The sequence below is a fragment of the Bartonella sp. AP72JLCBS genome (assembly GCF_042195705.1).
GTDB lineage: Bacteria > Pseudomonadota > Alphaproteobacteria > Rhizobiales > Rhizobiaceae > Bartonella.
In genome coordinates this window covers 1-115,343 of sequence record NZ_JBHIOU010000003.1, presented here as the reverse complement: position 1 = coordinate 115,343, position 115,343 = coordinate 1, and the positions used below count along the sequence as shown (strand labels likewise).

The window sequence follows — 115,343 nt, the reverse complement described above, 5'->3', positions numbered from 1 at the left end:
ATTTATGTTACAGGAGTAAAGATACCTTGTCATGTAAGGAGCAATTATTTTTCTTGTCTTTTATTGATAGGACATGTTCAATAAAGATTAGAGGTGTGAAAAGATAAAGGATATGCTCGTATGATGCGTCAGTGTGAGCTTGTTGGACGTGTTCAACGTTACAAGTCTGACGTAGATGAGGCTCTTTTAAACAGGGCCTATGATTATGCAATGAAAAAGCATGCACATCAAAAGCGTGCATCAGGTGATCTTTATTTTTCTCATCCTTTAGAAGTTGCTGCTATTTTGACAGATATGCGGTTGGACGAGGCAACGATTGCTGTTGCTCTTTTGCATGATACAATTGAAGATACAAGCGCTACACGAGCAGAAATTGATCAGCTTTTTGGTTCTGAAATTGGGAAGTTGGTTGAAGGGCTTACAAAGCTTAATAAGCTTGATCTTGTATCAAAGAAAGCCGTACAAGCAGAAAATCTTCGTAAACTTCTTATTGCTATTTCTGATGATGTTCGTGTTCTTTTAGTCAAACTTGCTGATCGTCTTCATAATATGCGTACCCTTGGTGTTATGCGTGATGATAAACGTCGGCGAATTGCTGAGGAGACGATGGATATCTATGCGCCACTTGCAGGTCGTATGGGTATGCAGGATATGCGTGAGGAATTAGAGGATCTCTCTTTCTTTTATTTAAATCCAGAAGGTTATCGTACAATTACCAATCGACTTTCTGAATTATTGAAACACAACCGTGATTTGCTTTCCACAATTGAAAATGAATTGACAAAACTTTTTTTGGAGCATGGTATTAAAGCAGATGTTAAAAGCCGTCAGAAAAAATCTTATTCAGTTTTTCGCAAAATGGAAAGTAAAGCATTATCTTTTGAACAATTATCGGATATTTTTGGATTTCGTGTGATTGTTGAGTCCGTGAATGATTGTTATCGTGCTCTTGGTGTCATTCATACGACATGGCCAATGGTTCCTGGTCGTTTTAAAGATTATATCTCTATACCAAAGCAAAATGATTATCGTTCTATTCATACAACAATTGTTGGTCCTTCAAGACAACGTGTTGAGTTGCAAATTAGAACGGCTTCTATGGATGAAGTTGCTGAATATGGGGTTGCTGCTCATTCCATATATAAAGAGCATGGTTCCAATTATTCGACTGTGAAGTTATCAAGTGAAACGAATGCCTATGCATGGTTGCGTCAAACGATACAATCTTTGTCTGATGGAGATAATCCAGAAGAGTTTTTAGAACATACAAAACTTGAGCTTTTTCAAGACCAAGTTTTTTGTTTTACGCCGAAAGGTCGATTAATTGCTTTTCCTAAAGGAGCTACGCCTATTGATTTTGCTTATGCCGTCCATACAGACATCGGTGATTCTTGTGTGGGTGTAAAAATCAATGGTCGTATTATGCCTTTAATGACCAAATTAAAAAATGGTGATGAGGTTGATATTATTCGCTCACACGCTCAAATTCCGCCAGCAGCATGGGAATTTCTTGTTGTCACGGGTAAAGCACGTTCAGCTATTCGACGAGCAAGTCGTGCAGCGGTACGTAAACAATATTCGGGTTTAGGATATCGTATTCTCGAGCGTTCATTTGAATATATGGGAAAGCAATTTTCAAAAGACCTTTTGAAGAAAGTTTTGCCACGTTTAGCACGTAAAGATGTAGAGGATGTATTGGCTGCTGTTGGGCGTGGAGAGCTGTTTTCCGCTGATGTGATTAAAGCGGTTTATCCTGATTATCAAGATCACCGTGTGGTACAAAAGTCATCTTTTAAGCCTGGGGAAGAAGGTTGGTTTAATATTGAAAATGCTCAAGGTATGATTTTTAAAGTTCCAGAAAATGAAAAGAATGCAAAGGTCGAGAATCATCAATCTAAAGCCTTGCCTATTAGAGGAACCCGTGGAGATATACCCGTACGTTTTTCACCGGAAGGAGCAGTACCTGGAGATCGGATTGTTGGTATTATGCAGCCAGGAGCTGGGATCGTTATTTATCCAATACAGTCTTCAGCTTTGATGGCGTATGATGATCAGCCAGAACGATGGATTGATGTTCGCTGGGATATTGATGCCCAAATGAATGAACGTTTTCCTGCACGGATGAATATTTTAGTTGTAAATAGTCCTGGTTCTCTGGCTGAAATTACACAAATAATTTCTGCTAACGATGCCAATATCCAAAATTTATCTTTTATCCGTACAGCACCAGATTTTACAGAAATTATGATTGATTTGGAAGTGTGGGATTTAAAACATTTGAATCGTATTTTTTCTCAGTTAAAAAAGGCAGGTTCAGTAAGTACAGTACGGCGGGTTCATGGATAAAAAGAAAGATTGTGCAATGAAGACACAAGATGTCATTGATATTTTTAAACAAGCAGATGCTATTCTAGAAGGGCATTTTATTTTAACATCGGGGCGCCATAGTGCGACTTATATGCAAAAAGCGAAAGTATTCATGCATGCTGACTTGACGGAAAAGTTATGTCGTGGATTGGCTGAAAAAATCAAAAAATCTATCGAGGGAAAAATTGACTATGTTGTTGGTCCCGCAATTGGCGGTCTTATTCCTTCCTATGAAACTTCACGTCACCTTGGTGTTCCTTCTCTTTGGGTAGAGCGTGTAAATGGCATCTTTGAATTGCGTCGTTTTGAAATCAAGAAGGGTGCACGGGTTGTTATTGTTGAAGATATTGTAACAACGGGGCTTTCTATTCGTGAGACTGTTGAAGCGCTTGTTTCAGCAGGAGCAGAGGTATTGGCCAGTGCATGTATCCTTGATCGTTCTGGTGGTAAGGTCAATGTTGGAGTTCCATTGATTGCGCTTGCTGAATACGAGATAACCTCTTATGCTAGTGATGCACTTCCTGCAGAGCTTTCTGTTCTTCCCGCGATTAAACCAGGCAGTCGAAATATTTAATTGTCGTTCTATTTTTTTTGTGCAAAAGCTTAAAAAGATTAATTTGGATGATATAGATTATTTCATCATTAAAAGATGTATATTGAGAGTCATATGCTTTTTCGTCGTCGAGAACCAATAGATTTTGTAACGCGTATTCGACTTTGGTTATGGCCACGTCGTTCATTTTCTCGCTCATTTTGCTACATACATAAACGTATTTTGCGTATATCAGCAACACCGCATGAAGTAGCATTAGGGGTTGCTGTTGGCGTTTTTTTAGCTTGTTCCCCTTTCTTTGGGCTGCATATTATTTTGGCAATATTTTTTTCTTGGCTTTTGCGTGCAAACTTTGCTGCCGCAATCATTGGGACAATTTTTTCTAATCCACTCACATTTTTATTGATTGTCATGGCTGATTATAAAGTAGGGTATTTTTGTTTATCACTTTTTAGCGATGTCAAAGAGATTTCTCTTTCGCAAATTCGTGCTCTATTTAATGGTTTGACATTGTCAAATCTCTCTCTCCTCTTTAAAGGCGCATGGGACACAATTATGAGTCCTATGATTTTAGGGGGAACTCTTTTAGGTATTGTTTTTGGTGGTTTATCTTATATAGGTGTTTACAGAGCAACGGTTCGTTTTAAACAAAAGCGATATCAAAAGATTATAAAAAAAAGGCGTTTAAAGAAGCGCTCATCGCCTGTATTAAAACAGAAATAAATTTAAGAAAGATCGGGTAATATCTTATGATTATTGGTCTTGGAAATGATCTGGTTGATATACGACGTATTGAGAAAATGTTGGTTCGTTATGGTGAGCGTTTTATCGAACGTATTTTTACGGATATTGAAAGAAATAGATCTGAAAATCTCAAAAAAAGCTCCTCTTCCTATGCAAAAAGATTTGCTGCTAAAGAAGCATGTGCTAAAGCCTTAGGAACGGGAATCGCTTGTGGTATCAATTGGAAAGACATGGGGGTAGTTAATTTGCCATCTGGTAAACCAATAATGCAATTAACAAATCGTGCGCAAATACAACTTCAAAAATTATTACCTCCTCATCATGATGCAGTTATTCATCTTAGTATAACAGATGATTTTCCTTGGGCACAGGCATTTATTATTATCGAAGCACTTCCACGTGGATAGATGGCATGAGAGATTGTGCTTTTGTTATTTGAATATTATGATGAAAAAAATTATATCTGTGATGAGAAGGCAGTTGGTGATGATCCAAAAAGATAAAGTGCATAAAAAAGAAAAAAAAGGTGGGCTTCGTGAATTTATTTCTGTTTTAATACAGGCTTTGCTTTTAGCAGCGTTTATTCGGACACTTTTTTTCCAGCCGTTTAGTATTCCTTCCGGTTCAATGCGTCCTACTTTGTTGGTGGGAGATTATCTGTTTGTTTCTAAGTATGCATATGGGTATTCTCGTTTTTCCATCCCCTTTTCTCCTCCTCTTTTTTCTGGACGGATTTGGGCATCTCAACCTCAACGTGGAGATGTGGTCGTTTTTCGCTTACCAAGTAATCCGAAGATTGATTATATAAAACGCGTTGTTGGGCTACCAGGTGATCGTATACAAGTCCGTCAAAGTGTCCTTTATATTAATGATGAGGCTGTTTCACGTCACTTTATGGGGGAGATTGATAATTCTGATATAACAGAGGTTAACTATCCTGTTGAGGTTTATCGCGAGACAATGCCTAACGGTGTCAGTTATGATACACTTGATTTAGCTTTCATCCCGAAAGTTGATGATACAGAAGTCTTTGAAGTTCCTCAAGGACATTACTTTATGATGGGAGATAACCGCGACAATTCAGATGATAGTCGTTTAGATGTAGGCTATGTTCCAGAAGAAAATCTTATTGGTCGCGCGAGCGTGATTTTCTTTTCTATCAGTAATGGTTCAAGTGCTTGGCAGATTTGGCGCTGGCCATTTGATGTGCGTTGGAAACGTTTGTTTTCTTTCATAAATACGGTTCATGATTTGCCGCTTATCAAGCAAGGAAACAACGATGAAACGTCTCATGATTGATCAGCTTTTCAAGCTGACGGGGCATCGTTTTAAAGATGAAGAGAGGTTAAAGAAGGCATTAACACACTCGAGTGTACAAGATTCGGAACAGGGGAATTATGAACGACTAGAGTTTCTAGGGGATCGGGTTTTAGGGCTTTTGATTGCAGAGATGCTGTATCAACTTTTTCCTCAGGCAAGTGAAGGTGAATTATCAGTCCGTTTAAATCATCTGGTCAATGCACAGACATGTGCTGATATTGCGCGTGAAATGAGACTTCCTGATATGATCCGTGTTGGTTTTGAGATGAAAAATTTTGAGGGGCGTCGACTTATCAACATGCATGCAGATGTCGTGGAAGCTTTGATTGCCGTAATATATCTCGATGGAGGATTGGAAAGCGTTCGCCCTTTTATTCAAAAATATTGGCAAAGTCGGGCAAAGAAAATGGATGCTGGTCGACGTGATGCCAAGACAGAATTACAGGAATGGGCGCATATCCAAGGCAATGCACAACCACATTATCAGGTTATAAAACGTTCAGGTCCAGATCACGATCCTGTTTTTATTGTAGAGGTCAGTATTTCTGGGTTTGCTTCAGAGATTGGGCAGGGAAGCTCCAAAAGATATGCTGAAAGAATGGCAGCTGAAAAAATTTTGCGACGAGAGGGTGTATGGAAAACAGTGGGAAAAAATGATCATGAGTGACGTTATGAAAACGCGTTCTGGGTTTGTTGTGCTTATTGGGATGCCTAATGCCGGTAAATCGACACTGGTTAATCAATTGGTTGGAACAAAGGTTTCAATTGTAACACATAAGGTACAAACAACACGAACTTTAATCCGCGGTATTGTCATTCATGATGATGTGCAAATTGTGTTGGTCGATACACCGGGTGTTTTTCGTCCCCATAAGCGCTTAGAACGAGCCATGGTCTCTGCTGCTTGGGGAGGGGCTAAGAGCGCTGATGTTCTACTCGTTTTAATTGACGCTCAAAGTGGTCTTTCGGATGAAGTTGATATGATGTTAGATATTGTAAACAATATGAAACAAGAAAAAGTTCTTGTTCTTAATAAGGTTGATACAGTTGTTAAATCATCTCTTCTAGCGTTAACCACTAAAATAAATGAACGTGTAAAGTTTGCGCAAACATTTATGATTTCTGCTCTAAACGGTTCTGGTTGCAAGGATTTACTTCATGCGTTGAGTAACATGATGCAGGAAGGGCCATGGTATTATCCGGAAGATCAAATTTCTGATATGCCTATGCGTCATCTTGCTGCTGAAATTACGCGTGAAAAACTTTTTCTTCGTCTTCATGATGAACTTCCTTATTCCTCAACGGTTGAAACAGAAAACTGGGAAGAGCGTTCAGATGGTTCCGTTAAAATTAATCAAGTTATTTATGTCGAGCGTGAGAGTCAGAAAAAAATTGTCTTAGGAGCAAAAGGCGATACAATTAAAGCGATTGGTCAAGCAGCACGTAAAGAACTCATGGAAATTATGGATCAAAAGGTGCATCTTTTTCTCTTTGTGAAAGTGCGCGATAATTGGGATACCGATCCAGAACGTTATCGTGAAATGGGATTGGATTTTTTTTAATAAGATTTTTAAAAATAATTAAAGTAAAATGAAGTGGAAAGAACAAGCCGTTATACTTGGTACACGCCAATATGGTGAAACAAGTGTTATTCTTGAGATTATGACACGTGAACATGGTCGTTATATGGGAGTGGTAAAAGGGGGGCGCTCGCGTCGCATGGCAGCTCTTCTTCAACCTGGAAATTTTGTGGAGGCTGAATGGTGGGCTCGTTTAGACGAACATTTGGGACTTTTTCGGCTTGAAGCTCTTGATTTACATGCGGCACGATTAATCTGTCTACCAGAAGCACTTTATACTTTGCAATTGATAGCTTTTCATTTGCGGCTTCTTCCCGAACGTGATCCGCACCCCATTTTATATGATATTTTACACCTTTTTATGCAGAATTTTGATGAACCATTTGTAAATGCAGAATTGCTTGTACGTTTTGAAATGCGGCTTCTTGAAGAACTTGGTTTTGGTCTTGATTTATCTTGTTGTGCTGCAACAGGTCGTCAGGAAAGGCTTCATTACGTATCACCAAAATCTGGACGGGCTGTCTGTGAAGAAGCAGGGGAACCTTGGAAAAAAAAGCTTCTCATTCTACCACAGTTTCTTGTACAAAGAACGACTCGTCCTGCTGATTTTAGTGACATAATAAATGGTTTTATACTGACGGGTTTTTTTCTTATGCGTCATGTCTGGGAGCCACGAGATATAAAGCAGCCGTCAGTGCGCATGAATTTGATACAATTGTTTGAGCGTCAATTTGGTGTACAGGCATTAATTGGTTGATCTGATGATAATTGAATGGGAAAATGAGAATTTTAAAGACAATTGCTGAAGTCCGCCAATATACTTCAGAGGAACGACGTTTAGGTTTTTCGATTGGTTTTGTTCCAACAATGGGGGCATTGCATGATGGACATCTTGCATTAGTACAGTATGCAAGAGCAATGTGTGATCGCGTAGTGGTTTCTATTTTTGTCAATCCAAAGCAATTTGGACCTCATGAAGATTTTTCTCAATATCCAAGAGATTTGAAGGGCGATTGTGCTTTGTTAAAAGAAGCAGGTGTTGAATGTGTTTTTGCTCCTTCTGTCGATGAAATGTGGCCACTGGGGAATGATACAATTGTACAAGTGAAAAAATTATCACGTATTTTGATGGGAAAATTACGTCCGGGGCATTTTTGTGGTGTAACAAGCGTTGTTGCTAAACTTTTTAACATTGTCCAACCAGATAAGGCTTTTTTTGGGGAAAAAGATTTTCAACAAATTTTAATTATTCGGCGTATGGTTGAAGATTTGGCTTTTCCTATTGAAATCGTTGGAGTTCCTATTCTACGGGAGTCAGATGGTGTAGCGTGTTCTTCACGCAATCAGCTTTTAACATTAGAAGATCGTAAAGCTGCCAAAATTATTCCTGAAAGTGGAAAAGCTGCTGAAAAGCTTTATCATGAAGGTGAACGGTCGGTTGATAAATTATGCAAAACTGTTCGTGATATTTTACAACAAGAAACGCGTGCAATCATTGAAGCGATAGATTTACGGGATATGGAAACTTTATGCGTGGTTAAAGGAACATTGAATAAACCAGCAGTTTTACTTCTTACTGTCCGCTTTGGTGAGATAAGGCTGATTGATCAATATATATTGCAAGAGAAGGGTGGAAAATGAGTGTACATAAAACCGTAAAGCGTATAACATCTTCCGAAATACGTGCACGAAAGGGACAACAGCCAATTGTTTCTTTAACAGCTTATCAAGCTTATACTGCGCGGATTGCTGATCCATATTGCGATATCCTTTTGGTTGGTGATAGCGTTGGGATGGTTGTGTATGGGTTTGAGACAACGCTTCCTGTTAATTTAGATATGATGATTTCACACGGGAAAGCCGTGGTGCGTGGATCTCAAAAAGCTCTTGTTGTTATTGATATGCCTTTTGGTTCTTATGAGGAAAGTCCAGAGCAAGCTTTTTTAAATGCATCGCGCATTCTTGCACAAACGGGGTGTGGTGCAGTTAAGCTTGAAGGGGGCGTTTATATAGCCGAAACAGTAGATTTTTTGTGTAAACGTGGCATTCCAGTGATGGGGCACATTGGTCTTACACCCCAAGCAATGAATCGTTTTGGTGGTTTTAAAACACAAGGACGCAAGGAGAATGATTGGCAAAGAATTGAAGCAGATGGAGCAGCGATTGAAGAGGCAGGTGCTTTTGCTGTTGTTTTAGAAGCAATGGTTGAACCTTTAGCGGTGAAACTGACAGATAAGCTTTCTATCCCTACGATCGGTATAGGGGCGTCCAATCAATGTGATGGGCAAGTATTGGTTATGGAAGATATGTTGGGCTATGGTTCTCATGTGCCAAAATTTGTACGCCGTTATGGAGACCTTGAACAAGCGATGGAAACTGCAATAAAGAATTATGCAGAGGATGTCACATCTCGTGCTTTCCCAGCGGATAATGAAGTTTATAAACTAAAATAAACTTCAGTTTAAGATGAAAGGTTTGACAAGAGAACATTTGTTATTTTGATAATGAATGTGCATTTTTAATATATTTTGTATGCAATTTGAACTGTGATTTTTTCCATTTCTTTAATGAAGTCACGCCTCTCATGCAAAACAGAACGCCATTGGGTCGCTAATTCACGTGCTTTTTTAAAGAAAGCTTTCTTAAGGTACTCAACCTATTTCGCGACGGCGTTCGTGAATAGTATAGTGGTAAGTCCCTTATGAAGTGTATAAAATTTATAGAGTACTCCCGTCTTTACGCTTCATAAGAGAGCAAGCCGGCATCATCACACACTTTGCCAATTTTCAATGCTGCGACAGCGCTTAGCACTTGAGATGGTTCATAAGAAGCATTTTAACTCTTTCTTTAAAAAATTTTACCCACACGCCAGACCCGCTTGTGGTGTGCAAGAGAATGATTTTGATTGATTCAATATAAACAGATTTGAAATGAGTGAAGCTTACGATATTAGGAGCTCTCATTCAAAATGAAAAAACAATGAATTATTATTATAAGTCAGTGTGATGATTCTGTAATGACAAGGAATCAACAATGCGAAGGGGCTATAATCTTTGGACATCCAAGTCATTAAAGCGCGTTAAAAATGCGTTTTCAATGTGTTGGGTAGAATAGGGGGATAAATTCAGATCATCGGGTAGAATATTATTGGGAGAGCCAAAATAGTGAAGGGCTTCTTCTGTATTAAATCCAGCAAGCGTAATCGCTTCATAATAGGCAGCGATACGGTCGGCTTGTTTAATTTTTTTTAAAAGTTTTTGAGAAAGATCAACGGGAAGAGAAAAGCGCATGTGGATAGCATCTTGGATGCGCTTTTCAACGCGTTCATATTGTTTTCCTATAACAGCTTTAAAAGGGGAAATCATATCGCCGATGACATATTCTGGAGCATCATGAAGAAGGGCATAAAGACATTCGTTGCTTCCCGATTGTGGAAAAAGTTTTTGAAATATTTGTTCAACCAAAAGTGAATGTTGTGCAACAGAATAGGCATGCTCTCCTCGTGTTTGACCGTTCCAACGTGCTACGCGAGCAAGTCCATGGGCAATATCTTCAATTTCAACATCAAAAGGAGAAGGGTTGAGAAGATCAAGTCGCCTTCCAGAGAGCATTCTTTGCCAAGCGCGGGCTTTTCCATTTTTTAATAATTCAGCTTTAGCCATGAGTGTTTTCTATAGTATTTTCAGGAAAGGTAAAATTCATATTTTCAGCAATGCTTATAGTGACAGGAATGTTTTTTACAGTAAAGGGGATGTTATGATCCATAGCATCTTTGACGTGGTCAATACGCATTAAAGCAAGAGCCTCATTTTCTACACATGTTCCCAAGTAGCCAAGCACTTTTGTTCCTGCTTCAATGCTAGATTGAGGGGTTAATTTACACTGGCCTTTTACAATAAAAATACGGCGACGTGCTGCACGGCGGTGGTGCATTCGTGAAACAATTTCTTGTCCAATATAACATCCTTTATTGAATGCAAGTCCATTGATTTGATCGTAATTAATATCATGAGGAAAGACTTTGCCAATTTCATAGTCTTGATCACTTTCCGCAATTGCATAACGGATACGCAATTGATTCCATGTGTCATGATATTCTGAAGTTAAAAAAGGTTTTTTGCCATAGATTCGTATTATTTTTTCTTTTTGTGGGAAGCGTTTATCAACAAAACTTGAATCAAAATTTAAAGCATCTGATTCATTATTCAAAGAAACTGTAACAAGCTCTTGGAATGGTTGTGTAATTTCTACTTTTTTGCGCAGCTTATAGAGCAACAGACGCTTATGGAGCGTATCAGCTAAAGGCATCCTGATATCAATCAGGTAACCATCTTCTTTTTTTCCGATAAGAAAATCAGCAAGAACCTTTCCTTGTGGGGATAAAAGGGCTCCAGGGAAAAGTTCCTGTGGACTGATTTTTTTTACATCTGTCGTGATCAGGGATTGTAGAAAATCTGTTGCTTCTTCGCCTGTAATTTGAATAAGTCCGCGGTTTTTTAAGCAAATGGCATTTTGTTTTTCAATCATGGTTCTTGCCTTTCTGCTCAAAGTTACATAATCGATAAGTGAGCAATATGTAAGGAGCGTGGTTATGTTTAAAACATTTGATACAATTTTTAAAGGTGCAACACTTGTGAATCATGATGGAAGAAGCAAGCGTGATATTGGTATTACAAATGGTCGTATTGCTGAAATAGGCGACCTTACATGTGCATCGGCTAGTGAGGTCATTGATTGTACGGGGCTTCATATTTTACCAGGAATTATTGATAGCCAAGTGCATTTTCGTGAGCCAGGAAATGAATATAAGGAGGATTTGGAAAGTGGCTCGTATTCTGCTGTGTTAGGGGGTGTTACGGCAGTTTTTGAAATGCCTAATACCAATCCATTGACAACATCAGAAGAAACATTAAGCGATAAGGTTCAACGCGCATTTCATCGAATGCATTGTGATTTTGCATTTTGGGTTGGAGGAACGCGTGAAAATGCTCATGAACTATCTGAATTAGAAAGACTTCCTGGTGCGGCTGGAATTAAAGTCTTTATGGGGTCCTCTACCGGTGATCTTTTGGTTGATGATGATGAAAGTGTACGCCTTATTTTGAAGAATACACGCCGTCGTGCGGCTTTTCATTCTGAAGATGAGGCGAGGCTCAAAGAGCGTAAAATATTGCGTATTGAAGGGGATGCATCGTCACATCCGATTTGGCGTGATGAAGTTGCGGCATTAAAATGTACGCAGCGTTTGGTAAAAATTGCTCATGAGACGAAGGCTCGGATTCATGTGTTACATCTTTCGACAGAAGAAGAAATTGATTTTCTAAAAAAACATAAGGATGTTGCAACAATTGAAGTGACACAACATCATTTGACGCTCACGGCTGATGATTATAAGAAGTTTGGTACATTAATTCAGATGAATCCGCCTATTCGTGAGCCGCGCCACCGTGACGCTCTTTGGTACGGTGTTCAACAAGGAATTATTGATGTCTTAGGTTCAGATCATGCGCCTCATACTCTTGAAGAAAAACTTCAACCTTATCCCTCTTCACCTTCAGGTATGACAGGCGTGCAAACAACAGCAGCAATTATGTTGACACATGTGAATGCAGGAAAAATATCTCTTGAACGTTTTGTTGATCTCACTTCACATGGCCCTAGTCGTATTTTTGGTATAAGTTGTAAAGGGCGCATTGCTGTTGGGTTTGATGCTGATTTAACCATTGTTGATCTTAAGCGAGAGGAAATTATTACGAATAGCTTAATTGGTTCTCGCGCCGGTTGGACACCTTATGATGGTCAAAAAGTTAAAGGTTGGCCTGTTGGGACTATTATCCGTGGTATGCGCGTTATGTGGGAAGGTGAAATTGTCACACCTTCACAAGGAGAGCCTGTTAAATTTATGGAAACTTTGGTGTAAACAGATTAAAATTATAAGTATGCCGTAAAATACCATCCTTTAGAGTGGTGATATAGGGTATGTCAGCCTCTTTGATACATAAGTGTTTTTTTTATGCGTGGTGAATATTCTTAGGCTTGTTTGTAGAAACTATGCAGCAAATTACATGTGTTAGAAGCCAAGAGAAACCTTGTTCAACAAGAACCTAGATTATTTACAGAGCAAATTTAGTTAAAAATCTTTGTCCGTTAAAGTGTGGGGAGGAAGCCAAAGAACAGTTTTGTATGGGGAAAAAGGCGCATATGAATAAAAGCGTATCAAGACATTATTCTTTAAACGTCTCTCTATTTTCAGAGCTGGTTTATTGCTCCCCGCATTTGTGAAAGGAGTATCATTGATATCGCTAAGATTGAGAGAGCTACTTTTTGTATAGATTAATTATTTATAATGCATGAGGAGGTTTTCAGATAAAATTCTTCCTTCCTCAATGTATCTTTGGTTGGCTTCAATGGCTGCTTGTGTACAATGATGATAATTTTCTGAGAAAGCACGATACGCTTCATTAAACGCTTCATAAAAATAAGCACGTCTTTGTGGAATGGGGCGTTCTGCTTCAATCAGTGCATTCATATAGTCATACCATTGGTTTGTTGGAGGCTCGCAAAGATTTTGGAGAGAATGCAATGATCCCAAAATTTCTGCTAGTCGGAGTAATTTTTTTTCATAAGGTGGAGATTGTTGTGCAAAGGTTGGCATTGAAATGACAAGAAATATTAAAATAATGATGTTCATCAATCTATACCGCATTATTTTTATTGCTTTCTTTGAATAAAAATCTGTAAAGATAAAATAATTTTGTCATGAGAACGGTGTAAAAAAATAAAGTTAATTGCTACATTATTCTCAATTATTGATTATAAAATATAGGGCGTAAGAGGCAGTAAGGAACCCATTGTGGAATATTGAAAATACTGACGAAGCTTTGTGTGGTTAAAAATTTAAGATTTTCTGCCTGCAAGCTATCTATTTTTCACATAGATTTATATTGTATTGCCTATAGATTTTTTTCTAAGCTCATTTTCTTTAAGGAGAGAACGCATCTCTAATGATAGAACGCTTTTGTCCAATCAAATAAAATAGATTGTTTTTATGATAAACGATGAATACAGCCGTAAATACAATGGGAAAATGGTAAGAAGAATTTACTATAAGATACAAGTTTTTAGCTTAAACCGCGTAATACAATGATTTGAGATAAGATACATCTAAAAGGATCGGTGCATAATATCGTCCATGGAGTCAATAAATGAAAGAGTTGCGATTTTATAATACGCTAACACGTAAAAAAGAAAAATTTACACCAATAGATGCGACAAGAGTACGCCTTTATGTTTGTGGACCGACAATTTATGATTATGCGCATATAGGAAATGCACGTCCTGTTATTGTTTTTGATATTTTATTTCGCTTATTGCGTCATGTTTATGGCAATGAGCATGTTCTATATGCACGTAATATTACAGATGTCGATGATAAAATTAATGCACGAGCAGCTAGCGAATATCCAAACGTATCATTGAATGAGGCTATTCGTCACTTAACAGAACGTACATATTCTCAGTTTCAACAAGATACCATAGCACTTGGTTGTCTGTTGCCAACCAGTCAGCCACGCGCCACTGAGCATTTAGAGGAGATGCGCTCTTTAATTGAAAGGTTGCTTGAAAAGGGGCACGCTTATGAAGCGGAAAATCATATATTATTTTCTGTAAGTAGCATAAAAAATCCTCCCCATTATGGGGCATTTGCAAATCGTTCTTTAGATGAAATGAGGGCGGGGGCGCGTATCGATGTTGCTGCTTATAAAAGGGAAGAGATGGATTTTGTTTTGTGGAAGCCTTCTGTGGAAGGAGAACCAGGTTGGAAATCACCGGGCGGAATTCCTGTTTTAGGTCGTCCAGGTTGGCATATTGAATGTTCTGCAATGTCAATGGCAAAGTTATTAGCGCCCTATGGCGGTGGTTTAACCTGTGATGATCCGACCGCCAATGTTTTTGATATCCATGGTGGTGGAATTGATTTAATTTTTCCTCATCATGAAAATGAGATTGCACAAAGTTGTTCAGCTTTTGGGACGGAGCGAATGGCTAATTTTTGGATGCATAATGGTTTTTTACAAGTTGAAGGCAAAAAGATGTCGAAAAGCTTTGGCAATTTCATAACTATTCGTTCTGTTTTAGAGAGTAATTTGGGGGAGTTTAATGGTATTTTAGCCGATGAAATGAAGCAAAATTGGGCTGGTTTGTCTGCGCGTTTTTCGATGTTGCAAACGCATTATCGTGAACCATTAAATTGGACAGCACAGCGTTTAATACAATCGAGCAGCGAACTGTATCGTTGGTATGAATGGCTTCGCAGCAAAAAGAGTGAGATGAAAAACAATGAAGCAATTGATGATACTTTGATAGATGCACTTAGTGATGATCTTAATACTCCAAAAGCACTGACTCTTTTGCGAAAATTTTATAAAGAAGGAAATGCTTTGGCTCTTCTGAATGGGATGAATTTATTAGGACTGTTAAGACAAGAATGGATTAAAGAAATAGATTGCCCATTATTTATGAGAAAAACTTTCCTTGATACAAAATTTATTGATCAGCGCATTGCCGAAAGACTAAGACTTATCCATAATAAAGAGTGGGAAGCTGCGGATACAATTCGTGATGAGCTTGCAGCCGAGGGGGTTCTTTTAAAAGACAGTAAGGATCCGCAGAGTGGTGAGCGCATAACTGTGTGGGAAATAAAGCGACACTAAAGCGACACTAATGTCTCTATTCCAGCAGCTCCATAAAAAAGGAGAATATGATGGAATTTTTATATCATTATGGGTATGTTGCACTAAAACTAGTTGTAGGACTTATCGCTTTCCTCTTGATTTTAAGAACCACAGGTCGTGGTAGTCTTAGTCAAATGACGCCAGTTGATTTGGTAAGTAATTTTGTCATGGGAAGTATTATTGGAGGCGTTATTTATAGTCCGGATGTTAGCAGTATTCAATTGTTGATCGTCTTATTTATTTGGCAGACTTTAGTCACATCTCTTAATTTTCTGATGCGCTATTCAGTTTTTTTTCGTCGTCTCATTGCAGGACGACATATTGCATTGGTTTTAGATGGAGTATTTCAAGTGGACAAGATTAAAAAATTAGGTATCAGTGTGAATGATCTGATTACAATGTTGCGCATTAAAGGCTGTAGTTTACATGAAGCTGCTTTCGTTCGTTTAGAAACCAATGGCGATTGTTCCGTTATTAAAAAGGAAGAAGGAAAGAAGTCTATCATTTTAATACAAAATGGTGAAATTCTTGATAAGGGGCTGAAAGAGATTGGTAAAACAAGAAAGTGGCTTCATGCAGAACTGAAAAAAAAGCGTGTAAAGTCTGAGAATTTATTTGCGGCAGAGTGGTATGAAAATACAGATCCAAATAATAAATTGTATAGTGGATTATTTCTTGTTCCTTTTTCAAAAACAGTCTAACTTCAAAAAACGGGTAGGTATAGCTTATTGGAAGCCGTAATGAAGAGATGAATCTATAAATAACCACAGAGGGTATTTTGCCTGTTTGTGCGGATGATAGAGAAGTAAGGACTTTATGAAACGCAATGAAATGACAAAAACTGTATCATCAGATACAGGGAAGACTCTGCACACACTTTACAATTTATGGCCCTATATGTGGCCGGTAGGTCGGCGTGATCTAAAAATGCGTGTGCTATGGGCAATATTTTATCTTGTTTTGGCTAAGCTCGTTCTCATATCTGTACCGTATTTATTTAAATATTCTACGAATGTGCTTGATTCAAGCTTTCAGCTACCTGAATGGTTCCCATCCAGTTGGATTATTCCCATCATGCTCGTTTTGGCATACAATGTCGCGCGTATTATGCAGGCTGGATTAAATCAATTACGCGATTCCCTGTTTGCCACTGTTGGTCAATATGCTGTTCGTCAATTAGCTTATAAAACCTTTGTACATATGCATGAGTTATCTTTGCGATTTCATTTGGAACGCCGAACAGGTGGGCTTTCTCGTGTGATTGAGCGTGGAACAAAAGGAATTGAAGCGATCGTAAGATTTTCAATTCTTAGTACAGTACCGACAGTTTTAGAATTTATATTAACGGCACTGGTATTTTACATAAGTTATGGGTGGCATTATCTTCTCATCGTTGTTGCAACGGTTGGATTATATATCTTGTTTACCATTAAGGCGAGTGATTGGCGTATTCGTATTCGGCAAAAAATGAATACAGCGGATACTGAGGCGAATACTCGCGCTGTTGATTCTCTTTTGAATTTTGAAACGGTCAAATATTTTGGTAATGAAACTCTAGAAGCCGATCGTTTTGATGCTTCTATGGTAGGTTATGAAAAAGCCGCAACAAAGATTTGGACATCTTTAAGCTGGCTTAATTTTGGTCAGACTCTTATCTTTGGTATTGGAATGACGATCATGATGCTGATGTCAGCTTATGAAGTTTTTTATAAGACACAAACTTTAGGAGATTTTGTTTTTATTAATGCGCTTTTAATGCAACTTTCCATTCCACTAAATTTTATTGGTTCAATGTATCGTGATATTCGACAAGGTTTAACGGATATTGAAGCAATGTTTGATCTTTTAGATGTTCAGAAAGAGATCGTTGATAAATCGGATGCTAAACCGTTAGAGATAAGCGATGGGACCATTTGTTTTCATCAGGTAAAGTTTTCCTATGATTCGAGACGTCAGATTCTCAGAGATATTGATTTTGAAGTTCCTGGAGGAAAAACAGTCGCTATTGTCGGTCCATCAGGTGCCGGTAAATCTACTATTTCTCGGTTGCTTTTTCGGTTTTATGATGTTGATGCAGGCTCTATCACAATTGATGGGCAGGATATTCGTGACGTAACACAAAAGAGTTTGCGTGAAGCGATTGGCATGGTCCCACAAGATACGGTGTTATTTAATGATACAATTGCCTATAATATTTGCTATGGGCGTCCAAGTGCTACAGATGAAGAGATGCGCAAAGCTGCTGAAATGGCACAAATATCAAAATTTATTGAAATTTTACCGGAAGGTTTTCAGTCTATGGTAGGAGAGCGAGGTCTCAAATTATCAGGTGGTGAAAAACAACGCGTGGCTATTGCACGGACACTTTTAAAAGCTCCTCCACTTCTTATTCTAGATGAAGCAACGGCGGCTCTTGATACGGCGACGGAACAGGAAATTCAACAAGCATTGGATATTGTAAGCCGTGGACGTACAACATTGATTATTGCGCACCGTCTTTCTACTGTTATCAATGCGGATGAAATTTTAGTTCTTAAAAGTGGTCGTATTATTGAAAATGGGACGCATACAGAGCTTTTACGCAAGAAAGGTCTCTATGCTTCAATGTGGAATAAGCAGCTTGAAGCATCGCAAGCGGAAGAAAAATTACGTAAAATGCGTGAAGAAGATGAGACGAGTGTTGTTAATCGTAAAAAATAAATAGAGCAAAATGTAATCTATATCTTTATATGGAGTGATTGATTAAATACATAAAAAGACACAAGAGGAACAAAAAGCTTTGTTGCTTGTTTAAGTTTACGATGAATAGGAAATTATATGAGTATTCTGCAATCTTTCCATAATAGCTTTGTAACGGTTCATAAAGAAGGTTATCCTTTTATTGTAGCGTTTTTTGTTATTTCGCTCATTCTTGGTTGGATATGGAGTCCGTTGTTTTGGTTTGGTCTCGTTCTCACGGTGTGGTGTGTATACTTTTTCCGTGATCCAGATCGTGTGATCCCTTTGAATTCAAATTGGGTTATGTCGCCTGCAGATGGGCGTATTTCATTTGTGGAATCATGTGTTCCACCTGAAGAATTAGGATTAGGGAAAGATGAAATGATCCGTATTTCCATTTTTATGGATGTTTTTTCATGCCATATTAATCGTATTCCTATCAGTGGTACAGTAGAGTCTATCGTTTATCATCCAGGTCGATTTACCAATGCTGACTTTGATAAAGCTAGTCAGTTTAATGAGCGTAATGGGGTGGTAATTGATAGCAAACATGGTAAAATTGGTGTCGTACAAATAGCGGGAATGGTTGCGCGCCGGATTGTTTGCTGGTCAAAAGAAAACGATGCCGTTATGACTGGTGAGCGATTTGGATTGATTCGTTTTGGTTCTCGCCTTGATGTTTATATACCAACTGAAATGAAATTGCGTGTTGCAGTTGGACAGACAGCAATTGCTGGAGAAACAGTTTTGGGTTCTTTTGATGATAAGAGTGCCACAACGGACTTCAGATACGATTAGGACTCACAATGAAAAATTTTTCGCCATTTTCTTCATTCAATCCTGAGGGGCAGCATGATGATGTTGCAAATCGGCGGCGTTCACCTACATCAATGCGGTATGTCATTCCTAATATCATTACTATTTTAGCAATTTGTGCAGGGATGAGCAGCATTCGTTTGGCTTTTGAACATCGCTATGAAGCTGCTATTTTAATGGTGCTTTTGGCCGCAGTTTTAGATGGTGCTGATGGTCGCATTGCCCGTTTAATAGATGGTAGTTCATCTTTTGGGGCACAGATGGATTCTCTTGCTGATGTTATAAATTTTGGTGTTACCCCTGCACTCATTGTTTATTCTTTTATCTTGAATCAAGCGAATCATATTGGGTGGGTTGCTGCCCTTGTTTATTGTGTTGCTTGTTGTTTGCGATTAGCACGTTTTAATGTGATGTTAGATAACCCCAATATACCTAAGTGGCAGAGAAGTTATTTTGTTGGTGTTCCAGCACCAGCAGGAGCATTATTACTTTTATTGCCTACCTATTTAGGCACTCTTGGTTTGGTCCCCAATTGGGGGTGGGCATTATTTTTTAGTCTTTATACTGTAATTATTGCTTTTCTTTTGATTAGTCGTTTACCGGTATGGAATGCAAAAACAATTGATCAAAATTTAAGGCGCGATATCGTTATACCTTGCATGTTGGTCATTGTTATTTATGTCGGTTTTCTTGCGACTTACACATGGGAAACTTTATTGATTACAGCTGTTAGCTATATGATTTTTCTCCCTTGTAGTTTTATCGCTTATAATAAACGTGCTACTTTAGAAGAGAAAAAGGCTGATGCTAAAGCTATCCAAGAATTATAAAGTGCTTCATTCTTCTGTCGAAAAGCACAGGAAAAAGAGAGAGTCAAACGATTTACTTCTCATATGATGATCAATCAGGTACATGATAATCTACAAACCGATTTTTATGGACATTAAAGAGTTTTCCAGTTTCCTTTAAATCAGGTGATAACAAATGGACTATCTTTTTTGCAACCTCTTGTGGTGAAGGAAGAGTTTGTGGATCTTCACCGGGCATAGCTTCAGCGCGCATGGCAGTGCGTGTGGCACCCGGGTTGACACAATTAATCTTAATAGGGGTTTGTTTGAGTTCTTCTGCCCAACAGCGGGCAATCACCTCTAAAGCCGCTTTAGAGGCTGCATAAGCTCCCCAGAAAGGGCGCGCAGCATGCGCAACGCTTGAGGATAACAGGATGGCTCGTCCAGCATCAGATTCACGTAATAAAGGCTCAACGGCTTTCATTAAGCGCCATTGGCTGAAAAGATTTATTTGAAAAACATCTTCAAATACCGTGTTTTCTATATGCGCTATTGGTGAGAGTGTTCCAAGAATTCCTGCGTTTGCAACGATAATATCAAGTTTTTTCCAGCGTTTGGCAATTGAGATAGCAAGGGTATCGATGTTTTCCATATGATGCAAGTCAAGGGGAACAAGGGTTGCATGAGCTCCTTTTTCTCGGATTTGATTATCTAATTCAGTAAGTCCACTGACTGTTCGTGCAAGAGCAATAATATGAGCGCCGCGTGCAGCAAGCTCGAGTGCCAAATAATAGCCAATCCCTCTTGATGCGCCAGTAACAAGTGCAACACGCCCATGGAGACTAAAGTCACGTTTTGTCATCATTAATCTCTTGTTTTAAGAACAGATGATTGATGAATTTTGGAGAGATTTTCTTGATCAACCAGATGCGTAGGATAATATCCAGTAAAATAATGGTCAGTAAATTGTGGATCGGCGTTATTCCGTTTTTCCCCTGCTACAGCAAGATATAATCCATCCGTTGAAAGAAATTCTAATGAATCCGCTCCAATAAAATCACACATAGATTTTAAATCTGGATATTGATTTGCTAAAAGGTTTTCAGCTTTAGGTGTATCAATACCATAAAAGTCAGGATAAAAAATCATAGGGCTAGAAATGCGCATATGAACTTCTTTTGCTCCTGCATCGCGAAGCATTCGTACAATTTTAAGGGATGTTGTTCCACGCACAATAGAGTCATCAACCAGAATAACACGTTTTCCTTCAATCACAGGACGGTTTGCCGAATGTTTTAACTTGACGCCAAAAGCGCGAATTTGTTGTGTTGGTTCGATAAAAGTGCGGCCAACATAGTGATTACGAATAATACCAAGCTCGAAGGGAATTCCAATTTCTTGTGCATAGCCAATTGCGGCAGGTGTTCCTCCGTCAGGAACAGGAACTACAACATCACCCTTACAGGGGGCTTCTTGTGCTAAACGAATTCCCATATTTTTACGTGTTGTATAAACACTACGCCCTCCAACGATTGAGTCCGGGCGGGCAAAATAAACATATTCAAATAAACAAAGCTTTTCTGGTGTCTCATTTTCTGGTTTTATAATTTTTTTCGTAATTTCCCCATTTTTTTGTATTTCACATATGATGATTTCTCCATTTTTAACATCACGGACATATTTTGCTCCAATAATATCAAGAGCACAAGTTTCAGAACAAAAGATAGGCTTACCATCAAGTTCCCCCATCACGAGAGGTCTAATTCCTGTTGGATCGCGTGCCGCAATAAGCTTTGTACGTGTGAGCGCTAACATAGCATACCCACCTTCTACTTGCCGAATCGCATCAACAAAACGATCAGAGGACGATTCATAACGTGAGCGGGCGATAAGATGGAGAAAAACTTCTGAATCTGACGTTGATTGACAGATAGCACCAGAAGCGATGAGTTCACGGCGTAATGTGAGACCATTGGTAAGATTACCATTATGCGCAATAGCAATACCTCCAACTTTCAATTCAGCAAAAAGGGGTTGAACATTGCGTAATGCCACTTCTCCAGTTGTTGAATAACGGGTATGTCCAATAGCACGATTTCCTGGTAAGCGGGCAAGTGTTGCAGGGTTTGTATAGTGATCGCCAACAAGACCTAAATGCTTTTCTTGATGAAATATTTTATTATGGTAAGAAACAATCCCAGCTGCTTCTTGCCCACGATGCTGAAGTGCGTGGAGTCCAAGAGCTGTTAATGTTGCAGCATCTTCATGCCCAAGAATACCAAAAACTCCACATTCTTCATGAAGGGTATCATCATCTAATGAAAATTCTTGACAGAAAACATCGCTTTTTATCATCATATTCTTTCAGTTGTGATATGGAGGAATCATTAATATCACATTTTACATCATTTAGTTCTCTTTCCTCATGAAAAACTATTCTCTATTTTTTGAAAATTATCTTTTCATGAGAGTGTTGCTCATACGTATGTTTATTGCTGTCTTTAAACAAATTTTCCGTCTTTTCGAGAACAGATCCAATATCTTTGGGGAGTATTTCCCAAACTTTTTGTCCCAATGAATCTAAAATAGGCCTTGTTTTTGCATTTTTTAACCAATTCGCTTGAAGCTCGGGTTTAATCAGTGCATTAAGCAGCAACATACCGATGACCATGATAAGTAAACCACGAAGTGCTCCAAAAATAAAACCAATAGCACGGTCAAGGATACCAATTCGACTATCAATAATAAAATCAGAGATCTTCATTGTAATAATTGAAGTAATAATGAGAACAATAATAAAAATTGTGACCAATGTTGTGATCAATGCAATCATTTTATTAGAGAGATATTGTTCAAAGAAAGGTAAGACAGGTTTGAATAAAAACAGTGTCGTAACAGCTGCAACTGCCCAAGAAATCAACGATAACACTTCACGTGAAAATCCTCGAAGCATAGCAAGAAAAGCGGACAACAGGATGATTACTACGACAATTCCATCAAGGATTGTTATGATCATTTGTTTGTTCCTTATACATAAAGTTGTGTTCTTTTAAGTCTGTGTGCAAATATATTTTTTGTTATGCCATTTTTTGTTCTTATAGCAAGGATCTTTTGTATTTTATAGAGTTTTTTCTATATTATCATATCTGTGGTGCAGATCATTTTTTACTTACGGTAAGAGTAGCAACGAGTTCGGGAAGGTCGGAGAAAGTTTTTTGTTGAAAGTTGAGCGACTTCATCATTTCGGTTGTTGTTGTGGGGTGAAAGGCTCCTTGAAAGCCGAGTTTTTTTGCTTCATTGATGCGCTGTGCTGAATGTGCAACAGCGCGGGTAGCTCCTGAAAGACTGACTTCACCAAAATATACATAATCCGTTGGCAATGCGATATTGGCAAGAGAAGATACCAAAGCAGCGGCTACAGCTAAATCAGCAGCAGGTTCTGATATGCGATATCCACCTGCCACGTTCAGATAGACATCATGCTGTCCAAAACGAATGCCACAATGAGCTTCTAAAACGGCAAGAATCATAGAAAGGCGATTTCCATCCCATCCGACAACCGCACGTCTTGGTGTCCCAAGGGAAGAAGGAGCAACAAGCGCTTGAATTTCTACGAGTATCGGGCGTGTCCCTTCCATTCCTGCAAAAACAGCAGCGCCTGGTGCTTTTTCATTACGTTCCCCTAAAAATAATTCAGATGGATTTATCACTTCGCGTAATCCTTTATCAGACATTTCAAAGACACCAATTTCATCTGTTGGTCCGAAGCGATTTTTTACAGTTCTAAGAATGCGATAATGATGTCCTCCTTCACCCTCAAAATAGAGAACGCCATCAACCATATGTTCAACGACTCGAGGACCAGCAATTTGTCCATCTTTTGTAACATGCCCAACAAGAACAACGGCGGCTCCTGTTTTCTTGGCAAAGCGGATCATTGCCTGAGCACCGATACGTACTTGTGTGACAGTGCCAGGTGCTGAATCTGCTGTATCTGACCATAGGGTTTGAATCGAATCGATAATCACCATATCAAGGTTTTTATGTTCGCTTAAGGTTGCCAGGATATCTTCAACATTGGTTTCAGCAGCAAGTTTCACTTCTGTATTGTTAGCTTCAAGCCTTTGTGCGCGCAGACAAATTTGCGCAATAGCCTCTTCACCTGAAACATAGATGACATTATATCCTTTACGTGATAAAGCAGCGGCTGTTTGTGTCAGCAATGTTGATTTACCAATACCCGGATCACCTCCAACAAGGAGTGCTGATCCACGGACAAAGCCCCCACCGGTAACACGATCAAGTTCAGCAATACCAGAATGAATACGTGGAGCATCTTCGATATTTCCAGAAAGAGATGTGAGTGTGACAATGCGTCCTTTACGAGCATTTTGCTTAGGACCACTTCCTATGCCGCTATTTATAGTTTCTTCGATAAGGGAATTCCATTCCCCACAAGCGCTACATTTTCCTGCCCAACGGGAATGGATGGTTCCGCAATTTTGACAGATAAATTGAATACGATTACGCGCCATGTCGATTTAACCAATTTGCTCTGGAAGGTAATTGCTATCGGCCAGATCACTAAAGCGTGTGAAATCAGATTGAAAGGCAAGGGGCACGATTCCTGTCGGCCCATGGCGCTGTTTTGCAATAATAACGTCAGCTTTTCCAAAAGCTTTATCCATTATTTCTTGCCATTTCGTATGTTCCAAGCTACCTAGTTTTGGTTCTTCATTTTTGAGATAATATTCTTCGCGATAGACAAACAGAACGATATCGGCATCTTGCTCAATTGAACCAGATTCACGTAAATCTGAGAGCTGTGGACGTTTATCTGTTCTATTTTCTACTTGACGAGAAAGTTGAGAGAGAGCGATAATAGGAATATTCAATTCTTTTGCTAATGCTTTTAATCCTGTGGTAATTTCTGTGATCTCTTGAACACGATTTTCTGATGAACGCTTTGAACTGCTTGTCATGAGTTGGATATAGTCAATAAACAAGATATCTAAACCATGTTGCCGCTTGAGACGCCGCGCACGAGCAGCTAATTGCGTAATTGATATTCCCCCAGTTTGATCAATATAAAGTGGTGCCTTTTGTAGTTGGTTCACCGCACGAATAATTTTTGAAAATTGTTCATCTGAAATATTGCCACGCCGAATATCAGAAGAAGAGACTTCTGTTTGTTCAGAAATAATACGGGTTGCAAGCTGTTCGGATGACATCTCAAGTGAGAAGAATCCCACAATGCCGCCTTCATTTTCTTGGATATTGGCATTACGATTATAAGCATTAGCAATATTAAAGGCAATATTGGTAGCCAGTGAGGTTTTACCCATACCAGGGCGGCCCGCAAGGATAATTAAGTCAGATGCTTGTAATCCTCCCATTTTTTCATCAAGTGTTTTAATATGGGTGGCTATCCCTGATAATTGTGAAGAGCGCTTTTTCGCAGCACTTGCCATATCGATAGCTTTTTTAATAGCCTCATTAAAATTTTCAAATCCACCTCCATATTTCCCTTTTTCTGCTAGCTCAAATAACTGATTTTCAACAGTTTCAATTTGTTGGGTAGGCGTGAGTTCTACAGGAGCATCAAAGGCTGTATTGACGACTTGAGTTCCAAGGTTAATCAAAGACCGGCGGATAAAAAGATCGTAAATGACGCGTCCATAATCTTCAGCGTTAATAATAGTGACTGCCTCTGTGGCTAAGCGAACAACATATTGGTATACAGTAATATCTCCAATTTTTTCTTCCATTTGGATATAGGGCTTGATTGTAACTGGATCTACACGTTTTCCTATTTTAATAAGGTGAGATAAAACATGATAAATTTTTTGATGCAATGGTTCAAAAAAATGTTCTGGTTTTAAAAAATCTGAAACGCGGTCAAGAGAATCATTGTTGATAAAGATGGCACCAAGCAATGCCTGTTCAGCTTCAATATTATGCGGAAGTTGCCGAAAAGAAGGAGAATCCTCTTTCTTTGAAGAGCTGACATTAACAACGTTAGTTTCTTCCATAATATTTTTCCACTAAAATTCTAAGTCTAGCTACTTTAGGCGATAAATTGAAAATCGTATAATTAAAAGAATAGAGCGACAAATCTTCATTTTAAGTTAAAATTATATAATTTTTTAAAACTCTCTTTTCGTTCCTCATTTATCATTTGTGTATTATTTATATAACATCTATCTATTTTATTTTATAATATGTGATTTTAAAGTGGAAGTTTTACTACTCTAAATTTAAGTATTTTTAAGTTACTTAACCTTAAAATTCCAATATCTGTGTAAGTAGAATTATTTTTTTATAACTGAAATTATTTCAGATCATGTGAGGATATAATCAACTTAACGCTCATACAAACTTTAGCCTTAAGGGTAGAACTTTAAATTATTTTTGCTTTATATGCTGGAAAACAAAAGACATTTCCTCTTAGTGATATTATTATTCTCGGCATGTAATGCCTTTAAATAGTATATTTCTAATTCTTTCATAAAAATTAGGTTCTTTATGTACGATAGCCATAAAATACTCACTTTTAAAGTGTGAGTATTTTATGATCGATATTTAAAATGGAATAAAAAATATAAAACAGAAAGAAAAAATAGAAATTAAGCTTCTTGATGAGAACTGTTTATATCGTTGTCATTAATTTCTTCTGCCAATAATTCTTCCTGACTTTCTTCTAATAATTCTTCTTGAATATTATATATTTCTTTAGCCGAAGTGAGAGTTTCACCTTCTGCTTGGCGTTGTGCTTCACTGGTAGAACGCGCAACATTAATAATCACAGAAATTTGAACCTCTGGATGTAAACTAAGAGTGATAGTGTGAAGACCGATCATTTTTATTGGATGATTAAGTTCGATTTGATTTCTCCCAATAGAAAAGCCTTCATCTGTTATAATTTCAGCAATATCACGTGTTGACACAGAACCATAAAGTTGTCCTGTTTCACCAGCAGAACGAACAACAATGAATGATTGTCCATCAAGTTTTTCAGCAATTTTTTGCGCTTCGCTTTTGCGTTCAAGATTACGTGCTTCAAGTTGTGCACGTTGTACCTCAAAATGTTTTTTATTAGCTTCATTTGCGCGTAAAGCTTTACCTTGAGGCAAGAGAAAATTACGCGCATAACCATCTTTAACTGAGACAATATCACCCATCTGACCAAGACGAGGAATGCGCTCAAGTAAAATAATATCCATAGTTTTTCCTTTCGAACAAATAAATTTAGTGGAGTTTTTTGCGTGATTGAAAATTGTATTGAATAGCAGCCCAAATTCCCATCAAAAGCATCATGAAAACAATAGGTGGAGTAAAAACGACTGTAAAAATAGCAATATAAACAAGAGAAAGTATAATAATCCGACCGTTTACCCCTTTTGTAATATTGTGAAGATATGCTAGACCGCTAATTAATATGATGACAGTGTATGCAGTACTAAAGGCAAGGGTACTCAAGTTAAGAGAAGCGCTCAACTCAATCATCGATGCTATGCAAACAATAATAAAAATAATAATTCCAGAAATTGGAAGGCGGAGAGTTTGGCTCCAATCATCACGGGGTCTTTTCAGCCATTTCATATGTTGTGCTGCTATCATGGAAAAGTAAAGGTTACCAATGAGAAAAACCAAACTATAAATAGTCAAAGAAAAAGCAGTAAAAGTTGCTGTATGCGTCATTAAAAGCTCATTAAAAGCGCGTATATCGGCTTCTTTTATTGACTGTGTTTGTTGCAGAGTTTGTGCTATGTTTTCGGTGATTTTTTTTGCAACGATGGGTGTGGAAGGACGTGTTTGAACATAGAGCCCAATGAAAGTTGCTATAAGAGCGATAAAATTAGTTAAATGAAAAATAACCGATGATAATGGATACCATATCAGTTCGTTTTCTTTTTGCGCTGGTCGTGCAAGCCCAAGAAGCCAAGAAGCATAGACAGCAGGAAGGAAAAATAAGAACATAAAGCCAAGAGCAATATAGGTATTAGTGGTTATGCTAAGAACAACAGTGGCACTTATGAGGGCGATGAGACTGGCTAATGTTCCTTGACCGAACGCAACAATAAAAATTGGCAATGAAAGAAAGCAGCCAAGAAGAAGAGAAAAAAAGGGCGCGATATTTGCAACACTGATGATTGCCAGTCCTATCACAACAGCAAATAATCCTGCCAAAATACCGGTTAATATCTCATAAGTACGATTTTTTTTCATTTATTGCTGTCCTGCTTTCTGCAGTTAGAGGCGTGTCAATACCCCAACTTTGACATTTAATAGCTTAACATAGGATACAACAAGCTATTTTTTAACCATATAAGAAAAGCAACTGGAGAAACTCTCCAGTTGCATAGCGTATTGATTGCTTACTTTATAACGTACGGAAGTAAGCCTAAAAAGCGAGCACGTTTGATAGCATTAGCTAATTCACGCTGTTTTTTCTGACTAACAGCAGTAATCCGTGAAGGAACAATTTTCCCACGTTCGGAAATATAACGTTGTAACAACTTGATGTCTTTATAATCAATTTTGGGAGCATTGGTCCCTGAAAAAGGACATGTTTTACGACGACGATGAAAGGGGCGACGTGCAGAGTTTTGATTAGTATCAGTCATCATTCTACCCCTTCTATAGTATTTTCACGTTGACGACGTGGAAAACGGGGACGCTCTTCATCATGTCCAATGTGACTATTGCGATCAAGGTGTGAGAGCATAGCAGATTTTTCTTTTTCGTGTTTTTCTACGCGAATGGTCATATAACGCAAAATATCCTCATTGATGCGCATCTGACGCTCCACTTCAGCAATTGCTGAAGCTGGTGCATCAATATTGACTAAGACATAATAAGCTTTACGGTTTTTACGAATACGGTAAGCAAGAGGACGAAGTCCCCAATTTTCTATACGCCCAACTTTTCCACCATGCGCTTCAATGACACCTTTGTAGAGACTCAAAAGTTCATCAACTTGCTGCGGTGCAATGTCTTGTCGGGCAAGGAACATATGTTCATAAAGAGCCATTGTTTTGCCTTTCTTCAATTAAATTTCACCGGTTTTAGCGCAAAGCCTCTGCGACTTGTCTTTTTTGGAAATCCAAAGAAGAAAGGACGCGTTTACAATTCGAGACATCTCAGAGCGGAGATACGGGAGGCCGGAAACATTATATTTCCTACTGATATTTTACAGCCCTCCGTTCAACCTCCAGCTAAAGTGCCGGCAACGAATATTTCATATCTACAGGTTATCTTTTAAAATAGCAAGTTTATGCACATAAAAAAATTGATTTGTTAAATCTTGATATATTTCCTTCTTCTACAAAAAGATAATACTGTAATATAAAGGCAAAGGAGGGAAAAATGGACTTTTTAAACCAGATTGATGTTACACTCTTTGAAATGTTTGTCGGCAATCATCAAGCTTGGTCGATTGTAGTTTTGTTTAGTATTTTTTGTGCAAAGTTTTTAATTTATATTATTCCTCTCCATCTTTGTGCGTTGTGGTTTTGTGGTGGGGAGAGGGAACGGTGTGTTGTGCTAAGCATTTGCATGAGTATTTGTGCATCTCTTTTCATAGGTTATCTCATTTCTCTTTTTTATTTTCATCCTCGCCCATTCGTGGTAGGGCTGACGACACCGCTTATTCAACATCGTGCAACAGCTTCTTTTCCTAGTAATCATGCCTTGACCATTGCATCTTATGCAGCTAACTTTTATTTTTACCGATACAAAGTTACTTTTAAATTTGCCACCGTATTTTTGTGTTTGATCTGTTGGGCGCGCATCTTTGTGGGTGTACATTATCCCTTTGATATTTTAGCAGGGGCAATTTTAGGAAGTCTCATAAGTTTGGGTGTTATTCAGTTTATAGCACCTTATTTTCCTAAGTTTTTATATCAAATTCCGCCTTTAAAATATAATTTTAAGTGTGGTATTCGTTTTAAATAAAGGGCTTTATCTTGATTTGTGCGGATGAATAAGGTCAAAAGAAAATAATTTAATTGTACAGTTTTAGGAGTTGATAAATGGGTGCAGCTTTTATTTTTCCAGGGCAGGGGAGTCAACTTGTTGGTATGGGGAAAGCGCTTGCAGAGCAATTTATTGTCGCACGGATGGTTTTCGAGGAAGTTGATGATGCTTTGGGTGAGAAATTATCAAAGATCATTTTTGAAGGACCAGCAGATGTTTTAACGTTAACAGCAAATGCACAACCGGCATTAATGGCTGTATCTATGGCTGTCATTCGTGTGATGAAACAATTAGGGCTTCGTATAGAAGAAAAGGTAAGGTTTGTTGCTGGTCATTCTTTAGGCGAATATTCGGCTCTTTGTGCTGCTGGTACATTTACTCTCACAGATACGGCAAGACTTTTGCGTATTCGTGGCAATGCTATGCAGGCTGCTGTCGCGGTTGGTGAAGGTTCTATGGCTGCATTAATTGGTTTAGAAGAGCACATTGTGGAAGAAATTTGTGAAACTGTTTCTGGAGAAGGACTATGTCAGATTGCTAATGATAATGGTGGTGGGCAAATTGTTATTTCCGGTAAAGCAAAAGCAGTTGAGGCAGCGGTAGAGATTGCATCAACAAAAGGTGCAAAACGTGCACTTCTTCTTCCTGTTTCTGCACCTTTTCATTCATCTTTAATGCAACCTGCTGCTGATGCCATGAAGAAAGCACTTTTGACTGTTAACAAAATGTCCCCTATTGTTCCTTTGATTGCCAATGTTTCTGTTGCACCTGAGAGCAATCCAGAGCGTATTACTACTCTTCTTGTCCAACAAGTGACTGGGAGGGTGCGATGGCGTGAAACAATAGAATGGATCGCTGCTAATGGAGTTGATACGCTTTTTGAAGTTGGTTCTGGAAAAGTATTAACAGGTTTAACGCGTCGTATTAACAAAGATATAAAGGGGGTAACCATTGGAACAGTTGATGAAATAGAATCAGCGCTAGGTATGCTCGGCGTTTAATCTATAAGGAGTTTAAAAATGTTTAGATTAACAGGACGTAAAGCTCTTGTAACGGGGGCTTCGGGAGAAATTGGTGAGGCAATTGCACGCTGCTTTCATGCACAAGGAGCTATTGTTGGACTTCATGGAACACGTGAAGAAAAGCTCAGAGAAGTGGCGGCAGAATTAGGGCAGAATGTTTTTGTATTTCCCGCTAATCTTTCTGAACGCCAATCGATTAAACAATTGGCTGAAGTTGCAGAGAGAAAAATGGATGGCGTCGATATTTTGGTTAACAATGCGGGAATCACTAGGGATGGTCTTTTTGTGCGTATGCAAGATAAAGACTGGGATGATGTTTTAGAAGTTAACCTAACAGCTGCTTCTCTTTTGACGCGTGAATTAATACATTCTATGATGCGCCGCCGTTATGGAAGGATTATTAACATTACATCTGTTGTTGGTGTTGTGGGAAATCCTGGACAAACGAATTATTGTGCTGCAAAAGCAGGCTTGATAGGTTTTTCTAAAGCATTGGCACAAGAAATTGCTTCGCGAAACATCACTGTCAATTGTATTGCTCCTGGATTTATTAAATCCGCAATGACAGACAAGCTTAATGAAAAGCAAAAAGAAGCCATTATGGCTGCGATTCCGATGAAACGTATGGGAAGTGGGCAAGAAATAGCCGCTACTGCTGTTTATTTAGCAAGCGATGAAGCAGCCTATACGACAGGTCAAACACTCCATATCAATGGTGGAATGGCAATGATTTGAGTATTTATTTTATTCCACATTGATTTATGAGTTGTATTATTTTAGATAGTAACGATTGAAATGGATAGATGCATCTATTTCTTTAATATGGTCGTTGATCAATTGATGTCGGAATGTCAGATTGGTTCATTTTGTAGGGGATATCCACAGGATGTTTTAAATCATTACTAAAATCTTTTAAAGTAATGCATCTATTGCTTGATTAGATGAACCGATATAGTTAACCAAATTATAGGAAATATAAATTCGAGGATTTCAACATGAGTGATACAGTAGAGCGCGTTAAGAAAATTATCGTGGAACATCTTGGGGTTAATGCTGATAAAGTTGTAGAAAATGCAAGCTTTATCGATGATCTAGGGGCTGATAGCCTTGATACGGTTGAACTCGTTATGGCTTTTGAAGAAGAGTTTGGGGTAGAAATTCCAGATGAAGCTGCTGAAACGATTTTCACAGTTGGCGATGCAGTCAAGTTCATTGATAAAGCTTCTGCGTGATTACTAAAGGGCAAAGGCATAAATTGCTTTTGCCTATATTCTTCGGAGCTCTTTTGAAAAGAGAGCTTTGAGAGGTGAAGTTTAGTTCAAGGTTAGAAGTTATGAGACGTGTTGTTGTTACTGGTTTAGGATTGGTATCTCCATTAGCTGGTAATATTGAATATAGTTGGAAGCGACTTCTTGAAGGAAGAAGTGGTGTCCGACGTATCACAGAGTTTGATGTGTCAGATTTGCCATGCCAGATTGCTGCGCGTATCCCCTTAGGGGATGGAACAGAGGGGACTTATAATGCTGATTTGTATATGGAACCTAAAGAGCAACGTAAAGTTGATGCATTTATTGTTTATGCAATGGCTGCTGCTAACCAAGCGCTTGCAGATGCCGAATGGTTTCCTAAGAGTGATGAAGATCAGATTTGTACAGGCGTGTTAATTGGTTCGGGAATTGGGGGAGTTGAGGGTATTGTTGAAGCTGGTTATACGCTTCGTGATAAGGGCCCACGTCGTGTTTCTCCTTTTTTTATTCCAGGTCGTTTGATTAATCTTGCTTCTGGTTATGTGTCTATTCAATATGGTTTACGGGGGCCTAATCATTCTGTTGTAACGGCTTGTTCAACAGGGGCGCATGCAATTGGTGATGCGGCACGTTTGATTATGTTTGGTGATGCAGATGTCATGGTGGCAGGGGGGACTGAATCTCCGATAAATCGGATATCTCTTGCAGGTTTTGCAGCTTGTAGAGCTCTTTCTACTTGTCGCAATGATGATCCTGAACGGGCGTCACGTCCTTATGATACTGATCGTGATGGTTTTGTGATGGGGGAAGGAGCAGCTGTTGTTGTTTTAGAAGAGCTGGAACATGCCAAAAAACGAGGAGCGCGTATTTATGCTGAGGTTATTGGCTATGGTTTATCTGGTGACGCTTACCACATTACAGCGCCTTCAGAAAGTGGTGAAGGGGCTCAGCGTAGTATGATAGCTGCTCTTAAGCGTGCACAAGTGAATATAAGTGAACTTGATTATATTAATGCTCATGGTACATCTACGATGGCTGATTCCATAGAGCTAGCGGCTGTTGAGCGTGTTTTAGGGAGTTATGCACCACAAGTTTCTATGTCATCAACGAAATCATCTATCGGGCATTTACTTGGTGCAGCCGGTGCTGCTGAGGCTATTTTTTCTATTTTAGCTATACGGGATAATATAGCCCCAGCGACACTTAATCTTGACAATCCATCGATTGAAACGAAAATCGATCTTGTACCACACAAACCGCGTGAACGAAAGATTGATACGATTCTTTCTAATTCTTTTGGATTTGGTGGGACAAATGCATCGTTGGTGATGCGACGTTTTAGGGGATAATAAGTATTTTTATTTAATTTTTGCTTTTGAGTTTTCTACTTTATTATAAGGTGAATGAGAAATTATAATATTATCCTTAATCGCTATTGAGGGGTTATGTCCGATGTGAAAAATGGAAAATCATTAAAGGACGTAAGTGATTCCTCTTCGAATCATTTAGCAGATAGTTATGACATGTTAATACATAAAAAACGAAAGAAATCATCTATCGTCCGTAATCCGTTGGTCATTCTCGGTCATTTTTTTCTTATGCTGATTGTGATTATTCTTTTTGCCATAAGTATTCCTCTTTATATTGGAAAAAGTATTTTTGAAGAAAAGGGAAAAATTGAGGAAGAACAAATTGTTCTTATCCATCCTGGTACCGGAATTCGTGAAATTGCTTCATTGCTAGAAAAACGTGGTTTCATTCGATCATCAGATATTTTTGTTTATGGGGTTGGTTATCACCAAAAAACAACGCATCTGAAGGCTGGTGAATATTTAATTCCAGCTCATGCTTCGATGCAGGATATTATGGATATTCTTGTGAAAGGAAAATCTATAGAGTATACATTTACAGTACCTGAAGGTTTAACGGTTCAGCAAGTTTTCGATCGATTAGCTGCGAATGAAATTTTGATTGGAGACCTTCCAAAAATTTTGCCTCCAGAAGGTTATTTAATGACGGATACTGTTCGTTTTATTCGGGGAACAACGCGTAAAGAGATTGTAAACAGGTTGCGTGAAGGACAGACAAAATTAATTCATGCTATATGGGCTACGCGTTCACCTGATTTACCCATTAAATCAATTGATGAATTTGTTATATTAGCCTCAATTGTTGAGAAAGAAACGGGAATTGCAGCAGAAAGACCAATGGTTGCTGCGGTATTTTATAACCGCCTTACAAAGCATATGCGTCTTCAATCGGATCCAACAGTAATTTATGGTCTCTTCGGAGGAAAAGGAAAACCATCCGGTCGTGCAATTTATCGTTCAGATCTTGAGAAGGAAACACCATATAATACTTATAAAATTAATGGTTTGCCCCCAACGGCTATTGCAAATCCAGGTCGAGATTCTTTAAAAGCGGTGGCACATCCACCAAGCAGTGATGCACTTTATTTTGTTGCTGATGGTTCAGGAGGGCATGTTTTTTCTCGAACTTTAGAGGAACATAATATGAATGTTCGCAAGTGGCGAGAATTAAAGGCAAAACATTGAATTTATAGTGATAACACATCTTTTTGCATCGTAAATGAGAATCCCAAATATAGTAAAATTTTTCTATTTAAACTTTTTATGAGAATGATAAAAAATCATTTTCTTGTCTGTCACAAGTGGGGTTGGCGTATGGATAAAAATATTTAAGAAAGAAGTGAATATACTGCTAATACCTTATCTCAAAAAAGAGCAGAATAACATTGAGAATTGCTAAGAAAACACATTGATTAGGAGAGAGGTTGAGATAATGTATAATTCAAATTTTGGAGAAACATTTATGAACAAAGTAGAGTGATGTAATGACAGTCTTTGAAAGTAAATTGAGTACTATAAAAATGAATCAACGCCGCGGTTTTTTATTTATTCTCTCTTCGCCTTCAGGTGCTGGTAAATCAACAATTTCTCGATTACTTCTAAAAGAGGGACAATTAGAGCTTTCCGTAAGTATGACTACAAGGAAAAGGCGTCCTAGTGAAGTAGATGGGCTGCATTATTACTTTATTTCAAAAGAAGAGTTTGAATATAAGCGTGATAGGGATGAATTTATTGAGTGGGCAGAAGTTCACGGAAATTATTATGGCACTTTACGTGAAACTGTTGAAAGCGCATTGAATGCTGGCCAAGATATGTTATTTGATATTGATTATCAAGGTACCGAGCAGCTGCAAAAAAAGATGCTAGGAGACACTGTATCTGTTTTTATTCTTCCACCATCAATGAAAGAGCTTGTTTCGCGTTTACATCGTCGAGCAGAAGATAGTCAAGATACTATCAATTTGCGATTGGAAAATGCACGAACGGAGTTAAAGCATTGGCTTTCTTATGATTATGTTGTGATTAACGAAGATTTAGATCAGTCTTTATCTTTTATTAAATCAATTTATTTAGCTGAAACCGTAAAACGTGAGCGTTGTTCTTATCTTGGCTCTTTTGTTGATGGGCTTATTGCTGAAAAAATCGATAAATGTTGTGATTAAAAAAGGTTTTATAACACAAAGTGCATTTTTTAGAGCACTAGATGCGCTAAAGTTACAAATTCAGAAATCGAGAGCGTTTCAGCACGGCGCGTTCCATCAATTCCAGCTTTTTCTAATAGCTCTTCACCTCCAAGTATTTTGAGATTTTGACGAAGCATTTTTCGTCTTTGCCCAAAGGCGGTTTTTGTGACGAGGCTTAGTTTTTGTGCAGAGCAGGAAAGAGGTTGTATTCGCGGAATAATATGAACAACGGAAGACGTTACTTTAGGTATTGGTATGAAGGCTTGAGGGGGGACATCAAAAGCAATTTTAGCAGTGGTACGCCAGCCAGTTAAGACACTAAGACGTCCATAATGAGTAGATTGAGGTTTAGCTGTAATCCGTTTGGCAACTTCACGTTGAAACATCAATGTCATTGATTCATAAAAAGGAGGCCATGGTTCAGTCAAAAGCCAATTTAATAAGAGTTGTGTCCCAATATTATAGGGAAGATTTGCAATAATGCGCGGTTTTACAGGGCTTGTTTCAAAGAGTTTTGAGAAATCTTGCTTCAGTGCATCATTACAAATAACTTTTAATTTTTTAGGATAGTGTTTTTCTATTTCTAAGAGAGCCGGTATGCAGCGCTCATCGCGTTCTATTGCTGTTACAATGGCACCCTTTGCTAGCAAGGCACGTGTGAGACCTCCAGGACCAGGACCAATTTCAAGAACAGGTTTTCCTTCTATATTGCCTGCTTGATGAGCAATTTTAGATGTTAAATTAAGATCAAAAAGAAAATTCTGCCCCAAAGATTTATGCGCTTGTAATCCATATATATCAATGACCTCACGCAGAGGAGGGAGATTATCTATTGGCATGGGTTTAAACTATTTTTTGCAAGTTGATTTGCAAGTTTAAGAGCAGCAATAAAGCTTTCGGGAGAGGCTATCCCTTTATCAGCAATGTCAAAAGCAGTTCCGTGATCTGGAGACGTGCGAATAAAAGGTAGACCTAACGTGACATTAACAGTGCTATCAAAGTCTAATGTCTTAACAGGGATAAGGGCTTGATCATGATACATACAAATGGCAACGTCATATGCTTTTCTTGCGCATTCATGGAACATTGTGTCGGCAGGCAGCGGGCCTGCAATATTGAGTCCTTTCTTTTTAAGATATTCAATAACAGGAGTGATAACTTCAATATCTTCTTTTCCCATCGCACCTCCTTCTCCAGCATGAGGATTAAGACCAGCAACAGCTAGTCGGGGTGATGTTATTTTAAACCTTGTTTTTAAGTCATATTCAGTAATAAGTACCGTTTGAATAATTAAATCACGGGTAAGCTGTGAAGGAACATTTTTAAATGGAATATGAACAGTTATTGGTACTGTTTTTAATCGAGGTCCTGCTAACATCATAACTGGATGATAACATTTATGAAAAGCTTTATGGGCTAAATCGGCTAAAAATTCTGTATGACCTGGAAATCGAAAACCGGCATCATAAAGACTCTTTTTTGCAATAGGACAAGTGATAAGTGCACATGCATGGCCATTTTGAATCAATTGAACACAGCGTTTAATTGCTTCAATAATTCCAGCTGTATTTTTCGATGAAGGTATACCTAATTGATCACTTTGTTTGTTTTTTAACGGTATGATAGGAAGAGCTTTTTGAAAATTTTTTGCAGGATTATTGATTAAAACAGATTGCACCTCAACATCAATCTGTAAAAAACGAGCGCGCGAACGAATAACATCTGGATCAGCAAGAAGTACAAAAGGTGGAATTTGGCGCGTAACACGCAAATTCCACGCTTTTAGTACTATTTCAGGACCAATTCCGGCAGGATCACCACCGCTAACAATAAGAGCAGCCATTATGAATTTTGAATGCGTGCCACTCGGCGCAGTTCTCCTAAATATTTGTCGCTTAATTCTTCAAGTTTTTGCGGGCTTCTTTTTTTACTATCTTGAAGAGAAAATATCAGTCGAGCGACATAATCATCAGAAACTCTTTTTATTTTGCAGACAGCAATTGCTTCGATTCCATCAGATGTTTCTTGTAATTTTGTCATTTTTCCAGCAGGCGTTTCAAGAATAGCTTGTTCCCATGCATTAGGAAGTTGTGGCTCCAGAAACTTTCCTAAGTGGCGGATAGTAACGTCTAAAATACCTCTTGCTTGATTGTGAGCATTGGCACATCCACGGAAATGTGCGCGAAAATTACTTGCTTCTCTTTGACGTCTTTCAAAGATCTCTGAACGACGATGTGCAGGAATGACAAAAACAATTCGCTGTAATGTATATTCGTTGGTTGAAGGTTTTACACCACCATTTTTTAATATTCTGCGTACAGCTTCTTGTTCGCTAATCATACCTGTTTCAGCTTGATAGCGTGCGCTAACAAGACGCCCCCATCCTATTTGTCCACGGATGTAATCTTTAAAGTGTTGCACTGTGATCTCAGTTTGGATCAGAATCTGGTTGAGCTGATCAATCGTCATATTATTTTGTGTCGCAAAATTCTCAAAAGCTCTATCAACTTCATCATTGCTTACTTCAATATTACGACGTTTTATTTCAATATTTTTTAGCTTTTCATCAATAAGCTCTTTTTTAGCCTGTGCCACCAAATTGCCTTGCTTTTGTTGTAGCCTGAGAAAAGCAAGGCGTCTTTGTATATCATAATTTGTGATGGGGTTGCCATTAACTGTAACAACAATAGAAGTCTGCGCAAAGACTGTCGGAATCAAAAATCCATTTATTAGCAGGCTACTTACGCTCAAAGATGCAATATAAAATAAAGCAAGAAAACGCTTTTTCAATTTATTCATGTAAATAGGCTTTCGCATTGTTTATTAATTCTCATCAACAACTTAAAATACACGCTTTCTTTCATAAAAACAATGATAAGTTAAATGACTGATACATTCCCTTTATAAATTAATCTATCTTTTTTCCGATATCTGCAATCGTACGCAATGAAAGAGAGAAATTAAAGTTTTGCAAGGGTGCTTTCCTGCCTGGATTCGTTACCTGTTGATAACCGAATGTTAACCCGAAACATTCATCCATATAACTCAAGCTAATTCCTCGCTTTATAAATGTACCAGATACTAAATCATAACCGGCGTTGCTATTAATGGACCAATAATCTGCTAATTTAAGTCCTGTTTGAAAAGAAATTTCTTGGCGCTCTTGAGAATATTCATAGTCTGGTTGCTTTGCGATATAGGCATATTGTAGAGCCACCCAAAAATTTTGCCATTTTTGTGATGCTTCGATTTCACTACGGCGGATTTTTCCTGTTTTTTTGTCAAAGCGTCCACGCGTTTCTAAGGAAAAACCACTTTTATGGGTTGTACCAAACATTGCAACATAGTCTGAACGTTTTGCCTCTAAGCTAGAATGAGTACCGACATTGATAAAGTCCTTTTCTGCAAAAGAATTCTTTCCTGCTAGATGGAAGGATTGTCCAATGAGACCATAAAGAGACCAATTATCATTAAGGCTTCCAGAATATCTTATACCTATATTGGCTCTTGTACCACCTTCTACACGATCATAACCAGAAAATTTGTCTCGTTGAAAGAGAGTGGTTGCATCAAAGACAAAGCTTTGAGCATCTTCATTAGGAATTTGTCCAATATATTGTTCATTATTGCGTATAAAAATTTGTGCAGTTGGTTCTATAATATGTGTAGAATGATCAGCTGTAATGAGGAAGGGATAACGTAGTTCCAACCCTGCTGTTGCCATGCCACGAATTGCTGAACCATGAATTGCGGATAAGGCATTGTTTTCTATAGAATCTGTGTGATTTTCGCTTGCATTGGTTGTAATGATATCAGCTCGTAGAGAGAGAAGAGGGGTTAAGATGAGTCCGTTGTGCGTGTTGAAGCGCTTTTTCCACTGAAGCTCGTTTGTTAAACGCAAACTATTTCCAGCCATACCAGAAAGTTTTACTGTGTTGAGAGGGTTTCCGTTCTGGTCGGGTGAACTGAAGTCAGCATGGCGACGATAAACTGATTGCATATTACTATGGAAGGTAAGCTCTCCATTATAAATGGGTTCATCTGGTGTGAAAAAATAATCGATGCGTGGTAAGACCCACGCTTGCCGAGAGTGACGTTCATAATGAGGATCATTCAATATTGAATCTTGAACTTTAAAATGATAAAAACGCATATCAAAATAATTTTTTCCTGCAAGACCATTCAGATAGATCTGAGAAAGTTGTGTAGGATTGTTATAGTTTTCAAGTTTATAGGCACGACTAAAATGCCGATCTGATTGTGCAAGAATATCCCATCCATAAGTCCAGTGTGAATTAATACGAAAATCCCCCTTTGTCGCCAGCATATAACGGTTTTTATGTTGGGCATCAATCGTATCATTATCAAATCTATGCGGTTTCATTTGATATATATGAGCAAAGCGAATGTTATAACGTCCCGTTTTTAAACGCTGACGCCATTCCCCTTCGGTTAAAAGCCCTTGTTGGGTATAAACCGTAGAAGAAAGGGTAAAATCATAATGGGGGGCGAGATTCCAGAAATAAGAATTCTTTATCCCCATACCGAGATAATCAGTATAAAAAAAATGAGGAGTAAGCAGACCGCTAGCACGCCTGACAGTTGGATCATAGATCTCAAAATTTGGAAATTTTATAATCGGTACACCAAAAACTTCAAAACTGCTATTTTCAAACCGAATTTTTTTGACGCTATTATTCCATATGATCTTTCTTGCTTTAATTTTCCATAGGACGTCTCTATCTGGTTTATAAGAGCAAGGTTCACAGGCTGTATAGGTTGCATTTTCAAAGACTGTTATGTGATTGTGTTTGCGTGTAGCATTTTGGGCTGAAAAGTGAACATTGTTGGCTGTATCAATACGTAGGGCGTTTACAAAACCCTCGCCAAGATCTTTGGTCATATCAATTTGGTTGGAATAAATTTTATTACCATCCTTTTGAGTAATTTCAACGTTCCCTTGTGCTATAAGCCGTCCTGTTTTTTGATTGTAAATAATTTTTTGAGCGACAACTTTATTGCCATCATATTCGATTTGGACATTACCGTGTGCAGAAACAGTGTTTTCATCACGATTGTAGATGAGTTCATCCGCAGAGAGCAAAAGAGGAGGTTCCAGATTTTGAATGCGACTTTGAGAAGGAGATTGAAGGCTTTGAGCGTGCGCACAATAAGACAAAGCACTTCCTAAAATAACCCCCACAACACTTTTAAAAGCGAGAGCACTTAATTTTGTTAAAATAGTTTTTTTAAGTGTTAATGCTTTCACTTAGCCATCCTCTTTATGAAGTAAAAAAGAGATTCCTAAGAATAACGCAATAACAACGGGTGTCCAAGCTGCAATAATTGGTGGAATATATCCAGCATTACCGAAAGCTTGAACAAGTACGGAAATAACATAAAGCATAAACCCAGCTATTACGCCACCAAGAATCAACATTCTAGATTGCCCAAAACGTGTAAAATTTAAAGATACAGTTGCTGCAATGAGGGTCATTGCCACAAGCAATGCCGGTAATGCAATCAAAGATTGGAAATACATATCAAAATTATGAGCAGAATAGCCAAATGAACGTGCAATCATAATTTTTTTTGGCAATTGGTAAAATGGAATAGTTGCGGGATTCACTAAACGTTCCGTTAAAAATTCAGGTTTTAGATTGGTTTTTATTTGCAACACGGTAAATTTTTCAGGAGGATGCCCTATTTTATAGATTGTTCCATTTGTTAATAGCCAAAATCCATTAGTCAAGGTTGCTTTTGGGGCGTTAATCCAATTTTTAACGGTTGCATTGTCATTGTATTGTACAAAGGTGGCATCGAGAAGAGAAAGTCCTTGATCGGTGATAGATTTAGCACCAATGGTTGTTCTGCCTAAATTTGTATGTTGTGTTAACCAGTGGATACTTGTATTGTGAAGAGGTGTTAGTACATTGTGATTGCGCCATTCAGTCATCTTTTTTTCTGCTTGAGAAAATCCCCATGCAGCAAGTGGATTAATGAGAAGAATTGAAAATAATCCCAAAAGAAAAGCTCCAAAACAAGCTGGCATAAGAAATTGCCATGCAGAAACACCGATTGAACGAGTCACTACAAGTTCAAGTTTTTTGTTGAGCGAGATAAGCGTTGCCATTGCAGAAAAGAGTGCAATGAAAGGGATAAGTTGTTGCATGATAAAAGGGATGCGTAAAGCAGAGAGGAAAAATGCATCTTTTGCTGTATAATGCGGAAGGGAAGATAGCCTACCAGAATTCTCTGTGAAATCGATTAAAAGAGCAAGAACAAAAATGCTTCCCCAGAAATAACAAGTTATTTTAAGATACCGTATAAAAAAATATCGTCCAAGTGTCCACCCAATCATGATATTTCATCCGAGGAATCTTGAGATTTTCGATGTTCAAATTTGTTCATTATTTTTTGAAAAGCGATTTGAAGTATCTCATTAACTTTTGTGGGAAGCCCAATTTTATGATTCGTTAAAAGCATAAAAAAGACAAATGCACTTGTTCCTATAGGTATAATATAAAGGAGAGGAACGTATGCAAGATCGCTTTTTGCTTTTTCTGCGAAAAAATATCCTATCCAATACACCAGAAAAGAGAGGGCAATTGCCGAGAGATTTGCGGAATGATGAGCTTGTCGATGGGAGCGTACATCCCCTGCCGCTGCTAATGCAATAAGTGAAAAAACAATAGGGTAGAGCCATTGTGTTAATCTGCGGTGAAATTCAGCTTTATATTGGAGTGGTTTTCGTTGATAGTAGGGATCTTTTGGGTCAGGGTTTTGTAAATAAGAAAGAGACCGATCTTTTGGATAAAGAGTAGGTGTTTTATCACTGGGGATAAACTCTCCTAGGCTAAAAGTATATGAGCTAAATTGCACGATTGAAACACTGTTATTTTGATGATTGACTCTTTCTATTTCACCGTTATTGAGAACCAGAAAACTGCCGTTTTTATTGCTCACAATGGATGCGTCTGTTGCATAATAAAAAAGATCAGTCTTAGGATCACGCTGGTCGGCAATGAAAAGGCGTTCAAGTGTTCCATTTGGATTTCGTTCGCCAATTTCTATGTAAAGGTTATTGGTGAGTTTTTGGAAGCTCCCTTCACTAATGAATAGATTAATAAGATCAAAATGAGCGCTTGCTAGCATTTGTCGCATATGAAGACGCGCTTGAGGAACAACAAAATTAGCTATAGAAAAGGAGGTACAGGATGCAACAATAGCAAGAAGAAGGATAGGTTTCCAAACAGTACTTTTAGGAAAACCAGAGGCATTGATGACAGCAAGTTCTGAGTCTTGATGCATTGCTGAGAGGATGGTTGTAATTGCGATCACTAATGCAAACGGAATGACAACAAAAATAACAGAAGGAACCAATGAGAGTGAAAATTGTAAGACTGTGAGGAGTGTTTGTTTACTTGTTGTGAGAAAGTTTATCCGTGCAAGAATTTGTATAGTCCAACTAACGCCCACTGCTGCAATCATGACAGAACTAAACAAAACAAGGACACGTTTCAGGATGTAGAACTCAATAATACGCATAAATTGGGGAAAATCCTCAGTTTTTAATTCGATAGCAAATATTCTTACTGCTTTCGGTTAAAATGTAATAAAGTTTGAAAAAATATCCTTTCATGAATTGGATATTTTTACCAAATAAATAATATAAAATTGCCTATGAGGTCCTCTTTAAATTTTCCGTACATTATATTTTATTTTCAACTATAGTCTACAAAGAATCTAGAAAATAACTTAAAAAACTTTTTTATTAACGTTGAAGATAAAAATTTTTGTCTTTTAAAGACACGTGCAAAAAGATAATGCATCTCAATCAAAAAAGAGGGTTTATATCTTGAACCGTTTCCTTTGTATTAGGGATATAGAATTTTTTTTAAAAAGATGTTAGCTTTTTATAAAGAATGATGAAGGCTTAAGAGATTGGATATTTTATTCTATCATTTGACGCAGTCAACGCTGAAGGATATTTTGCCGACGCTTGTGGAGCGTGCATTGGCTCGTTTTGGTAAAGTAACAATACAGTGTGTGAGTAAAGAACAACGCGATTCTATAGATATACATTTATGGGTTTATACTGATGAATCATTTATTGGACATGGAACGGAGTGTGATCAATATCCAAACTTTCAGCCTGTATTTCTTACGACAGGACAAGAAAATCCGAATGATTCAAAAATTCGTTTTCTCATAGAGGGAGCTGTTTGTTCGGATATTGATGCTTATCAACGGCTTGTCGTGATATTTGATGGTAGAAGTGAAGAGCAGTTGAATCTCGTTCGTGCACAGTGGAAAAAATATAAAATGAAAAATCATAATTTAACGTATTGGCAACAGACTGAAGATTATCGCTGGGAAAAACAGGTTTAATGCGTCTTGTATCTATTGTTCTGATTTTTATAGGATTACTGGGAATAGTAAATCCTGCACTTTTTATTACGGAAGGCTCAGGGGGAGGGCGTTGGGTTTTTATTGTGATTTTTCTTTTAGGCATGTTAAATATATGGACTATAATTAAAAAAACGAAACGCCATAATGATGATCATTGATCGAATTTTGCTTGTTTTATGGGCTGTGATGTTGGCCTTCTTTTGCGTTTCATGGTTGGGGACAACGCATATCTTATCAGAAATGTTTGCTGTTTCTTATATAAGCAATATTGCAGATTTTTTATTTTTCTTTTTGAGTGCCTTGTTTGCAGGAATATTGTGGTGGAAAATACCTCAACCCCTATCTTTAAAAACGAAACTGGCAGCATTTTTGCCACCAGTCCTTATTTTATTCTTCGTTATTATATTTTAGTTGGATATTTCATCATCTGTAAATCCGACGAAGCAAATCAGTGAAATAAAAGAAGCAAGAAGCAAATAATAACCGATATAAGATGTATCGAAATGTTGCACCAGATATTCTGCAATATAAGGCGCGAGAGATGCTCCTACAATAGCAGATAAATTGAAAGTAATAGAAGAACCGGTATATCGAATTGCTGTTGGGTATGGTGAAGCCAAAACAGCACCAAGAGGACTGTATATCATTCCCATGAGAGACAAACCGATAACAGACATTGCAAGGACTCCTATAACTCCAGAATTTAAGAAATAAGGAATTGCGAAAGAATAAATACCGGTGATGATTGTAATCCAAATCATCAAAGTTCTACGTCTAATACGGTCAGCGAGTCTTCCCGTGATGACAGTAAAAATCCCACAAAAAATAGCACCGACAATTTCGATTTGAAGAGCTTGATGAAATGGCAATTGCAAATGGTTTGTTGAATAGCTTAACAAATATGTAGTAACCAAGTAAAACAAAACAAAAGTTGCCATACCAGAAAATATTCCAAGAAATAGGATTCGTGGACATTTTAAAAAGACATCTATGATAGGAACTTTGACATGTTTTTTACTTTCAAGAGTTTTTTTGAATTGAACAGTTTCATTGATTGAAAGACGGACCCATAATCCTATAATCATAAAAACAACTGAAGCAATAAAAGGAATACGCCATCCCCAGGCTAAAAGTTCTTCACGATCAAGGAAATGCAGCAGACCCAAATAAACAGCAATAGATAAAAACAAACCTATTGAAACGCCTAATTGGGGAAACATTGCATACCAGCCGCGCTTTTCTGGAGGGGCATTTTCTGTAGCGAGCAAAACAGCTCCTCCCCATTCTCCTCCTAATCCAATTCCCTGTCCAATACGGCACAAGGTTAAGAGGAAAGGGGCAAACCACCCAGCTATTTCATAAGTAGGAAGAAAACCAATAATGACTGTTGAAAGACCCATTGTGAGAAGAGAAGCGATAAGTGTTGCTTTTCTTCCAATCTTATCTCCAAAATGTCCAAAAACAACTGATCCAAAAGGGCGGGCAAAAAAGGCTGCTCCAAATATTAGGAAAGATTGTAAAATAGCAATTTGATCATTTTGTGTTGGAAAAAACACATGAGGAAATATAAGAGCTGCGGCAGTGCCAAAGACATAAAAATCAAAGAATTCAATTGTTGGGCCAATAAGGCTTGCAAATAAAATCCGACGAGGGGAGTTTCTGTTGCTTGTAGCTTTCATTTCTGAGTTTATAGACATGAATAGAATGTCCCTTTTAGTATATGACAAATCAAATGACGAGTTAACTGACTATAACTATAGAAATTTCAAATCGGTGTCGAGTCAATATTATGACACTTCGTTATATATTAGAACAATGATTATGGACTGATGGGTATGAATAAGTGCTCTATATATTATCCATATTGAATAAAATAAAGACACTGCTTTAAATGCTGTAGAAGATGGCAATAGGTGGACATAAACGCAGCTCTCATTCACATTGCTGTTTCCTTTAAAGTTTAATGCCATTTTTATCTATTAAGGGATCAATCTTATTCGTAGATCAGTGTTTAGTGTCTCAAAATATTAAAAATATTTTTCATGGATGCAATTATAACACTTTTAAAGTGTATCTAAAAAATTAAATCTTTTAGTTGTGCATGCATTTTAAAACACATGGTGTATATTTGATCTGTCAGAGCTTAATCCATCGAATGCTTTGCTATCTTAAAAGACATGAGGTTGAGCAATTACGTTGTGTTGTTTTGATCTATGCACTTTTTTCTAAATGGGAGAATTTAAATTTAAAATTATGGAGTGTAAATAATGCAACGCAAATTGAAATTAAGTTTTTGTGCGGTAATGGCCAGTGGTTTTTTTGTCAAGATTGCGAGTGCATATGGAGTAGCTACACCAAGAGAAAAGTTATTAACACCAGTAAGTATCAGTGAACACCTAGAAGAGACAAGAAAGTTGTTATCAGAAGTGAGGGGACTAAAAGAAAAAAAGGGGGGATCAAAAAAGATAGAGAATAAACAGACAGTAGAAGGAAGTGATCTTTCAGAAGAGGAAAGGAAGAGATTAGAAAAGCTATTCTTTGAAGTACTCACAAATTCAATAATAAGCGATGGTGCTACGATCTATATTACTAACCGTGACTCTGAAGGTTCTGAAATAAATAGCTTTAACTATAAAGATGCAGCTTATTCCATTAATAATACGGTTAGAGAAGGGGGAAAACTCTACATTGATGCAGCAAGTGTTAGCAGGGATACGACAATTGAGCATGGTGGGATTGAGTTTGTCAAAAACTTGAGCAGTTCGGAATATGCCGCTGTTAAAAAAGGGGGGAAACAAATTGTTGAGAGTGGTGCAAATGCAGAAGGGGCTCAAATCCATGGCGGTGAGCAGATTATTTTTGGTAAGGGGTTTCTTGGGGATGGTTTGTCGCGTAAAGATAAGGAAAGTAGTGCTTATGGCACTGAAATTCATGCTGCAGATGGAATGCTAGGAATACAAAGTGTCTATAGTGGGGGGATGGCTGTTGACACAAAGGTTATGAAAGGAGGTGTCCAGAATCTTGATGGTAAAGAGAATTTTCATAACGGTTTCTCAGAAGATACTGATACAGCCGATATAGAAGATGAAGATTTTACAATTAATGAGGGGGCTTTTGCACTGAGTACCGAACTTTTTAAAAATGGTATACAGAATATCTTTGCAGGAGGGAATGCGAGTGAAGTCGCTTTATACGATAGAGCTATTCAGAATATATATGATTCTGGATACGTGGATAATCTAACCATTAATCATCAAGCAAGGTCATGGGCTTTTGCTGGTGCAATATTAGATAAGGATACAAATGTTCATGATTTTGGTAGTCTCTATCTTTATGCTGGGAATGGTGAAGCTGTTACGGAAGTAGAAAATCTTAATTTAAATGGAGAAGATAGCAAACTATACATTATTGCTCCTGAAGATAACAGCAAAAAACCTCACGTTAATATCCAGAATTTAACTGGAAGTGGCAGAGTTATTTTTACGTACTTAGGGACTAATAAGCATTACTCTAAGCTTAATATTGATGATCTTTCAGGTTCTTTACATTTTGATTTTAATGTCAACTTTGCCAAGCATCTTAGTGATTATCTTGTCATTAAAGAAAGTGGTTCAGGTTATCACACAATAAGTGTGGCTGATTCTGGGCGTGAAATTACAATCCCTTCCCACAAAAAGCTTAAATTAATTTCTGATCGCAGTGGAAATGCTCATTTTATTCTGGCAAACACTTTTGGTGAAAAAATCAAAGCTATTGATGCCGGAACCTATCGGTATAGTTTGAAACATAGAAACAATAAGGGGGCTGGTAAAATTTGGTATTTAGATGCGAATTATGCTCTTGATGAGACAAATACCTCTTTATTTTCTGATTTTAGCTTGCAACCATTTGCTATAGCTTCATTATCGAAGGATCTCACAGAACGCACAATTGAAAAGGGGATGATTGTTACGATTGCTGATCCTAGCTTTGATAGTAACGTTGAGAAAGTTGAAAGCACTGGAGAAACTTCGATTAGTAATACAGTTAAAGACGGTGGAAAGATCTCCGTTTATCACGGTGGTTTTAGCTTGTATACAACAATTCAAAGAGGCGGCACTGAGCTTGTTAGAACACAGGGTCTTTCACAGGATAGTACAGTTAAGAGAGAGGGAAAACAAAAGGTTAAAGATGGGGGAAAAGTTGAAGGGGCTAAAATTTACGGTGGTGAGCAGTTTGTTTCAGGAAAGTCTGATATCAAAGGGGAGATGGTAAGGAGTAGCGCTCATGACACTATCGTTTCTGGTGAGAATGGAGTGCGAGGATATCAGAATGTGTATGATGATGGAGAGGTTTTTAGCTCAAAGATCATGGAAGGAGGGGTACAAAATCTTTATGTGGAAGAAGATTTAGACCATTATAGCAGTTTTGCCTTTGATACGAAGGTCTTTTCTGGTGGACAGCAACATGTTTTAGCGGGAGGAATCGCGATTGGCGTTCTTTTAGAAGGGACTGCTTTTCAGGCAATAGATTTAGGAGGTTATGTAAAAGATTTAACCGTTAAGGATCAAGCACAATCGTGGTTACATGGTGGCGCAACATTGGAAGGAAAGACAACGGTTAATGATTCTGGACGGATTTATCTTTATGCTGGTGCAGAGCAATCTCGTACTGAAGTAGAAAAAATTGTCTTAAATGGCAGAGATACAAAATTGTACGCGATTGCCTCTAATATAGATGGTGAAAGTTCTTTGATTGAGAATCTGAGTGGGAATGGTCGTGTTATTTTTACTTCTACCGTGTTTAATCCACATTACTCTAAACTTGAGATCAATGATCTTTCAGGGAGTTTACATTTTAGGTTGCATACTAATTTTGCAGAACAGCGCGGTGATTATCTTCTGATCAAAAAAGGATCAGGTAATCACACCATAAGCGTTATCGATTCTGGTGTTGAAATTACCAATTCTCCTCTACAAGATCAGAATTTAGTTTTGGAGCTTGATTTAATTCATGTTCAAAGCGGAAATGCGCATTTTACTCTGACAGATTTTTCTGGTGAAGAGACGAGTACGATTGATGGTGGAGCCTACATGTATGGCTTAAAGACAAAAGATGATAATGGGGGAAAGACTTGGTCTTTGGCTACATCACAAATAACTTCTGCTCCTGTAATTCCTTCACCTCATGTGGAGTCGCCTATAGATAAGCTTCCTGAAAAAGAAGAAAATATGACATCGGCAAAAGATTTTAGTATCTCTGATGTAATTCATTACAGCATTGGGGAAGGAGGAGGAATTCTACAAAGCTCTTTGCTCGGTGATGATAACGTAGTTTATGTCTCTGATGATGGAGAGCAAGGTATTCTTAAGAAGTCTATTAATAATACAATTCAGGGATCAGGAAGACTTTATGTTGAAGCTGGTGGTTTCAGTAAAAATACAACCATTGAAAATGGTGGTACTGAGATTGTAGGGGAACAGGGGGTCTCAGAATCTACGATTATTTACGAGGGTGGAAAACAAAAAGTGGAGGGGGGAGGCTCTGCATTGAGAGCTGAAATTTATGGTGGGGAGCAGCTTGTTTTTGGAGATGGGTATGTGGACGGTGGAATTGTTGGGAGCAGTGCTTATGATACGACAATTTATGGTCAAGGTGACACACTGGGACAGCAGAATGTATATGATGATGGAATGGTTGTCAGAACAAAAGTGATGAGTGGAGGAGTACAAACTCTTGCTAAGTGGTTTCCTAATGATGATAACTTTGCAGAAAAAGCCGGCAGTTTAGCTGTAAATGCTGAAATCTTTTCAGAGGGTGTGCAGCGTGTTTTAGCAGGAGGTGAAGCAAATACAGTCATTTTACGCACTGGTGGTGTTCAAGAAGTCTATGCAGGTGGAATTGTAAAGAATCTAACGATTGAAGGTAATGCTAATTCATGGATTTCTCCTGGTGCAATATTAGGAGGAGAAATAAAAGTTCAGGATTTTGGTGGGCTCCATCTTGATGCTGGAGACGATGGTCAACAAACTATAGTAGAAAACATTGAATTAAATGGAGAAGACGCTCAATTATACTCCGTTGCTCGTGGGTTTGACGACAAAAGTACACGCATTCAGCAGTTAAGCGGTGTAGGAAAAGTCATTTTTACCTCTTTTGAAGATGATTTATATTACTCTCAGCTTTACATTGATAATCTAGCAGGGAGTCTACATTTTAACTTTAATGTTAGCCTTGCAGAAGAAAAAGGTGATTATCTCTTTATCAAAAATGGCCGTGGTTCTCACACAATAAGTATTTTAGATTCCGGTATTGAAATTGTTGATCCTTCTTCAACAGAACTTGATTTAATTGTTGATCAAAGTGGTGGCGCATCTTTTACTCTACAAAGTTTTTCTGGTGCAAAAATTCCAATTATTGATGGGGGAACTTATACCTATGGCTTAAAACACAAAAATATTGAGAATGAAGAGGGAAAAATTTGGTATTTGACTGCAGTTTACATGGATAGTGCGTCACACAGAAGCAGATCTATGCGGCATTTAAATCAAAATCAATCAGTTTTTTCTCTTTCAACTATTGCAGCACCACAAGCGCATGCTATTAAATTGCCACGTCGAAGAAAAAACCGCCAAAACTTAAGGCAAAAATCTCAGGTTTCTGTATCTCCAACTGTTTCCTCTCTTGGAAGTCATGTTATTGAAGTCTTAGGTTCAGGAAGTTCTCATCCTCTTTCTGATGAAAAACAACAAACTGCTGTTTCAACCTCTTCTCAATCTTTAGCCGATCAAATGATTGTGCGTCCAGTTCATAAAGAACAGCCTTCTCCACAATTGAGTGAGACGCTTTCAGTTTCTCACTTTTTGACCACGCCCTCTACAGATGCGGTATTGTCTATGTCTGTAGCTCCAGCGATGGTGTTTCACAACGAAATGCAAACAGTGCGTGCGGGAAGAGGAATTCTAGATAAAAGTAAAAAGAATGCAGCTTTATGGACCTATGCGATTAAATCTAAAGAGAGTATTGCGACAGAGCATATAGATTTTAAGTTAGATCAGACAGGTATTGTTTTAGGGATCAATGGTTTAAGCGAGTGGGAAAGTGGAGAATTTTATATAGGTGGTTTTGGCAGTTATGATCGTGCCCGTGTTGCGCATGCACGGGGGGGTATCAGTGGTATCAATACTTATGGTATTGGCGCTTATGTCACTTATTTTGATCATAGTGGATGGTATCTCGATGGTATTTTAAAATACAATCATTATCAAAATACTCTAAAAGCCGTTTCAACGAATGGTTTAGAGATTGAAGGAACATATACTCAAAGGGCATTGGGAACTTCCTTTGAAGCTGGTTATCGACTTAAGACGTCAAAGAACAGTTGGTTACAGCCTTATGGACAATTTACATGGTTACAAGTTGAGGGTAAAGAAATCAAGTTATCGAATGACATGACAGGTGACATGCGTCCATTCACTTCATTACGCAGTGAGGTTGGCTTATCTTTAGGATATGAATTTGGTTTTCACATGGATTCCTCATCGCTTGCGTATATTACAGCAGCATGGTTGCGTGAGAATAAAGATGACAATCAAACGTTAATTAATCAACGCCATCCATTTACCACTGACTTATCGGGGAATGCAGGTAAATTAGGAATAGGTTTAAGCAGTTTAGTGAGTGAGAAGTTAAAGTTATATGGTGAGGCCCATTATATTAAAGGGCGTAAAACAAAACAGTCCTTTCAGGGTATTTTAGGTGTACGCTATAGTTTCTAACGACATGGTTATTTTTTAGTTATCTTTAAATGTATGATTAGTTTTTTTAAGTTTTTAATGCAGCATCAGAGAACAATTTTTCAGAGTACGCAGCTTCGTTTTTCATGATAAACTGTATACCCTTATATACTTGATTATGCATTACTTTTTATCTTTGATAAGAAAACTCCGAGAAAATGCTAAAGAAGCACTATAAAAGCGCTCTTATATTCTTGATCAAAAAAGTATTTAAAAACTATAAAGAACGGTTTTTTATGAGATAAGGGGGATTTTTAAGAAGGATTATTGCAATCTAAGGTTGAAAATATGTTTTGTAGAGCTAATTACGTTTAGTGTCTATGCAGGCGTGAAGGGGGGAGGATATGGCTCTACAATATAAATGGAAACGACATTGTTGGATACTCATGTTGAGCAGCTGTTTTGTGCAAGCTGCTGCTGCAAATGAGGGGAGAACAGCACTTTTTTGTCAATCTTCAAGTTATGAAAATGATAAAGTATTTCAAGATCAATACAATGAGGATATGAAAACAGGCAGATGCATACTTGGAGCCTCTAATGATGTCATGGTAAGAACGCGCAATGAATTAGACTTTTTGAAAAAGCCTAGCGATTTTATCATGGATAAGGGTGCTAGAGTGTTTGCGAGTCAACAGAAGCTTGACAGCAGTCATCGTGACAATGCTGGATATAATGCACAAGAACAAAATACTGCATTTCTTAAAAAGCCTGAACTTATTTCCATTAAAGATGGGGCAATGTTAGAAAATTATATCCTTGATAATGAAGGTAAAGCATACATTTCAAATGATGGTGAGATTGATAGTCCAGGGCGATCCATTAATAACACTGTAAGGAATGGTGCAGAGCTTTATGTGTATGCAGGAGGACTCAGTGAGAATAGTAAAATTGAACATGGTGGAATTGAAAATGTTCAGGCTTTGAAGGGAAAACAAGGTTTTTCGAAAAATGCTGTTGTTGAAGAAGGCGGACACCAAAGTGTTGAAAATGGAGGAAAAGTAGAAGGGACTAAAATTTATGGTGGTGAGCAGCTTGTTTTCGGGGAGGGGGATATTGGAGGAGAGATTAAAGGCAGTAGTGCTTCTCATACTGTCATTTATGGTCAAGATGAAACACTAGGCCAACAAAAAGTATATGATGGCGGAAAAGTTTGGAATACGAAAGTTATGCAAGGGGGTGTCCAAGAGGTTGGGCAAAAGTCTCAAAGTGCAAAAAATGGTGGTTTTGCATTTGACACAGAAGTTTTTGGTGGTGGTAAACAACGTATCTTAAAAGGCGGTCAGGCTATTGGAGTCACTTTAAATGAGAGTGCTATTCAGGAAATATATACTGATGGATCTGTAAAAAATCTAACAATGAATGATCAAACAAAATCATGGGTGCATGCTGGAGCAACATTAGAAGGCAAGACACAGGTAAACCATTCTGGGCAGATCCATCTTTATGCTGGGAATGATCAACAACGCACCACAGTAGAAGATATTATTTTAAATGGAAAAGATACAAAACTATACTCTATTACTGATGAGTTTGATGGAAAAAGTTCTTTGATACAAAAATTAAGTGGTGAAGGGAGTGTTATTTTTTCGTTTACAGGTTCTGATCCATATTATTCTCAGCTTCATGTGAATAATCTTTCAGGAAATTTACATTTCGCGTTCAATACTACGATTGCCCATAACCGTGGTGATTATCTCTTGGTTGAGAAAGGCGCTGGGAAACATACAATAAGTGTTGCTGATTCTGGAGTTGAAATCACGGATCCTTTTTCAAATAAGCGTGATTTAATTACGGATCAAAGTGGTGGAGCGCATTTTACGCTGACAGATCTTAAGGGTGAAAAAATTAACGCCATTGATGGTGGAACTTATATGTATGATTTGAAAGAAAGAAAGGATGAAAATGGAAAAGTTTGGTTTTTATCGGCAGACCGCCTCAATGGACCAGAACCTTCTATGCCAGATCCGACAAATCCTTTTTTTCCTGGAGAAACATCAACAACCCCCTCTACAGATGCAGTGTTAACGTTGTCCGTAGTTCCTGGGCTTATTTTTAATAATGAGTTGCAAATTATACGGAATGGTAGAAAAATTTGGGACAGAAATAAGAAAGATATCGAACTATGGACTTATGGGATTAAGAGCAGAGAACGTGTTGCGACAGGCCATACACACTTTAAGCTTGGGCAGACAGGTTTAGTCTTTGGTGCTGATCAGTTGAGTGAATTAAGGCATGGAGAGTTGTATGTTGGTGGTTTCGGGAGTTATGATCAAGCACGTATTTCTCATGCACGAGGTGGTGACAGCGATTTGAGCTCTTATAGTATTGGAACTTACGCAACTTATTTTGATCATCGTGGATGGTATATGGATGGTGTTTTGAAATATAATTATTACCGAGATAATTTGAAAGCCATATCAACGAATGGTTTAGCCATTCAAAGTCATTACAATCAGTGGGCGATAGGTGGATCATTTGAGATTGGTTGTTATTTTGAACCGGCACAGAATACTTGGATGCAGCCTTATATCAAGCTAACAGGTTTGCAGGTTGAAGGTAAAAGAATAAAACTTTCCAATGGAATGATAGGTGATCTAAGCCCATTAACTTCATTCCGCAGTGAAGTTGGATTAACTGCAGGACATGAATTTTTTGTGAGTTCAGAAACTTCATTAACAGCTTACATTATGGCAGCTTGGTTGCGTGAGAATATAAATAATAATTATACGACAATTAATAACCAGTATAAATTTATTACAGATTTGTCGGGCAGCGCGGGTAAATTGGGAATTGGTTTAAACGGTTCGGTCAATGATAAACTAACACTTTATGCGGAAGCACATTATCTAAAAGGACATAAGATTAAGAATGCTCTTCAAGGTATTTTAGGATTACGCTATAGTTTCTAAATATGTGTGTATGGCTGATTAACTTTACAAATGTAATGATTTTGCAAGCTTAAAGAGATAACGCTCGGCTATGTCTTCTCGAGAGTGTAGGGACTTTCTCAAATAGTAGAAATGTCTTTATACTCTCTCTTTTAAAGGTAACATACTGAATTTATAATAATAATTCATTTCTATGCATGTTGAATGAGAGTCGCGAAAATCATAGGATTCTCTCATTCCAAATCTGTTTATGTTGAATCAATCAAAACCATTTTCTTGCACGTCACAAGCAGGGAAGCCTGCGTGGATAAAAATTGTACAAGAAAGAACTAAAAATACCTCTTATAAACTGCCTCAAGTACCAAAGGGTGTCGCGTTGCAACATTTTAGGGCTGGAAAAGTGTATGATGATATCGGCTCGCTTCTTCATAAGCGTAAAGATTGGGAGTTCAATGGCTTTACCGGTATATCATTCATGGATGACGTGGCGAAATGGGCTTGAGTGCATTGAGAGATGTCTCTTTAAAACAAGTGTGTGAATGTACAACCCAATGGCGTTTTGTTTTACGTGAAGAGGGGCTCCATTAAAGGGCACGAGCATTTTTTTCATCTATAATTCCAGATATGCAAATTATTCCTTTAACTTAAGTGAACATTTTGAATTTTATTCAATTTTTCTGCCTTAAGTTAGAGTTTTTTAGTGGCTTGTAGATAAGCAACTTAAAGTTGCTTAAATTAAAAAAATGCACTAAAAAATTGTATTTAGACATAAATAAAACACATTATGATACAATCTAAAATGAGCTATCTATGTAGTCGCGGGGTATTTTTCTAAATAATTGAGAGTGGAGTGTGGATAATGCGGTATAAATACAAATTAAGTTTTTCAGTATTGATGATCAGTAGTTGTCTTGTGCAATCTGCAAGTGCAGTTGAGAGTAGGAATAGAGTGCTAACAAGAGCAACACATGTGGTAAATAGAGAAGAGGAAGAAAAAAAAATAGCACTGATGTCTAATTTTTTTCGCAATAATACTATTCTCAAAGATGGTGATGTAGAGCTTGTTGATAATGGAGAAAGTTCTGTAGGTTCCACTATTAAAAAAGGAGGGATGCAAATAGTTACACGGGCAGGAATTGCAATGAACGCCAAAATTTTGGGAGGTCAGCAGTTTATTCATGAAGAGCCATATATTGATCTTACAAGCGTGGAGAGAAAAAGTAGTGCATATAATTCCACAGTTACTGGGGATGGTGGAACAGTTGGACAGCAGAATGTGTATGATGGAGCGTGGGGTTGGTATACGAAAGTGGGAGATAACGGAGAACAAAATCTTTATGCAGGACAAAGAAAAGAGGGGGGAAAATCAATGTATGCTGAGGTCTCTGGGAATGGGAGACAGCACGTCTTAGCGTTAGGAGAATCTTATGCTACTAATTTGAAAGATCATGCTATTCAAGTTGTATATCCTGAAGGGTTTGTGGATGGTCTGACTGTTAACAACTTTGCTAAATCGTGGTTCCATGTTGGTGTACAAGAGGTCCTTGGAGAAGTAAGGATCAATGATCACGGAGAACTTTATTTATTCGCTGGTGATAGGACAAATCATACGACTAAGAAAAAAATTCCTATAAAGGACAGAGTGGATGAAACAATATTTGAGGTTGGTGAACGGAATATGGGAGAAAAACCTCAGATTGAAATTGAAGATTTAGGGGGGCAAAATGGGACTGTTATTTTTACTTCTATACCGTATGATCCACGATATATTTCACTTCATGTTGAGAAACTTTCAGGGAGTTTACATTTTCGATTCAATATTAGTGCTACGGGGGATTCGAGTGATTACTTATCGATTGATGAGGGCGCAGGTAATCACAAAATAAGCGTTGCAGATTCTGGTCGTGAAATTACAGGTCTTCTCTCACAAAAGAATAGTTTGGTTACAGGGATTAATTTAATTACTGATAGAAGCCACAATGGAGGCGCTAATTTTACTCTGGCAGACCTTTCGGGTCAGGACATTACAGCTGTTGATGGTGGGGCCTATCAATATCAATTGCTGAAGAGAGATAGATGTGCTGATTCTAGTGGTAGTGCTACAATTTGGTATTTAGGAAGAGCCTCTGGAGGTACGACACGTTCGAATACTGAAGCACAGTGTGTAAACAAGAAAACGAAGATTCCTCTTGCATTATCTGATCAAGGTGCTCCTTCTAGAGGAAAAAATACAGGCTCTCGTAAACCTATTATAAAACAACCAGCTAAACCACGACCTCCACGTCATTTAAGAGGGGCACAGAATGTCTCTAGTGTTTCTGTATCTCCAACTGTTTCCTCTCTTGGAAGTCACGTTATTGAAGTCTTAGGTTCAGGAAGTTCTCATCCTCTTTCTGATGAAAAACAACAAACTGCTGTTTCAACCTCTTCTCAATCTTTAGCCGATCAAATGATTGTGCGTCCAGTTCATAAAGAACAGCCTTCTCCACAATTGAGTGAGACGCTTTCAGTTTCTCACTTTTTGACCACGCCCTCTACAGATGCGGTATTGTCTATGTCTGTAGCTCCAGCGATGGTGTTTCACAACGAAATGCAAACAGTGCGTGCGGGAAGAGGAATTCTAGATAAAAGTAAAAAGAATGCAGCTTTATGGACCTATGCGATTAAATCTAAAGAGAGTATTGCGACAGAGCATATAGATTTTAAGTTAGATCAGACAGGTATTGTTTTAGGGATCAATGGTTTAAGCGAGTGGGAAAGTGGAGAATTTTATATAGGTGGTTTTGGCAGTTATGATCGTGCCCGTGTTGCGCATGCACGGGGGGGTATCAGTGGTATCAATACTTATGGTATTGGCGCTTATGTCACTTATTTTGATCATAGTGGATGGTATCTCGATGGTATTTTAAAATACAATCATTATCAAAATACTCTAAAAGCCGTTTCAACGAATGGTTTAGAGATTGAAGGAACATATACTCAAAGGGCATTGGGAACTTCCTTTGAAGCTGGTTATCGACTTAAGACGTCAAAGAACAGTTGGTTACAGCCTTATGGACAATTTACATGGTTACAAGTTGAGGGTAAAGAAATCAAGTTATCGAATGACATGACAGGTGACATGCGTCCATTCACTTCATTACGCAGTGAGGTTGGCTTATCTTTAGGATATGAATTTGGTTTTCACATGGATTCCTCATCGCTTGCGTATATTACAGCAGCATGGTTGCGTGAGAATAAAGATGACAATCAAACGTTAATTAATCAACGCCATCCATTTACCACTGACTTATCGGGGAATGCAGGTAAATTAGGAATAGGTTTAAGCAGTTTAGTGAGTGAGAAGTTAAAGTTATATGGTGAGGCACATTATATTAAAGGGCGTAAAACAAAACAGTCCTTTCAGGGTATTTTAGGTGTACGCTATCGTTTCTAACGATATGGTTATTTTTTAATTGATCTCAATGATAATTTTGATGGAAAGTGTTGAGGAATATAAAAGAAGTTCAACATTTGCTGAGGGGCGGTAGCGCATCTTTATGATGGGATGAGCAATTGCAGGTATTTTTATTAAAGTCTTCTTTATAATTCATTCTATATTTTTGAGAATTTGTATAGATTTTTGCAGAGTCACTTGGCAAAGGGCTCCTTGCTCGCTATAGAAATGGCTAGAGAATATTATAAATGAAATAAAGGTGGTTAAATGGCTTTAGAGCGTACTTTTTCGATGATTAAACCAGACGCAACCCGTCGTAATTTGACTGGCGAAATTACTAAAATGCTTGAGGATGCGGAGCTACGTGTTATTGCATCTAAACGTGTCTGGATGAGTAAACGTGAGGCTGAAAAATTTTATGCTGTTCATAAAGAACGCCCTTTTTTTAGTGAATTGGTTGAATTCATGTCTTCTGGTCCAACCGTTGTACAAGTTTTGGAAGGCGAAAATGCAATAGCTAAAAACCGTGAAGTAATGGGGGCTACGAATCCTAGTGATGCAGAAGAAGGGACAATTCGTAAGGTTCATGCTTTATCGATTGGCGAAAATTCTGTCCATGGATCCGATAGTGCTGAAACGGCAAAAACAGAAATCGCCTTTTGGTTTTCTGAGGCAGAAATTGTTGGTTAATAAAGCGTTTATAATAATAAAGCGTATATAAGAAGCAAAAATCCGAAACACTATGTTTCGGTTTTTTGCTTATAAGATTATAGATTTTTTTGAAAGTATATGAAGCATTAATCGTTTTTTTAGCTTTTAATATTGCAGCTGCTTTTACGAAAATATAAAGCCTATTTACTCTTTTCTGAAGAGTTTTTATCTACACGCTACCCTTACTTGTAATGTGCAAAAAAGTGTTTTATTGATCTATCATTAATAGATTTAAAATAAATCAATCTTATGCTATTCTCATCTCTTATTTAAGTACAAAAAGATAAATCACCATTATAAAATTCCATATGATTCATAGGATAACGTGTTTTAAACCTGCACGAAAATAATCCCACCCTGTCCACAATGTAAGGAGGGCAGAAATCCACAACATAGTAATGCCAAACTCTACTGTGTAAGGGAAAATTTTATTACCGGCTGGTCCAGCTAAAAGAAATACAATAGCGATCATCTGTACAAAAGTTTTCCATTTTGCAAGACGAGAGACAGGAACACTAACTTTTAACTCAGCCAAATATTCACGTAATCCTGATACAAGAATTTCTCTGCAAAGAATGATAATAGCTGCCCATAGTGTCCACCCAGCGATGGTACTGTCTGCGGCAAGCAAGAGCAAACAAGCAGAGACGAGAAGTTTATCGGCAATTGGATCTAACATGCGACCAATATTGGATGTTTGTTCCCAAATACGAGCAAGGTAACCGTCAAGAAAGTCAGTAATGGATGCAACGATAAAAATGGAAACAGCAATCCAGCGAGTGATATCACTTGATTGTAGCCGCCCTTCTAAAAAAAAGCATGCAACAACCATTGGGACTGCAACAATTCGTGCATAAGTTAAAATATTTGGAAAAGAAAAAGTATGATTTTTCATGGAGCCATTTTTAATTCTTGTGAAAGAGAATATATTTCCTTAACGTAACAAGGAGAAGGTTATGAAACAAGCCTATTTTTCATGAAAATGGTTATGAATTTTTTGTGCAATTGTCATAGAAATTCCCGTAACTTTTTTTAAATCTTCAAATGAGGCACTAGCAACAGCTTTGGCACTTCCAAAATGATGAAGCAATGCACGCTTTCTTGTCGGACCAATATTTTCGATTTCATCAAGTGGGTTTTTGAATGTTGCTTTCTTTCGTTTTATCCTATGAGTTCCAATCGCAAAACGGTGTGCTTCATCACGCAGACGTTGCAAAAAATAGAGGATAGGATCACGTGGAGGAAGTGTAAAGGGGGGAATACCTTTTATAAAAAATCGTTCACGTCCCGCATGACGGTCAACACCTTTGGCGATTCCAACAACTGTGAAGAGATCATTTAATTGTAATTCAGCAAGTATTGCATGTACGCTGTTGATTTGTCCTTCACCACCATCGATTAAGATAAGGTCAGGCCAAATGGGAAAAAGATCATCATCTTTTATGTCATGACTTCTATTTGGCAGATCATACTCTTTGATAAGGCGTGAAAATCTTCGTTTAATCACTTCTTTCATCATGCCAAAATCATCGCCAGGCGTGATATCTGTTGAGCGAATGTTGAATTTTCGATATTGATTTTTAATAAATCCCATTTGACCAGCAACAATCATAGCCCCTACAGCATTTGTTCCCATGATATGAGAATTGTCATAGACTTCTATCCGGCGTGGAGGAACAGGTAGTTGGAATGTTTTAGCAAGACCTTGAAGCAATTTTGTATGGGTGGCTGTTTCAGAAAGCTTATGTTCAAGTGCTTCATGAGCATTGAGATAGGCACGATTAACAAGAGTTTTCCGTTCACCTTGTTTAGGTAAAGAGAGGGATACTTTGTGGTTTGCTTTGAGACTAAATGCTTCTGTAAGAAGTGCCTTTTCTTCAATTTCTTCAGATAAAAGGATGCTTTTGGGAAGTGGTTTATCATCGTAAAATTGGGCAAGAAAACTCGCTAAAATTTCAGTACGGGAAAAAGAGGGATCTGCTTTAGGAAAATAGGCACGGTTTCCCCAATTTTGCCCCATGCGAAAAAAGAACACTTGAATACAGGTCATTCCTTCTTTTTGCGCAATTGCAAATACATCCGCTTCTTTTATCGTTTGAGGATTAATACCTTGATGGCTTTGTATGTGAGAAAGGGCTGATAAGCGGTCACGATAGGAAGCTGCTTGTTCAAAATCAAGATTTTCTGCGGCTTTATGCATAGCTTGAACCATATCGCTTTTAATAGATTGATCTTTTCCCGAAAGGAACGCTTTTGCTCCTTTCACCAGTTCTTTATAATCACTGTCACTAATTTCATGAGTACAAGGTGCAGAACATCGCTTAATTTGATAAAGCAAACAGGGGCGTGTACGGTTTTCAAAAACTGAATCAGTACAGGTTCGTAATAAAAAGGCGCGTTGTAAAACATGAACTGTTTGTGTCACTGCACCAGCAGAAGCAAAAGGACCAAAATAGTGAGCTTTTCGTGTTCGAGCACCACGATGTTTGTAAAGTGCAGGCACTCGATGATCATCTGTAATCATAATATAAGGGAAACTTTTATCATCACGCAGGAGTACATTAAAATGTGGATGCAATCTTTTGATGAGATTGGCTTCTAAAAGGAGTGCTTCTGTTTCTGTATGGGTGACGATAAACTCCATATGATATGTTGCACGAATCATGCGGGTAATACGATTATTGTGTCCTTGTTCACGTGTATAGTTTGAAACACGTTTTTTGAGATTACGGGCTTTGCCAACATAAAGAATATCACCATTTTCATCAATCATCCGGTAAACCCCTGGCTTATGCGGAAGGTGTCTAACAAACTCTTGTATGAATTTGATACCTTGGAACTGATTTTTCTCATTGCTTTGATTGGCATTATGCCATGTAACATTAGAGAGAAAAGAAAGTTTTTCCCGTTCATTTTGCGGACAATTTGTATTATTTTTCAGGACCATTCCGTTTGTTACGAATATGTTGTTTGTTTAATATATGAAATATTCTTTTTTATTAAATAATGATTATTTATGTCTTTATAATTTTTTTCTATAAATAATATCTTATAACATAAGAGTATGATTTTAGAGAGCCGATCTTTCATAAAAAATATGAGAGTTGTTATTCTAAGACAGCTTTATGAATTTGCCCAATTTATCCATTAAAATGATTGAAATAAGAAATCCATGATGATTAAGAGGATAGACTTTCTAAAAGGAAAAAAATTAATTCACGCTGATCGTTATTAGCTTACCATTATAATATGTTGGTATTATCCAAAGAATCAAAGAACTTTATCATTTAATGCCTTTGTATTTTACAACATGATATTTGATTTAGAAAAAATATCAGAGAAAGATCTAACATAACAGATGTTCTTTTTGAAGCCACTTATGCGTTATTTGGGCATTTTCATCTTGTCCCAGACGGTTGATAAGAAAGGGGCTGAGTTTTTTCATTTCTTCTTCCAAAAGGTAGGGAGGGTTAATAATAATCATACCACTTCCATTCATTGTCGGTGGACTTGAATTTTTTCGGATACGCATTTCAAGCTGTAGAATCTTAGGAATTCCGGTTTGATAAAGCGCGTGAAGAAAACTTTCAATTTCTTTGTCATATTTAACAGGATACCATAAAGCGTAGATTCCTCCAGAAAAGCGACGATAGGCTTTCGTTAATCCATCAATAAGGCGGGAAAACTCTCCAGTTTTTTCAAAGGGAGGGTCAACAAGGATAAACCCACGTTTTTCTTTTGGTGGTACATGAGCATTTAAGGAAAGCCAACCATCTAAATGCAGAACTTTTGTTTGATAATCTCCTGCAAAGTTTTTTGCTAAAATATGATAATCTTCATTGTGCAATTCTATTGCGGTGAGGCGATCTTGTTTCCGTAATAATTGACGAATAAGAACAGGAGATCCAGGATAAAATACAATTTCTTTTTCCCCTTTATTGAGGGCATCAATGATATCACACCATGGACAAAGGAGTGTTCTTAAATCTTCTGGGATAGGAGTTGAAAAAAGTCGTTGGACACCTTCGCGACACTCTCCTGTTTTATGTGCTTCTAAAGAAGAAAGGTCATAAATACCGATTCCAGCATGCGTATCTATAACGCGAAAAGCTTTTTCTTTGCGTTTGAGATATTCTACAATGCGAGTGACAATAATGTGTTTAAAAACATCAGCAAAATTGCCAGCATGATAAATATGCCGATAATTCATGGAGTAAACTCTATCATATGTATAACTGTACCGGATTATTAGCATAGAATAATAGAATTGATATCCATAAAAATACTCTTGTAGAAATCAAACAATACCCTCACTCCCACATTATACACTACAGAAAAAATATTAATGTCATCAGAGCATTTATTCACAGAGCTATTTTTATATAATGAGATTAATCGTTAAAATTTTAATTTTTTTATATGAAAGATAGACAAGAAGAGATCAAACATTTCAATAGAGATATTTATGTTGTAAGAGAATTTTTTTATGACCGCGGACTCTTTCAGGAAAACTATAAAAAAACTCAATTAACGAGAATATTAGTGAAGTTTGTTGAAAAATTGAAGGGTATCTTTCAAATTCATTTTGTTTAAAGATTAAAGAATTTCAAATGCTTGATAAAAACATTGTTACATTTATAAGTTTTTTAGCAAGCGTAAAATTATGGATAGAGCAATAAAGTGCTGGTGTTATAGTGATAGATTTTTGTAAAAGTGTGAATGAATTTCATTGTTTTAAGCGGAGCCGAAGCTTTACATTATACACGCTAAATAGCTAGGTTATTGTGTATGATGCTAAAATAAAACTTTTGAAAATTGATATGTGCTCTGCAAGCTATCTCAATCAAAATGAGGAATTTTAAACTAAAGTAAATAGGTTTATCTATCTCTAACACTGTATTATCGAGCGGCTTTATGAGGTAATCTTATAAAAAAGGCTAGGATAAGAAATTCTTTTTATATGGATTATGCTTCTATACCATGCTTTTGATTGAATGTAATTTTCTATTCATGCCCATTCTGTTTTCAATACTGAGATAGGTTAAACACATGATATTATGAGAACGCATGCCCAGAATCCGGAGACTTGTAATAGTTAGAGCATACAGTGGCTTAGAGAGCTGGTTATATGGAGGTATTTTACTGAATAAAGGCACAAGCTGGTACCTTTTTTATTTTTTAGCAGTATTGCCATACCTCTTGGCACTTGAGTTGGTTCATAAAGTGCATTTTTACTCTTTCCGCTAATAGTTTTTACTTACACGCCAGATATTTAACTGAACGCGATGATGGCTCATATTTCGTATTGTACATAGAATAATGAATGATAAAATTCCTACCCCAACGCAAAGAATAAATGTTGTGCGTAAGATGATAGTTTTTGAAGAGACTGATGATGTGTTAAGAAAGTTTTTTAGAGATTTTTCTTTCTGAATTTTTTAATTGAATACGTAAAGTGTTTTACAACATGTTATGATCTTTATCAGTAAAGGATAATTTGACGGAAATGTTTGTAATGATACGTAAAACATTGTGTAAAAGGAGAGACATTAGCTATAGTATTTACAGGAAGATGAGTAACCTAGGAAATCAGATGAAGTTATTTTAGAAAAGTTTTTAAGTGTTTTGAATTTTGTATGAGGCGGTTTATCATTGTTGAATGGTTTGTGTTATAGTACGCTAAAAAGGGATGAGAGGATAAAAAGTTCTTTTGCAATAAAAGCGTGTAATTGTTTTTAAGTTAAGAAGAAAATATACAAGTAAGATATTATATTTGATACATTCTTCAGAGGAAGCATGAATAAATGAAATCAAATTTAAAAGCATAAGTTAGAGAGAGTAATGGGTAATATTTTTTCACCAACGCATTTAATTGTAATTTTATTGATTATCTTTGTGCTTTTCGGTCGCGGTAAAATTTCTGAATTAATGGGCGATGTTGCTAAGGGAATTAAAGCCTTCAAAAAAAATATGAAGGAAGAAGATGACAGCATTGAGGATAAAGTTGAAATGGCTCCTACTTCCCAAATAATTGATGTAGAATCACAACAATCTCAGCCGTTATCGGTAAAACATGCAACAGCGCGCAGAAAGGTTTCTTCTGCTTCTAAAAAACGCAAAACATCTGTTGCTAAAAAACAGTAACAAAAACGCAATCATCATTGTGCATTATTTTTTGATGAGAAAGTCGAATTAAGAGATGTTTGGGATTGATGGACCAGAGTTTATCGTAATCTTACTTGTTCTCATCATTGTCGTTGGACCGAAAGATTTACCTAAAATATTAAAAACAGTAGCAAAGGTAAGAGCTCATATGTGTTCAACAGCAAATGAATTGCGTCATCAGTTTGATGATGCAATAAGACAAATCGAGCTCGATGCTTTGCAAAAAACATGTTCGAATATTAGCGATTCAAGTAAGAAGTTGACAGAGACTTTTGATCCCATTCAAAATACATTAGAAGATATCCACGATAATTTGGATGTTAAGGCAACACACCATAAATCAAAAAAAGATAAAGAAATTTTGGAATGCGATCAAAACGTAACCAATAAAGATACGACAGTATCTATTGCTTCTAAAGATAAAGAAGATATGTCATGAATGTTAAGAAAGATGAAGTTGATGCCCATATGGCACCACTTTTAGAACATTTAATTGAACTTCGTCAGCGAATTATTGCTGCCTTGGTTGCATTTATGATCGCTTTTATGATGTGTTTTCTTGTTAAAGATTATATCTTAATTTTTTTACTATGGCCATATCAGTGGGCAATGAAAATAGCAGGGGGTAATCCTGAGGGTATTCGTTTGCAATCAACGCAAGTATGGGAAACTTTTTTAACGAAGATGAAGCTTTCTGCTTTTGGGGGAATTATTTTATCTTTTCCCTATACGGCTTTTCAGTTTTATAGTTTTATTGCACCAGGGCTTTATAAAAATGAGCGGATGGCTTTTTTACCATTTCTCATTGGGGGGCCTATTTTATTTTGTATTGGGGGAGCGTTTGTTTATGGTCTATTAGCGCCAATAATACTATGGTTTAGCCTTTCTCAACAATTTCTTCCAGATGTTCATTTAAAAATAGAGTTTATAGTGCGTATTTCTGATTATTTGGGCTTTATGACATCATTTATCCTAATTTTTGGTTTGATTTTTCAATTACCTCTTGTCATCAGTCTTTTAACAAAAATTGGATTTTTAACGTCTCATGATTTGGTGTCTAAACGAAAATGGGCTATTTTGCTCTCTTTTATCATTGCGGCAATCATAACGCCGTCGGATTTTTTTACGATGTTTGCAGTGGCTTTACCAACAATAGCACTTTACGAGATTTCAATTTTAATTGCTTACAGTATAGAAAAGAGAAGAAAATCCGCTTAAGAAAAGTGTATAATCTTATGCGATAAGGAATGAATAAAAACAATATAAATGAGGAATTTTTATGCTTGATATTAAGTGGATTCGTGACAATCCTGAGAAATTAGATAAAGCACTCGTAAGTAGAGGTCTTGAGCCACAAGCTGAAAGGTTAATACAACTTGATCTTGCACGTCGGTCGCATATTGCTAAGGTGCAATTGGCGCAGGAACGTCGCAATGCTGTTTCAAAGGAAATAGGACAGGCTTTAGCGGTATCGGATCAGCAAATGGCTGAACGTCTTAGAGCTGAAGTTGAAGAGATTAAAGCTTTTCTTTCCTCTGCAACAGTGGAAGAAAAACAGCTGACGGAGAGTCTTGAGAAAATTCTTTCAGCACTTCCAAATATTCCATTAGATGATGTTCCAGAAGGTAAAGATGAAAGTGATAATGTCGTCATTCGACATTTTGGTACACCTCCAATATTTAATTTTACACCAAAGGAACATTTTGATCTTGGTCAAGATCTCAAACAGATGAATTTTGAACGAGCTAGTCGTTTGTCTGGAACACGTTTTACAGTACTTTCAGGGGCGTTAGCACGGCTAGAACGAGCATTAGGCCAATTTATGCTTGATGTGCATGTCAATGAGAATGGTTACACAGAAGTCTCAGTACCTCTTCTTGTTCGTGATGAGATTGTTTACGGAGCAGCACAATTACCGAAATTTGCTGAAGACCTTTTTCGTACAACAGATGGTCGATGGCTTATTTCCACAGCAGAAGTGCCATTAACCAATTTGGTCAACGATGAAATTTTTGAAATATCAGATTTACCACTGCGATTTTCTTCTTTATCTCCCTGTTTTCGTTCAGAGGCGGGAGCAGCCGGTCGTGATACGCGCGGTATGTTGCGTCAGCATCAATTTTGGAAAGTTGAAATGGTCTCGATTACCAGTGAAGAGCAGTCTTTAATTGAATTGGAACGTATGACGGAATGTGCAGAAGATATATTAAAACGGCTTGGTTTGCCTTTTCGCACAGTGGTTCTTTCTACGGGTGATATGGGGTTTGCAGCGCGTAAAACCTATGACATCGAGGTTTGGCTTCCTGGTCAAGAATGTTATCGTGAAATTTCTAGCTGTTCAGTTTGTGGAGATTTTCAAGGTCGCCGTATGAATGCGCGCTATCGTAAAGACGGCGATAAAAAATTGCATTTTGTTCATAGCCTTAATGGTTCTGGTACGGCTGTTGGACGTTGTCTTATTGCTGTACTTGAAAATTATCAACAGGCTGATGGATCAATTATTATTCCAGATGTTTTACAACCTTATATGGGAGGCATGCGCTGTATTACTGCTTAATTTTACGAAAGGAGAGACAATATGCGTTTATTGCCAAGAGGTGATGATACACAGACGCAAGTTTTTGCCATTTTAAAAGAAGCAGTTTGTCAGTATGATAAAAGTGTACCTCCATTGGAGATTGAATGATACTATGGGGCAAAAGGGTATTTTACAATTTCGTGAGGAGTTAGCCGCTCTTGTACTGAAAATGCGTAGCAAAGGCATTGATGACGTGCGATTTTTTTCGGCATTAGAGAAAATTCCGCGTCAACAGTTTGTTGCTGCTCCTTGGTTCAATAGTGCTTATGATAATAAAGTTATTCCCCTTGAGTGTGGTGAATATATGGAACGTTTGGAAGAACAACTCTTAATTCTTTCGGCATTATCGTTGAAAAAAAGGCATCGTGTCTTAGAAATTGGTACAGGATCTGGTTTTTGTACTGCTCTTATGGCATGTCTGAGTGACCGTGTGACAACGATTGATCGTTATAAAACGCTTGTTGATTTAGCACGCCAAAAATTTCAAACTTTAGGAATTGAAAATATTGTTATACGGCAGATTGATGGAAGTCATAGCGTGACAGGCTTAGGATCATTTGATCGCATTCTTATTTGGCCATCACGTTTTGATGAACCAAAGGAATTTTTAGAACTTTTAGCTGAAAATGGAATTCTCATTCAGGCGATAGGACCTGACGAAGGGGTACAAACGGTGACGCGCTATACAAAAATTGGTAGTCGATTTGAGTGTTTAGAACTGTTCCAAGTGCGTTACCAACCTTTTATTAAAGGCATTGCGGAGATACTTTAATTTTTACAAGCTAAGAAGTTTCTGCAAATTGTCTACGTTAAGTTCATTTTGATCTTATATAAAGATATTTATGAATAAAACATCTCATTTTAACTCTTCGGTAATTTAAAAAAGCTTTAATGGAGTGAGTTGATTATTGATGAGTGAGCAAAACGATGTGTCTAAAAGCTTTGGATAATATTTTCCAGCATAATTTTCAGAGAATAACTTTGTTAGCGGTGGTAACTATTGTTGCTGGTTGTAGTTCTGGTACACAGCGTTTTTCCAATACGTTCTCTCATCGTACGGTATCATCTCAATCAAATATATCAAGCACTATGTATACAGACCCGCGAATGCTATCATACGGTAGTGGTATGATACAAAGCACTGAATTGCCACCTGTGGAATCAAGCGATGATTCGTGGGGAGATGATAATTCCCCCTATAATTTTCCACATCAAGATAGGATAACTTCTTCTGATGGTCGCGTTATGGGCTCCCCTCCACGTAATCTTGGAACACTTTCTCGTTCACAAATGGATAAATCTCCTATTTTTCGGCGGAATTCTTATATTGTCCAGAGTGGAGATACACTGCTCAATATTGCACGACAAGTAGGGGTTAGTGTTGAGGCATTAAAATTAGCAAATGGTATAAACAGCAATTCCATTTATATTGGTCAGGTACTGGTTGTTCCAAGCAGGCGTACATTAGCATCTTCAAATGCACACAGTAATAACGATTGGGCAGTGTCAACAACAGAATCTGCATCCCAATCTCAAGTGATGTCCTCTATAAAAAACAAGAAGTCCTCTCCTATATATAAAGCTCCTGTAACAACGCCACCCTCTGCAAAGATGAACAAATCAAGTTCTGAGAAAAATTTTTCTAAACAGATGACGCAATTGAAACATGAGACTGGTTTGTCAAGTACTGTTACGAATACAGATAATATGACGACTCCGCAAGCCACAGGAATTTCTAAGATGCGTTGGCCAGTACGAGGGCGTTTATTAAGCCAGTTCGGTCAAAAAAAGGGAACAGTAATGAATCGAGGAATAGATATTGCAGTGCCTGAAGGGTCTTCGGTAAAGGCGGCAGAAAATGGTGTGGTTATTTACGCGGGAGATGGATTAAAAGAGCTTGGTAATGTTGTGATGATTCGACATGAAAATGATATTATCACTATTTATGGATGTAATAGTAAGCTTGTTGTTAACAAAGGACAAAGGATAAGGCGCGGTGATGAGATTGCTAAATCTGGTGTTTCAGGAAATGTTAAAACGCCACGTGTCTATTTTGAGATGCGTAAGAATTCATTACCTGTTGATCCCCTTAAATATTTAGAAAACTAATTTATTGATAACTTTGACATTTGAATAGTCTTACAGTTTATAGAAAATTCATGAAAAACAATTGATTTTCTTAAATCAATAATATAGCAGCAAAAAATCATTGGTTTCAGGAGAGTAGTTCGTTGGGGTCGTTAGATATTACCATCTTTGTATTTATGAAAGTGTAAGACAATAGTATCATACTGTTTGTCAGCTTTGAGTATTCCAATTGCTCTTGCATTTGAGAGAAGCATGAAAAAAGATATTTCACGCCTTTCTTAAAAAGTTTTTATCGACAGGCTCGTTTCATATGTGTGACGTGCAAGAAAATCGTTTTGATTAATTCAGAAGGTTTGAAATGAGATCGTTTTATTGTATTTAGATCTGTCATTTGATATCAAAAACGATAAATTATCTATATAAATTAAGTTTGTTCATTAGAAAAATTATCTTGTATAATTTATTGAGTTAGTGAAAAGATTTGTATTGTAGGATATACAATAGGGGAAAGTGAATCTATTTTTTAAGATTTTTCTCATTGTATTTTGGTATTCTGCCTCTTAAGGATTTATTGTATTTTTGTAAAGCTGTGATTAGATTATGTAGTTATTGCTTTTTATGATAAATTCTTTAGGAATTTTTTCTGTATCGGAATTTCATTTTAATAGAGTGGGAAATACCTGAGGTTTAACTATAGGAGATAAAAATGTTTATTACGAACGCTTATGCTCAAGTTGCAGGCGATGTTTCCGGTGGAATTTCATTTGCTAGCGCTGTCCCATTCATTTTAATTTTTGCAATTATGTATTTTTTTATCATTCGTCCACAGCGTGCCCAAATGAAAAAACGCCAAGAAATGCTTAATGCAGTACGTCGTGGTGATACAGTTATAACGGGTGGTGGTATTATCGGCAAGGTTACGAAGGTTCACGACGAGAGTGGTGAATTAGAGGTTGAAATTGGTGAGAGTATGAATATTCGTGTTATTCGCTCAACATTAGCTGATGTGCGCGTTAAAGGTGAGCCGGTTGCAGAAAAAAAATCAAAACTTAATGCTAAAGCAAAAAGACCACAAAAGTCTAAATCTAAAACGACAACGAAAGAAGATATGAGTATCTCTAAAGAGAAAAAAGCTATATCAAAGGAAAATGCATCTTAAGGTGTAATGGCAGTTTATTACATTTTTTAAGCATTTTTATAAAAAGCTTGGCAAGATCAAGACAATTTCATTGAAAAAGAGGCTTTTATAGTGGCTACAGAAAATGGAGTTTTTGTTTTCTTTAGATTATTAAAATAGTTGTTTTATTTATAGAATATTACGCAATTTTTTTCTGTTTTTTAAACAAGATCATTGTTTTTATAAAAAGCAATTTGTGAGTAAATAAGCTGAGGAAACTTTTTAAAAGATAGATTTATTTAAGCAGGTATAGCATTTTACAGCGGTTTATTCCCAAATTTTCATATATTTGTTGTATGAGAAGATTAGGGCATTATATAAAAATTTTCACTTCAATACTAGGCTATGTTTAACATATCAATGTTTATATCAGCCTTACTTTAATTTTTATGGTGAGAAGAAGCAAAGACAATTGGATTATTCAAAAATAAAAGGTGCATATTCATGTTCGATGCAATTCAAATTCGTGAAGCACATTTTCCAAGTCGCGCACCTATTGATGCTTATGGAAATGGTGGGTTTCGTTTTGCTGATATGTCTCATAGAGGTTCTATTATTTGTGTACCATCAGGTATTTATGGCATTGAGATGGCAGGGCCTGTTCCCACTCAAGGGGATATATCTCGTATTTTAGAAGAAGCTTCTGAAATCGAAGTTTTATTAATAGGTACTGGAATTGAATTATTACGATTACCTGAAGAGTTACGGGTGCTTTTATGGGAAAAACGTATTTCATCAGATACAATGAGTACGGGAGCGGCGGTGCGTACATTTAATGTTTTATTGGCTGAAGATCGCGCTGTTGCAGCGTTATTATTTGCGGTAGAATAGAGTATTGTTTAATAAAACAAAGGCTCTGGTCTAGCATGAAAGACTTGTGTGATTATTTTCTGCGCTGTAAAATACTGTCGTTTAAGGCGGTGATATAAGGGTATAGAATATACATAACTTAACACATTAAGTGTTTTTAAATACAGCAGCAAGTATTCAGGACAAAGTTTGCTCATAGTTCCTAATGAATCACATGAGTGATCAGCTCTTGGCACTTAAGACGGTTCATAAGAGGCATTTTAATTCTTTCTTATACAGTTTTACCTACAAGCCAGTTCCGCTTGTGACGTGCAAGGGAATAGTTTTTATTGATGTAACATGGAATTGGTTTGAAATGAAAGCATATCTACGATATTTGGGATTCTAATTTAACATACAAAACACAAAATTATCATTATAAATCAATGCGTTTATAGTAACAGAAACGTACCGAGAGCAATTGGATTTTTTAGAAATTGGTGTTGGTAAGAACCTTTGTCTTTTAGGATGGGGAGGAGGTCAATGATTTGATGAAGTTTTTGTGATCAGTGCATTTTTTATAAAATAACATTGTCATCTATCCACTGAAAAAGTGTCTTGCATTGTTTGTTGTTCAAGTTTTACTATGCATGTTACGATTGGTTTTTAGCTTTTTTATTGCAAATGAAAACTTGAAGTCCGATAAGATAAGTTTTATCAGAAAAATTATTTATTTAATTTTTTTCTTTCTAAAACGAAAAGGGACTAGAAAAGAAATTTTAATTCATAATACAGTTAAGAGACACATTTAAAAATCTTATTTTCTGAACTGTATTTGCTTATCCTTCATTTTTTAATATGAATAAAAAGAGGGTATTAATTTAATTGCTAAAAAAGGGACGTTAATAGGTTCATAGAATGATAGGCTCTCTTCCTTATTGTCTTGATATTTTACGTACCATAGATCGTGATCGCTATATATCGGTTTTATTTGCACCTAAAAAAAAGCGCCAAGCATTGGCTGCTCTTTATGTATTTAATGCTGAAGTTTCTCGTATCCGCGAAAGTGTACATGATCCACTCATAGGAGAAATACGGTTACGTTGGTGGTATGATGCTATTGCTCATGGTGAAATGCAAACGAGTGGAAACAATCCGATTTTGAATGATTTATTAAAAGCAATCACTCTTTTTAATTTACCTAAGGCAGCTTTTTTACGTTATTGTGATGCGCAAATTTTAGATCTTTATCACAATCCAATAGAAACACTTCATGATCTAGAGCATTATTGTGGTGAGACAGCAGGCATAATTTTACAGCTTTCTTGTCAGATATTAGATCCTGAAACTGCACAAGAGTTTACAGATATCTATGAACACGGAGGGATTTCTCAAGGATTAAGCGGTGTATTGCGTCTTTTATCATTCATGCAATCACGATATCAATATTATTTACCCACTGATATATTAAAGGCTGTAGGAGTGAATAGGGAAGATTTGGAATCTCATCGTCTCAGTGATCAACAAAAGGGTTGTATTGTTGAAGCTATGGTAGCATTATCGCGCGATCATTATACCCAATTTTACGAGTATTCTTGTATTTTACCGAGAGTTCTTAAGCCAGCTTTTCTTCCATTGGTCATTGTACCGGCTTCTCTTCAAAAAGCTATACAGCTGGGGGCAGCAATTTTTCAAGAGAGCGCAACTTTGCCATTGATGTATCGCTATTGGTTGATAACAAGGGCAGCAATAAGCGGCAATTTTCCAAAGATATTGTAAAAAAATATTACTACGTTGGAATGCGTAACATGTAGACTGATTTTTTCATATGAAGATAAAAGGAGCTATTGTGATTCCAAACCATTTTTTTGTTATAAAAAATGTTGATGTTTTGGTTGTTATGAACACAGAAGAATAAGAAATTTTATGATCTTGAAAATACGCTGTATTTCTTCATCAGTAATATGTTTTATTCAGTGTATTGGATGGGTGAGATGCAGAGAAAGAAAAACATAAGATAAATCTTAATACATTGGTTTGTTTGATGAAGAACTTTTAAGTACTCTGAATGTATTGATTGTAGCTCATTTGCAAATGAAATAAAATTTCTATTTTATGAGAGAAGTTATCTTAGCAGTCTATAAGTCTATAAAAAACTCTTATTTTTGAGAAATTATAACATCATAATTGATGACTGTTATGATTGATGAATATATTGATTTATAATGATAATACGTTTTTTCTTATATTGAATGAGAGTCTTGAATAGAAAAAGATTTCTCCATTTTTATAATGAATTTTAAAAATAGTTTTTTTATCTATTATAAGTTGGATGTGTAAATGAAATCATTTAAGGAAGAAGCAATACGCTCCCTATGAATGAATATTAAGAGTAGCAATATAATGAGCTATGAATGAATGACGATAGGGATGATGTTTATAGCTTAATGGGCGGCAACCTTTACGACCTTTGGATGGATAATGTTTTTTAATGCATTGCAAAAACGATTCTACATTCCATTGACTATTTTCTCGCAAATCCATACATGCACTGTTTTGCGAGAAAATGAATCATTATACAAACGCTGATCCTAAGATATGCAGACAAGAAACCCGTCTTACCTCTTCAACTATAGACGAAGAGCTGATGAAAACTTTATCAATAAGTTCTTAAAATTATGCACAATCTTTTTATTGGAGAGCGTTAAAGATCTGATTATAATTTGTGCTATTAATTTCCAAAGGATGTTCTTTATTGGCAACTTGTAGCATTTCTAGCTTGAGATCTTCTCTTATCATCATATCTATATTGGCGCGGACCTCAGTTGAAAGATTATGAGACGTGATATCTTTAGGCATGGTTACAGTCTTTATTTGATAAATGATACGGTTTGTTGCAACCGGACCTTTTATGATGCCATAATGACCTTTGGGAGCGGAAAATAATGCTTTAATGCCTTCAACGCCAAGGGTTTCAGATGAGTCTTGACGCCGGAGGGTTGGTGTTGTTTGTTTTGTAACACCAAGGGTATGAGCAAGAGCAACAAGACTTTTTCCTTCCGTGAGCTGTTTGAGAGCATTTTGGGCTTTTTCATCAAGAAGACGTTGGATTTCCTCATCTTTCCATTGAGAAAGAACATCTAGCTTAGCCTCTTCAAGTGTCTTATCACGGGAAGGAATAATTTTATCGACCTTGTACCAGAGATATCCACCATTTTGAAAAGAGAGAGGATCAAGATCGACTCCTTCGTTTGATTGATAGATGGCATTCAGTAAAATATCTTTTTGAGGTAAATCCGTGAGTATTGCACCTTCAAGCGTTTTTCCCGTTTTATCAATAGTAATTGTGCGCAAAGATAACTTGTATTGGTCAGCTAACTCTTTGAGAGAAGCACCCTCAAAACGAGCATTTTCAATGGCAGCATAATTGTTACGGATATCATCAGTAGCACGATTTTTGGCAAGTATTTGGCGAATATTTTCTTCTACACTTTCAAAAGGAAGAGAGCTTGAAGGTTCAATATGCGTAACGCGAATGAGAACAGGTCCCTGTAAGTCATTTATCACAGGACTGACTTGGCCTTGTTGAAGTTCAAAAATTTCAGATGTCAGATGATTAGGAAGTTCGTTTTCTGCGAGAGGACCTTTTTTTATGTCATTAAGAGTCTTTTTTTCAGCTTTTACCAGTTCATCAAAACTCAATCCATCAGCTATTTTTTTTGCTGCATTATCGGCTTCTTCGCGTGAGGGGAATCGCAGTTCTTCGAATGTACGCTTTTCAGGCGTTACAAAACGTGAAGCATTTTGTGTATAATAGGCTTTCGCCTCATCTGTTGAGATATCTTTAGGTTTTACAAAATCATTAAGTTCCATAGATAGCAAAGAGACAGTACGGTATTCTGGAGCACGAAATTGACTTTGATGTGTTTCAAACCATTTTTGTAATGTTTCGTAATCAGGATCAGCAATTGTTTTCTTTTCTTTTAGATCAATAACGAGATAATCAGCAATACGCATTTCTCCTTGATAAAGAGCAAGTGCTTTATAAAAGAGATTTGGTGCCTTCATATCAGAAAGTAAAGCAGCAATAAGCTGATTACGCTTTTCTTGTTTGGTGTAATAATTAAGAAAAGCACTTTCACTAATACGTAAATGCTGAAGATAGTTATAAAACAAGTTTTTATCAAAAGTGCCATTTACCTGGAACATCTTATCAGAACCAATCGTATGAGCTATTGTATCTTTTGAAAGACTTATTTTCATTTTACGTGCTTGTTCATCAAGCAGTACATTTTGTTGTAATTGATTAAATACAAAAGCAGGAATTTGGTATTGCTGCATTTCATTTGTTGTAAACATTCGTCCAAGATGAGCAGCATATGCTAAACGTGCGCTTTGATCGGCGAGTGCAAGACGATAATCATCGACAGTTACTGTGGACTTTCCAGAAGTAATAAGATCTCTTTCACTTTTTTTGTGTAACTGCGGTACCCCCCATAAAAGAATGAAGCATAAGAGTAAAATAGCAAGGAAAATTCTAAAAATCCAAGAATTTGTAGCATTTCTTATGATGTCAAGCATTGTTCAAGTCCATTTTTAATGTGAGTTATTATCAAAGCTGTAATGGAATTTGCAATAAAGGGATGAAAGATGCAAGCTTTAAAGACTTGCTTTCATTTTATAATTTGGTAACTACAGATAAACAATGTATTGTAAAAGCTCTTGAGGTGAAAATATGTCTCAAAATATTCGGCCTTTTCTTGCTGGAAATTGGAAAATGAATGGAACGAGTGAATCGCTTGGAGAGTTGCGTGCTATTGCTACAGGCGTTAGCTCTGATCTAGGTCATCTTTTTGAGGCGCTTATTTGTGTTCCAGCAACGCTTTTATCGCGTGCTTCTAATACGCTGAATGGTGAAAATCTCCTTTTGGGAGGACAAAATTGTCACTTTGATGATCATGGTCCTTATACTGGAGATATTTCAGCTTTTATGCTTAAAGAAGCGGGAGCAAGTCATGTTATTATTGGGCATTCAGAACGTCGTACAGTGTACCAGGAAAATGATGCGATTGTCTGTGCCAAAGTGCAAGCTGCGTGGCGAGCAGGTCTTGTGGCTCTTGTATGTATTGGTGAAACATTGGAGGAGCGTAATAATAATAAAGTACTGGATATTCTCACGCAGCAGCTTGAAGAATCTCTCCCAGATGATGCAACAGCAGAGAATACCATTATCGCTTATGAACCAGTTTGGGCGATAGGCACCGGCAACACAGCGACTCCAGAAGATATTGCAAAAGTACATCATTTCATTCGTGATAGGGTGCGCTCTCGTTTTGGTGATGAAGGCAATAAGATACGTTTGCTTTATGGTGGATCCGTAAAACCATCCAATGCATTTGAGCTTTTAAGCATTGCTCATGTTAATGGTGCTTTGATAGGTGGAGCAAGCTTAAAAGCGATTGATTTTTTAACTATTTGCGATGTTTGTCGTAAACTATAGCAGAGAAATTTGAGTTTCCCCTTGGATTGTGTGTTATTTATGTGTAAATAGCTATTAAAGAGTTATTTGAAGAGCAGGGTTTATGCAAACAGTACTTATAGTTATTCATTTTTTGATTGTGATTACTTTGGTTGGTGTTATATTAATTCAACCTTCAGAAGGTGGTGGGCTAGGTGTGAGTAATAGCTCAGGGTTGATGAAAACTCGTGGATCTCGAAACCCTTTAACACGTTTGACTGCTATTTTAGCCTGTTGTTTTTTTGTTGTGTCTATTGGACTTACCGTGGTGAGTAATATATCAAATTCTAGTTCTGATATCTTAAAGCGTATACCGGTTAATTCAGAACAGAATTCTACCAATAAAGACTCAGGATCAGTCCCATCGTCAGATGGTGAGTCCTCCCCTTCTATTCTTGAACAGCTAGGAGGCACTTCGAATTCTTCGCAGGAACAGAAACAGTCCACAAATCCTGAAGCAGAAAGTCCAGTTCCTCAGGTTCTTGAAAATACAGTTCCCGATAACAGTATAAAATAGTTTTTTAAGAAAACATAGACTTTTTAAAAAAGGTGATTTTTTTCGCCTTTTTTATTTTAGAAGAAAAATTGTTTCTTTTTGCATTTTTTGCTGGAAAAATCATTATAAATTGCTTATCACCATAAGCCCATGGCACGTTATGTTTTTATTACTGGTGGTGTGGTTTCTTCCCTTGGAAAAGGCATCGCAGCGGCGGCGTTAGCAGCGTTATTACAGGCTCGTGGCTATCGCGTACGTCTTCGCAAACTTGATCCTTATTTAAATGTTGATCCAGGTACGATGTCGCCTTATCAACATGGTGAAGTATTTGTGACCGATGATGGTGCAGAAACGGATCTTGATCTTGGTCATTATGAGCGTTTTACTGGGCGTTCTGCAAATAGCCAAGATAATATTACAACAGGGCGTATTTATCGCAATATCATTGAACGAGAGCGGCGTGGTGATTATTTGGGGGCAACAGTCCAAGTTATTCCTCATGTTACAGATGAAATTAAGAGATTCATTACGATGGGAAATGAAGAATTTGATTTTGTTTTGTGTGAGATAGGTGGAACGGTTGGTGATATTGAAGCAATGCCTTTTCTAGAAGCGATTCGTCAGCTTCGCAATGAGCTACCGAGACAAAATGTCGTTTATGTCCATCTCACATTAATGCCTTATATTCCTTCAGCAGGTGAATTAAAAACGAAACCAACACAACATTCTGTCAAAGAATTGCAAGCAGTTGGTATTTCTCCTGATATTTTGCTTGTACGTGCAGATCGATCTATTCCAGAAACAGAACGGTGCAAATTATCACTTTTTTGCAATGTTCGCTCCAATGCAGTCATTCAGGCATTAGATATGCCAACAATTTATGATGTTCCTATGGCATACCATAAGGAGGGTTTGGACTCTGAAGTTCTTTGCGCTTTTGGAATCGATTCGGCACCTTCCCCCAAGATGGATCGTTGGGAAGATATTACGCATCGTATTCATCATCCTGAAGGAGAAGTTACGATTGCTGTTGTGGGAAAATATACGGGCTTAAAGGATGCTTATAAATCTCTTATTGAAGCGATTGCGCATGGTGGTTTAGCGAATAGAGTGAAAGTTAATATTGAGTGGATTGATTCGGAGCTTTTTGAAAAAGAAGATTCTGTTTCAGCTTTACAAAAAGCCCATGGAATTTTAGTTCCAGGTGCTTTTGGGGCACGAGGGGCAGAAGGGAAGATTCGAGCAATTCAATTTGCGCGAGAGCGTAAAGTTCCATTTTTAGGGATTTGTTTTGGGATGCAATTAGCTTGTATAGAAGCTGCGCGCAATATTGCACAGATTGAGAATGCTTCATCAAGTGAGTTTTGCGAAACAGACAATCCAATTGTAGGTTTAATGACAGAATGGCTTAAAGGAGATGTTCTTGAAAAACGTACAAGAAATGGTGATCTCGGCGGTTCAATGCGCCTTGGTGCTTTTGCTGCTGAGTTAAAAGAAGAGAGTCATATTGCTCAAATTTATGGGATGACCAAGATTGTCGAGCGACATCGTCATCGTTATGAGGTCAATATTGATTATAAGGATAAGTTAGAACAGTGTGGTTTGATTTTTTCTGGGATGTCTCCTGATGGTATTTTACCAGAAACGATAGAATATGTAGATCATCCATGGTTTATTGGTGTTCAATATCATCCAGAATTAAAATCACGTCCTTTTGATCCACATCCTCTTTTTTCTTCTTTTATTGAAGCCGCTGTAGAACAAAGTCGATTGGTTTAATGCGTAAATTGGATTACTTTGCTTTTGAGGGATAAAATGACTAAACCAAATGCCCGTGTGAAAGTTGGAAATATGATTTTTTCAAATGAAATGCCTCTTTCATTAATTGCAGGGCCGTGTCAGATGGAAAGTCGTGATCATGCTTTTGAAATGGCTGGTCGTATTAAAACAATTACCGATCAGCTTGGTATCGGGTTTGTTTATAAATCAAGTTACGATAAAGCCAACAGAACCTCTTTGGGGGCGGCACGTGGTATTGGTCTTGAAAAAGCAATGTCCATTTTTTCTGATTTAAAAAAAGAGTTTAATTGTCCCATATTAACTGATGTGCATACAGAAGAGCAATGTACAATTGTTTCTTCTACAGTTGATATTTTACAAATACCGGCTTTTTTATGTCGTCAAACAGATCTTTTGGTAGCAGCCGCCAAAACAGAATGTGTTATTAACATTAAAAAAGGTCAGTTTTTAGCGCCGTGGGACATGGAGAATGTTTTAAAAAAGGTTGTTTACAGTGGTAATCCGAATGTTATGCTTTGTGAGCGAGGCACGTCATTTGGTTACAACCGACTTATTTCTGATATGCGTTCGTTGCCTATTTTACGTTCATTTGGTGCTCCTGTTATTTTTGATGCAACGCATTCTGTTCAAGAACCTGGGGGGCAGGGGGCTTCATCTGGTGGACAGCGTCAATTTGTTGAAATTTTAGCGCGTGCAGCTGTCTCTGTTGGGGTAGCTGGTATTTTTTTAGAAACACATCAAGATCCAGATAATGCACCTTCTGATGGACCCAATATGGTTAAAGTTGATGATTTACAAAGATTGCTTGAGACTTTAATGGAATTTGATTATCTGTCAAAAAAGTTGAGTTGAGAAGAGAAAAAATATTTCATTAATAGGGCATTATAAATGAATCGAGACTTTTATTGGATAAGGAAACACATATGACTATAATTGTCGATATCATTGGGCGTGAAGTTCTTGATAGCCGTGGTAATCCAACGGTAGAAGTTGATGTTCATTTGGAGAATGGAGCTTTTGGTCGCGCTCTGGTTCCTTCGGGAGCTTCAACAGGAGCACACGAGGCTATAGAGCTTCGTGATGGTGGTTTGCGCTATCAAGGGAAAGGTGTTGAAAAAGCGGTTGCTGCAGTTAATGGCGAAATTCTTGAAGAACTTGGTGGGCGGGATGCAACAAATCAAATTGCTATTGATCAAGCAATGATTGCTTTGGATGGAACGCCAAACAAAGCCCGTCTTGGTGCCAATGCACTTCTTGGTGTTTCATTAGCTGTTGCAAAAGCAGCTGCGGATTCATTAAATTTACCTTTGTATCGTTATATTGGTGGTACACAAGCGCATATTCTTCCAACCCCCATGATGAATATTATTAATGGTGGTGTTCATGCTGATAATTTGATTGATTTTCAAGAGTTTATGATTATTCCTATAGGAGCTCCTACTGTAAAAGAAGCTATCCGTTATGGCGCTGAGATTTTCCATGCATTGAAAAAGCGTTTAAAAGATGCGGGTTATAATACCAATGTTGGTGATGAAGGTGGTTTTGCTCCTCAATTTAAAAGTGCTGATCAAGCAATTGATTTTATTATGGAATCTATCATGATATGTGGCTATAAACCAGGTGAACAAATTGCCATTGGTTTAGACTGTGCTTCAACCGAATTTTATAAAAATGGTTCGTATTTTTATAAAGGTGAGGGGAAATGCCGTGACACCCAAGAGCAGGTAGATTATTTAGCGCAGCTTGTGAAAAATTATCCTATTATTACAATTGAAGATGGAATGGCAGAGGATGATTGGGAAGGTTGGAAGCTACTTACTGACACAATTGGAGAAAAATGTCAGCTTGTTGGCGATGATTTGTTTGTAACGAATTCAGCACGTTTGCGTGATGGTATCAAAATGGGGGTAGGCAATTCTATTCTCATAAAAGTTAATCAAATTGGTACATTGAGTGAAACACTTGATGCTGTAGAAGTAGCACATAAAGCAGGTTATCGTGCCATTATATCTCATCGTTCAGGCGAGACAGAGGATTCTTTCATTGCAGATCTTGCTGTTGCAACGAATTGTGGACAAATTAAAACAGGTTCTCTTGCACGTTCGGATAGATTAGCAAAATACAATCAACTTATCCGTATTGAAGAAATGCTAGGAGCCCAAGCGCATTATGCTGGTGATTTATATCGTGTATAGTTGTGAGCACAAAATATGAAAGTATAAGATCATTTAGATTATGAAATTGATATTTCTTATCAAAGGCATATACGCAATAATTTTTAAGTGTTTAAATTTATAGGGATTAAGATGAGAGGTATAATTATTAGTCAAGATCAAGGAAATTATCTCGTTTCGGGTGATGATGGTAAACGTTATCAGTTTGCGACTTGGGATTGGTTGGGAAAGAATCCACCAAGGATTGGTAATGCTGTTGATTTTGTCTGTGAAGGGGGGGTTGTCAGTTCTGTTTTTCCATTGTTGAGATCAGGTACAGAGAACACAAAGATAATGTTCGCACTGCTTTGTTGGGTTGCAGGTATCTTTGGTGTCCATCGCTTTATGGTTGGTAAAGTTAGGACTGGTGCTTTAATGCTAGTTCTATCTTTATCATTGTTTGGATTGATAATTACCGGCATTTGGGCAATTGTTGATTTTATAGTCATTCTTGGTGGAAGATTTACGGATAAAGATGGAAATCAGATTACAGATTTGTGAAAATCTTATAATAAAAAAAGGTGATTTAGCTCGCTTTTTATTTTTATAAATATATTAAGTTGCATCATGCAAAATTATTGTACTACATTTATTTAATATGAGATATTAAAAAACATGTACAGCTAAGTAAACGTATTGAAAAAGACAATGCTATTTTATATGGGTAAAGCAAAGATATAAATCAACTAAAGCATGTTTTTTGTTACTGCTTATAGCAGGGGGAAATATTAGATTATTGGGGAGTTACGAACTATTTTAATTTCATGTTTATCATGGTGAGTACGAATTGTATTTACACCGTGAGGTTAATCCGCATATTATCGAATTAGAAATAATCTCTTTATGAATAACACATGAGAAGCAGCTTTATAGGTGGGCAAGAATGAAAGGTAAGATTATTGGTCAGGATCAAGGAGATTATTTTGTTTCAGGGGCTGATGGTAAGCGTTATCAATTTACGAGTTGGGATTGGTTAGGAAAAAAACCACCAAAAGTGGGTGATACCGTTGATTTTGTATATGAAGATAATGTTGTTAAATCTGTTCTCCCTCTTTTGAGTAAATCGCAGTCAGAAAAATCAAGATTGGCGATAGCACTTGTTTGTTGGTTTTTTGGTTTATTGGGAATTCATCGCTTTATGGCTGGTAAAGTTGGAACGGGTATTGTAATGCTTCTTATAACGATAACAGGTATAGGGCTGTTAGTTACTATACCGTGGTCATTCATTGATTTTATAGTTATTTTATCCGGATATTTTAGGGATGAAAATGGGGATAAAATTATAAATTGGTAGAAATTTTAGAATAATATAAAAAGTAAAGAGTGAGGCACTTTCTTTACTTTTAATGTTGTCAATATATTAATTTAATAATGTAAATTATTTTAATATATGTCTTTAAATGTGAAATATTAAAGAAAATTATGAATATTTAAATAAAACTATTGAAAAAGACTGTACTATTTCATATGAAAAAAGCAAAGGTGCAAATCGAACAGCGTGCTTTGTATTACCACTTGTAATTGCGGGAATTTTAAGTTGTTGGGGAATTTTTAGCTTTTTAAATTGTCATATATCACGGTGAATACAGACTGTATTCATGCTGTGAGGTTTATTCAACATATTATCATATTAGAAGAAAAGCTTCTTTATGAATAACAATTTTATAGGTGGTGAAGATGAAAGGTAAGATTATTGGTCATGATCAAGGAGATTATTTCATTTCAGGGGCTGATGGTAAGCGCTATCAGTTTGCGAATTGGGATTGGTCAGGAAAAACGCCGCCGAAAGTTGGTGACGTCGTTGATTTTGTGTGTGAAGGGGATACCATTAAATCTATTTTCCCTATCTTGACTGAAGGTCAGTCACAGCAATCAAAAGTGACGTTAGCGGTCGTTTGTTTTTTTCTAGGTGGACTAGGACTTCATCGTTTTATGGTTGGTAAAGTTGGAACGGGCATTGCAATGCTTCTTATAAATATAATAAGTGTAATACTTATAATAAGTGTAATACTTATGCCGGTAGGGCTTATAGGAATTTTTTTGATAATTACACCTTGGGTATTGATTGATTTTATAGTCATTTTAACAGGAAGTTTTAAGGACAAAGATGGGTGTAAAATCACAACTTAGAGGATATCCAATATTTATAATATAAAAAGTGGGTTATTCAGCTTACTTTAATTGTATTAAGGGGGGGACTTTGATGATAACAAATTATTTTGGTGTAGATTTGGTAATGAGGTATTAATCAAAATCATGCATAGTTGGGCAAAATATCAAGAAATTTGTGCTGTAAAGACTGTGCTATTTTATGTGGACAAAGCAGAAACGTCGATCAATCAAAGTACGCTTTGTACTACCTCTTATGACGGTGGGAGTCTTAAGCTATTTCAGTTATCACATTTATCATGGTGAGTATGGATTGTATTCACGCAGTGAAGTTAATCAGCATATTAGCGAATTAGAAAAGGAGCTTCATAAAATAGAAGCTGAGCGGATATTCATGGAAAAGCGTATTTCTCTTTTACGCAATGGGCATATAGAAAAAGATATGTTGGATGAGTATGTCCGAAAGAATTTGAACTTTTCTAAGCCAAATGAATTGACAATCTTAATACCTTGAAATGATACCAAAGGTAAATGAAAAATCGCTTAATTTAAACAACAATCAGCAATGATATTGTTTAAGCCGATTGATAAGGCTTGTAACTTTTGTTCGTAAAGGTTATTCCTAAATAATCATAAAAGGGAGTTTAATATGGCAGAACGACTTAAAAAAAATTCTGCGTCGGCGGCGCGCACTGCATTATCAAGCACCACAAAGAAAGCACCAATAGCAGATTTTACAAAAGAAGAAGAAATTGATGCTTATCGTGAAATGCTTTTAATTCGCCGTTTTGAAGAAAAAGCAGGACAACTTTATGGTATGGGGCTTATTGGGGGATTTTGTCACCTTTATATTGGTCAGGAAGCCGTTGTTATAGGAACATTGAAAGCGGCAAAAGAAGGTGATCAGGTTATTACGTCTTACCGTGATCATGGTCATATGTTAGCCGTTGGGATGAGCCCACGTGGTGTCATGGCAGAATTAACGGGACGTCAAGGTGGCTTTTCCAAAGGGAAAGGTGGCTCGATGCATATGTTCTCTAAAGAAAAGAACTTTTATGGAGGACATGGTATTGTTGGTGCGCAGGTTCCCATTGGTTCAGGTTTGGCATTTTCGAATCAGTACCTTGGTAAAAATAATGTGACATTGGTTTATTTTGGTGATGGTGCTGCAAATCAGGGGCAGGTTTACGAGAGTTTTAATATGGCTTCACTTTGGAAGCTTCCCGTTGTTTATATTATTGAAAATAATCAGTATGCTATGGGAACGTCAGTTTCACGTGCATCTGCAGAAACTGATTTTTCACGACGTGGTCTTTCTTTTGAAATTCCAGGTATTGTTGTTGACGGTATGGATGTTCGATCAGTAAAAGGAGCTGCTGATGAAGCAATTTCTTGGGCACGCTCAGGTAAAGGACCGATCATTCTTGATATGCAGACCTATCGCTATCGTGGTCATTCCATGTCTGATCCAGCAAAATATCGTTCAAAGGAAGAAGTCCAAAAAATAAAAGAGGAGCACGATCCGATTGATCAAGTAAAAAGTCGGATTCTTAAAAAAAATTGGGCGAGCGAAGACGATTTAAAATCTATTGAGAAAGAGGTCCGTGCAATTGTTGCTGATGCGGTAGATTTTGCACAAAGTGATCAAGAGCCAGATGCTTCTGAGCTCTATACTGATATTTTAGTTTGATGCGAGGGAAGCAAGTATGTCTATTGATATTTTGATGCCGACGCTTTCACCAACTATGGAAGAAGGTAAACTGTCTAAATGGCTCAAGAAAGAAGGTGATAAGGTTAGCTCTGGCGATGTTATTGCTGAAATTGAAACGGATAAGGCTACAATGGAAGTAGAGGCCGTTGATGAAGGTACTCTTGGTAAAATTTTTGTGCCTGAAGGTTCAGAAGGCGTAAGGGTTAACACTGTTATTGCAATTTTGTTAGAAGAAGGTGAGCGTGCTGAGGATATTTCGCAACCTACTGATACAGCACAAAAAACTAAGGAATCTGCTCTTTCTCTGCCTTTGTCAGTTCCGCAGGCTGCTCCTACTTTTGATACATCTCTTAATTTTGATATTCCAGCGGGAACACAAATGGTTACAATGACAGTTCGTGAAGCACTTAATCAGGCTTTGGCTGAAGAAATGCGGCGTGATGAAACAGTTTTTCTCATGGGGGAAGAGGTCGCGCAATATCAAGGTGCCTATAAGGTTAGTCAAGGTTTGTTGGAAGAATTCGGAGAACGCCGAGTTATTGATACCCCAATTACAGAACACGGCTTTGCTGGGCTGGCTGTCGGGGCTGCTTTTGGTGGGTTACGTCCTATTGTCGAGTTTATGACCTTTAATTTTGCGATGCAGGCGATGGATCAAATTATTAACTCAGCAGCCAAAACACGTTATATGTCTGGTGGACAAATGACCGCTCCTATGGTTTTCCGAGGTCCCAATGGCGCGGCTGCCCGTGTTGGTGCTCAACATTCTCAATGTTATGCTGCATGGTATAGTCATGTACCAGGTCTGAAAGTTGTCATGCCTTATAGTGCTGCAGATGCAAAAGGTTTGCTGAAATCTGCTATTCGTGATGATAATCCTGTTATTTTCCTTGAAAATGAGATTTTGTATGGGCATCAATTTGATGTTCCTCAACTGGATGATTTTCTTTTGCCTATTGGTAAGGCACGTATTCATAAGTCTGGACAAGATGTGACGATTGTTGCATGTGGAATTGGGATGCATTATGCTGTTCAAGCGTTACCAGAAATTGAAAAACTTGGTATTGATGTTGAATTGATTGATTTACGAACCATTCGCCCGATGGATCTTCCAACAATTCTTTCATCAGTTAAAAAAACAGGTCGTTTGGTCACAATTGAAGAGGGATTTCCTCAGTCATCTGTGGGAACTGAAATAGCAACGCGTGTTATGCAGCAGGCTTTTGACTACCTTGATGCGCCAATTGCTACGATTTCTGGCAAAGATGTTCCGATGCCTTATGCCGCTAATCTTGAGAAGTTGGCTTTGCCTAATACTGCTGAAATTATTGAGGCCGTTAAGGCTGTGACATACAGAGCATAACGGAGGAAAGCATAATGCCCATTAAAATTACAATGCCAGCGCTTTCCCCTACGATGGAAGAGGGAAATTTAACAAAATGGAATATTAAGGAGGGAGATAAGGTTTCCTCTGGTGATGTTATTGCTGAAATTGAGACGGATAAAGCGACAATGGAAGTCGAAGCCGTTGATGAAGGTAGGGTTGCTAAAATTGTTGTTCCTGCTGGAACACAAGGCGTTAAAGTAAATGCTTTAATTGTTGTTTTAGCAGAAGAAGGTGAAGATTTAGCTGAAGCTGCAAAAGTTGCAGAAGAAATCTCTTCTTCTACAAGACAAAAACCAGAGGGCATCAAACAGACAGATTCTCTGAAACAGACGGACTCAAAGGGAATAAAAATGTCTCATGAATCATCAACTGGGCAATTAATACAGAAAGATGAAAAGGAAGCTCGTCTTTTTGCCTCTCCCTTAGCGCGGCGATTAGCATCTCAGGCAGGTCTTGATTTATCCCTTATTTCTGGAAGTGGTCCGCATGGGCGTATTATTAAGCGCGATGTAGAAAAAGCTGTGAGCAGCGATATGTCTAAAGTGTCTTATTCATCATCGATAGGGGAGCTAATAGCTACAGGTGCTTCGGACAAACAGATATTGAAACTCTTCAAAGAGGATGAATATAGCTTCGCTCCCCATAATAATATGCGTAAAACAATCGCGACACGTTTGGTGGAATCAAAACAGAGAGTCCCACATTTCTATGTAACGGTAGATTGTGAACTTGATGCGCTATTAGCACTGCGTACACAACTGAATGCTGCTGCTCCAATGGTTAAGGGGCAGGAAGAAACTCAGCCTACTTATAAGCTTTCTGTTAATGATATGGTGATCAAAGCTGTCGCACTTTCTTTGAAAGCGGTTCCCGATGCGAATGTTTCTTGGCTTGAAGGCGGGATGCTTCATCATAAACATTGTGATGTTGGGGTTGCTGTTTCTATTCCCAATGGATTAATTACACCGATTATTCGCCATGCAGAGGAAAAGCCGTTATCACTTATTTCCAAAGAGATGAAGGATTTTGCAAAGCGTGCGCGCGAGGGCAAGTTAAAAATGGAAGAATATCAGGGTGGAACAACAGCTGTATCAAATATGGGGATGTATGGTATAAAAAGTTTTTCGGCTATTCTTAATCCACCGCATGCGACGATTTTTGCGATTGGTGCAGGGGAGCAACGCGCCGTTGTTAAAAATGGTGCATTAGTTGTTGCGACAGTTATGTCAGTTACGCTTTCTGCGGATCATCGTGCTGTCGATGGTGCTTTAGCAGCAGAGCTCGCGCGGACTTTTAAGAAGATGATTGAAAATCCATTAGCAATGTTGGTTTGAACTGTTTAACAGTTCTTCACGTAAATTGTGAGAAAGCGTGTTAAGAGAATAGAAACAAATTTAAAGAGTTTAAAGAGCAATGTTATTGCTATTTCTGGTTTGGATAAAGCATTTGCGTGAAGCTTAAAGCAAAGACATAAGATAATTCTCTCATGTTTTTTTACAGACTTAAGTTCAAAAAATGCATATCCATTTTATATATATCCATGGAGGAATTACTGTGGTAAATCTTTATGATGTAATTGTGATTGGATCAGGTCCAGGCGGATATGTAACCGCAATTCGTGCAGCACAATGTGGCTTTAAGACTGCGATTGTTGAACGTGAACATTTGGGAGGGATCTGTTTAAATTGGGGATGTATTCCAACAAAGGCCCTTCTACGTTCAGCGGAAATGAAACATTTTGCTGAACATGCGACAAATTATGGATTAAAAATTAATGGTTCAATTGAGGCAAACATCAAAGATGTTGTGGCACGTTCACGGGGTGTTTCAGCACGTTTAAATGCTGGTGTTGGTTTTTTAATGAAAAAAAACAAAATTGATATTATCTGGGGTGAAGCAAAGCTTACTAAAGAAGCAAAGGGAAGCCTTCCTGCGGAAATTATGGTTTCTTCATCCTCCAAACCGATTATGCAACCGCAAAATCCAGTCCCTAAAGGGACGTTAGGGGAGGGAACTTATCAAGCAAAGCATATCATTATTGCAACGGGCGCACGTCCTCGTGTCCTTCCTGGTATTGAGCCAGATGGAAAATTCATTTGGACTTATTTTGAAGCTATGATACCGCCAGCAATGCCAAAATCGCTTTTGGTTATAGGGTCTGGGGCTATTGGCATTGAATTCGCTTCTTTTTATCATGATATGGGGGCGACAGTAACTGTTGTTGAAATGATGCCCCATATCATGCCTGCTGAAGATATTGAAATTTCAACGTTTGCTCGTAAACAGTTAGAGAAAAAAGGTTTACGCATTCTTCGTCAAGCAAAAGTAACAAAGGTTGAAAAATCTTCCGATTCTGTAAGTGTACATATTGATGTTCAAGGTAAAATAGAGTCAATGACTGTTAACCGGTTGATTTCCGCTGTTGGGGTGCAAGGTAATATTGAGAATCTTGGTTTAGAAGCTTTGGGAATAAAAACCGATCGCGGCTGCATTGTAACTGATGAATGGAGTTGGACGGGGGTGGAAGGTATTTATGCTATTGGTGATGTAGCAGGCCCTCCTATGTTGGCCCATAAAGCAGAAGAAGAAGGTGTGATATGTATTGAGCATCTTGCAGGTTTGAAAAGCGCTCATCCACTTGATAAAAGAAAAATTCCAGGGTGTACATATTGTACACCACAGGTTGCCTCTGTAGGGCTTTCAGAAGCGGCAGCAAAAGAAGCAGGTTATGATATACGTATTGGTCGTTATTCTTTTGCTGCGAATGGTAAGGCGATTGCTTTGGGTGAAGATCAGGGGTTAGTAAAAACGATTTTTGATAAAAAAACAGGACAGCTTCTCGGGGCCCATATGGTAGGGGCTGAGGTAACAGAATTGATACAGGGTTTTGTTATTGCTATGAATCTTGAAACAACAGAAGAAGAATTAATGCATACTGTCTTTCCACATCCGACCTTATCGGAAATGATGAAAGAAAGTGTATTAGATGCTTATGGTCAAGTTTTAAACGCTTGATGACTGGATTGTATGAAAAATTTTATATTTTTGATTGTTACTTCGTATTTATAAGGCAAAGGCTTAAATGGTTACGGTTGTTGATAGAGTTGCAAATAGACGATTGCGTCATCCTGAAAAGGCACATCGTCCTGATACAAGCGTTCAAAAAAAGCCAGATTGGATTCGTGTAAAAGCGCCAACATCACCAATTTATAAGGAAACACATGGTATTGTACGTACGCATAAGTTAGTGACTGTATGTGAAGAAGCTGGTTGTCCTAATATTGGCGAATGTTGGAGCCAGAGGCATGCTAGCTTTATGATTTTAGGTGAAATATGTACGCGTGCTTGTGCTTTTTGTAACGTTGCAACAGGTATTCCACTTGCCGTTGATGATAATGAGCCAGAACGTGTCGCTGATGCTGTTGCACGGATGGAATTAAAACATGTTGTCATTACATCTGTTGATCGTGATGATCTTGCTGATGGTGGTGCTGAGCATTTTGCAAAAGTTATTTATGCGATTCGTCAAAAAACTCCTAAAACAACAATTGAAGTTCTTACACCTGATTTTCGTCATAAGGATGGCGCTTTAGAAGTTGTTGTTGCTGCTAAGCCTGATGTTTTTAATCATAACTTAGAAACAGTTCCTTCTAAATATTTGAAGGTCCGTCCAGGGGCACGTTATTTTCATTCAATTCGTTTATTACAACGTGTTAAAGAACTTGATCCAACAATTTTTACAAAATCGGGAATTATGGTTGGCCTCGGGGAGGAGCGAAATGAAGTTTTGCAATTGATGGATGATTTGCGCGCTGCTGATGTTGACTTTATGACAATTGGACAATATTTGCAGCCTACACGAAAACATCATCCAGTTGTTCGTTTTGTGCCTCCTGAAGAATTTGAGTCTTTTGCCAAGATTGGTAAAGTAAAAGGATTTTTACATATGGCCTCCAATCCTCTAACGCGTTCATCTCATCATGCTGGAGATGATTTTGCCATTTTGCAAAAAGCGCGTGATGAAAAATTTTCCTTACAGAGATAATTATGCCGATTTTTACAATACATCGGCAGATCACCCATAGTGCCAGTGAAATGTTTGATCTGGTTTCAGATATTGAGCGTTATCCTGAATTTTTACCAATGTGTGAGTCTTTAATAATACGTTCTCGAAAAGAATATGGAAAAAAAATATTGCTTCTTGCAGATATGACCGTTGGCTATAAGATTATTCGTGAAACTTTTACGACTCAAGTATTTCTTCAGCCGGAAAAAAGTCTTATAGAAGTTAAATATATTGATGGTCCATTCAAATATCTTGAAAATCGTTGGGCCTTTCATGATATTGAGAATACCAATGCATGTAATGTAGAGTTTTTTATTGATTATGAATTTAAAAGTAAAACGCTTGGATTAGTGATGGGCTCAATGTTTGATATTGCGTTTCGTAAATTTACCGAGGCTTTTGAGAAGCGTGCGCATCAGATTTATGGCTCTACGGTAACATAGTCTATTCTGTTATTTTTTAACAATACGTATTGCTTAAACAGCGTGAAGGTGAAAACTGGTTTTCATCTTTACTATTTGTTTTTAATTCAGCTTTCAAAAGCATATTGAAGGAATATCATTTTAAATGATGAAGATGATGCACAGCTTCATGCTTTTGTTTCTCTCTTTTTTAATGGATGCACACTCGTTAAACAAAACGCCCAAATAGAACATGCTTGCGTCATATCCATTTCATAATAGTGCTCATAATAAATAGTATAGATTCTCGTAAAAGTATATAAAATCTACATCTGTACACTTATGAAGAAGTCCTCCTGCATCATTTATTTGCTATCTCTCAAGATGTTGCGCGCCAGCTCTTAGCACTTAAGAGAAGTACAAGTGTCTCTTTCTTTAATCATTTTATTTATACAGTTTTTTCTCTTGTGGCGTGCAAGTGAATAAATTTGATTAATTCAACCTACACAGGACTGAAGTGAGATAACTTTACGCTATTCAGATCTTTCATTTTCAAGTTGTGATACAATAAAATTTTTTCAAGATGTTGACGATTATAGACACGATGGGGAATAAAGAATTTTGAAATTAGTATGGGGAATTCAGTGAAGCAATTCCAGAATCATTTTAAAAGCATTTTCAACAGTTGCGTGGCGGATAGCATTGCGATTAAGATGAGCAAAGTGCATTTCTTTGTGCAGGGGGGAGTGGTTTTTGTAAGCAACTGCGCAATGCACAAGTCCTACAGGTTTATCAAGACTTGCACCTCCTGGACCAGCAATTCCTGTTACAGAAACTGCAATGTCAGCTTGTGAATGTTTTAATCCACCCTCAGCCATTGCAAGAGCAACTTCTTTTGAAACGGCACCATGGGTTCTTATAAGTTCAGCACAAACGCCAACAAGGCGTGTTTTGGATTCATTTGAATAAACAACAAATCCACAATCGAGAACATCTGACGATCCTGCTATATTTGTGAGGCATGCAGCAATGAGTCCCCCTGTACAAGACTCTACAGTTGTTAACAGCAAACCTTTTTGGCGAAAGGTATTAAGGACTTCATGTGCGTGTTTTTCACAAAGATATGTCATTGGGGAATTTCTCCTGAATAAAGGACGCTCACTGTTGCAAGAGCAGCAATTCCCTCACCACGACCAATAAATCCAAGCCTTTCATTTGTTGTTGCTTTGATAGAGATACGATCAGGTGTTATTGCAAGTATTGTTATAAGATTTTCTGTCATGGCATGACGATAGGGACCAATTTTAGGATTTTCAGCGATAATTGTGATATCAACATTGGCGATACGACCACCTGCTTGTTTTATAATATCAAGAGCATGACGGAGAAAAATTTCTGATGATACATTTTTCCATTGAGGATCAGAGGGAGGAAAATGTGTACCGATATCTCCAGCACCTTGAGTTGCAAGAAGGGCATCTGTTAATGCATGAAGAGCAACATCCGCATCGGAGTGTCCATTTAATTTTTTATGAAAAGGGATTTTTATACCACATAATATAAGAAAATCACCATCCTCAAAAGAGTGAACATCATAACCATTGCCGGTACGAATATCAGGAAATATTTGCATTTTCTTTTGGAGATATAAATGTGCAGTATTAAAATCTTCATGCCATGTAATTTTTATGTTGTTAGGATCCCCAGGAACGGTACGCATAGGAATTCCAAACCATTCGGCAATTGCGCAATCGTCAGTGAATTCTTGTTTGCAAGCTTGTTTTGCTTGTTTATGGGCCGCTAAGATATGTTCAAAGGGAAAACACTGTGGAGTTTGTGCACTATAAAGATGGGTACGGGGAATTGTTTCTAAAACATGCTGATTATTTATACGTTTAAGGGTATCAGAGATGGGCAGAACAGGAAGAACACCTTCTTGAGGCGTGATAGTGTTGTGAATGTTATTAAGAAGCTTGTTTTCGATAAAAGGGCGTGCACCATCATGAATATGCACATATTGGGGGGCAAATTTTTTGAGTGCCTGAAGTCCATATAAGGTAGAGATTTGACGTGTATTGCCTCCTTCAACGATAGTAAGGCGCTCTTTAAAATCGTCAATAGCTTGTTCACAGATTTGACGATCTTCTGGATGAATAACAAGAATAATTGTTGTGATAGCTGGATGCTGCAAAAAACAATGCACGGTATGATAAATAATTGGCTTTTGTCCTAGAAGCCGATATTGTTTTGGAATTTTATGGGGAGATCCTGCTCTTTCACCCCGTCCAGCGGCTAATATTATTGCTGCAATAGAAATACTTAATCTCCTTGTATTATAATCTTAGTTTGCTTTTTTGTCATTAATTTTAAAATGATTTTGAAAGGATGGTTGTTGTAGATCAGCAAGGGATATCACGGATAACACCTCAAAAAAAGCATTTAATGCTTTTTGAAGTGCGGTATTTAAACCACAAAAATCAAACAAGGGGCAAGTTGGTTCTGCAGTATCGAAACATTCTGCGAGGGAAAAGTTGTCTTCTGTTACTTTCACAACATCCGCGACTGAAATTTCTGCTGCGGGTTTAGCCAATCTAACTCCACCATTGCGTCCACGCACTGTTTGTATAAAACCTGCTTGAACAAGCAGCTGAAGGATTTTAAATAAAAAAAGCTCTGAAACGGCATATGCTTTAGCAATTTCTGGAACACGACTGAGAGTTCCCTGATTATCTGCACAATACATAAGCATTCGAAGAGCATAATTTGTTTGTTTTGTTAATCGCATCTCATTTCCTTCGTAAAGTATCGTCGAACACAGTCTATTTTAAAGATATTTTGCAAAATGTAGAAGTTTTTTCTCGTTGACTATATTTGCCTATTTTAAATGTAGTATTAGTATTGTCAATTTTTGCTACAAAAGGTTATATGAGAATAATGGGATAAGGGTATGTAAGCTCATGACGAATATAACATCTGTGACGAATCTTCAAGACATAGATAAAAATACTTATAACGATGAGTTGTATCGTTTAAGTAAGGTATATATTTTTTTAGGGATTACAATTATTGTATTGGCTTTACTTACGGCCTCTGTTTCATTTATTATTCTTATTGGATTAACTCCTGTTGTTCCCAGTAGAACAGTAACCCTTATTCTTATAGGAATTAATAGTTTTTGGGTTTTAGGGCTTATTGTCATCGTTTTTTATGAGATGATACCGATCATTCGTGCTTGGCGTTCAAGGCGTGCAGGATCGCGTCTTCATGTGCGCCTTATTTCATTGTTTGCACTTGTTGCGACAATGCCAGCTGTTGCTGTAGCTCTTGTATCGGGTCCAGCACTAAATTTGGGACTTGATCGATGGTTTGATACAACAACGCGGCAAATTGTGGGCTCTTCTATTGATTTAGCAAATGCTTATGCAGATGAAATGCTCCAAAATTTAAAAAATTTATCCTATGCGATGGCATTTGCACTTGATAACAAAAAACTCTTAGAACGTAATCCAGCTGAATATAGGATGCAATTGACGCGTCATGCTCTAGGACGCAATTTGCGTGGTGCATTTTTGTTAAGTTCTAGTGGAGCTATTTTTGTATCGAGTGCTCTTGGTGATGAAGATAAACTGCCAATTCCTCCTTCTCATCTTATTGAACGTGCAACCAGTGCGAGACCTTTTTCTTTTCAACCAGGCGTTCATGATTATTTTGGTATTATTTTAAAATTTACCAATATTCCAAACACATTTTTATATTTGGTGCGTGACGTTGATAAAGGTGTTTTATCTGCTTTGCGTTTGACAGAAGTTAATACAGACCGTTATCGTGATTTAAATGAGAATCGCCTGCTGACACAGATTGCATTTGGTATGCTTTATTTGTGTCTTTTTTTTAGTTTATTCTTATCAGCCATTTGGGCTGCTATTGCTGTTGCTGATCGCTTAGTACGTCCTATTCGTCTTCTCATTAGTGCTGCCGATGATGTTGCTTCTGGAAATATGGAAATTTTCGTGCCAGTACGAGCAAAAGATGGAGATATTGGGCAATTATCCAAAACTTTTAATTACATGGTCAGTGAATTGAAAAGTCGGCGTAATGAATTGATTGCAGTGCGTGATCAAATTGATGAAAGACGGCGTTTTTCTGAAGCTGTGTTATCGGGTGTAACAGCGGGAGTAGCAGGTATAGATGATAATGGTGATATCACCATTATCAATCGGTCTATTGAAGCGATGTTTGATATTCGCTCAGAGCACGTTGTTGGAAAAAGTCTTTTATCTTTAAGCGCTGAAATTTGGCAGGTTTTTCAGTTTGTGCGTTCATTGGATCGTAAAAACCATCGTGAGCAGGTCACTTTAAACGTTGCAGGAAAAGAGCGTGTCTGTAATGTCCAAGTTACGATGGAGGAGGATGATGGACAAGGGCAATCTTGGGTTCTAACAATTGATGATATTACAGACCTTGTTGCAGCGCAACGTACAGCGGCGTGGGCGGATATTGCGCGGCGTATTGCACACGAAATTAAAAATCCTCTTACACCTATTCAGTTATCCGCTGAACGCATTCGTAAACGTTATAACAAAGCTATTACACAAGATAGAGAGGTCTTTGAGCGGTGTATTGACACAATTATTCGGCAGGTTGGAGATATTGGGCGTATGGTTGATGAGTTTTCCTCTTTTGCACGTATGCCCAAACCCAAAATGCATATTTTAGATATACGAGAATTGTTGCGCGAAGCATGTTTCTTGATAGAAGTGACGCGACATGATATTCATTTTGAGCAAGATTTAGGAACTCTACCACTTATGGGTGCATTTGATAACCGTCTCATTGTACAGGCTTTTTGCAATGTTATCAAAAACGCGAGCGAATCCATAGATTCAGTTATGCGAGAGGAAAATATTCACGGTCATATTCTTATCCGTTCTTATCGTCAGGAAGAATGGGTGGTTGTGGATGTTGTTGATAACGGGAAAGGACTTCCTAAAGAGCAAAGACAAAAGTTATTAGAACCCTATATAACAACGCGGGAAAAAGGAACAGGGCTGGGGTTAGCTATTGTGCGCAAAGTTATTGAAGATCACGGTGGTTTCATGGAGCTTCATGATGCACCGGAGAGTTTTTATGAAGGTCGTGGTGCGATGATCCGTTTGATATTTCCAGCGGATGGGGGTAAGCAGGGTAATATTATACAAGCCATAAATCATAAGATAGGGGAATAGTATGGTATCAGATATCTTGATTGTTGATGATGAAGCAGATATTCGTGAGCTTGTTGCTGGTATTTTAGATGATGAAGGTTATGAAACGCGTGTTGCTTGTAACTCTGATGAAGCATTGGCTCAAATTAGTGAGCGTATTCCAAAGCTCATTTTTTTGGATATTTGGCTACAGGGTAGTCGTCTCGATGGTTTAGCACTGCTTGATGAAATTAAAACACAATATCCGGCTCTTCCGGTCGTTATGATCTCTGGTCATGGTAATATTGAGACGGCTGTTTCCGCTATAAAGCGAGGGGCATATGATTTCATTGAAAAACCTTTTAAAGCTGATAGACTTGTATTGGTTGCAGAGAGAACACTTGAAAATTCAAATTTAAAACGTGAGCTTTTAGAATTGCGAAAGCGTTCGAACGAGACATTAGAGTTGCTCGGAAAATCGACAGTTATAAAAAATTTGCGTCAAATCATAGAAAAAGTAGCACCAACCAATAGTCGCATCATGATAACAGGTCCTTCAGGGGCAGGAAAAGAGACTGTTGCACGAGCTATTCATGCGCTCTCAACGCGTTCGAATGGGCCATTTGTTACAATAAATGCTGCAACGATTACTCCGGAAAGAATGGAAATAGAGCTGTTTGGCAGCGAAATGGAGGGAAGAGAGCGTAAAATTGGTGCCTTAGAGGAAGCTCATGGCGGTATCTTATATCTTGATGAAATTGCTGACATGCCGCGTGAGACTCAAGGGAAGATTCTTCGGGTTTTAACGGGGCAAACATTTGAGAGAATTGGCGGCACAAAACGTGTTAAGGTGGATGTCCGTATCATTTCTTCGACAGCGCAAAATCTTGAAAACCTCATTTCTGATGGGCGCTTTAGGGAGGATCTTTTTCACCGTCTTTCCGTTGTTCCTATTGTTGTTCCGCCCCTTTCAGCGCGTCGTGAAGATATTCCAGAACTTGTACATCATTTTGTAAAAACAATATCACAGCAGGTTGGGATTAAACCGCGTGCAATCAGTGATGATGTGATTGCTATTTTGCAAACGCACGCTTGGCCGGGTAATGTGCGGCAATTACGTAATAATATTGAGCGTCTTCTTATTCTTGTGCGGGATGGTGATGGTCCTATAACAGCGGACTTTCTTCCCAGTGAAGTAAGTGATTCTTTGCCACGTCTTCAAATGGATTCAGATGAAAGTATAATGGATTTGCCGTTACGTGAAGCTCGAGAATTATTTGAAAAGAGATATTTAGTGGCGCAGATTGGGCGTTTGGGTGGAAATATATCACGTACTGCTGAATTTATAGGCATGGAGCGTTCAGCTTTGCACCGTAAACTTAAAGCGCTTGGAGTTTCTTAAAGCGATGCGTATTATTATTTGTGGAGCAGGACAGGTTGGTTATGGGATAGCAGAGCGTCTTGCTGCTGAAAATCACGATGTTACTGTTATTGATATTGAAACGAGATTAATTGAAAAGATTCGCGATACATTGGATGTGAGAGGTTTTGTTGGTCACGGTTCACGGCCTGAAGTTCTTTTGGCTGCAGATGCAGACAAAGCTGATATGTTGATTGCTGTCACTTTGTTTGATGAAGTTAATATGGTAGCTTGCCAAGTAGCACATTCATTATTTAATGTGCCCACAAAAATTGCTCGTATTCGCTCACAATCTTATTTAGAACCACGTTATAAGACGCTTTTTTCCAGAGAGAATATTCCCATTGATGTGGTTATTTCGCCAGAAGTTGAAGTTGGGGAAATGGTTTTGCGCCGTATTGCTTTACCTGGTGCAATAGATGTTCTTTATTTTTGTAATGATGATATTGTGGCACTAGCTTTGGAATGCATGGAAGATTGTCCCGTTATTAATACACCTTTGCGTCAATTAACAGAGCTTTTTCCAGATCTTCATACGACGGTTACTGCTATTAAACGTGGCGCGGAATTATTGGTTGCACATTCAGAAACGCAATTACGCGTTGGTGATATAACCTATCTTGTTGTTTCTCGTGAACAGATGCGTCGTGCTGTTGGGCTTTTTGGTCATAAAGAACAAGATGCCCACCGCATGATTATTGCAGGGGGTGGTCACATTGGCCTTTATGTTGCACAGGCTATTGAAAAGCGTTTTCATAAATTAAAATTGAAGATTATAGAAGCGCATAGAGAAAGAGCCCTCACAATTGCTGATCAGCTTGAAAAAACAACAGTTTTATACGGTAACGTGTTAGATCCAGTGATTCTTCAAGATGCGGGAATTGATCAGTCCGATTTAATGATTACATTGACCAATCAAGATCAGGTTAATCTCTTAAGCGCTATTATTGCTAAAAGATTGGGCTGCAAAGCCAATATGGTATTGATTAATAATGTTGCCTATCAAGAATTTAGTCGTGCTGTTGGTGTGGATGCATATCTTAATCCCCATAGTGTTACAATATCGAGAATTTTGCAACAAATGCGCCGTGGGCGTATTCGTTCTGTTCATTCAGTTTTTAATGGCCGAGCAGAAATTATTGAAGCTGAAGTGATGCAAACATCTTCATTGGTTGGTAAGTCATTATCAGAGCTCAATTTATCAGATGGTTTGAGAATTGGTGCAATTTATCGCAATAAGACAATAATACAGCTTTCGGCAGATACGCGTATTTTGTCTGGTGATAGAATAGTGATTTTTGCTCTTGCTGATAGGGTTCGTGATGTTGAACAACTCTTTCGCGTAAGTTTAGAATATTTTTGATGTATTATCTATGGATATTTGTACTTTTTGGTATAGTGGACAATTAAGATTGGTGGATAGGCTTTGTTTGTCTTCAATGGTTAAAACTGGACAGCGCGTTAAGCTTTTTAGTTATGATAAAAAATAGATAATCTCCCTGCTGGTGTTGAGCTGCATGAAGCCGAATCAATTTTACCACGCTCAGCAATTTATCGCCTTGATCCCGATTTTTCTGATGATAAATTAGGGTGTACAATTGTTCAGTTCTCGGATTTTTTTCGTGTTATGCTGATGAAATATCAACAAGGTGTTTGGTTAGATACAGATGTTTACCTTGTTAAACAATTTCATCCAGATGCGGATAAGGTTTGGTTGGCAAGAGAAAATAATACAAGAGTAGGCGTTTCTGCACTTTATTTTCCGCCCAATAACCCTATTATAAAAATATTTGAGGATTATTGGGCAGGTGCAGAAATTATTCCTCATTGGCTTGGGTTTAAGCGTCGTGTTTGGAGACCGTTCTGGTTAAAGAGGAAAAAAATGCCGATTTTACTGGGAAATCTTGGCGTTACAATATTTGGCAATGATGGTATTTCACGATTAGCAAAACGATATGGTTTTTTTCATGAAGCAAAGGAAAAGGAAACTTTTTATTATTGGACTGGGCGAAAAACTGAACGTATTTTTGAACCAGCTTTTGGCGTAAAGCCGCTTACAGATTCACGCTTGATAGGTTTTCATATTCACAGAAAGACAAAGACTACGAAAAGACCTCAGGAAGGAAGTTTTTACCATTGGGCGGTATCTCGCATTCCGGATGTTCATCATTTGTTTAGGTAGAGTTATTATTGCTATTTTAACTATTGAGATTTTAATCTATCTTATACAATCTCTTGATTGTAGCTTGCACAAGAGAGTAATGTTAACATATGGACAAAAACATTGAATGTGTAAAGAGCGGTTGTTATATGAACGGAAAGTAAAAATATGAGTGATCCAATGAAAACAGCATTAAGCCTTGTTCCTATGGTTATTGAACAAACAAATCGTGGTGAACGGGCCTATGATATTTTTTCCCGTCTTTTAAAGGAACGGATTATTTTTATTAATGGACCTGTTGAAGATGGTATGGCAATGCTTGTTTGTGCACAATTGCTTTTTTTGGAAGCGGAAAATCCTAAAAAAGAAATTAGTCTTTATATTAATTCTCCAGGTGGTGTCGTAACATCTGGTATGGCTATTTATGATACTATGCAGTTTATTCGCCCTCCTGTTTCTACGCTTTGCATGGGGCAAGCGGCATCTATGGGGTCTTTATTATTAACGGCTGGAGCAAAAGGTCATCGTTTTACATTGCCAAACGCACGTATTATGGTGCATCAACCATCTGGTGGTTTTCAAGGTCAAGCTTCAGATATTGAGCGACATGCGCAAGATATTATAAAGATGAAACGGCGTTTAAATGAAATTTATGTTCAACATACGAGTCAAGATTATGAGGTTATAGAGAGAACTCTCGATCGCGATCATTTTATGACAGCAGAAGAAGCCAAAGCGTTTGGCTTAGTTGATGATGTTATACAATACCGTGCAGAAACTGAAAAAGAAGAAAAAGATTAAGAATTTTTATAGAAAAAACAGCTACTTTAAATCAAAGAGTTTTATAAAAAATATCGCAAAATAAGAGAAACACCTAAAAGTATTGAGACATGCATGGTTTTCTATATGTCTTTTAGTTTTCATGATGAAAGGCTTCCTTTGAAAAGGCAAAGTGTTCATATATTGTGGTGAAAGGAAAGAAAAATGAGCAAAATTAGCAATAGCGGGAACGAATCAAAAAATACTCTCTATTGCTCGTTCTGCGGCAAGAGTCAGCATGAGGTGCGTAAGCTCATTGCGGGGCCTACTGTATTTATCTGTGATGAATGTGTAGAGCTTTGCATGGATATTATTCGGGAAGAAAATAAGTCTTCTGGGGTTAAGGTGCGTGATGGTGTTCCTACGCCACAGGAAATTATAACAGTTCTTGATGACTATGTTATTGGTCAGCAACATGCAAAGCGTGTTCTTTCTGTTGCTGTTCATAATCATTATAAACGGTTGGCGCATCAGTCTAAAAGCAATGATATTGAGTTGGCTAAATCAAATATTCTTCTTGTTGGTCCAACGGGTTGTGGTAAAACTTATCTTGCACAAACATTAGCACGTATTATTGATGTGCCTTTTACGATGGCGGATGCGACCACTTTGACTGAAGCGGGTTATGTGGGAGAAGATGTTGAAAATATTATTTTGAAGCTTCTTCAAGCAGCAGATTATAATGTTGAACGTGCGCAGCGTGGTATTGTTTATATTGATGAGGTTGATAAGATTTCTCGTAAAGCAGACAATCCTTCTATTACAAGAGATGTTTCGGGGGAAGGAGTTCAGCAAGCATTATTAAAAATTATGGAAGGAACGATTGCTTCTGTTCCTCCTCAAGGTGGACGTAAGCATCCGCAACAAGAGTTTCTTCAGGTTGACACCACAAACATCTTATTCATTTGTGGGGGAGCTTTTGCAGGTTTAGAACGGATTATTTCAGGGCGTGGTGAAAAAACTTCTATTGGTTTTTCTGCGACTGTTAAGGCTCCGGATGAGCGTTGTGTCGGTGAAATTTTTCGTGATTTAGAGCCTGAAGATCTTATTAAATTTGGTTTAATACCAGAATTTATTGGGCGGCTTCCTATAGTCGCTACCTTAGAGGATTTAGATGTTAACGCCCTCATGCAAATTTTATCCCAACCTAAAAATGCGTTAGTAAAGCAATATCAGCGTCTTTTTGAAATGGAGAATGTTGAGTTAGCATTTCATGAAGATGCTTTACGTGTTATTGCAAAGAAAGCAATTGAACGTAAAACTGGTGCTCGTGGTTTACGTTCTATTATGGAGAAGATCCTTCTTGAGACGATGTTTGAGCTACCGGCTCTTGAAGGCGTTCAAAAAGTGGTTATTTCGAGTGATGTCGTTGATGGTAAAGCGCGTCCTCTTTATATTTACTCAGAACGTGCAGAAGATAAAGAAAATGTATCAGCATGACATTGTGCGATGCACAATATAAAAGGTGGTAGTGAACGGTATTTGATAGGTGTTTCTAATAATATCATTATAATGCTTGATTTATGTATGAGTAATTACCACTTCATGTACAGTGAAGAGCTGAGATTTTCTAAAGGTGGGCTAATTGTTGTAGATAGCTCATAGGCTCCAGAAAGGAGAGTTATGCAATATATTGATGAAAAGACAGATGAAGTAAGAGATGGGGTTTATGCTGTTTTACCTCTTCGTGATATTGTTGTCTTCCCCCATATGATTGTTCCACTTTTTGTGGGCCGCGAAAAATCAATTCGTGCTCTTGAAGAAACGATGGCGGTTGATAAGCAAATACTATTGGTGACACAAAAAAATGCTTCTGATGACGATCCAAAATCAGAGGATATTTATCATATTGGTACATTTGCTAATATTCTTCAACTTTTAAAGCTTCCTGATGGTACTGTAAAGGTTTTGGTTGAAGGAACTGCACGTGCAAAAATTAGTCAATTTGCTTTAAGTGAAGGTTATCATCAGGCTTTTGCAACTGTTACAGAAGAACCTAGAGAGAGTGATGTTGAGATTGAAGCTCTTTCAAGGTCAGTGATTACTTATTTTGAAAACTATGTAAAGCTTAATAAAAAAATCTCTCCTGAAGTTGTGAATGCGATTGGCCAGCTTGATAATCCTTCTAAGCTTGCCGATACGATTGCTTCTCATTTGATGATTAAACTGGCAGAAAAACAGGAAATATTAGAGCTCTTACCTGTGCGGGCCCGTCTTGAACGTGTTTTGTCCTTCATGGAAGGAGAAATTTCTGTTTTGCAGGTTGAAAAACGTATTCGTTCGCATGTTAAACGGCAAATGGAAAAAAACCAACGAGAATATTATCTCAATGAGCAGATGAAGGCTATTCAAAAAGAGTTAGGAGCAGGTGATGATAGCCGAGATGAACTCTCTGAATTAGAAGAACGTATCAAGAATACAAAACTATCCAAGGAAGCACAGGAAAAAGCTGGAGCAGAATTGAGAAAATTACGGAATATGTCTCCTATGTCTGCAGAAGCGACAGTTGTACGTAACTATCTTGATTGGTTATTAGCAATGCCTTGGGGTAAAAAATCTAAGATTAAAAACAATTTAGATTTTGCTGAAAAGGTCATGAATAATGAACATTTTGGTCTTGAAAAAGTTAAGGAGCGAATTATTGAATATTTGGCCGTACAAAGTCGCGCGTCAAAGATAAAAGGTCCCATTATTTGTTTGTTAGGTCCTCCAGGTGTAGGGAAAACATCATTAGCGCGCTCTATTGCAAAGGCAACGGGACGTGAGTATGTTCGTATCTCATTGGGAGGTGTCCGAGATGAAGCAGAAATTCGTGGACATCGCCGAACATATATTGGCTCGATGCCTGGGAAAATTATCCAGTCTATGAAAAAAGCAAAAAAATCTAATCCGCTTTTCTTGCTTGATGAAATTGATAAAATGGGCCAAGATTTTCGTGGTGATCCTTCATCCGCTTTATTAGAAGTTCTTGATCCTGAACAAAATGGTACATTCATTGATCACTATTTGGAAGTTGAATATGATCTTTCTGATGTCATGTTTATCACAACTGCCAATACGCTTAATATTCCAGGTCCGTTAATGGATCGTATGGAAATTATTCGTATCGCTGGTTATACTGAATGTGAGAAAATGGAAATTGTTAAACAGCATCTTTTACCAAAGGCACTAAAAGATCACTGTTTATCTAAAAAAGAACTCAGTATTTCTGATGGAGCACTAAGGTCAATTATTCAGTTTTATACACGTGAGGCAGGCGTTCGTAACCTTGAACGTGAACTCATGAAAATTTCCCGCAAATCCGTTACAAAAATTCTCAAAACACATCAAAAATCTGTAAAAGTTACAGAAAGTAATATTCATGATTTCTTGGGTGTTAAACGTTATCATTACAATCAGATTGAAGGAGAAAATCAAGTTGGTGTTGTAACAGGTCTTGCGTGGACAGAAGTCGGTGGAGAGTTATTGACTATTGAAGGAGTTATGATGCCCGGCAAAGGGAAGATGACTGTAACTGGAAATTTACGTGATATTATGAAAGAGTCCATTTCAGCGGCAGCATCTTATGTACGTTCTCGTGCTGTTGATTTTGGTATTGAACCTCCACTTTTTGAAAAACGCGATATCCATGTTCATGTTCCAGAGGGTGCGACACCAAAAGATGGCCCGTCGGCTGGGATTGCAATGGTGACGGCAATTGTTTCAGTCCTTACAGGAGTAGCTGTGCATAAAGATATTGCAATGACTGGTGAAATTACTTTACGTGGACGCGTTTTACCCATTGGTGGATTAAAAGAAAAACTCTTAGCAGCTCTTCGAGGAGGGATAAAAAAAGTACTTATTCCTGAAGAAAATGCAAAAGATTTGGTTGATATTCCTGATGATGTCAAAAATAATATGGAAATTATTCCGGTAAATCATGTGAGTGAAGTTTTGAAACACGCTTTGGTTCGTTTTCCAGACACTATTGAATGGAAAGAACCCTCTACAGGGGCTGTGCCAATCCGGTCAGAGAGCAGTGATAGTGAAGGGATACAGATTGCGCACTGATTCACTTATCTCATTTATAACGGCATTTTTTAGGTGGTAGAAGGTGTTGTTGAGGTTATTATTCTGTTTTTTGTTGGAAAAAGTAAAAAATTCCGTGAATAACTGTGATTATTGCTAAAAAAACAATGTTTTGGATAAAAATAAGACTTCTGTTTGCTGTACTTTTCAATAAACTGACCAATAACATGATTAAGTCATGTTCAGGTAATATAGGGAAAGGAAATATTTTATGAATAAAAGTGAATTCGTTAGCTCCGTTGCTGAAAAGGCAGGTGTTTCGAAAGCGCAAGCTGGTGCTGTTGTTGATGCTTTTATGGCTTCTGTGACAGAAGCTTTGGCTTCAGGGGGAGATGTTCGTCTTCCAGGTTTTGGCACTTTTGAAGTTTCTCATCGTGCTGCAACAAAGGGGCGTAATCCTTCAACTGGTGCTGAAATCGATATTCCAGCACGTTCTGTACCCAAATTTTCTGCAGGAAAAAGCCTTAAAGAAGCAGTTAATAAAAAATAATTTAAGCTACATTAAAAAAACCCGATTTATTTATAAGCGGGTTTTTTTAACACATGTGTTATGCTTGTTTTTCACATAAAACTTTGAGATCCTTGCGATATTTTTTATTTTCATGTATTGCTGAAATATATTGTTTTTAGTCTTTTCAATGAAATATTGTACTGTATTAATTGAGCGCGGGTATGGCTTATAAAATGTAATATTAACTTTTATTACGCTGAAGTGTTACGGTATTTATTTCAAAACAAGATCCGTAAATAATATGAAGCGGAAAACTCTGTAAAGTCCATAAAAGTTATTATATATCACCATTTACGCTTAATAAAAGTGCATGTTGGTGCCACCGTGCTATCTATTTTCTCAGTTCCTATAATGTTGCGACTAGCCCCAGATATCTGAGTCGAGTGCATAAGGGATAGTTTTATTCTTTTACTCTTATACGCCAACCTTTCTTGTGACGCACCAAGAGGATAATTTTATTGATTTATTATAAGATCCTGAAATAAAAAAATCTTTTGATATTCAGATTTGGTTTTTAATATTGGGATTTTTCTTGGCATTTGAGAGGGGAGAGATAGCTCCAGCTCTATCCTACAAATATTTTTTCCATATCGTTATTTCACTTGTGATATGCAAGCGAGTATTTTTCCTTCATCATACAAGAGTTAAAATGAGAGAACATCACAAACTTTGAGGGAGGAAGTTAAAAAACAGAAAAATTACTCTTATAAAATAATATACATTACGTAATATAAAAACTATTAATAAAGATAGTACAGTATTACTTGTGTATTTCCATTTATTTATTTTGATTATTCATAATATGTTTATATAATTATTTTGTTTTTAGTCATTAAATCATATTAAATTATTGATAGCGGTAAAGTTTTTTTATAGCCAAAAGTTATTTTACAGCATCTACATAATTGAATAAATGATGAAACGTAGGGTAGTATTTATTGATTGGGGGAGACAGTCTTTAAAAGGCTTTAGAATGATTTTTTCACGAGAGTTATAAAGATCTATTCAGTAGGAGAGAGGCGAATCGTGTGTTTTTTATAAACAGGAGCTCTTTGATTCTTTATTTGCTAACCACTGAGTACAATCATTGAGAGCTCTCGCTGTTATGGCTTGTTTTTTTACTAATTTTTTTTCTTTACTTGGTAAACGTTTCCCTGAATGTTTAATAGAAGCAATAGGGGGAAAAAGTCCGAAATTGATATTCATTGGCTGAAAAGACTGTGTTTCTGCTTTTTCATCTATGATGTGTCCCCCCGTAATATGATTCAAAAGGGCTCCGAATGCTGTAGTTTGTGGGGGTAGGCAAGGGGAAATATGATGATATTCGGCAGCAGCAAAACGTCCAGCAAGAAGCCCTATTGCCGCTGATTCTACATAACCTTCACATCCGGTAATTTGCCCTGCAAAGCGTAGTTGTTTTTTTTGTTTTAAACGAAGGGTTTGATCAAGAATAATTGGCGAGTTGAGGTAGGTATTGCGGTGAAGACCACCAAGACGCGCAAACTCTGCTTTTTCAAGACCGGGAATCATTCTAAAAATGCGAATTTGTTCACCATATTTCAATTTTGTCTGAAAGCCGACCATATTATAAAGCGTTCCAAGTTTATTATCTTGGCGTAATTGAACGACAGCATAGGGTTTAACTGTAGGGTTATGGGCATTAGTTAAGCCCATAGGTTTCATAGGACCATGTCTTAACGTTTCAAGTCCGCGCTCAGCCATAATTTCAATGGGGAGGCATCCATCAAAATAGGGCGTTTTTTCAAAGTCACGAAACTCTGTTTTTTCAGCATTTTTTAACGCTTCAACGAATGTTTCATATTGTTCTTTGTTGAGGGGACAATTAAGATAATCTTTTCCTGTTCCCTCAGGACCAATTTTATCATAGCGAGACTGATACCAACAAATGTTGATATCAATACTGTCGGTATGGATAATAGGTGCAATTGCATCAAAAAAAGAAAGAGCTTTTATACCGGTTATTGCTTGTAATTTTTGAGCAAGTGCAGGCGATGTAAGGGGGCCTGTTGCAATGACAACATGTTTCCAAGCTTTAGGAATTTCTTGAACTTCTTCACGTTTGATTGTTATAAGAGGGTGGTTTTCAAGTGCTGTCGTAACGGTTTTTGAAAATCCATCACGGTCAACAGCAAGAGCACTACCTGCGGGAACTTTGTTGGCATCAGCAGCTTTCATAATTAACGATTTTGCTAATCGCATTTCAGCATGTAAAAGCCCTACGGCATTTGTTAATGAATCATCGCAACGAAACGAATTTGAACAAACCAGTTCTGCCAATTTATCGGTTTTATGGGCATCTGATTTTTTTTCGGGTCGCATTTCATGCAAAACAACAGAAATTCCTGACTGAGCGATTTGCCAGCTTGCTTCACACCCCGCAAGACCGCCACCGATGATATGAATTGGGATATCAAATGTCTTTAACATAATTGACTTTTAGCGTAAGCAGTTATGTATGAAAAGCATAGATTTTGTTTTTTTTAATATATTTGTTTGCTTTTTTTCTGTAATTAATGGTATAGAAACGCCGCTTGTATAAGGTTATTAGCTTGTAAGTTTGAGCGGATGTGGCGAAATTGGTAGACGCACCAGATTTAGGTTCTGGCGGGAGACCGTGGGGGTTCGAGTCCCTCCATCCGCACCAAAGCAATCCCTTAAGTGCTACGGATTTCTACGTGTCTGAAATTCCGCTTCATGGTAAATGTAACACTCGAAGTGTTAGAATGTAATGATTATTAGAGTGGGTTGATCCCTCTCCTTAGAAAAATGAAGGTGTTTAATGCAGGTTACCGAGACGCTTAATGAAGGACTGAAGCGCGAAATTAAGATCGTGGTTCCAGCGAAAGATTTAGAAGAAAAGTTGAATGAACGATTGGATGATACCAAGGGAAAAATCAAGCTTAATGGTTTTCGTCCCGGTAAAGTGCCTAGTGGGCATTTGCGAAAAATGTATGGTAAATCCTTTATGGCGGAGATTCTCAATGAGATACTCAGTGATGCACCCCGTTCTATTTTAGCAGACCGCAATGAACGTGCAGCGATGCAGCCAAAAATTGATATAGATGAAGATGAAAAAATTCTAGATGGCAAAGCTGATTTTACTTTTAGTTTAAAGTATGAAGTTTTACCAAAAATTGACATTAAAGATTTTGAACATATTAAGGTTATTCGTGAAATTGCAACTATTCCTGAACAGGATATTGATGATCAAGTCAATCGCGTCCTTTCTTCTACGCGTAATTATTCCCTAAAAGAGGGGAATTCTGAAGAAGGTGATCGCATTACCATAGATTATCAAGGTAAGCTTGAAGGCGTTCCATTTGAAGGTGGGACAGATAGTGATGCACAACTGATTCTTGGGTCAAAACAATTTATTCCTGGTTTTGAAGAGCAATTGGTTGGTGTGAAAGCTGGGGATGTAAAAACGATTTTTGTTAAATTTCCTGATAATTACAGTGCGGCACATTTGGCGGGACGGGAAGCGGAATTTGCCATTACTGTCAAAGCTGTCTTTAAACCAGATGAATTAAAAATTGATGATGAAGCAGCGCAAAAAGTTGGTTTAGAGTCTCTAGATCGCTTACGTGAGGTCGTTCGTGGGCAGATTGAAAGCCAATATGGTTCAGTGACACGTCAAAAAGTTAAGCGTCAAATTCTTGATGCTTTAGATGCTGATTATAATTTTGAGATTCCTGAAGAACTTTTAGAGGTTGAGTTTAACAATATATGGGCTCAGGTTAATGATGATTTGAAAAAGGCTGGGCGCAGTTTTGAAGATGAAGGTATTACAGAAGAAAAAGCACGGGAGGAATATCGTGTCCTTGCGCAGCGTCGTGTTCGTCTTGGTTTGGTGCTTTCTGAAATTGGAATGAAGGTTGGTGTTAAAGTTAGTGAGGATGAGCTAAAAGCAGCAGTTTTTGATCAGGTTCGCCAGTATCCTGGACAAGAGAAAGAGATTATGGATTTTTTCCGTAAGACTCCGGAAGCTGTTGAAAATCTACGTGCTCCGATTTTTGAAGAAAAGGTCATTGATCATTTATTAGCACAGATAAAAGTCACAGATAAAGAAGTGACGGTTGAAGAGTTGATGAAAGAATATGACGAATCAGATATCCCTGAAGAAAAGCAGGCAAAGAAAAAGTCTGCAGTGAAAGAAACGTCTACAGAGAAAAAACCAGCTAAGAAAAAGGCTCCTAAAAAAGCTTAATATTTATGCAAACAGAACAAGCCCGATAGAAACGGGCTTGTGTTGTAAGATTTATGTCCTGGGGTTACACTGAGAGAATGGTTTTAGATAAGCCATGAGTAAATTTTAAAATATTGGTAGTGGATTGGCAATGAGCATCATTGATACGCGTACTCCTGATTCTAAGCGTTTTATTTCTGGAGTTACAGGTGATTGGGAAGTCATCATTGGCATGGAAGTTCATGCGCAAATCATATCAAATTCGAAACTTTTTTCAGGAGCATCAACCAAATTTGGTGCAGAGCCGAACAATCATGTATCACTTATTGATGCAGCCATGCCAGGTATGTTGCCTGTTCTTAATCAAGAATGTGTTCGTCAAGCGGTTCGAACGGGGTTAGGATTAAAGGCGCATATTAATTTAAAATCTGTTTTTGATCGCAAAAACTATTTTTATCCAGATTTACCGCAGGGGTATCAGATTTCTCAATTTCGCTATCCCATTGTAGGAGAGGGAAAGATTATTATATCTGTTGGTCCAGATTCGAATGGCCAATTTGAGGATATTGAAGTGGGAATTGAGAGGTTGCATCTTGAACAGGATGCTGGAAAATCGATGCACGATCAACATCCAACGATGTCTTTTGTAGATCTTAATCGTTCTGGTGTTGCTCTTATGGAAATTGTTTCCAAGCCTGATATGCGCTCATCAGATGAAGCCAAAGCCTATATGACAAAATTGCGTACGATTGTTCGTTATTTGGGCACTTGCGATGGCAATATGGATGAAGGTTCTATGCGTGCAGATGTCAATGTATCTGTTCGTCGTCCTGGTGAAGATTTTGGAACGCGCTGTGAAATTAAAAATGTTAATTCTATTCGCTTTATTGGTCAAGCAATTGAATATGAAGCGCGTCGTCAGATCGCAATTTTAGAAGATGGAGGCGTCATAGATCAAGAGACTCGGCTTTTTGATGCCGCTAAAGGTGAAACGCGTTCTATGCGCTCAAAGGAAGAAGCGCATGACTATCGTTATTTTCCTGACCCTGATCTTTTACCATTAGAATTTGATCAAGCATTTGTGGATGCTTTGGCAGCAGACTTACCGGAATTGCCTGACGCTATAAAAGCACGTTTTATTAAGGAAATGGGATTGACAGTGTATGATGCTTCCATTCTTGTGACAGAAAAGGCTATTGCTGATTATTTTGAAGAGGTAGCGCGTGGGCGTGATGGAAAAATAGTTGCCAATTGGGTGATTAACGACCTTTTAGGGGCTTTAAATAAAGATAATCGTGAGATTGAAGAGTCACCAGTATCGCCAAATCAATTGGGAAGCATTATTGATCTTATAAAAGAAGGAGTTATTTCTGGAAAAATTGCCAAAGATCTTTTTGAGATTATTTGGAATGAGGGGGGAGATGCACGCCAAATTGTAGAAGAACGAAATATGAAGCAGGTAACGGATACAAAGGCTATTGAAAGAGCTGTTGATGAGATCGTTGCCAATAATTCTGATAAAGTTGCGCAAGCAAAGCACAAACCTGCTTTAGCTGGTTGGTTTGTTGGACAGGTAATGAAAGTAACAGGTGGTAAGGCAAATCCCCAAGCTGTTAATGAATTGGTTAAGATGAAACTTGGCATAGATTAAATTTTATGGGGTGGAGAAGAAGCCATACATATGATATCTTCTTGAAATTAAAGGATAGCACGTTAACCTATCAATTGGAATTGTAGTTGAATTTACTAGTAACTTTTTCGATAATTTCAATCGTTAATAATTTTATTCCAACGATTAATTTCATGAGCGCACTAAATGAATGGAATAGCAGATGGCTCGTTTTTTTAAGCAAATCTTCACATGGTGGAATGGTAATACCATTGGTACGCGTTTTTTCACATGGCGCAAAGGTAAGCGGATAGGGCAAGATCAGTTTGGAAATATATATTATGAAGGAGGACTTCATAAGGATGGTTATCCGCACCGTTGGGTTATCTATAAAGACTATTCTGAGGCCTCTACTATTCCACCAGGTTGGCATGGCTGGATTCATCATCGCTGTGAGTGTCCACCAACACAAGAGGATTATCATCCTTATGAATGGGAAAAGCCTCATGTTGCAAATATGACAGGAACAAGTGAGGGCTATCGACCAAAGGGAGCTATCACCTCCAATGGAGAGCGTTCTTGTGTGCATGAAGATTATGATGCGTGGTCACCTAAAAAATAACATGTTTTAATGTGCGTGTGTATTTTTGTCTTATTTGACTCTATGTTATGAAAAGAATTATTTTTTAAGGTGCGATTGATTTTGATATGATGAGATTTTTTTTATTGTTAGGGGTGAGGCATTTTATATATATTTTTTTAATGGGAATTTTAGTGTTTTTATCCTTAAATAATGGGGTGCGGGCTGAGCGTATTAGCAATGGAATTGCTGTTTTTGCAGGTCTTGACAAAATCACGGGACGGACAACACGTTTTGAAGTTACTCTTGGTAAAATTTATCAGTACGGTGCATTACAGGTAACACCACGTGCGTGTTATACGAGCTCTAAAGATGAACCCACGCGTACAACAGGTTTTGTTGAAGTCAATGAAGTAACATTAGATAAAAAAGTACGGCGTATTTTTACAGGATGGATGTTTGCAGATAGTCCTGGTTTGAACGCTGTTGAGCATCCTATTTATGATGTGTGGTTAAAGGATTGCAAGCAGAATGCTCAAGATCTTCCTCTTCAATAAATTAGTGTGTTATCTATTTATAATACATTGATTTATAATGGTCCTTTATCATTTTACAACTTAATAGCAAATTCCTATGATTACCTCATTTAATTTTTTTTATATTGAATAATCCAAACTATTCTCTTGCGCGTTACAAGTGGCGGATGTGTCAATAACACTGTCTAAAAAAGGAATAAAAAATTCCGTCATGAACTGTTTAAATTCAAAGATGCATCATTAGAATCAACATATTTTTTAAGTGTTTCATAAGAGACAGTTCTTGAATTATATCTGTTAAAGATTGAAATGAAAGGCTTGTTTATATTTGTTAAAGAGATGAACTGACGCTTTTGCATGTATGAGGGAAACAGATTATCAAGTAAGTAATTCATCATGAAACACTAATTATTATATCTAGAGAACGCTGTATTGGTATTTTTTCTCATAGAGATGTCGTTTTTCGTTCAAAGCATAGAAGCAATGCAGGCCATATTAATGGAAAAATTGAGATTTAAGATTCTTTAAAGTTTATCAATCGAAGTATAGCTTGGTTAAAAAATGCAATAATCAATATATTTCTAGTAAGAAAATAATGTTTATATATTTTTATTATACACCACCTCATAAGTGAGTTTGTCTATTCGTAAGTTCTTGTATATTGCATGGTAACTTCACATTTAAGTAAGCGGGATACCACTAAGTTTGTAAATCATATTCTTGATATCCATGCTTTTTAAAATCTTTTGTATAAAATACACGTGTTTTCATGTAGAGCTATTGAAAATTTAAAAAGGGGGTTCGAAGAGGCGTTGAGAAGATTCTGCATCACTGGGAATGGTATATTTATTTTGTATAAAGTATAACCCATTTTCTAAAAAATACGAGATTTTATACAATGAAAGTTTCTAGTCACCAACATAATGATGTTTCCCGATTGCCAAAACAACCTAAAGAACCCTTATTGAATGTTCCATTTATTATAGTTGTTTTGATAGCATTTTGTTTTTGTCTTTATTGCATTTCTCAGTATTTTTTTTCTCATCAGGTTTATGTTGAAAGCCTTGAGCTTTTTTCATTTATACCAGCATTGTTTAAGAGGGATCCTGTAGCATTTTGTTATACCATGGTGAGTTATTCATTTATGCATAGTAGTTTTAAACATGTTGCTCTTAATATGGTTTGGCTTTTGGTTTTCGGCTCTCCTTTAGCAAGGCATTTTGGTGTTTTACGTTTTTTAATTTTTTGGGTGTTAACGGCAGTTATTTCTGTTTTGACTTATTTTACATTTCATCAAGAAAGTACCATATCACTTATTGGGGCGTCAGGTGCCGTATCTGGAATGATGGGTGCTATTGCACGTTACGGTTTTCCTAGTGGTAATCTAGCTGTCAATGCGCAGAACGAAAAACTTTTAGGACCTTTATTATCTGTCAAAAAAGCTCTGTGTTCTAAGGGGGTTCTTGTTTATATGAGTGTATGGCTGACGACTGATTTGATCATAGGTATTTCTTCTATTTTGTTTGAAGAAAATGGCATCTCAATAGCATGGGAAGCTCATATTGGCGGGTTTTTTGCGGGTTTTTTGTTGGTTGGTTTTTTTGATGTTTCACAAAAAATTAAAAACTAGAATCTAAGATATTGATGTGCCACATAAAGAGCTATTGTTGCTGCATTTGAAACATTTAATGATTTAATATTTCCAGGCATGTCAAGGCGTGTTAAAGCGCAAACGGTTTCGCGTGTTTTTTTACGTAAACCTTTACCTTCTGCTCCTAAAACAAGAGCAATTTTATTCCCTGTTAATGCTGTTTCTAGAGGTTGGTCACCTTCTGAATCGAGACCAAAGCTTGTAAAACCTGTTTGATGAAGTTCTTGAAGAGCTTCAGCAAGGTTTCGTACGGTAATATAATGAATCATTTCCAGAGCTCCAGATGCCGCTTTCGCAAGAACACCGCTTTCGTGGGGAGAGTGACGGCAAGTTGTAATAAGTGCTTTAGCTTTCAATGCAACTGCAGAGCGCATAATAGCGCCAACATTATGTGGATCGGTAATTTGATCCATGACAATGACCAGATCAGTATTGGTTAGTTCCGACAGTTTGCATGGTTTGAGGGGGAGAGTTTCCAAAACAATACCTTGATGAACAGCCTCACTTCCAACAAGCGAATCAAGATATTTGGGGGTGCATAATGTAACAGAGCAAGGATAATCTGATTCGGATATATTTAATCGTTTTAAGGCATTTTGTGTAACGTAAAGACATTTTAAAATTCTTTTTGGGTTTTCTAAAGCAGCCTGAACAGAATGAATGCCATAAAGATGGATGATCTCTTGCTGTAAAGAAGCAGCTTTCTTCTTTGGGTGTGTAAAAGATCGAGAAGGAGAGCCTTTTGTATCGCGATATCGGCGACGCAAACGAGCATAATGAGAATTTTGTGATGTTTTTTCTTTCATAGCTTCTTTATAACGTGTTAATAAGAAAAATAGAGAGAAAAAATCTATGATTTAAAATTATGAGCAGGAAATTTGTACAGAATTGTATTTATTCTGTTGACAGATACAATAGTAATCGTCATAACCACTTCGCAATCAGATTGAATTGAATGGGTATTCAAGATGGTTGTCGTGATGTCTCATTGCGCGACTTTATCGGTGTAATGGAGGGGTGCCCGAGTGGTTAAAGGGGGCGGACTGTAAATCCGTTGCGTATGCTACGTTGGTTCGAATCCAACCCCCTCCACCATTCATCGAAGGAGAGTTAGTACGTGGGTCATGCGGGTATAGCTCAATGGTAGAGCAGCAGCCTTCCAAGCTGAATATGCGGGTTCGATTCCCGCTACCCGCTCCAAATGGTTGTTGATGATTGGGCAAATAGGTATGATGGAGGATATTCCATTTATAGATTTGGTGGGGTTTTCCGTCTAAGAGTTGTGGTGATTGGGCTGTTTTCAGTCTGGTCAGACTTAAGTTTTGCAGAACTGTCCCTAGGTGCTAATAAAAATAGGGAATAAAACAAGAGATTAATAGCAATGGCGAAGAGCAAGTTTGAACGAACAAAACCGCATGTTAATATTGGTACGATTGGTCACGTTGATCATGGGAAGA

Annotated in this window: 95 protein-coding genes, 3 tRNA genes and 3 pseudogenes; 72 read left to right on the top strand and 29 right to left on the bottom strand. The window is 37.5% G+C overall.

What is annotated here, in order from left to right:
* The first annotated feature begins 120 nt into the window (after positions 1-120).
* The 10 genes from ACFILO_RS02790 to panB all read left to right on the top strand — a co-directional run bounded on the left by ACFILO_RS02790 (position 121) and on the right by panB (position 9,017).
* Entirely contained in the window at positions 121-2,346 is a 2,226-nt protein-coding gene (locus ACFILO_RS02790; RefSeq protein WP_375612951.1) for a RelA/SpoT family protein, read from the top strand.
* A gap of 16 nt (positions 2,347-2,362) precedes the next feature.
* Entirely contained in the window at positions 2,363-2,941 is a 579-nt protein-coding gene (gene pyrE, locus ACFILO_RS02785) for an orotate phosphoribosyltransferase (RefSeq protein WP_375677811.1), read from the top strand.
* Positions 2,942-3,034: 93 nt separating this feature from the next.
* Positions 3,035-3,643 carry a DUF2062 domain-containing protein gene (locus ACFILO_RS02780; protein ID WP_375610146.1) on the top strand — a complete coding sequence of 203 codons (609 nt, stop codon included), beginning with the start codon at positions 3,035-3,037 and terminating at the stop codon, positions 3,641-3,643.
* 26 nt (positions 3,644-3,669) lie between these two features.
* Complete coding sequence (gene acpS / locus ACFILO_RS02775) at positions 3,670-4,071, top strand: holo-ACP synthase (RefSeq protein ID WP_375629295.1); 402 nt, start codon at positions 3,670-3,672, stop codon at positions 4,069-4,071.
* A 79-nt stretch (positions 4,072-4,150) separates the two neighbouring features.
* Entirely contained in the window at positions 4,151-4,963 is an 813-nt protein-coding gene (gene lepB, locus ACFILO_RS02770; protein WP_375611213.1) for a signal peptidase I, read from the top strand.
* Complete coding sequence (rnc, locus tag ACFILO_RS02765; RefSeq protein ID WP_375631703.1) at positions 4,944-5,651, top strand: ribonuclease III; 708 nt, start codon at positions 4,944-4,946, stop codon at positions 5,649-5,651. Before lepB ends, rnc begins: the two co-directional genes overlap by 20 nt.
* Positions 5,644-6,546 carry a GTPase Era gene (era, locus tag ACFILO_RS02760; protein WP_375631705.1) on the top strand — a complete coding sequence of 301 codons (903 nt, stop codon included), beginning with the start codon at positions 5,644-5,646 and terminating at the stop codon, positions 6,544-6,546. The genes rnc and era overlap by 8 nt, the downstream gene beginning before the upstream one ends.
* A 28-nt stretch (positions 6,547-6,574) precedes the next feature.
* Positions 6,575-7,321: a DNA repair protein RecO gene (recO, locus tag ACFILO_RS02755; RefSeq protein WP_375612947.1), complete on the top strand. Its 747-nt coding sequence runs from the start codon at positions 6,575-6,577 to the stop codon at positions 7,319-7,321.
* A gap of 23 nt (positions 7,322-7,344) precedes the next feature.
* Positions 7,345-8,205: a pantoate--beta-alanine ligase gene (gene panC / locus ACFILO_RS02750; RefSeq protein WP_375612946.1), complete on the top strand. Its 861-nt coding sequence runs from the start codon at positions 7,345-7,347 to the stop codon at positions 8,203-8,205.
* The gene (gene panB, locus ACFILO_RS02745; RefSeq protein ID WP_375612945.1) at positions 8,202-9,017 is read left to right on the top strand and encodes a 3-methyl-2-oxobutanoate hydroxymethyltransferase; all 816 of its coding nucleotides are present in this window, start codon (positions 8,202-8,204) and stop codon (positions 9,015-9,017) included. The genes panC and panB overlap by 4 nt, the downstream gene beginning before the upstream one ends.
* Positions 9,018-9,115: 98 nt before the next feature.
* Here the strand turns inward: panB and ACFILO_RS02740 are convergent.
* From ACFILO_RS02740 to ACFILO_RS02730, 3 genes and pseudogenes are all read right to left on the bottom strand, one after another.
* Positions 9,116-9,257 (bottom strand): annotated as a pseudogene (locus tag ACFILO_RS02740) (integrase); the annotation flags it as partial.
* A gap of 351 nt (positions 9,258-9,608) precedes the next feature.
* On the bottom strand, positions 9,609-10,226 hold the full coding sequence (locus ACFILO_RS02735; protein WP_375677792.1) for a YfbR-like 5'-deoxynucleotidase: 618 nt from the start codon (positions 10,224-10,226) through the stop codon (positions 9,609-9,611).
* Positions 10,219-11,091: a YgfZ/GcvT domain-containing protein gene (locus ACFILO_RS02730; RefSeq protein WP_375629274.1), complete on the bottom strand. Its 873-nt coding sequence runs from the start codon at positions 11,089-11,091 to the stop codon at positions 10,219-10,221. The genes ACFILO_RS02735 and ACFILO_RS02730 overlap by 8 nt, the downstream gene beginning before the upstream one ends.
* Positions 11,092-11,155: 64 nt before the next feature.
* On the opposite strand from ACFILO_RS02730, the gene ACFILO_RS02725 reads away from it, so the two are divergent.
* Positions 11,156-12,484, top strand: a complete 1,329-nt coding sequence (locus ACFILO_RS02725) for a dihydroorotase (RefSeq protein ID WP_375612943.1) — start codon at positions 11,156-11,158, stop codon at positions 12,482-12,484.
* 417 nt (positions 12,485-12,901) lie between these two features.
* Here ACFILO_RS02725 and ACFILO_RS02720 read toward each other — a convergent pair whose 3' ends face one another.
* Positions 12,902-13,270: a TIGR02301 family protein gene (locus ACFILO_RS02720; RefSeq protein ID WP_375612942.1), complete on the bottom strand. Its 369-nt coding sequence runs from the start codon at positions 13,268-13,270 to the stop codon at positions 12,902-12,904.
* Between the two features lie 499 nt (positions 13,271-13,769).
* Here ACFILO_RS02720 and cysS point away from each other — a divergent pair, with 499 nt between their 5' ends.
* From cysS to pssA, 5 genes are all read left to right on the top strand, one after another.
* Positions 13,770-15,278 carry a cysteine--tRNA ligase gene (gene cysS, locus ACFILO_RS02715; RefSeq protein WP_375652285.1) on the top strand — a complete coding sequence of 503 codons (1,509 nt, stop codon included), beginning with the start codon at positions 13,770-13,772 and terminating at the stop codon, positions 15,276-15,278.
* Positions 15,279-15,328: 50 nt separating this feature from the next.
* Positions 15,329-16,000, top strand: a complete 672-nt coding sequence (locus ACFILO_RS02710) for a DUF421 domain-containing protein (protein ID WP_375631812.1) — start codon at positions 15,329-15,331, stop codon at positions 15,998-16,000.
* Between the two features lie 115 nt (positions 16,001-16,115).
* Positions 16,116-17,999, top strand: a complete 1,884-nt coding sequence (locus tag ACFILO_RS02705) for an ABCB family ABC transporter ATP-binding protein/permease (protein WP_375612940.1) — start codon at positions 16,116-16,118, stop codon at positions 17,997-17,999.
* Positions 18,000-18,116: 117 nt separating this feature from the next.
* Complete coding sequence (locus ACFILO_RS02700) at positions 18,117-18,815, top strand: phosphatidylserine decarboxylase (protein ID WP_375612939.1); 699 nt, start codon at positions 18,117-18,119, stop codon at positions 18,813-18,815.
* A gap of 8 nt (positions 18,816-18,823) precedes the next feature.
* Positions 18,824-19,663: a CDP-diacylglycerol--serine O-phosphatidyltransferase gene (gene pssA, locus ACFILO_RS02695; protein ID WP_375611225.1), complete on the top strand. Its 840-nt coding sequence runs from the start codon at positions 18,824-18,826 to the stop codon at positions 19,661-19,663.
* A gap of 70 nt (positions 19,664-19,733) precedes the next feature.
* On the opposite strand, the gene ACFILO_RS02690 is transcribed toward pssA, so the two are convergent.
* The 9 genes from ACFILO_RS02690 to rpsF all read right to left on the bottom strand — a co-directional run bounded on the left by ACFILO_RS02690 (position 19,734) and on the right by rpsF (position 28,655).
* Positions 19,734-20,483: an SDR family NAD(P)-dependent oxidoreductase gene (locus ACFILO_RS02690; protein ID WP_375620812.1), complete on the bottom strand. Its 750-nt coding sequence runs from the start codon at positions 20,481-20,483 to the stop codon at positions 19,734-19,736.
* Positions 20,484-20,485: 2 nt separating this feature from the next.
* Positions 20,486-21,979: an amidophosphoribosyltransferase gene (purF, locus tag ACFILO_RS02685; RefSeq protein ID WP_375631714.1), complete on the bottom strand. Its 1,494-nt coding sequence runs from the start codon at positions 21,977-21,979 to the stop codon at positions 20,486-20,488.
* Between the two features lie 82 nt (positions 21,980-22,061).
* The gene (locus tag ACFILO_RS02680) at positions 22,062-22,637 is read right to left on the bottom strand and encodes a CvpA family protein (protein ID WP_375629260.1); all 576 of its coding nucleotides are present in this window, start codon (positions 22,635-22,637) and stop codon (positions 22,062-22,064) included.
* A gap of 142 nt (positions 22,638-22,779) precedes the next feature.
* Entirely contained in the window at positions 22,780-24,156 is a 1,377-nt protein-coding gene (gene radA, locus ACFILO_RS02675; RefSeq protein WP_375612937.1) for a DNA repair protein RadA, read from the bottom strand.
* A gap of 6 nt (positions 24,157-24,162) precedes the next feature.
* Positions 24,163-25,653: a replicative DNA helicase gene (locus ACFILO_RS02670; protein WP_375610161.1), complete on the bottom strand. Its 1,491-nt coding sequence runs from the start codon at positions 25,651-25,653 to the stop codon at positions 24,163-24,165.
* A gap of 594 nt (positions 25,654-26,247) precedes the next feature.
* On the bottom strand, positions 26,248-26,844 hold the full coding sequence (gene rplI / locus ACFILO_RS02665; protein WP_273791080.1) for a 50S ribosomal protein L9: 597 nt from the start codon (positions 26,842-26,844) through the stop codon (positions 26,248-26,250).
* A 25-nt stretch (positions 26,845-26,869) separates the two neighbouring features.
* Positions 26,870-27,850 carry a hypothetical protein gene (locus ACFILO_RS02660; protein ID WP_375631716.1) on the bottom strand — a complete coding sequence of 327 codons (981 nt, stop codon included), beginning with the start codon at positions 27,848-27,850 and terminating at the stop codon, positions 26,870-26,872.
* 149 nt (positions 27,851-27,999) lie between these two features.
* Positions 28,000-28,248, bottom strand: coding sequence for a 30S ribosomal protein S18 (rpsR, locus tag ACFILO_RS02655; RefSeq protein WP_012754957.1), 249 nt, complete (start codon positions 28,246-28,248; stop codon positions 28,000-28,002).
* The gene (gene rpsF, locus ACFILO_RS02650; RefSeq protein ID WP_375612935.1) at positions 28,248-28,655 is read right to left on the bottom strand and encodes a 30S ribosomal protein S6; all 408 of its coding nucleotides are present in this window, start codon (positions 28,653-28,655) and stop codon (positions 28,248-28,250) included. The genes rpsR and rpsF overlap by 1 nt, the downstream gene beginning before the upstream one ends.
* A gap of 335 nt (positions 28,656-28,990) precedes the next feature.
* On the opposite strand from rpsF, the gene ACFILO_RS02645 reads away from it, so the two are divergent.
* The 7 genes from ACFILO_RS02645 to gmk all read left to right on the top strand — a co-directional run bounded on the left by ACFILO_RS02645 (position 28,991) and on the right by gmk (position 35,400).
* Positions 28,991-29,578, top strand: a complete 588-nt coding sequence (locus ACFILO_RS02645) for an undecaprenyl-diphosphatase (protein WP_375631718.1) — start codon at positions 28,991-28,993, stop codon at positions 29,576-29,578.
* Between the two features lie 77 nt (positions 29,579-29,655).
* Positions 29,656-30,600 carry an ACP S-malonyltransferase gene (gene fabD, locus ACFILO_RS02640; protein ID WP_375612933.1) on the top strand — a complete coding sequence of 315 codons (945 nt, stop codon included), beginning with the start codon at positions 29,656-29,658 and terminating at the stop codon, positions 30,598-30,600.
* 18 nt (positions 30,601-30,618) lie between these two features.
* Positions 30,619-31,356 carry a 3-oxoacyl-[acyl-carrier-protein] reductase gene (fabG, locus tag ACFILO_RS02635; RefSeq protein ID WP_375631720.1) on the top strand — a complete coding sequence of 246 codons (738 nt, stop codon included), beginning with the start codon at positions 30,619-30,621 and terminating at the stop codon, positions 31,354-31,356.
* Positions 31,357-31,616: 260 nt separating this feature from the next.
* The gene (locus tag ACFILO_RS02630; RefSeq protein WP_004860281.1) at positions 31,617-31,853 is read left to right on the top strand and encodes an acyl carrier protein; all 237 of its coding nucleotides are present in this window, start codon (positions 31,617-31,619) and stop codon (positions 31,851-31,853) included.
* 101 nt (positions 31,854-31,954) lie between these two features.
* Positions 31,955-33,217 carry a beta-ketoacyl-ACP synthase II gene (gene fabF / locus ACFILO_RS02625; protein ID WP_375652282.1) on the top strand — a complete coding sequence of 421 codons (1,263 nt, stop codon included), beginning with the start codon at positions 31,955-31,957 and terminating at the stop codon, positions 33,215-33,217.
* Between the two features lie 96 nt (positions 33,218-33,313).
* Positions 33,314-34,423, top strand: a complete 1,110-nt coding sequence (mltG, locus tag ACFILO_RS02620; protein ID WP_375611236.1) for an endolytic transglycosylase MltG — start codon at positions 33,314-33,316, stop codon at positions 34,421-34,423.
* A gap of 299 nt (positions 34,424-34,722) precedes the next feature.
* Positions 34,723-35,400, top strand: a complete 678-nt coding sequence (gene gmk / locus ACFILO_RS02615) for a guanylate kinase (protein ID WP_375629245.1) — start codon at positions 34,723-34,725, stop codon at positions 35,398-35,400.
* 29 nt (positions 35,401-35,429) lie between these two features.
* On the opposite strand, the gene rsmA is transcribed toward gmk, so the two are convergent.
* The 6 genes from rsmA to lptF form a co-directional block, all read right to left on the bottom strand.
* On the bottom strand, positions 35,430-36,260 hold the full coding sequence (rsmA, locus tag ACFILO_RS02610) for a 16S rRNA (adenine(1518)-N(6)/adenine(1519)-N(6))-dimethyltransferase RsmA (protein ID WP_375611238.1): 831 nt from the start codon (positions 36,258-36,260) through the stop codon (positions 35,430-35,432).
* The gene (pdxA, locus tag ACFILO_RS02605; RefSeq protein WP_375677791.1) at positions 36,251-37,264 is read right to left on the bottom strand and encodes a 4-hydroxythreonine-4-phosphate dehydrogenase PdxA; all 1,014 of its coding nucleotides are present in this window, start codon (positions 37,262-37,264) and stop codon (positions 36,251-36,253) included. The genes rsmA and pdxA overlap by 10 nt, the downstream gene beginning before the upstream one ends.
* Positions 37,264-38,220, bottom strand: a complete 957-nt coding sequence (locus ACFILO_RS02600; RefSeq protein WP_375620739.1) for a SurA N-terminal domain-containing protein — start codon at positions 38,218-38,220, stop codon at positions 37,264-37,266. Before ACFILO_RS02600 ends, pdxA begins: the two co-directional genes overlap by 1 nt.
* Before the next feature lie 109 nt (positions 38,221-38,329).
* Positions 38,330-40,690, bottom strand: coding sequence for an LPS-assembly protein LptD (locus ACFILO_RS02595; RefSeq protein WP_375677790.1), 2,361 nt, complete (start codon positions 40,688-40,690; stop codon positions 38,330-38,332).
* Positions 40,691-41,782, bottom strand: coding sequence for an LPS export ABC transporter permease LptG (gene lptG / locus ACFILO_RS02590; RefSeq protein ID WP_375631734.1), 1,092 nt, complete (start codon positions 41,780-41,782; stop codon positions 40,691-40,693).
* Positions 41,779-42,969 carry an LPS export ABC transporter permease LptF gene (gene lptF, locus ACFILO_RS02585; protein WP_375631736.1) on the bottom strand — a complete coding sequence of 397 codons (1,191 nt, stop codon included), beginning with the start codon at positions 42,967-42,969 and terminating at the stop codon, positions 41,779-41,781. Before lptF ends, lptG begins: the two co-directional genes overlap by 4 nt.
* A gap of 396 nt (positions 42,970-43,365) precedes the next feature.
* Here lptF and ACFILO_RS02580 point away from each other — a divergent pair, with 396 nt between their 5' ends.
* Genes ACFILO_RS02580 through ACFILO_RS02570 form a run of 3 tightly spaced genes read left to right on the top strand, consistent with a single transcriptional unit; the run spans position 43,366 to position 44,244 of the window.
* A complete protein-coding gene (locus tag ACFILO_RS02580) occupies positions 43,366-43,812 on the top strand; it encodes a DNA polymerase III subunit chi (RefSeq protein ID WP_375677789.1) in 447 nt (148 codons plus the stop codon).
* Positions 43,812-43,991: a hypothetical protein gene (locus ACFILO_RS02575; RefSeq protein WP_375629223.1), complete on the top strand. Its 180-nt coding sequence runs from the start codon at positions 43,812-43,814 to the stop codon at positions 43,989-43,991. Before ACFILO_RS02580 ends, ACFILO_RS02575 begins: the two co-directional genes overlap by 1 nt.
* The gene (locus ACFILO_RS02570) at positions 43,981-44,244 is read left to right on the top strand and encodes a hypothetical protein (protein ID WP_375629333.1); all 264 of its coding nucleotides are present in this window, start codon (positions 43,981-43,983) and stop codon (positions 44,242-44,244) included. The genes ACFILO_RS02575 and ACFILO_RS02570 overlap by 11 nt, the downstream gene beginning before the upstream one ends.
* Here the strand turns inward: ACFILO_RS02570 and ACFILO_RS02565 are convergent.
* A complete protein-coding gene (locus tag ACFILO_RS02565; protein WP_375611247.1) occupies positions 44,241-45,530 on the bottom strand; it encodes an MFS transporter in 1,290 nt (429 codons plus the stop codon). The two genes, ACFILO_RS02570 and ACFILO_RS02565, sit on opposite strands and share 4 nt — an antisense overlap.
* 570 nt (positions 45,531-46,100) lie before the next feature.
* On the opposite strand from ACFILO_RS02565, the gene bafA (ACFILO_RS02560) reads away from it, so the two are divergent.
* The 5 genes from bafA (ACFILO_RS02560) to ndk all read left to right on the top strand — a co-directional run bounded on the left by bafA (ACFILO_RS02560) (position 46,101) and on the right by ndk (position 58,622).
* A complete protein-coding gene (gene bafA, locus ACFILO_RS02560; RefSeq protein ID WP_375677788.1) occupies positions 46,101-51,590 on the top strand; it encodes a BafA family autotransporter in 5,490 nt (1,829 codons plus the stop codon).
* 362 nt (positions 51,591-51,952) lie between these two features.
* Entirely contained in the window at positions 51,953-54,517 is a 2,565-nt protein-coding gene (gene bafA, locus ACFILO_RS02555; RefSeq protein WP_375677787.1) for a BafA family autotransporter, read from the top strand.
* 229 nt (positions 54,518-54,746) lie between these two features.
* Positions 54,747-54,998, top strand: coding sequence for a hypothetical protein (locus ACFILO_RS02550; protein WP_375677786.1), 252 nt, complete (start codon positions 54,747-54,749; stop codon positions 54,996-54,998).
* 357 nt (positions 54,999-55,355) lie between these two features.
* Positions 55,356-57,932 carry a BafA family autotransporter gene (gene bafA / locus ACFILO_RS02545; protein ID WP_375677785.1) on the top strand — a complete coding sequence of 859 codons (2,577 nt, stop codon included), beginning with the start codon at positions 55,356-55,358 and terminating at the stop codon, positions 57,930-57,932.
* Positions 57,933-58,199: 267 nt separating this feature from the next.
* Positions 58,200-58,622, top strand: a complete 423-nt coding sequence (ndk, locus tag ACFILO_RS02540) for a nucleoside-diphosphate kinase (protein ID WP_375652273.1) — start codon at positions 58,200-58,202, stop codon at positions 58,620-58,622.
* A gap of 334 nt (positions 58,623-58,956) precedes the next feature.
* On the opposite strand, the gene pgsA is transcribed toward ndk, so the two are convergent.
* The 3 genes from pgsA to ACFILO_RS02525 all read right to left on the bottom strand — a co-directional run bounded on the left by pgsA (position 58,957) and on the right by ACFILO_RS02525 (position 62,853).
* A complete protein-coding gene (gene pgsA, locus ACFILO_RS02535; RefSeq protein WP_273723320.1) occupies positions 58,957-59,538 on the bottom strand; it encodes a CDP-diacylglycerol--glycerol-3-phosphate 3-phosphatidyltransferase in 582 nt (193 codons plus the stop codon).
* A 72-nt stretch (positions 59,539-59,610) separates the two neighbouring features.
* Positions 59,611-61,590: an excinuclease ABC subunit UvrC gene (gene uvrC / locus ACFILO_RS02530; protein ID WP_375677784.1), complete on the bottom strand. Its 1,980-nt coding sequence runs from the start codon at positions 61,588-61,590 to the stop codon at positions 59,611-59,613.
* Between the two features lie 399 nt (positions 61,591-61,989).
* Positions 61,990-62,853 (bottom strand): 23S rRNA (adenine(2030)-N(6))-methyltransferase RlmJ, encoded by an 864-nt coding sequence (locus tag ACFILO_RS02525; RefSeq protein ID WP_375677783.1) that lies wholly within the window; start codon positions 62,851-62,853, stop codon positions 61,990-61,992.
* A 1,631-nt stretch (positions 62,854-64,484) separates the two neighbouring features.
* Here ACFILO_RS02525 and tatA point away from each other — a divergent pair.
* The 9 genes from tatA to ACFILO_RS02480 all read left to right on the top strand — a co-directional run bounded on the left by tatA (position 64,485) and on the right by ACFILO_RS02480 (position 73,219).
* On the top strand, positions 64,485-64,787 hold the full coding sequence (gene tatA, locus ACFILO_RS02520) for a twin-arginine translocase TatA/TatE family subunit (protein WP_375652271.1): 303 nt from the start codon (positions 64,485-64,487) through the stop codon (positions 64,785-64,787).
* Between the two features lie 55 nt (positions 64,788-64,842).
* Positions 64,843-65,247 (top strand): twin-arginine translocase subunit TatB, encoded by a 405-nt coding sequence (locus ACFILO_RS02515; protein WP_375612914.1) that lies wholly within the window; start codon positions 64,843-64,845, stop codon positions 65,245-65,247.
* Positions 65,244-66,026: a twin-arginine translocase subunit TatC gene (gene tatC, locus ACFILO_RS02510; protein ID WP_375677782.1), complete on the top strand. Its 783-nt coding sequence runs from the start codon at positions 65,244-65,246 to the stop codon at positions 66,024-66,026. The genes ACFILO_RS02515 and tatC overlap by 4 nt, the downstream gene beginning before the upstream one ends.
* Positions 66,027-66,087: 61 nt before the next feature.
* Positions 66,088-67,365 carry a serine--tRNA ligase gene (gene serS / locus ACFILO_RS02505; protein ID WP_375620754.1) on the top strand — a complete coding sequence of 426 codons (1,278 nt, stop codon included), beginning with the start codon at positions 66,088-66,090 and terminating at the stop codon, positions 67,363-67,365.
* A 133-nt stretch (positions 67,366-67,498) separates the two neighbouring features.
* Complete coding sequence (locus ACFILO_RS02500; RefSeq protein ID WP_273791164.1) at positions 67,499-68,158, top strand: protein-L-isoaspartate(D-aspartate) O-methyltransferase; 660 nt, start codon at positions 67,499-67,501, stop codon at positions 68,156-68,158.
* Positions 68,159-68,313: 155 nt separating this feature from the next.
* Complete coding sequence (locus tag ACFILO_RS02495; protein ID WP_375677781.1) at positions 68,314-69,495, top strand: peptidoglycan DD-metalloendopeptidase family protein; 1,182 nt, start codon at positions 68,314-68,316, stop codon at positions 69,493-69,495.
* Positions 69,496-70,180: 685 nt separating this feature from the next.
* Positions 70,181-70,633: a preprotein translocase subunit YajC gene (yajC, locus tag ACFILO_RS02490; RefSeq protein ID WP_375612910.1), complete on the top strand. Its 453-nt coding sequence runs from the start codon at positions 70,181-70,183 to the stop codon at positions 70,631-70,633.
* Between the two features lie 462 nt (positions 70,634-71,095).
* On the top strand, positions 71,096-71,482 hold the full coding sequence (locus ACFILO_RS02485) for an Mth938-like domain-containing protein (RefSeq protein WP_375606262.1): 387 nt from the start codon (positions 71,096-71,098) through the stop codon (positions 71,480-71,482).
* Between the two features lie 876 nt (positions 71,483-72,358).
* A complete protein-coding gene (locus tag ACFILO_RS02480) occupies positions 72,359-73,219 on the top strand; it encodes a phytoene/squalene synthase family protein (protein ID WP_375645463.1) in 861 nt (286 codons plus the stop codon).
* A gap of 912 nt (positions 73,220-74,131) precedes the next feature.
* On the opposite strand, the gene ACFILO_RS02475 is transcribed toward ACFILO_RS02480, so the two are convergent.
* The gene (locus ACFILO_RS02475) at positions 74,132-76,021 is read right to left on the bottom strand and encodes a peptidyl-prolyl cis-trans isomerase (RefSeq protein WP_375612908.1); all 1,890 of its coding nucleotides are present in this window, start codon (positions 76,019-76,021) and stop codon (positions 74,132-74,134) included.
* Between the two features lie 154 nt (positions 76,022-76,175).
* Between ACFILO_RS02475 and tpiA the strand changes: the two genes are divergently transcribed.
* The 15 genes from tpiA (at position 76,176) to ACFILO_RS02400 (ending at position 91,183) form a co-directional block, all read left to right on the top strand.
* The gene (tpiA, locus tag ACFILO_RS02470) at positions 76,176-76,940 is read left to right on the top strand and encodes a triose-phosphate isomerase (protein WP_375612907.1); all 765 of its coding nucleotides are present in this window, start codon (positions 76,176-76,178) and stop codon (positions 76,938-76,940) included.
* Positions 76,941-77,022: 82 nt separating this feature from the next.
* Positions 77,023-77,475 carry a preprotein translocase subunit SecG gene (secG, locus tag ACFILO_RS02465; RefSeq protein WP_375677780.1) on the top strand — a complete coding sequence of 151 codons (453 nt, stop codon included), beginning with the start codon at positions 77,023-77,025 and terminating at the stop codon, positions 77,473-77,475.
* Positions 77,476-77,604: 129 nt separating this feature from the next.
* Complete coding sequence (locus ACFILO_RS02460) at positions 77,605-79,233, top strand: CTP synthase (protein ID WP_375631768.1); 1,629 nt, start codon at positions 77,605-77,607, stop codon at positions 79,231-79,233.
* A 36-nt stretch (positions 79,234-79,269) separates the two neighbouring features.
* Positions 79,270-80,106: a 3-deoxy-8-phosphooctulonate synthase gene (gene kdsA, locus ACFILO_RS02455; RefSeq protein WP_273791141.1), complete on the top strand. Its 837-nt coding sequence runs from the start codon at positions 79,270-79,272 to the stop codon at positions 80,104-80,106.
* 71 nt (positions 80,107-80,177) lie between these two features.
* On the top strand, positions 80,178-81,449 hold the full coding sequence (eno, locus tag ACFILO_RS02450; RefSeq protein WP_375628970.1) for a phosphopyruvate hydratase: 1,272 nt from the start codon (positions 80,178-80,180) through the stop codon (positions 81,447-81,449).
* A gap of 111 nt (positions 81,450-81,560) precedes the next feature.
* On the top strand, positions 81,561-81,968 hold the full coding sequence (locus ACFILO_RS02445; RefSeq protein ID WP_375677779.1) for a TM2 domain-containing protein: 408 nt from the start codon (positions 81,561-81,563) through the stop codon (positions 81,966-81,968).
* A gap of 382 nt (positions 81,969-82,350) precedes the next feature.
* Positions 82,351-82,761: an NINE protein gene (locus ACFILO_RS02440; protein ID WP_375677778.1), complete on the top strand. Its 411-nt coding sequence runs from the start codon at positions 82,351-82,353 to the stop codon at positions 82,759-82,761.
* Positions 82,762-83,144: 383 nt separating this feature from the next.
* Complete coding sequence (locus ACFILO_RS02435) at positions 83,145-83,597, top strand: TM2 domain-containing protein (protein WP_375643076.1); 453 nt, start codon at positions 83,145-83,147, stop codon at positions 83,595-83,597.
* 181 nt (positions 83,598-83,778) lie between these two features.
* Entirely contained in the window at positions 83,779-84,090 is a 312-nt protein-coding gene (locus ACFILO_RS02430; protein ID WP_012754998.1) for a septum formation initiator family protein, read from the top strand.
* A 135-nt stretch (positions 84,091-84,225) separates the two neighbouring features.
* Positions 84,226-85,266, top strand: coding sequence for a pyruvate dehydrogenase (acetyl-transferring) E1 component subunit alpha (gene pdhA, locus ACFILO_RS02425; RefSeq protein WP_375677777.1), 1,041 nt, complete (start codon positions 84,226-84,228; stop codon positions 85,264-85,266).
* Positions 85,267-85,282: 16 nt separating this feature from the next.
* Complete coding sequence (locus tag ACFILO_RS02420; protein WP_375620767.1) at positions 85,283-86,650, top strand: pyruvate dehydrogenase complex E1 component subunit beta; 1,368 nt, start codon at positions 85,283-85,285, stop codon at positions 86,648-86,650.
* Between the two features lie 14 nt (positions 86,651-86,664).
* Positions 86,665-88,008, top strand: coding sequence for a pyruvate dehydrogenase complex dihydrolipoamide acetyltransferase (locus ACFILO_RS02415; protein ID WP_375677776.1), 1,344 nt, complete (start codon positions 86,665-86,667; stop codon positions 88,006-88,008).
* 220 nt (positions 88,009-88,228) lie between these two features.
* Positions 88,229-89,689 (top strand): dihydrolipoyl dehydrogenase, encoded by a 1,461-nt coding sequence (gene lpdA / locus ACFILO_RS02410; protein WP_375677775.1) that lies wholly within the window; start codon positions 88,229-88,231, stop codon positions 89,687-89,689.
* A gap of 67 nt (positions 89,690-89,756) precedes the next feature.
* Positions 89,757-90,719 carry a lipoyl synthase gene (gene lipA, locus ACFILO_RS02405; RefSeq protein ID WP_375611273.1) on the top strand — a complete coding sequence of 321 codons (963 nt, stop codon included), beginning with the start codon at positions 89,757-89,759 and terminating at the stop codon, positions 90,717-90,719.
* 2 nt (positions 90,720-90,721) lie between these two features.
* Complete coding sequence (locus ACFILO_RS02400) at positions 90,722-91,183, top strand: type II toxin-antitoxin system RatA family toxin (RefSeq protein WP_273791149.1); 462 nt, start codon at positions 90,722-90,724, stop codon at positions 91,181-91,183.
* A 599-nt stretch (positions 91,184-91,782) separates the two neighbouring features.
* Here ACFILO_RS02400 and ACFILO_RS02395 read toward each other — a convergent pair.
* The 3 genes from ACFILO_RS02395 to rirA are packed head-to-tail and all read right to left on the bottom strand — an operon-like array spanning position 91,783 to position 93,926.
* On the bottom strand, positions 91,783-92,271 hold the full coding sequence (locus tag ACFILO_RS02395) for a CinA family protein (RefSeq protein WP_375677774.1): 489 nt from the start codon (positions 92,269-92,271) through the stop codon (positions 91,783-91,785).
* Positions 92,268-93,458, bottom strand: a complete 1,191-nt coding sequence (locus ACFILO_RS02390; RefSeq protein WP_375677810.1) for a bifunctional 2-C-methyl-D-erythritol 4-phosphate cytidylyltransferase/2-C-methyl-D-erythritol 2,4-cyclodiphosphate synthase — start codon at positions 93,456-93,458, stop codon at positions 92,268-92,270. The genes ACFILO_RS02395 and ACFILO_RS02390 overlap by 4 nt, the downstream gene beginning before the upstream one ends.
* 24 nt (positions 93,459-93,482) lie before the next feature.
* The gene (rirA, locus tag ACFILO_RS02385; protein WP_375611276.1) at positions 93,483-93,926 is read right to left on the bottom strand and encodes an iron-responsive transcriptional regulator RirA; all 444 of its coding nucleotides are present in this window, start codon (positions 93,924-93,926) and stop codon (positions 93,483-93,485) included.
* 172 nt (positions 93,927-94,098) lie between these two features.
* On the opposite strand from rirA, the gene ACFILO_RS02380 reads away from it, so the two are divergent.
* The 8 genes and pseudogenes from ACFILO_RS02380 to ACFILO_RS02345 all read left to right on the top strand — a co-directional run bounded on the left by ACFILO_RS02380 (position 94,099) and on the right by ACFILO_RS02345 (position 105,282).
* Entirely contained in the window at positions 94,099-96,366 is a 2,268-nt protein-coding gene (locus ACFILO_RS02380; protein WP_375631782.1) for an ATP-binding protein, read from the top strand.
* 1 nt (position 96,367) lies between these two features.
* Positions 96,368-97,726 (top strand): sigma-54-dependent transcriptional regulator, encoded by a 1,359-nt coding sequence (locus ACFILO_RS02375; RefSeq protein ID WP_375611278.1) that lies wholly within the window; start codon positions 96,368-96,370, stop codon positions 97,724-97,726.
* A 4-nt stretch (positions 97,727-97,730) separates the two neighbouring features.
* Entirely contained in the window at positions 97,731-99,107 is a 1,377-nt protein-coding gene (gene trkA, locus ACFILO_RS02370) for a Trk system potassium transporter TrkA (RefSeq protein ID WP_375611279.1), read from the top strand.
* Positions 99,108-99,117: 10 nt separating this feature from the next.
* Positions 99,118-99,926, top strand: a pseudogene (locus ACFILO_RS02365) (hypothetical protein).
* Between the two features lie 147 nt (positions 99,927-100,073).
* Positions 100,074-100,706 (top strand): ATP-dependent Clp endopeptidase proteolytic subunit ClpP, encoded by a 633-nt coding sequence (clpP, locus tag ACFILO_RS02360; protein WP_375611281.1) that lies wholly within the window; start codon positions 100,074-100,076, stop codon positions 100,704-100,706.
* A 183-nt stretch (positions 100,707-100,889) separates the two neighbouring features.
* Complete coding sequence (gene clpX, locus ACFILO_RS02355; RefSeq protein WP_273723371.1) at positions 100,890-102,164, top strand: ATP-dependent Clp protease ATP-binding subunit ClpX; 1,275 nt, start codon at positions 100,890-100,892, stop codon at positions 102,162-102,164.
* Between the two features lie 183 nt (positions 102,165-102,347).
* Positions 102,348-104,774 (top strand): endopeptidase La, encoded by a 2,427-nt coding sequence (gene lon, locus ACFILO_RS02350; protein ID WP_375612894.1) that lies wholly within the window; start codon positions 102,348-102,350, stop codon positions 104,772-104,774.
* A gap of 229 nt (positions 104,775-105,003) precedes the next feature.
* On the top strand, positions 105,004-105,282 hold the full coding sequence (locus ACFILO_RS02345) for an HU family DNA-binding protein (RefSeq protein ID WP_375611283.1): 279 nt from the start codon (positions 105,004-105,006) through the stop codon (positions 105,280-105,282).
* 1,056 nt (positions 105,283-106,338) lie between these two features.
* On the opposite strand, the gene trmFO is transcribed toward ACFILO_RS02345, so the two are convergent.
* Positions 106,339-107,751 carry a methylenetetrahydrofolate--tRNA-(uracil(54)-C(5))-methyltransferase (FADH(2)-oxidizing) TrmFO gene (gene trmFO / locus ACFILO_RS02340; protein ID WP_375612893.1) on the bottom strand — a complete coding sequence of 471 codons (1,413 nt, stop codon included), beginning with the start codon at positions 107,749-107,751 and terminating at the stop codon, positions 106,339-106,341.
* A 134-nt stretch (positions 107,752-107,885) separates the two neighbouring features.
* On the opposite strand from trmFO, the gene ACFILO_RS02335 reads away from it, so the two are divergent.
* The 6 genes from ACFILO_RS02335 to ACFILO_RS02310 all read left to right on the top strand — a co-directional run bounded on the left by ACFILO_RS02335 (position 107,886) and on the right by ACFILO_RS02310 (position 113,865).
* Positions 107,886-107,968 (top strand) — tRNA-Leu (locus ACFILO_RS02335).
* Positions 107,969-108,103: 135 nt separating this feature from the next.
* Positions 108,104-109,531, top strand: a complete 1,428-nt coding sequence (gene tig / locus ACFILO_RS02330) for a trigger factor (RefSeq protein ID WP_375677773.1) — start codon at positions 108,104-108,106, stop codon at positions 109,529-109,531.
* 130 nt (positions 109,532-109,661) lie between these two features.
* Entirely contained in the window at positions 109,662-111,161 is a 1,500-nt protein-coding gene (gene gatB / locus ACFILO_RS02325; RefSeq protein ID WP_375628991.1) for an Asp-tRNA(Asn)/Glu-tRNA(Gln) amidotransferase subunit GatB, read from the top strand.
* A 181-nt stretch (positions 111,162-111,342) separates the two neighbouring features.
* On the top strand, positions 111,343-111,741 hold the full coding sequence (locus tag ACFILO_RS02320) for an NADH:ubiquinone oxidoreductase subunit NDUFA12 (RefSeq protein WP_375677772.1): 399 nt from the start codon (positions 111,343-111,345) through the stop codon (positions 111,739-111,741).
* 89 nt (positions 111,742-111,830) lie between these two features.
* The gene (locus tag ACFILO_RS02315; RefSeq protein ID WP_375613043.1) at positions 111,831-112,256 is read left to right on the top strand and encodes a DUF2155 domain-containing protein; all 426 of its coding nucleotides are present in this window, start codon (positions 111,831-111,833) and stop codon (positions 112,254-112,256) included.
* Positions 112,257-113,133: 877 nt separating this feature from the next.
* Positions 113,134-113,865, top strand: coding sequence for a rhomboid family intramembrane serine protease (locus tag ACFILO_RS02310; protein ID WP_375612890.1), 732 nt, complete (start codon positions 113,134-113,136; stop codon positions 113,863-113,865).
* Here the strand turns inward: ACFILO_RS02310 and ACFILO_RS02305 are convergent.
* Positions 113,862-114,692: a TrmH family RNA methyltransferase gene (locus ACFILO_RS02305; protein ID WP_375612889.1), complete on the bottom strand. Its 831-nt coding sequence runs from the start codon at positions 114,690-114,692 to the stop codon at positions 113,862-113,864. The genes ACFILO_RS02310 and ACFILO_RS02305 overlap by 4 nt on opposite strands.
* A 205-nt stretch (positions 114,693-114,897) precedes the next feature.
* Between ACFILO_RS02305 and ACFILO_RS02300 the strand changes: the two genes are divergently transcribed.
* The 3 genes and pseudogenes from ACFILO_RS02300 to ACFILO_RS02290 form a co-directional block, all read left to right on the top strand.
* A tRNA-Tyr gene (locus tag ACFILO_RS02300) sits at positions 114,898-114,981 on the top strand.
* Positions 114,982-115,012: 31 nt separating this feature from the next.
* Positions 115,013-115,086 (top strand) — tRNA-Gly (locus ACFILO_RS02295).
* Positions 115,087-115,267: 181 nt separating this feature from the next.
* Positions 115,268-115,343, top strand: a pseudogene (locus ACFILO_RS02290) (elongation factor Tu); the annotation flags it as partial.

Excerpts from the sequence above, each read along its gene's own strand:
- trkA (WP_375611279.1), top strand. The coding sequence starts at position 97,731 with ATGCGTATTATTATTTGTGGAGCAGGACAGGTTGGTTATGGGATAGCA.
- ACFILO_RS02515 (WP_375612914.1), top strand. The coding sequence starts at position 64,843 with ATGTTTGGGATTGATGGACCAGAGTTTATCGTAATCTTACTTGTTCTC.
- lptF (WP_375631736.1), bottom strand. The coding sequence starts at position 42,969 with ATGCGTATTATTGAGTTCTACATCCTGAAACGTGTCCTTGTTTTGTTT.
- ndk (WP_375652273.1), top strand. The coding sequence starts at position 58,200 with ATGGCTTTAGAGCGTACTTTTTCGATGATTAAACCAGACGCAACCCGT.
- pgsA (WP_273723320.1), bottom strand. The coding sequence starts at position 59,538 with ATGAAAAATCATACTTTTTCTTTTCCAAATATTTTAACTTATGCACGA.
- ACFILO_RS02645 (WP_375631718.1), top strand. The coding sequence starts at position 28,991 with ATGGACTTTTTAAACCAGATTGATGTTACACTCTTTGAAATGTTTGTC.
- ACFILO_RS02670 (WP_375610161.1), bottom strand. The coding sequence starts at position 25,653 with ATGGAAGAAACTAACGTTGTTAATGTCAGCTCTTCAAAGAAAGAGGAT.
- ACFILO_RS02435 (WP_375643076.1), top strand. The coding sequence starts at position 83,145 with ATGAAAGGTAAGATTATTGGTCATGATCAAGGAGATTATTTCATTTCA.
- ACFILO_RS02420 (WP_375620767.1), top strand. The coding sequence starts at position 85,283 with ATGTCTATTGATATTTTGATGCCGACGCTTTCACCAACTATGGAAGAA.
- rpsR (WP_012754957.1), bottom strand. The coding sequence starts at position 28,248 with ATGACTGATACTAATCAAAACTCTGCACGTCGCCCCTTTCATCGTCGT.
- gatB (WP_375628991.1), top strand. The coding sequence starts at position 109,662 with ATGAGCATCATTGATACGCGTACTCCTGATTCTAAGCGTTTTATTTCT.
- tpiA (WP_375612907.1), top strand. The coding sequence starts at position 76,176 with ATGTCTCAAAATATTCGGCCTTTTCTTGCTGGAAATTGGAAAATGAAT.
- ACFILO_RS02780 (WP_375610146.1), top strand. The coding sequence starts at position 3,035 with ATGCTTTTTCGTCGTCGAGAACCAATAGATTTTGTAACGCGTATTCGA.
- ACFILO_RS02660 (WP_375631716.1), bottom strand. The coding sequence starts at position 27,850 with ATGAAAAAAAATCGTACTTATGAGATATTAACCGGTATTTTGGCAGGA.
- rsmA (WP_375611238.1), bottom strand. The coding sequence starts at position 36,260 with ATGCCAATAGATAATCTCCCTCCTCTGCGTGAGGTCATTGATATATAT.
- ACFILO_RS02565 (WP_375611247.1), bottom strand. The coding sequence starts at position 45,530 with ATGTCTATAAACTCAGAAATGAAAGCTACAAGCAACAGAAACTCCCCT.
- mltG (WP_375611236.1), top strand. The coding sequence starts at position 33,314 with ATGTCCGATGTGAAAAATGGAAAATCATTAAAGGACGTAAGTGATTCC.
- bafA (WP_375677787.1), top strand. The coding sequence starts at position 51,953 with ATGGCTCTACAATATAAATGGAAACGACATTGTTGGATACTCATGTTG.
- pyrE (WP_375677811.1), top strand. The coding sequence starts at position 2,363 with ATGAAGACACAAGATGTCATTGATATTTTTAAACAAGCAGATGCTATT.
- lepB (WP_375611213.1), top strand. The coding sequence starts at position 4,151 with ATGATCCAAAAAGATAAAGTGCATAAAAAAGAAAAAAAAGGTGGGCTT.
- panB (WP_375612945.1), top strand. The coding sequence starts at position 8,202 with ATGAGTGTACATAAAACCGTAAAGCGTATAACATCTTCCGAAATACGT.
- ACFILO_RS02310 (WP_375612890.1), top strand. The coding sequence starts at position 113,134 with ATGAAAGTTTCTAGTCACCAACATAATGATGTTTCCCGATTGCCAAAA.
- ACFILO_RS02525 (WP_375677783.1), bottom strand. The coding sequence starts at position 62,853 with ATGAATTATCGGCATATTTATCATGCTGGCAATTTTGCTGATGTTTTT.
- ACFILO_RS02375 (WP_375611278.1), top strand. The coding sequence starts at position 96,368 with ATGGTATCAGATATCTTGATTGTTGATGATGAAGCAGATATTCGTGAG.
- ACFILO_RS02475 (WP_375612908.1), bottom strand. The coding sequence starts at position 76,021 with ATGCTTGACATCATAAGAAATGCTACAAATTCTTGGATTTTTAGAATT.
- serS (WP_375620754.1), top strand. The coding sequence starts at position 66,088 with ATGCTTGATATTAAGTGGATTCGTGACAATCCTGAGAAATTAGATAAA.
- fabG (WP_375631720.1), top strand. The coding sequence starts at position 30,619 with ATGTTTAGATTAACAGGACGTAAAGCTCTTGTAACGGGGGCTTCGGGA.
- gmk (WP_375629245.1), top strand. The coding sequence starts at position 34,723 with ATGACAGTCTTTGAAAGTAAATTGAGTACTATAAAAATGAATCAACGC.
- ACFILO_RS02380 (WP_375631782.1), top strand. The coding sequence starts at position 94,099 with ATGACGAATATAACATCTGTGACGAATCTTCAAGACATAGATAAAAAT.
- ACFILO_RS02730 (WP_375629274.1), bottom strand. The coding sequence starts at position 11,091 with ATGATTGAAAAACAAAATGCCATTTGCTTAAAAAACCGCGGACTTATT.
- ACFILO_RS02575 (WP_375629223.1), top strand. The coding sequence starts at position 43,812 with ATGCGTCTTGTATCTATTGTTCTGATTTTTATAGGATTACTGGGAATA.
- ACFILO_RS02400 (WP_273791149.1), top strand. The coding sequence starts at position 90,722 with ATGCCGATTTTTACAATACATCGGCAGATCACCCATAGTGCCAGTGAA.
- ACFILO_RS02735 (WP_375677792.1), bottom strand. The coding sequence starts at position 10,226 with ATGGCTAAAGCTGAATTATTAAAAAATGGAAAAGCCCGCGCTTGGCAA.
- ACFILO_RS02430 (WP_012754998.1), top strand. The coding sequence starts at position 83,779 with ATGTGGACAAAGCAGAAACGTCGATCAATCAAAGTACGCTTTGTACTA.
- lipA (WP_375611273.1), top strand. The coding sequence starts at position 89,757 with ATGGTTACGGTTGTTGATAGAGTTGCAAATAGACGATTGCGTCATCCT.
- ACFILO_RS02320 (WP_375677772.1), top strand. The coding sequence starts at position 111,343 with ATGGCTCGTTTTTTTAAGCAAATCTTCACATGGTGGAATGGTAATACC.
- rplI (WP_273791080.1), bottom strand. The coding sequence starts at position 26,844 with ATGGATATTATTTTACTTGAGCGCATTCCTCGTCTTGGTCAGATGGGT.
- fabF (WP_375652282.1), top strand. The coding sequence starts at position 31,955 with ATGAGACGTGTTGTTGTTACTGGTTTAGGATTGGTATCTCCATTAGCT.
- acpS (WP_375629295.1), top strand. The coding sequence starts at position 3,670 with ATGATTATTGGTCTTGGAAATGATCTGGTTGATATACGACGTATTGAG.
- era (WP_375631705.1), top strand. The coding sequence starts at position 5,644 with ATGAGTGACGTTATGAAAACGCGTTCTGGGTTTGTTGTGCTTATTGGG.
- fabD (WP_375612933.1), top strand. The coding sequence starts at position 29,656 with ATGGGTGCAGCTTTTATTTTTCCAGGGCAGGGGAGTCAACTTGTTGGT.
- ACFILO_RS02395 (WP_375677774.1), bottom strand. The coding sequence starts at position 92,271 with ATGACATATCTTTGTGAAAAACACGCACATGAAGTCCTTAATACCTTT.
- ACFILO_RS02705 (WP_375612940.1), top strand. The coding sequence starts at position 16,116 with ATGAAACGCAATGAAATGACAAAAACTGTATCATCAGATACAGGGAAG.
- clpP (WP_375611281.1), top strand. The coding sequence starts at position 100,074 with ATGAGTGATCCAATGAAAACAGCATTAAGCCTTGTTCCTATGGTTATT.
- eno (WP_375628970.1), top strand. The coding sequence starts at position 80,178 with ATGACTATAATTGTCGATATCATTGGGCGTGAAGTTCTTGATAGCCGT.
- cysS (WP_375652285.1), top strand. The coding sequence starts at position 13,770 with ATGAAAGAGTTGCGATTTTATAATACGCTAACACGTAAAAAAGAAAAA.
- ACFILO_RS02305 (WP_375612889.1), bottom strand. The coding sequence starts at position 114,692 with ATGAAAGAAAAAACATCACAAAATTCTCATTATGCTCGTTTGCGTCGC.
- trmFO (WP_375612893.1), bottom strand. The coding sequence starts at position 107,751 with ATGTTAAAGACATTTGATATCCCAATTCATATCATCGGTGGCGGTCTT.
- ACFILO_RS02345 (WP_375611283.1), top strand. The coding sequence starts at position 105,004 with ATGAATAAAAGTGAATTCGTTAGCTCCGTTGCTGAAAAGGCAGGTGTT.
- ACFILO_RS02550 (WP_375677786.1), top strand. The coding sequence starts at position 54,747 with ATGTTGAATCAATCAAAACCATTTTCTTGCACGTCACAAGCAGGGAAG.
- yajC (WP_375612910.1), top strand. The coding sequence starts at position 70,181 with ATGTTTATTACGAACGCTTATGCTCAAGTTGCAGGCGATGTTTCCGGT.
- ACFILO_RS02415 (WP_375677776.1), top strand. The coding sequence starts at position 86,665 with ATGCCCATTAAAATTACAATGCCAGCGCTTTCCCCTACGATGGAAGAG.
- ACFILO_RS02570 (WP_375629333.1), top strand. The coding sequence starts at position 43,981 with ATGATCATTGATCGAATTTTGCTTGTTTTATGGGCTGTGATGTTGGCC.
- ACFILO_RS02495 (WP_375677781.1), top strand. The coding sequence starts at position 68,314 with ATGTGTCTAAAAGCTTTGGATAATATTTTCCAGCATAATTTTCAGAGA.
- tatC (WP_375677782.1), top strand. The coding sequence starts at position 65,244 with ATGAATGTTAAGAAAGATGAAGTTGATGCCCATATGGCACCACTTTTA.
- ACFILO_RS02690 (WP_375620812.1), bottom strand. The coding sequence starts at position 20,483 with ATGACAAAACGTGACTTTAGTCTCCATGGGCGTGTTGCACTTGTTACT.
- lon (WP_375612894.1), top strand. The coding sequence starts at position 102,348 with ATGCAATATATTGATGAAAAGACAGATGAAGTAAGAGATGGGGTTTAT.
- ACFILO_RS02315 (WP_375613043.1), top strand. The coding sequence starts at position 111,831 with ATGAGATTTTTTTTATTGTTAGGGGTGAGGCATTTTATATATATTTTT.
- ACFILO_RS02725 (WP_375612943.1), top strand. The coding sequence starts at position 11,156 with ATGTTTAAAACATTTGATACAATTTTTAAAGGTGCAACACTTGTGAAT.
- rpsF (WP_375612935.1), bottom strand. The coding sequence starts at position 28,655 with ATGGCTCTTTATGAACATATGTTCCTTGCCCGACAAGACATTGCACCG.
- ACFILO_RS02500 (WP_273791164.1), top strand. The coding sequence starts at position 67,499 with ATGGGGCAAAAGGGTATTTTACAATTTCGTGAGGAGTTAGCCGCTCTT.
- ACFILO_RS02480 (WP_375645463.1), top strand. The coding sequence starts at position 72,359 with ATGATAGGCTCTCTTCCTTATTGTCTTGATATTTTACGTACCATAGAT.
- uvrC (WP_375677784.1), bottom strand. The coding sequence starts at position 61,590 with ATGGTCCTGAAAAATAATACAAATTGTCCGCAAAATGAACGGGAAAAA.
- pdhA (WP_375677777.1), top strand. The coding sequence starts at position 84,226 with ATGGCAGAACGACTTAAAAAAAATTCTGCGTCGGCGGCGCGCACTGCA.
- ACFILO_RS02445 (WP_375677779.1), top strand. The coding sequence starts at position 81,561 with ATGAGAGGTATAATTATTAGTCAAGATCAAGGAAATTATCTCGTTTCG.
- kdsA (WP_273791141.1), top strand. The coding sequence starts at position 79,270 with ATGACTAAACCAAATGCCCGTGTGAAAGTTGGAAATATGATTTTTTCA.
- purF (WP_375631714.1), bottom strand. The coding sequence starts at position 21,979 with ATGATGATAAAAAGCGATGTTTTCTGTCAAGAATTTTCATTAGATGAT.
- pdxA (WP_375677791.1), bottom strand. The coding sequence starts at position 37,264 with ATGGCTGCTCTTATTGTTAGCGGTGGTGATCCTGCCGGAATTGGTCCT.
- ACFILO_RS02680 (WP_375629260.1), bottom strand. The coding sequence starts at position 22,637 with ATGATCATAACAATCCTTGATGGAATTGTCGTAGTAATCATCCTGTTG.
- tatA (WP_375652271.1), top strand. The coding sequence starts at position 64,485 with ATGGGTAATATTTTTTCACCAACGCATTTAATTGTAATTTTATTGATT.
- secG (WP_375677780.1), top strand. The coding sequence starts at position 77,023 with ATGCAAACAGTACTTATAGTTATTCATTTTTTGATTGTGATTACTTTG.
- ACFILO_RS02460 (WP_375631768.1), top strand. The coding sequence starts at position 77,605 with ATGGCACGTTATGTTTTTATTACTGGTGGTGTGGTTTCTTCCCTTGGA.
- clpX (WP_273723371.1), top strand. The coding sequence starts at position 100,890 with ATGAGCAAAATTAGCAATAGCGGGAACGAATCAAAAAATACTCTCTAT.
- bafA (WP_375677785.1), top strand. The coding sequence starts at position 55,356 with ATGCGGTATAAATACAAATTAAGTTTTTCAGTATTGATGATCAGTAGT.
- radA (WP_375612937.1), bottom strand. The coding sequence starts at position 24,156 with ATGGCGCGTAATCGTATTCAATTTATCTGTCAAAATTGCGGAACCATC.
- ACFILO_RS02720 (WP_375612942.1), bottom strand. The coding sequence starts at position 13,270 with ATGCGGTATAGATTGATGAACATCATTATTTTAATATTTCTTGTCATT.
- ACFILO_RS02600 (WP_375620739.1), bottom strand. The coding sequence starts at position 38,220 with ATGAATAAATTGAAAAAGCGTTTTCTTGCTTTATTTTATATTGCATCT.
- ACFILO_RS02790 (WP_375612951.1), top strand. The coding sequence starts at position 121 with ATGATGCGTCAGTGTGAGCTTGTTGGACGTGTTCAACGTTACAAGTCT.
- tig (WP_375677773.1), top strand. The coding sequence starts at position 108,104 with ATGCAGGTTACCGAGACGCTTAATGAAGGACTGAAGCGCGAAATTAAG.
- ACFILO_RS02440 (WP_375677778.1), top strand. The coding sequence starts at position 82,351 with ATGAAAGGTAAGATTATTGGTCAGGATCAAGGAGATTATTTTGTTTCA.
- rnc (WP_375631703.1), top strand. The coding sequence starts at position 4,944 with ATGAAACGTCTCATGATTGATCAGCTTTTCAAGCTGACGGGGCATCGT.
- ACFILO_RS02630 (WP_004860281.1), top strand. The coding sequence starts at position 31,617 with ATGAGTGATACAGTAGAGCGCGTTAAGAAAATTATCGTGGAACATCTT.
- pssA (WP_375611225.1), top strand. The coding sequence starts at position 18,824 with ATGAAAAATTTTTCGCCATTTTCTTCATTCAATCCTGAGGGGCAGCAT.
- panC (WP_375612946.1), top strand. The coding sequence starts at position 7,345 with ATGAGAATTTTAAAGACAATTGCTGAAGTCCGCCAATATACTTCAGAG.
- ACFILO_RS02710 (WP_375631812.1), top strand. The coding sequence starts at position 15,329 with ATGGAATTTTTATATCATTATGGGTATGTTGCACTAAAACTAGTTGTA.
- bafA (WP_375677788.1), top strand. The coding sequence starts at position 46,101 with ATGCAACGCAAATTGAAATTAAGTTTTTGTGCGGTAATGGCCAGTGGT.
- ACFILO_RS02700 (WP_375612939.1), top strand. The coding sequence starts at position 18,117 with ATGAGTATTCTGCAATCTTTCCATAATAGCTTTGTAACGGTTCATAAA.
- recO (WP_375612947.1), top strand. The coding sequence starts at position 6,575 with ATGAAGTGGAAAGAACAAGCCGTTATACTTGGTACACGCCAATATGGT.
- ACFILO_RS02485 (WP_375606262.1), top strand. The coding sequence starts at position 71,096 with ATGTTCGATGCAATTCAAATTCGTGAAGCACATTTTCCAAGTCGCGCA.
- rirA (WP_375611276.1), bottom strand. The coding sequence starts at position 93,926 with ATGCGATTAACAAAACAAACAAATTATGCTCTTCGAATGCTTATGTAT.
- lptG (WP_375631734.1), bottom strand. The coding sequence starts at position 41,782 with ATGATTGGGTGGACACTTGGACGATATTTTTTTATACGGTATCTTAAA.